Raw genomic sequence first — 114657 nt, 5'->3', positions numbered from 1 at the left:
CTGCTTCCCGGTCCAAGAGGTTCCTTCTCGTGACGATGTCCAGAATGGTTGACCCGTCCTTGAGGGCTTCCTTAGCCACCGCTGCTGCGGCGGCATACCCGATGGCCGGTATGAGGGCCGTTGCAAGACCCACCGAGACTGCCGTCTGGCGGGCGAGGCGTCCGGTGTTCGCTTCAATGCCCTCCATGCAGTAGCGACGAAGCGCGCGTGATCCTTGTTCGAGCCATGAAATGCTCTGCAGAAGGACATGGGCAATGACTGGTTCGAAGGCATTGAGCTGGAGTTGCCCGTTGTCTGCAGCCATCGTCACTGTGGTGTCAGCTCCGGCGACAGCGAAGGCAATCTGATTCATGGCCTCCGGAATGACAGGGTTAACCTTTCCCGGCATGATTGATGACCCGGCCTGGCGCGGGGGCAGGATGATCTCGCCAAAGCCGTTCTGTGGCCCGCTGGACAGCAGCCGGAGGTCGCTGCTGATTTTGGAGAGCTTGATGGCCGTGCGTTTCAGCATGCCCGACATGTGCATGAAAACGCCCACGTCGGATGTCGCTTCGATGAGATCAGCGGCCGGAAAGACCGGAACGCCGGAGATCTCGGACAGTGCCCGAAGCACGAGTTGCTGATACCCGGGTTCGGCGGTGATGCCGGTCCCGATGGCGGTGGCGCCCAGACTGCACTCGAGCATCAGCGCGGTGGATTCCATAAGCCTGGAGCGGTCTTCTTCCAGCGTCGCGGCGAAGGCATTGAACTCCTGCCCGAGGGTCATCGGGACGGCGTCCTGAAGCTGGGTTCTGCCCATCTTCACGACGTCGGCGAATTCAGCGCCCTTGCCCCGGGCTGATTCGGCAAGTTTGCCCAACTCGCGGTTAAGCTCCGCGGTAGCGAAAATCAGTGCCAGCTTGATCGCCGTTGGATAGGTGTCATTGGTGGATTGGCAGCGGTTGACGTGATCAATGGGGTGCAGGTGCTGGTATTCGCCGCGGCGGTGGCCCAGTTTTTCCAGCGCAAGGTTCGCGATTACCTCGTTGGCATTCATGTTCGTGCTCGTACCGGCGCCGCCCTGAATGACGTCCACACAGAACTGTTCGTGGTGATGTCCGTCCTGGATTTCCTGGCACGCGTCGCGGATCGCCGTGGCTTCCCGCGGGTTGAGGATGCCCAGTTCGCAGTTGGCCTGCGCCGCAGCGTTCTTGATCATGGCCAGGGAACGCACCAGATGCGGGTGGCGGGAGACGGGTATCCCGCTGATGGTGAAGTTTTCCAAGGCCCGGGCGGTGTGTGCTCCCCAGTAGGCTGTGGCCGGTACACGTACGTCCCCGAGCGAATCCGTCTCGGTGCGGGTGGTCATGGTTTTCCGTTCTCTGAGTGGAAGTTTGGGTGGTGCGTAGCAGCGTGCCGCTCCGAGGGAATTGGAGGGGCGCAGGGCACGGGCGCGCCCCTCCAATTCGATCAGTTCTTGATGCAGATGACTTTGGGCTGGGTCATCTCCTCATACGCGAAATGGACGCCCTCTCTGCCCATGCTCCCGTACTTTGCCCCGCCGAACGGCATGCCGTCGAAGCGGTAGTCAGAGGAATCATTGATCATGACGCCGCCTGCTTCGAGTTGGCGGGCTGCGTCCATGGCCCTGGCCAGGGAGTCGGTGAATATACCTGCATGAAGGCTGAACTCGATGGCATTGGCGACGTCCATGGCCTCTTCGAAGGTATTGAATTTACGAAGCATGACGACAGGGCCGAAGACCTCCTCCCTCCACAGGCGGCTGTCCGCCGGGACGGCTTCCAGGACGGTCGGCTGAAGCACATTGCCGTCCGTGACATTGCCTGAGAGCAGGACAGCGCCGTCGTCGAGGGCCCCGTCCAGCTTGGTCTGGAGCTCCTGCAATGCTGTGGGGCTGATCATGGGTCCGACATCCGTGCGTTCATCCGATGGATCTCCGGCAACCAACCGCGCCGTTGCCTCCAGGAAGCGTTGTCGGAACGCGCCGTACACCGGGGCGGCTATGAGGATCCGCTGCACCCCCACGCAGTTCTGGCCGGCGGCCCAAAACGCTCCGGAGACGCAGGATTCCACCGCGTTCGCGATGTCTGCATCGTCCAGGACGATCACGGGTGCGTTTCCGCCGAGATCCATGGAAAGCTTCTTCAGGCCTGCGGTGCGGGCGATACTCTCCCCAGTGGAGAACCCCCCGGTGAATGACACCATTCGTACGTCCCGGGACCTAATGATTTTTTCGGCCACTTCCCGGTCGCCATGAACAATCGTGAGGGCTTCCGGCGGGAGCCCGGAGCTCACGAGGGCGTCCGTGAGCAGCTGGGCTGACAGGGGAGTCAGTGCAGAGGGTTTGAGGATCACGGCGTTTCCTCCGGCGATTGCCGGGCCGATCTTGTGTGCCACCAGGTTGAGGGGGTCGTTGAAAGGAGTGATCGCGGCAATGATGCCCAGTGGTTCGCGCGAGTACCAGCCGGTACGGTCCTCCGAGCCTTCGTACGAGTCAAAGGGTATGACTTCGCCTGCGTTTCGGCGCGCCTCGGCTGCGGAGAGGCGGAGCGTGTTGACCGCGCGCAGCACTTCCTTCCGTGCCTGGCGGATCGTTTTCCCGGCTTCGGACACAATTGTTTGCGCGAACTCCTCGTTGCGCTGCTCGATCTGGCTTGCCGCGCCGTCCAGTATCTTCCCGCGTGCGTTGCGGGACAGCGCCCGGGCCTTCCGGGCGCCGACGCGGGCCGTTTCGATCACGGCCGAGCCGGCCGTTGCTTCGGTCAGCGAAACCGCGCCGACCACCCTGCCGTCGTAGGGGCTCGTTACGTCACGGAACTGCGGCAGCGCCGTTTCCGTCGCACACAGCGTGGATTCAGACATTGGCAGCTACTCCCGTCCGCGCCGCATGCATGGCGATAATGTCAGAGAGCAGAGCGTAGGCGGTCTCGACGCGGCCGGCTCCCGGTCCTGAGACGGTTACTGCGCCCAGAAGGTCGGTGTCGAAGGACACGGCATTGGTCGCGCCGGAAACGCCTGCCAGCCCGTGGTCGAGGGGGAGCGCTACGGGGGATACGCCTGCTGTCACTGACCCGTCCAGGTTCCGCCGTGCTGCGCCGACGAGCTTCCAGCGGCGTCCCTCGCGGGCTGCCTTCTGAATATTTACCGGCGTCACGGTCGAAATCCCCTGCCGCTGAACGTCTTTGAGTTCTAAGCCTGCGTCGAGCAGCTCGTTGGCGAGAATAAGGACCTTGAGCTGAACATCGTAACCCTCGATGTCCGCTGCGGGGTTTGCCTCGGCGTAGCCGAGTTCCTGTGCCTCGCTGATGGCCGCTTCGAAGTCCAGCCCGGCCTCCATCCGCCCGAGCACATAGTTGCTGGTGCCGTTGAGGATGCCTTCGAAGCCGTTCAGCTTCAGCCCCGCGAACATCTTCTTGGCCAGGCGGATGACGGGAGTGCCGCTCATGACGGCACCCTCGAACTCGAAGTGCACACCGTTCTGTTCGGCCAAGGAGGTCAGCTCGGCGCCGCGGAGGGCAACCGGGCCCTTGTTCGTCGTGCAGACGCTCTTGCCGGATTCGAGGGCCCAGCGTACGTGCGAAACTGCTGGCTCGCCGTCGTCGGGATTCGTGAACGTGGCCTCGCAGATGATGTCGGCGGTGCAGTTACGGATAACTGATTCGTTATTGGTGTCCGCGGACCCGCCGTGGGCGGCGAAGGTTTCGTTTCCACCGTCCAAGTTGAGTGCGATGCCGAGGTCGATCCCCTCGGGCTGGACCAGCGAGCCGAGGCGCAGGTCGGTGATGGCTACGACACGCAGGCCGAAGCCCAGTTCGGAACGAAGTGTGTCACCGCGTGTTGCGACCAGTTCGGCCAGCGTCCTGTTGACGCCGCCGAAGCCGATCAGCGCAATGTCATAGGTGGTCATGGTGCTCCTTCAGTCAGTTACATCGGTCCTCCAATGCTCACCGCATTTCATGTCCGTCAGTGCATGCCATTGTGACCGAAAAACAGGGCGAACTGACCATCTGCCTGCCGATTCGACAGCAGCGCCTCGAGGTAACTTAGGTGCAACATAAGCATGTTGAAATGTTTTTAATGACCAAGAGGCCGTTTTCATGTTACTTTCGTCACTATCGCTATTGCACAGCTCGAGGCGGCCCGCCCCACACGCGGGGGCGATGTGCGTACTCTTCGCATCAGACCTGTCCACTCACCTGGGAGAAACCATGGAACCCTCATCACCTGTCCAGCTAAAACCGCAGCCCACGATTCCCCCGTCGACCGATTCCGGGCTCCGGCGGTCCATGGGGGCACGGCATCTGGTCATGATCGCCATGGGCGGGGTGATCGGCTCCGGGCTTTTCCTGAGCTCGGGCTACACCATTTCCCAGGCCGGGCCACTCGGGGCGGTCATCGCCTATCTCATCGGCGCCTTTGTTGTGTACCTGGTGATGGCCTGCCTCGGCGAACTTGCCATTGCTTACCCTGTCTCGGGCGCCTTCCATATCTACGCGGCGAGGTCGATCGGGCCGGCCACCGGGTTCACCACGGCGTGGCTCTACTGGCTCTGCTGGGCAGTCGCCATCGGATCGGAGTTCACTGCCTCCGGTCTCCTGATGCAGCGCTGGTTCCCGGGTGTTGACGTCTGGATCTGGTGCGTCATCTTCGCCTCGGTCCTGTTCGGATTAAACGCAGTTTCCTCGAAGTTCTTCGGCGAATCCGAGTTCTGGTTTGCCATCGTCAAGGTCGGCGCCATCGTCGTCCTCATCGTTCTCGGTGGCGCGGCGCTGTTCGGCGTCCACCCGCTCAGCGAGGGGGCCAACCACCCCTTTATGTTTGAGAACTTCAACACCTCCGGCGGTCTCTTCCCCAACGGCTTCACCGGCGTCCTCGTCACAGCACTTGCAGTGTTCTACGCCTTCTCCGGCTCTGAACTCATCGGCGTGGCAGCGGGCGAAACAGCTGACCCCGCCACGAGCATCCCCAAGGCGATGCGCAGCACCGTCGTCCGTCTGCTGGTCTTCTTCGTCGGGGCAATCGCTGTCATCGCCGCGACCATCCCCTACGAGCACGTCGGACTGGATGAAAGCCCGTTCGTGACGGTCTTCTCATCCATCGGCATTCCTTTTGCCGCCGACATCATGAACTTCGTCATCATCACTGCACTGCTCTCCGCCGGAAACAGCGGACTCTTCTCCTGCGCACGGATGCTTTACTCCCTTGCCGACGAGGGTCACGCCCCCCGGGCGCTGAAGAAGCTGACCCGGCGCGGTATCCCGATGATCGCGCTCTCAGTCAGCATGCTTGGTGGCTTGGCATCACTCATCAGCAGCGTCGTTGCGCCCGAAACGGTATACCTGGCTCTCGTATCGGTGGCAGGGTTCGCCGTCGTCGGGGTCTGGATGTCCATCACCGCCTCGCACTTTTTCCACCGGAGGTCCTTCGTCAGGAACGGCGGCGATGTCGCTGCCCTTCCCTACAAGGCCCCGCTGTTCCCGCTGGTGCCAATCCTGGCTTTCTCGCTCTGTCTCATTTCGCTCATCGGCATCGCCTTTGACCCGAATCAGGTGGCAGCCCTCTATTTCGGAATCTCCTTTGTTGGTGCCTGCTACGCCTTCTTCTACTTCAAATACGGGCGCAAGGCGCGCGCAGACCAGCTGTCCTGACGCCATCATCAACCATCGTCTTTTCAGCTTCGTGGCCGGGGTCTTTCTTCCCCGGCCACGAGGCTGTCCAAGGGATAAACCATGAACTCACAAGGCCTGATGCAACACGTGCGCAGTTCGGTCCAGGACGCCGGCAGCTGGCTGGAGATTGACGCCGCCGCTTTCGAATCAAACGTCCGGAACCTCCTGTCCATGATCGATGACCGGGCGCTATTGTGCGCAGTGGTCAAGTCCCATGCCTACGGACACGGAGCTGACCTCTTACTCCCTTCCCTTGTTCGTCTGGGCGTTCCATTCATCGGAGTAGGAAGCAACGAGGAGGCAGCCATTGCACGCCGCTGCGGTTTTGAGGGCCGGATCCTGCGTGTCCGTGCCGCGGCGCCGCAGGAGATCAGGGCCGGCCTGCGTCACGACATCGAGGAACTTGTTGCCGACCCGCAGAGCGCGTGGGAGATACACAAGATTGCTGCCGTGACTGGGAAGGTGGTCCGCATCCACCTCGATATCAACTCTTCCGGGATCAGCAGACACAGCCTCGACGTCTCATCCTCGCTTGGCCGGGCATCCGCGGTAGGAATCGTGAGCCACCCGGGGCTTCAACTGTCCGGGATCATGACGCATTTTCCCAAGGACGACGACGGCCATATCGAAACGGCTCTTCTGCGTTTCCAAAGCCAGGCGTTGACACTGCTTCAACTGACCGGAACTCCCCGGGAGGCAGTGCTGCTCCACTGCGCCAATTCATACGCCGCCCTGCACGTACACGGCTCTTGGCTGGACATGGTCCGTGCCGGGGCAGTCCTCTACGGCGATTCGGGTCCGACAGCAGCGCATTTCCAACGGTGCATGGCCTTCAAAGCCCGCATCGCTTCCATTAATAGCTATGCAGCAGGTACCAAGGTCGGCTACGGGCTAACCCACACCTTGGACCGGGACTCAAGGCTGGCGTCAGTGACAGCAGGTTACGGAGACGGCTACCGGCGGGCGCTGGCCGGCCAAGGCTGTGTGCTGGTCCGCGGCCGTCGCGCTGCCATTGTCGACGTCGTTTCGATGAATTCCATGGTTGTCGACGTCACCGACGTGGCGGAAGTCTGCCCTGGAGATGAAGTCGTACTGTTCGGGCGGCAAGGAAGCGCAGAAATCGCTCCCGCAGAACTGGAAGCAGCGAATTCAGCAATACTCGCGGACCTCTACACTGTGTGGGCGCAAGGAAACCGCGTCCTGGTCCAATGAAGACATGTGAGAATAGGCGTAGTTATCGGGCGGAAGGAGCATGGAGCATGGATTCTTCCTCGGAAGCGTCGTCCATGGCCCAAGGACTGCGGATAGTTCGGCTGGTCGCAGACCGGGAGAAGTGGGGAAGGCGGCTTCTCGGTGTTTCCCAGTTAGCTTCCGAGCTGGACATGGAACAAAGCCGTGTCTCCCGGCTGACGCAGGAATTGTGCGAGCTGGGACTGCTGGAACGTGTCGAACGCGGCCCATTCCGAACCGGGCCGCGTTTTTTCAGCCTGGCCGCAGCATTGAATGCCGGCTGGGTCCGGGAATCCAGATCCGAACTTGAGGCTTTGGTGGCTTCCTTCGGCCTTCGATCCAGAATTTCCGTCCGCGAGGGCTTCCGCGTCATTCTCCTGCGGGCCTCCAGCAATGACGCGGTTCCCGGCAGCTTCGTCAAACCCGGCATGGTGACGCCCGTGTGGTGTACCGGGTCAGGCCGGGCCCTGCTGTGGGACGACCAGCAGCCTGCCGTTCAAGCCCTCCTCCAGGACGTCAACTTCATCGGCGTAGGCGGTCCGGGAGCCGCCCATTCGCCACAAGAAGTCGCCGAACTGATGGACCGGGACAGGGCGCGGGGCTTCATTGTCGCGGAGGAGGAATTCGAGCATGGAGTCTACGAACTGGCCGTTCCCGTCCGCAGCGCTGAGGGATCCATTCTTGCCGCGCTGAGCGTCTTGGGCAGCCGGGCCGAGATCAAATCCAGCACGAACGACATTGCGAAGGCCCTCACGGCAGCAGCCGAACGGTTGGGGTCCTGCGAGGGGCGCGCCCGGGGAGACGCGGGCCGGAAGGGCCTGGCCAGCTAGAGCCGGTTCTGCGGCAAAGTGCGGCCCAGCGATGACTCAAGCCACCTTCCCCAAGACACTAGAGCCGTGGCGCAGAACTCCCGCCGCGGCTCCAAGCGTGTTTTGGCGCCTACGACCTGCAACGCTGCCACCACGTCGCCCTTGAAGTCGCGAATCGGAACGGCCAGAGAGTACAGCCCTGGCTCGGCTTCCTCATCGACAATGGAATACCCCCGTGCCCGCGCTCCGCGCAGTCGTGACAGGAAGTCCTCGACGTCAAGCGGTGTATTGGGCCCATGGCGTACGAAGGCAGCGCCCGAGAAAATTGTCCGGACCTCGGCATCCGACGCTTCCCAGAGCAGGGCCTGACCGGCATCACTGCAGAAAGCGGGGTAGGGCCGGCCCAGCCAAGAACCGACCATATTGCTACTTGCCGGAACACGCTCACCGATGGTGACCGTGCTGTCGCCGCTCAGAACGCCAAGGAAGCATCCTTCGTCAGTTTCACCGGCCAGGCCTTCTATGGCGGTCGCGCCGTCGCTCTGCAGCCGTTGCTCTGTCAACAGTTGTGCGTCTGTCAGGAGCGACCAGTTCAGGGTGTAGGACCGATGGTCTCCGCGTGCCAGAAACCCTTCCTGTTCGGCGGTCCGGAGACTGCGCGAAACTTGGCTGCGGTCCTTGCTCAGATCGGCCGCTATGTCAGCGACCGTTCCGCCGGCCAGGCCTTCTGCGGTGCGGGAGCCGACCGCCAGGACAGCCATGATTCCCCGGCCCATGCTGGTTGTCTTAGACATGGATCCGATTCTAGTCACTGCACTAACGTGTCTTAGTGGATGGCGAAGACCCGGGCTGGAAAGCCGCTGCCTTGCAGGGGCTTAGGCCAGCTCGCAATGAGGGCCGCGCCCGCTTCTGGAAGTCCGTCCAGGTTGGCCATCAGCTCGATCTGCCACCGGTTCTGCGCCAGGACATAGGTCTCCAAAGTAAAATCCTGGCGGGACGTAGCGCGCCCTGGGTCTGTGTCAGTCTGTTCATGGCCGACGGCAGTAACGGACCGCTCCTCAATCAGGAAGGAGAGGACTTCCTGCGACCAGCCTGGCGTGTGGCTGACGCCCTCATCGTCCATGTTTGCCATGGCGTCAGTGTCGGGCCAACGGTGGCTCCACCCTGTCCGCAGCGCCACAAAGGACCCCGGTGCGATGGCGCCGTTGCGGCGCTCCCATGCCTGAACGTCCTCCACCGTGGGAGTGGCGTCCGCATTTGCGATGACCTGCGCGGTGATGTCGAGGATGGCCAGCGGAAGGACCATGTCCTCCACAGGAATCTGGTCCAAGGTCCGTCCCCCGCGGATGAAATGCGAGGGAGGATCGACGTGTGTTCCCCATTGGCCGATGATCGAATATCGGTGAGCGGTGAAACCGTCGCCTTTCCCCAGATCGAATACAGTCTCCCTATTTTCGTCGGGGAATGCCGGGAAATGCGGCTGGCCAGGGTGGAAGGTGTGCGTCAGGTCGGTAAAGGACCTGCCCGCCAGCAGCGGACTCAGGCCGTCCCAAAGCCGGGCCGTAGCGGTTTCAATCATGATGCGACCTCGCTCTCAAAGACTGCCGGAAGGGCAGTGCTGGAGACGCTGATTGGCCCTGTCAGTTCGATGACCGGTACCTCCCAGGGATGGATATTCACGATGTGCTGCAGGAAGCGTTCCACGGCAACGTCATCTAGCGCCGCATCGAAATACGTCGTGAGGACCAAGGTAGGCGAAATTGTGCGCTGGCCCACGTGCCCCAACGTAGGGTTAGCGCCATCAGTGCAGGTGAACCCCTCGAAACCCAAGCCGGATTCGAAGACATGCCTGTAGTTGCCAAAATCCCCTAAGTCCGGGGATTCCGACAAAGCCTGGAGCAGGGCTGCAATGCCCGCTTCATTCTTGAATGCTTCGGCGTCGCCCGTGGCCAGCCGCGAGAAGGTTTCCGAAGCTATGGGCCAATGCACGCGCAGCTTACGTACTGATTTCATTTCAATCTTCAAGGGAAGCCTCTTCCTGAGCGGTTCGCAAAAGGTGTCTGAATGCCATGGTGGCATACTGTGATGATCATTACAAGCATTGAAAAATGTCTATTACGCACATCTCGGATGGCGGCTTCACTTCACTGAAGCACAGCTTGGTGCGTGGCGGAACCGGGAGATATCGGCTGCGAGGGGCTGCTGACCGTCATGTAGAAGCCCCACGCTGTGCCGCGCCTTTGGCGCTCCACGTTGTGCTACCTTGCATTGCCGGACCACGAGGCTCCGCGTCCGCCCGTCAGACAAGAACGAACCGAACCGCTTGGAGCCCTAAACGATGCCCAGTAACACCAAGCTCTCCCGCATGCTCGATGCCGGAGCGAACCTGACCCTGGACGGCGCACTCGCCACCGAGCTTGAAGCGCACGGCTGCGATCTGGACGACCCTTTGTGGTCGGCTAAAGTCCTTCTGGAACAACCGCAACTGGTCAAACGCGTACACCACGATTACTTCCGTGCCGGAGCCGCGGTGGCCATCACGGCGAGCTATCAGGCCACACCCCTGGGATTTGCGCGGCGCGGCATCGGCGAGGAAGAGGCCTTGGAGCGGGTGGCACTGAGTGTGCGTCTGGCCGACGAGGCGCGGCGCGAATACATAGCCGAAAATCCCGATGCGGGCCCCCTGCTGGTTGCAGGATCGGTCGGGCCCTACGGCGCGTACCTCGCGGACGGATCGGAATACCGGGGCGACTACATCCTCAGCCGAAACGAGTTTCTGGAGTTCCACCGGCCTCGAATCGCGGCGCTGGTAGAGGCCGGAGCGGACTTTCTTGCCTGTGAGACGCTGCCCTCATTGCCGGAAGCCGAGGCCTTGTTGGCACTCATGAAAGAGTTCGACGTCGAAGCTTGGCTTTCCTTCACGCTACGGGACGGTGGGCACATCAGCGACGGCACGCCGCTGGCTCAGGTGGCAAGGCTGTGTAGGGAGCAGCCGCTCGCGGTGGCGATCGGCGTGAATTGTGTGCCGCTGGAACTGGTCGCGCCATCCCTGGACGCCCTGGGCAAAGCCACCCATACGCCCCTGATTGCATACCCAAATTCGGGCGAAAGCTACGACGCAGTCACCAAGACGTGGGGGCCGGCCGCGGCAGGGGACAGCCCGGCGGGCCCGGACAGTAAACAGCCCACAAGACTTGCGGAGGGAACGCCCATCTGGCGTGAACTTGGTGCCCGGCTCATTGGCGGGTGCTGTCGAACGACCCCGCAAGATATTGCCGCCGTGGCCAGACTGTCAGAAATTCCCTGATCAGAAGGTGCCAGGCGGCAGAACGGGGCGTGGCCATAACTCCGCGTTTGTCAGTCACAAACCAGCGGACTTGTGCCGCTGGAACATTAATGAGGACCCGGTCCAGGGGATGAACGTGCGGTCAACTTGGGCCGCATGCCAGGACGAACTCGACTTATTGGACGGGGAGGAAGTGATGTCTCCTGCCATGGAAGCGGCGCACGCTGGCCCATGGCGGCCGGCCAGGATGGGACAACTCCGCCGTGCACGCTCAAAGCTCGCTGTCGCCATTCCTTCCACGGGGTCGAGGCGTCGTACGTCTAGCAGGAAGTGCGTCGATGAACGTGCCGACGCCGAAGGTCAACCAGATGACCGGGAGGATTTCCTGAAGCGCTCTAGCAATTGAGGACTTGCCGGAGCTCGAACCGCCGTTCAGTACGATCACCAGGGAATTCTGACTGGTACCCGCGCGAGTCTAGTAAGTAATCGAGGAGTAGGATCTCATCGCGACATTCATGGAGGGTCGCCATGGATCAATCAGGCTCTTCACAATCCAGTGTGTAGCAGCGGCCTGAAGCCACCGGTCTCGAGTAGCGATCTGGCGATGTAGTTGGTGAGGTTGCGGAACCCGAGGGCGGAGCCGCGGAGGTGTTCGAGTCGTCCGTTGATCGCCTCGGTTGGGCCGTTGCTGGTGCCGGGTCGGTCGAAGTAGGCCAGCACGTCGACGGCGCGCTTCTTCAGCGTTCGGCCCAGCGTGATCACCTCGCTCAGCGCAGCGGGAACGCCTGCGCTGACCGACCCGATCAGGTTCTGCATCAGCTCGCGCCCCTTCGTTCGATCCGGGTGACGGTAGGCGGCGATCATCCGCTGGTAGATCCCTCAAGTCGCCTCGACTTCGACATGCTCTTCGGCGGCGAACAGGGCGGTGGGTCGGTCCTTCTGCTTGTTGGTGAGTAGGTCGGCGCCGGTGTGCAGGGTCCTCCTGGCGGCGTAGAGCGGGTCGTCCTTGTGACCGCGGTGGCCGTGGATCGCGAGTTGGACCCGACGCCGGCACTTGTCGAGCGCGTCACCGGCTAGGCGGACCACGTGGAAGGGATCCATCACCGCGACCGCTGCGAGGATCTCCTCGGCCGCGGCGGTCTTGAACCCGGTGAACCCGTCCATCGCGACCACCTTGACCCCGTCGCGCCACGCCTCGGGGCGACCGCTCAGCCACTGCTTGAACGCCTGCTTCGAGCGTCCCTCGACCATGTCCAGCAGCCGTGCTGGGCCGGTGCCGTCCCGGATGGGTGTGAGGTCGATGATCACGGTGACGTACTTGTCGCCGCGCCGGGTGTGCCTCCAGACGTGCTCATCGACGCCGAGCACCTGGACGCCGTCGAGCCGGTGCGGATCGTCGATCAGGACCCGCTTGCCCTCGGCCAGGACGGCGTCGTTGGCGGTGTTCCAGGCGAGGCTGGTGTCCTGGCGCCACACATGCCCGCAGCCGGAGCACCGATAGCGACGGATCGTGACCACCAGCGTGGTCGGCCGCCAACCCAGCGGTTCGTGCGCCAGACGCCGGATCACTGTGTCGCGCGGCGATCCCTCGCATCCGCAGCGACGACACCACCTCTCATCCGACCCGTCGGGCTCGACGACGCGACAGACCAAGACAGCACGGTCCGGCTCGAACCGCTGCCCGGTCACTTCGAGACCGAGCTCGTCGAGTCGGCAGAACACGGTCAGATCAGGGCAGGCAAAGCCCGCCCCAGGGGTAGCGTCAGGCACGTCGAGGTCTTCCGGATGGGCAGTGTGAGAACTTCCATCTTCGGGAGACCTCGACCCCTACCCGGCCACCGACGCGCCGACCACCGCCGCCGCCGGACCGATCGACTGGGGTGACCTCGCCGGTGGCGCAGGCTACTTCGACCAGGCCCACTTCGGCCACGAGTTCCGGGCGTTCACCGGGCTCACGCCGACCCCGTACGTCGAAGTCCGGCGGCGGTTCCGGCGCGAACATCCCGGCCACACGCTGGACGGCTGGCCGCTGCCGGCCGATTGATTTCTTACTAGAGCGACAGCTCACGACACGCTAATGTGGGGGCACCCCAAAGCAGAGGAGAGCCCCGTGGGCAAGGTGGTCATGTACAGCTCGGTGTCGGTGGACGGCTTCGTCGCGGACGAGAACGACCAGCCCGGACCGCTGTTCGACTGGTTGTCCAACGGTGACGTCCCGTTGGACGAGAGCGGCGAGGTGAAGGTGTCGCAGACGTCCTACGACTACACCCGGCCGTACTGGGACCAGATCGGGGCGACACTCGTCGGCCGCCACGTCTTCGACCTGACGGACGGCTGGGACGGGAAGCCTCCGAGCGGGATCGACCACGTGGTCGTCGTGACGCACCGGCCGCAGCCCGAGGGCTGGGACCCCGAGGCGCCGTTTCACTTCGTCGACGGCGTCGAGGCAGCCGTGGCCAAGACGCAGGAACTCGCGGGTGACCGCATCGTCGAGGTCGCCGCTGGCGACGTCGGTGGCCAGGTGCTTGCCGCGGGCCTGGTCGACGAGGTGCGCATGGACGTCGTACCCGTCGTGTTCGGGTCCGGCAAGCGCTACTTCGGGTCGGTCCACGCACAGCACCTGTTGGAGGATCCCGACGTGGTGATTCAGGGCAACCGGGTGCTTCACCTGCGCTATCGGGTGCGCCGTTGACCGATCTGAGCGGGTACGCGAAGAAGTCCACTGCGAACGGTGACACAAGATCGGGCCTCCGGCTGCGGTTGCGCATCGCTGCCCCGGGACCGACCCGCCAGCCAACATCCAGCCAGCGATTACACCCTCAACTGTGAAGAGCCATCAATCATCGCTCGGGCCGCTTTCAAGTGGCGGCAGGAGTGTGAATTTCAGCGATAAATGGCGGTATTTTCGCGGCGCGCTAAATGTCACCCTCGCTGACCCCCAGCTAATGGTGCGAACACGCCCCCGCACCGGCAGTCACATCAGCTGTCTGCTCGTGCCGGCTGTCTTGAAACGCTAGCGATTCGAGACGGGAAGGTTTCGAGACACCGAGTTAGCTGGGAAACCCTGAACCGGAGGCCTAACCTGTGAATTACAGCGCAAACTGGCCGCGTTTCTTCAGCGGTAAATTCAGGTCGCGCCTCCCGGCAGAGCACGCCCACCCCGTAGCCGGTGCCGTAGATCGTGGTCCCCGGAACCTGAAGCACTCCGGCGATGCGTTGGACAGTGTGGTTGCCGGCGCACGACGCCGACTGGCCGCCAGTTTCAATGCGCTGTTGGTTTTAGTGCTCCGCTTCCGCGGCAGCCTTCTTGGCGCTCTTCTCGGCGTCCTTCTCGGCGCGCAGAGCCTCCGTCTCATGCTGTTCCTCGGCTTTTTCCTGGTGGATGACCTCTGCGAAGAGCTTCTCCATCTCCTTGGCCACGCCAGCGGCTGAGGCCGGGTTCTGGCCGGTCACCAGCCGGTCGTCAACCACCACCTTCTCCTCAAAGACTCCAGCGGAGACGTGGGTGGCGCCCTGTTCCTCAAGCCGGTCTGCCAAGAAGAACGGGATGACCTTATCCTTCCCTGCGGCAACCTCCTCGTCGTTGGTGAAGGCGGCCACCTTCCGGCCCTCGACGAGGCGAAGCCCGTTCTTCAATTCGACGTTCAGCAGGCCGGCCGGTCCGTGGCAGACCGCGCCCACCAAGCCGCCGGCGTTGTAGACGCTGGCCACCAGATTCTGCAAGCCTTCGCTGTCCGGGAAGTCCCACATGGTGCCGTGGCCGCCCACGAGATAGACGGCGTCGTACTGGTCGGGATCAACGACGTCGACGCGGGCCGTGTTGTAGAGCCCGGCGCGCGTGGTCTCGTCCTCCGTGAAGGCGACCTGGATGGGATCTTCTGAGTCCACCTCGTCGCGCGGGGGCTGGCCGCCCTGGATGGACGCAAAATCGACGAAATGCCCGGAATCCTTGAAGACCTTCCAGGGATGTGCGGCCTCTGCCACGTTGTAACCGGTCTTCTCGCCGGTATCGCCGATCTCGGAAACGCTGGTCAGTACCATGAGGATTTTCTTCATGAAGTGCTCCTTTCGTCCAACTTCCACCCTACGCCTGGCCCAATTAACCCTGGAGGAGCCCGGCGCGGCGCAGCCAGGCCTCGACAGCAGGTCCGGCGTCCCGGGTTTCCTCGCCGCGCACCGCGAGCCCTTCGCCGATGGTCGCCCCCGGGCAGGAGCGGGCGTAATCCCGTTCGGTGGTGCCGAGCCCGCTCATGGCGTGCGTGGTGACGGGGTGGACTGTTTTGCCGGTGAAGTCGTAGCTTTCGGCGAATGCCGCCATGATCATCGGCGCCCTGACGTTCCAGATCCCGCTGGCCAGCAGCACCGTGTCGTACTGCTCGATCGCGCGCAGCTGCGAGGCAATGGCCGCCGGGCGGGCGTTGCCGTCCTGCTCGCGGACGTTGCGCGCGACGGTCGCGTCGTAGTCCTCGGGGTAGGGGTCGGCGGCCTCGATGCGGTGTATGTCGCACGCGATGAGGTTGCCGATCATGCCTGCCAGCACCTCGGTGTTGCCGACGACGAGGTTGGTGCGGCCGCCGTAATGGTAGTTCTCCCCGGCGCGTGAGAAGTAGGCGAGCAGGACCCGCCGGCCTTCCCCGGGCTCTGGCGTGTCCTCCATGGATGGAGACGTGGCTTTGTCTTGGGATGGCATGGGGGCGTTCCGTTCTTGCGGGGCGCAGCCCGATGTTCCGGCCGTGATCATGGCAGCGCCTAGACCGCAAACGGCCGAACGCAGGACTGAGCGCCGGCTAATGGTCTCTTGGCTCGGGATCATCACTGGGTTCTCTGGTGGTGGTTGCTGTCCCGGGGCGGGCAATGGCCCCGGGGACGCGGGACAAGGGATCCGTCCGGGTGGCCGGTCGGGTCACCCGGACGGAAGGCGGGCCGGGTTAGTCGATCCTGCGTCCGCCCAGCCAGCTCACCATGGCGGGGTCACGGTGGTCGAAGAAGAGGCTGGCGCCGGTATCCAGTGTGGCGATCTTGCCCATCTGCTCGTCGGTGAGCTCGAAGTTGAAGACGTCGAGGTTCTGGGCCATCCGCTCCGGACGCACGGACTTGGGGATGACGACGACCTCGCGCTGGATGAGCCAGCGGAGCACCACCTGGGCGACGGATTTGCCGTGGTCCTCGGCGATGGCGCTGAGGACCGGATTGGTGAAGAGGTTGTTCTTTCCCTCAGCGAATGGCCCCCAGGACTCGATCTGGACGCCGCGTTCGCGCATCAGCTCGTGATCGGCGGCGCGCTGGTGGAAGGGGTGGGTTTCGATCTGGTTGACGGCAGGGACGATCTCGTTGTGGTCGATGAGGTCGATCAGCCGGTCGGGGTGGAAGTTCGACACACCGATCGCACGGGCAAGGCCTTCCGTGTGGATGTCCTGCATGGCCCGCCACTCGCTGTAATAGTCTCCAAGCGGCTGATGGATGAGGTACAGGTCGAGGTAGTCCAGTCCCAGCCGGCGGAGTGAGTTTTCGAAGGCGCGCCTGGTGTCGTCCTGAACGCTGCCGGCCGGGGCGTGCTGGATCCAAAGCTTGGTGGTGACGAAGAGCTCCTCGCGGGCGATTCCGCTCGCCTTGATTGCAGCGCCGATGGCCGCCTCGTTGCCGTAGGAGGCCGCCGTGTCCAGGTGCCGGTAACCGGCGGCGAGGGCGGCTTCGACGGCGGCCTGGGTTTCCGCGTCGGGGATCTGGAAGACGCCGAAGCCGAGGATCGGCATCTGGACGCCGTTGTTGAGGGTGAAGGTATTCATGGTGTCCTTGCAGGATGGGGAAACTGGACTCATTCCAGAAAACCAGCCAATTCCTGCGCGCGGGAGTGCCTGCCGTGCGGTGTACTGGCAGTTCCTGTTAGGCCGGGCCGGGCCGCCGTAGCGTAGGGGCCATGGAGAACAGTCAAGACGTCCGCGAGTTCCTCATGAGCCGGCGGTCGCGCATCACACCCGTCCAGGCCGGGCTGCCCGCCTACGGCGGGACAAGGAGGGTGGCCGGCCTCAAACGCGAGGAAGTGGCCATGCTGACCGGCGTCAGCACGGAATACTATGCCCGGCTCGAACGGGGAAACCTGCGGGGAGTTTCCGAGAGTGTCCTCGAATCCCTCGCCGTGGCCCTCCAGCTCGATGAGGCTGAACGGGCCCACCTGCTCGACCTCGCTAAGGCCGCCGCGCCATCGCGGGCATCAGAAAAGCGCCGGGTACGGGCGGAACTGCGGCCCAGCGTTCAACGGATCCTGGCCGGGATGACAGGCACGCCCGCCTACGTCCGCAATTCACGTATGGACATCGTGGCCGCCAACAGCCTCTGCTTCGCCCTCTACGGGGGCATCCTCAGCCCCGACATCCTGCCCCTGAACCTCGCACGGTTCATGTTCCTCGACCCACGCTCCCGGGACTTCTTTCTCGAATGGAACACCCTCGCAGATGACCTCGCCGCCGCCCTCCGCACCGAAGCAGGCCGCAACCCGCGCGACAGGGCCTTGAACAGCCTCATTGGTGATCTCGCCACCGGAAGCACGGAATTCTCGACCCGCTGGGCACGGCACAACGTCCGCTTCCACCGCTCAGCTACCAAGACACTGCACAACCCACTCGTGGGGGACATTGAACTCACGGGCGATTCACTCGAACTCCCCGGAGAGGGGCTGACCCTCATCGCCTACACCGCGGAACCGGGAAGCCCTGCCCAGCAACAACTCGACTTCCTCACCAGCTGGAGTACAACCGGAAAAAGTCCGGCTGAACCGGCTCCAGCCAACGCGCACACCGCAACGACCCAGCCACCCGAAGGCGAACCGCGGGACCGACCATGAGCGCCAAATGACGCTGCGAAAAACGCCGATCGTTAGAGTCCACGCCGTAGCAACTTAGGATTCGACGTCGGCCGCGGCAATGGCCTTGTCCGTGAGGATGGGCACCATCCCGAGCAGTGCGAGGGTCAGTATCCCCATGATGCCGAACATGACCTGCAGGCCCAGCCATTGGGCCAGCAGGCCGCCCGCTGCTGCGCCGAGCGGCATGGTGCCCCAAGCCAGCAGCCGGTAGGCGCTGTTGATTCTGCCCAGCAAGCGGTTGGGAGTAATGCGCTGGCGCAGGGATACGGTGATGACGTTCCACAGCACGATCAGAATGCCGCCCACAAAGAGGATTGGGCCAAGAACATAGGGGTTGTCGGTCAGGGCGGGCGCACCTACGAAGAGCGCGACCCCGAAGACAGCGAGCGTCAGCGACTTCGAACGCCCCAGCCTGGCCTCCACCCATTCGGAGATGAACGAGCCAACGAAGGCGCCGAGAGCCGAGGTGGTCAAAAGTAGGCCGAACCCCACTTCGGACAGTTCCATTTCTGAGGCCGGACCCACGGCAAACAGCACCAGGACCGCGAAGGCCGCGCTGGATGCGAAGTTGAACACCCCGGTCATCACCGCGAGCGTGCGAAGGATCTTCTGGTTCCAGAGGAACCGCAAACCCTCACCAATGTCGAATCGCAGTGTCGTCTTCTGCTCCCGCTCTGTGCGAAAAGCCCCCGGGATGAGGAGCAGGCCACCGACGGCGGCAAGCCACAGTGCCGCTGGCACGGCAAGGCCCGCAACGACGCCGGTGGCCACCAGCAGCCCGCCCAGCGGCGGGCCAATGAACTGGTTGGCGGTGAGCTCGACGGCGTAGAGCCGGCCGTTGGCGCGCGACAGCTGATCCCTGTGCACCACCTGGGGCATGATCGACTGGGCGGAGGTGTCGTAGAGCGTTTCGGCCACACCCACCATCAATGCGACAGCGTACAGTGCCCAAATGGAGCCGAAATCCAGCAGGACGACGGCGACCAGCACGGCGGGCAGCAGGGCGCGGCTGAGGTTGGCCCACACCATGAGCTTGCGCCGATCCAGCCGGTCGGCCAGCGCTCCGGCAGTCAGGGCGAAGAGAAGCCAGGGAAGCGTCGCAGCGACGGTCAGCCCGGCAATAAGCGTGGGTGACTGAGTGAGCTGAATGGCCAACAGTGGCAGCGCGATCTTGAAGACGCCGTCCGCGAGGTTGGACAGCCCGGATGAGGTCCACAGCTTCCAGTAGGACACGCCCAGGGGAGCACGAACCCGTTCCTTCACCGGCGCAGCATGAACAGTCATACGTGAACCATTCCCTATTGATTGAGAAAATTCAAGGTGGTTGAATCTAGTACATCAGTTTGTAGGATGGATACATGACGGACGCTGAGCAGACAAGCGCGGCGGGGAAAAAACCCGCCGCGAGCGCCCGGGAAATTAAGGCGCTGGCCCATCCGCTGCGCTTGAGGATCCTGCGCCTGTGCGGGCTCCACGAACTGACCAACAAGCAACTCGCCGACCGACTGGACCAGGACCCGGGGACGATGCTCTATCACGTGCGGCAATTGCTCTCCACCGGCTTCCTTGAACCCGCGGAGGTCCGCACGGGGCGAAGTGGTGCGCTGGAGAAGCCGTATCGTTCCACGGGGCGGTCCTGGAATCTGGACACCGCACTGCGTGAAGCTGGTCCGGACGGTCCGCTGGCACCGATCGAGGCGTTTCGGGAAGAGCTGACGGACGCAGGGCCGGATGCGCTTGCCAGCCTCTCACGCTTCGTTCTGCACCTCTCCGAGGGAGACGCTGAGGACCTCATTTCGCGCATCGAGGCTGTGCTGAACGAATACACCGACAGTGATCGGCAGCGATCGGACCAGCCCGCATACGGCGGCATCTTTGTCCTGCACCGCTCGCCAGACTAGGTGGTTGAGCCCTCCACCAAGGGCCGCCTGCTCGCAGACCTATTCGTAGATGGTGGGGATGGCCGGCTCGCCGGGCTGCAGCCTGTCCACCACCCGGGGCAGCTCTGCCATGGAGGCCGTGTGCCGTTCCCGCGCCCGCCCGACCGCGTCCGGTCCGGTCCAGCCGGGCAGGATCTCGCCATCCTTCATGAACTGCTGCAGTAGGGGGCGCCCGTTCCTGCCGGTGCCCGGCGGGTGGCCGACGCCGAGGACCTCGTGGGTGGCGGTGCCGCGGTGGTCGAGGCGGCGCACGGCGAACTTGCGCCCGCCCATGTTGATCTTGTCCTTCGAGGTCTTTGCGACGGCGGCCAGCTCACCGGTGTCCCCGGCCCGGCTTACCAGCTTGTAGACCATCCCGGCGGTGGGCGCCCCGGATCCGGTCACCAGCGATGTGCCGATGCCATAGGAATCGGCCGGGGCAGACCGGAGCGCGGCGACCGAGAATTCGTCCAGGTCCGAGGTCACCACGATCCTGGTGTGCGTGTTGCCGAGGCTGTCCAGGAGTTCGCGGACCCAGCGCGCCTGGGCCACGAGGTCTCCGGAGTCCAGCCGGACAGCCCCGAGTTTGTCTCCGGCGAGGCCGACGGCGGTGCGGACCGCCGCTTCGACGTCGTACGTGTCCACGAGCAGCGTGGTCTCGAGTCCCAGGGAGGCCAGCTGCGCCGCGAAGGCCGCGCGCTCGGAGTCGTGGAGCAGGGTGAAGGAGTGGGCCGCGGTGCCGATGGTCCGGAGGCCATAACGCCGCCCTGCAGCCAGGTTGGATGTGCCGGAAAAGCCGGCAATCACGGCCGCGCGGGCCGCTGCGGCGGCGGCTTCCTCGTGGGTGCGGCGGGAGCCCATCTCAATGCAGGGCCTGCCGCCGGCGGCACTGATCATCCGGGACGCGGCCGAGGCGATGGCGCTGTCATGGTTCAGCACTGACAGGACGTAGGTTTCCAGGACGCAGGCCTCGGCGAACGTCGATTCGACGATCAGGACGGGGGAGTGCGGGAAATACGCCTCGCCCTCCGGATAGCCCCAGATGTCGCCGGAGAACCGGAAGGCGGCCAGCTGATCCAGCGTGTCCTCATGGACCACGCCGGTGCTGCCCAGAAAATCGAGGTCGTCCTGCTCGAAGCGGAAGTCCGCGATCCCCTCAAGGAGCCGGCCGGTGCCGGCTACGATGCCGTACCGGCGCCCGGCCGGCAGCCCCCGGGCAAAGGCCTGGAAGACGGACCGGCGGTGTGCGGTCCCGGAGTGCAGGGCCGCCTGGAACATGGTCAGCTCATAGTGGTCGGTAAACAGGGAGGTCCGGCGTCCGCCCGGGCCGGCCGAAGTGTCCATGCTCCACTCTAGGCCGGGGGATCCGCCTGGCCCCAGGGAGTCGCCGGTAACGGGCTGCGTGGCCGCCAAGGCGGCGAGTTCGCCGGAATCCTGCGGGGTCGCCGTAAACTTCCCGCGAACTCGGACGTCTGCGGCGAATTCGACGACGGCGGGCTCAGACGGCGGGCTCAGACGGCGCAGCCGTCGGGCCCGCAGGCACCGGAATCCGCGGCACTGGGATCCCCGGCACTGGCCGCGCCGGGGGCATCCGCGGCGGTTCCAGCCCCCGCGGCGCCCACCATGACCAGCGGGTGGCTGTCCTGCCATGCCTGCTCGAGGGCCGCGCTGAAGGTCTCCGCGGGCTGGGCGCCCGAGAGCCCGAACTTCCGGTCAATCACGAAGAACGGAACGCCGCTGAGACCCAGGGCGCGGGCCTCGGCGATGTCGTTGCGGACGGCGTCGGCGTAGGTGTCCGTGCTGAACAGTTCCGCAAGTTCGCCGGCGTCGAGCCCGAGATCCAGGCCCAGGGCGGTCAGGTACTCCTGGCTGCCGATGTCCTTTCCGTGCTCGAAGTGGTCGCTGAGCAGGCGTTCCTTCGCGGCGTCCTGCTGGCCTTGGGCGGCGGCGAGGTGGATCAGCCGGTGGGCAGTGAAGCTGTTGGCCACCACGACGGCGTCGAACCGGTAGTTCAGCCCCTCGCCCTTGGCCTGCGCCGCGACGTGCTCGAACATCTGCGATACCTGCGCCGGGGCCATGCCCTTGCGCGTGCTCAGGTAGTCCAGTTCGGTGCCGTCGTAATGCTCCGGGAGCGTGGGGTCCAGCTGGTAGCTGCGCCACTGCACCTCCACGGAATCGCGGTGCGGGAAGGCCGCGAGGGCGGTTTCGAATCGGCGTTTGCCGATGTAGCACCAGGGGCAAGCGACGTCGGACCAGATCTCAATCTTCATGCCGGCAACAACCGCGGCGGCGCCGGGTCCATTCCCTCTGCGGCCTGTCGGCTTCGTCACGGCGTCACGGCGTCACGGGCTGACGGACTCACGGCCACGCGGCCCCGCTCACAGCGCGACCGGGCGCTCCATCACGAAGTCGTGCTCCACCGTGTTGCCCAGCTGGAAGGACTTGGTGCCGACCTTGCGGAAGCCGGACTTCTCGTAAAACCGGATGGCCCGGGCATTCTGGCTGTTCACGCCGAGCCAGAGCCCGCGGGCGCCGGCCGCCGCGGCCGCCCCGATACTGGCGTGCATCAGTTCGGCCGAGGCGCCGAGCCCGTGGTGCTCCGGGTGGACGTAGCACTTGCTCAGCTCGGTGCACGGCAGTTCGCGCAGGACCCCGGCCACATCCGGGTCCCGGGTGGGGCGCGCCACCAGCAGGCTGTAGCCGCGGAGGTCGCCGTCGGCATCGATCACCAGCACCGTTACCGCGGGATCGGTCAGGTAGGCCCGGAAATTGGCCTCGCTCAGGGTATTGGCCACATGCGCCGCGATGTCCTCCGGCCGGGATTCCGGCGGGCACGCCAGCGGAAAGGTGATGGCCGCGAGTGCGGCCAGCCTCCCGGCGTCGTCCGCGGTGGCTGTCCGGATCTGGTGCGTCATGGTGGATCTCCTGGCAAGTGCCGAAATTCTTCGCCAGCTAAGGCCGTCAAATGGCGCCTCCTCCGGCGCTAGCTGTCCAGAAGAGACTCTAGTGGGCGCTGGTCCCGACGCCCTACAGCGCACTCACAGGCTGCGGAGAAAAGCCAGGCCACCTTGAGCCAACTCATCCTGGCTCGGAGCCAGCGGGCGCCAGATGGACGCCGCGACGGCAATGGCGGCATTGTCGACCGTAAAACTCTCAATGTTGAGGGGCCCCGTGTAGCCCACTTCATTCAGCACCTGCAGGAAACCTTTCCAGTCGGTCTGGTCCCCGCCGGGGGCGCCGCGGTCGTTCCCGCAAACTTGCACGTGCACCAGATGTTCTCCGGCGGCCCGGACCGCCGCGGCCACCGACCGCTCCTCGATGTGAAGGTGGTAACTGTCCAGCGCGAGGCCGACGCCTTTCCCGAGCAGCGGCCCGAGCGCCTCAAGCGCCTGGTCTACCGTGTTAATCAGCGACGTTTCATACCTGTTCAGGGGTTCGATGCCCAGCACCACACCCGCCTCCTGGGCCCGGGCCGCGACCGGCTGGAGGTTTCGGCGCAGCTCCGCGTAGGCGTCCCGCCGCTGCTCCGGAGACATGCGCCAGACCCGGCCGGTTTGGGCGTAGAAGGGTCCGCACACAGTGGGCGAGCCGATGCTGCTGGCCATGGCGATGCAGGCTGCCAGATAGGCTTGCGTCCTTTCCACGGAACCCGGATCCGCTGCTACCAGGTCCCTGCCCGGTGCCATGGCCCCCACCACAAACGGTTTAAGCCCGCTTGCCGCGAGGGAATCCAGCACCGTCCCGGGCGTGAAGTCGCCGTCGTTTTCCAGCGGGAGTTCGACGGCGTCAAACCCCATGGCGGCGATTTTCGCAAGTAGTCCGGGGAGGTTGGAGTCGGTCAAGGGGGATTCCCAGACCCAGGTGCTGATCCCGGTCAGACGCTCCAAGCTGTCTCCTTCCGTCAGTTTGTCCTGCTGAAAGTTCCAGACGCAGCGGTCCCGCGGGGAATTCCGCGGGACCGCCGGCCCGCGTCAGGGCATCTGCCGTTTCTGCCAGACCTCCGGGTAGCCGGCCAGGTCCTCGCCGCCGAACTTGGCGTAGTGACCGCCCGGCATGCCTGCGTTACGCTGCAGCCACGTGTCCAGTTCGTCTGCGAGGATGGGCTTCTGCGGCAGAACCCACTCGGTAGGGACCTGCTCGCCCTTGAAAATCTTCTCCAAGGCCAGCAGCGGCGTCCGCCATTGGAAGTTGGAATAGACCGGAGCCATGGCCACGATCCCGGTTTGCTTCCACTTGTTCAGAAAGCTCATCTCATCCTCGCCGGTCATCACCGGCAGGGCCTTGCCGGCATCCTCGAAGGCCTCGAGGGCAGCCACCGCACCGTCGCCGGCGTCCATCCAGACGCCCTTGACGTCGCCTGTGGCCAGTTCATCGGAGATGATCTTCTTGATCTCGGTCGGGTCGGCGCCGGTGAAGTAGTCCTTGGCCTGAATTCCCTTTTCCCCGAAGATCTTCTTGGCCGCCGCCCAGCGGTGCTCCAGGACATCCACACCCGGGAGGATGCGAAGGGCAACCACCTTGTCCCCGGACTGAAGCTTGTCACTCAGGAAAGTAGCGGTGTCGATGCCCCAGGCGAATCCGCCGATCGGATGGATGAACGTGGTGGCGCAGTCGGTCTCCACGCCGCGGTCAAACACCACCACGGGCTTGCCTGTTTGGCAGGCACGTTCGACGGCCTGGGTGAGGGCGGCCGTGGAATTGGGTGAAATGACGAACGCATCGCACTTGCCCTCGGCGATGAAATAGTCGATGTCCGCAATTTGGGTGTTGTCATTGTCCTTGGCATCGCGTGTTTCCATTTCGGAAATGACCCCGGAGCCCTGGAGTGCCTTGAGCTGCTGGTTCATGGTGATCCAGCCGGTTTGCCTCCACGGGTTGGAGATGGAGGCGTTGGCGAAGCAGACCTTGTGCGCTCCCGGTGCCTTGAACTTGGACGTGTCCGTCATCGGGCCCGCGATGTACTGCAGGTAGGGCTTCTCCGGGCTCCCTTCAAAGGTTGCCGAGCGCTGCTGGTTCTGTGTGTCGTAGAGCGTCTGGTCAAACCAGTCTTTGCTTGCCGGACTGGATGCCGCCGCAGAGCCTGTGCCGGTCCCTGACGTTTGGGTGACGGATGGGTCGGTGGTGGTACATGCGGTCAGGGCCACCAGCGGCAATATTGCGGCAAGGGCGATCGCGCGGACAGGGTTATTGCGCATCAGACTCTTTCTCCTCCTTGTTCGATGCCCTCGGCGGGCGTGGGCGCTGCGGCCAACTGGTGCTTTTCGTCATGGGCAGCGGAACTGGCTCCCTTGCGCTTGCGCTGCCACGACCTGGATGCTGCGGCCACAGCGATGATGATGATTGCTCCTTGGACCGTGTCCCGCCACGTCGCCTGGACACCCATGAAGTTCAGGAGGGTGAACAACGACTCCAGGGCGAACGCCCCGGCCGCGGCGGACAGGACCCAGCCGCGTCCGCCGCCCAGCACAACGCCCCCGAGAACGACGGCGGTGATCGCCGTGAACTCGTACCCGCGCCCCACCGACGGGTGCACGCCCGCATAACCCACGAGCAGGACGCCGGCCACAGTGGCCGACAGCGACGACATCATGAAGGCGCGCGTCCGCACCCACCAGACGCGGGAGCCGGTCAGTTCGGCCGCCGCAGGATTGTCGCCGATCGCGATAAGCATGCGGCCGTACGGGCGGCGCATCAGAACGAACGCCGCGACCGCCACCGCCGTCAGGATAATGACCGGGTAGGGAATGATGTCCAGGACCGGAACGTCCTGGATGCCGCCGCGTCCGATCTGCCGGAAGCTGTCCGCAGGGTTCCCCTGAGCCGCGCCGCCGGTCCAGTAGAGGACCAGCCCGAGCAGCGCCAGCATCATGCCCAGCGTGACAATGAAACTCGGGACTTGCAGCAGGGTGGTGATCAGTCCGTTCACCAACCCGATGAATGCACCCAGCACAAACATCAGGACCAGCACGGGGATCACCTTGGAATCGTCCTGCCGTATAAGGTTGCCGGCAATGATGACCTGCATCGTCACGACCGATCCCATCGACAGGTCGAATTCCCCGCCGACAATCACGAAGTACTGGCCGATGGCGGCGATGGCAATGGGGGCAGTCCTGCCAACGAACCGGATGAAGGAGCTCGGCTCCCCGAAGGACGGATTCAAGACGACGATGGCCGCCAGGAGCCCGATCAGCAGGATGAAGACGGCGCCGCCGGGGGTGCGCACGGCGCGCAGGAGCCGCTCGGAACGGCCGGCACGGTTCTGCTTGAGAACCGCTCTGCGCTCGGAGTTCAGTGCCGTGCTCATGGCCCCTCCACGGGCACAGGCTGGGCAGCGGGCGCTTCCGCGGAACCTTTCGCGTCGAACCGTTCCGGTCTGCTGACGATCCGGCGCCGGGCGTAGACGGCGACGGCGAGGACGATGACTACGCCCCTGACCACGTCCTTCAGGAACGGGTTGACCTGCATGACGGACATGATGTTGTCCAACATGGCAAAGATCAGCACGCCGCCGAGGGTGCCGGTGATAGTCCCCTTGCCACCGGAGAGCAACGTCCCGCCGAGAACAACTGCTGCGATGGAGAGCAGATCATAGCCGCCCTGGGAACCTACAGTGGGACTGCCTACGCCGAGCCTGCTGGCAAGGAGCAGCCCTGCCATCCCCGCCAGTACTGAACAGATGACATGCGCCGTGATGACCGGCACGTCAACGCGGATTCCGGACGTACGGGCGACGGCAATGTCGCCGCCGACAGCGTAGAGGTGGTGCCCGACACGTGTGCGGTGCAGGAGCAGCCCGGCCAGCCCCGCAGAGGCCAGCATGATGATCGTGGAGACCGGAACTGGGCCGATCCCGGTGGCTCCGACCAGACGGAACGCAAGCGGTGTCTGGCCGAAGCTGCCCTTGAAATTGGTGGCGAGGTAGCCGCTGACGATCAGGCCCACGCCAAGCGTGGCGATGAATCCGTGCACGTTCAGGCGGGCGACGATCAGCCCGTTCGCGAGTCCAATGACTGCTGCCGTCCCCAGCGTCAGCAGGACTGCGGACAGGATGTTGTTTGGATTGTTGGCCATCACACCGGCGGCGATGAGGCTGGCCAGGCTGGTGACGTAGGGAACTGACAGGTCCAGGCTGCCTGCCAGGATGACCAGTGTCTGGCCGATCGCGATGAAGCCCAGAACGCTCGTTCCTGTCAGGATGCTCGAGATATTTCCTGGGCTGAAGAAACTCCGCCCGATGGAGTTCACCAGCAACACACCCAGGATGAGGGTCACCAGCGCCACGAGGTAGACGATCTGAGTGGAGGACAGTCTCTGGAAGAAGCCCCCTCGCTGTTTCATGCCTCTCCTTCGGGTGCCGTCCTGGCGCCGGTTCCCAGCTGAAGGATGGCTTCTTCTGACGTTCCGGCAGGCAGTTCGCCGACGATCCGTCCATCACGCATGACAAGGATCCGGTCCGACATGCCGATAACTTCCGGGAGCTCGCTGGACACCATCAAGATGGCCTTGCCCTCCGCCGCGAGCTGGCGCATCAGCCGGTACACCGCCACCTTGGCCCCCACGTCAATGCCGCGGGTGGGTTCATCCAGCAGGACCAGCAGGGGGCGGATAGCCAGCCACTTGGCGAGGACCACCTTTTGCTGGTTGCCGCCCGACAGGTACTGCACCTCTTGGTCCAAGTCACGGGCGATAACCTCGAGGGAGGAGAATACGCCCGGGATTTCTGTCCTGACGGCTCCTGTGCGGCGCGGAAAAACCGACCTGATCACACTGAGTGCGTTGTCCAAGATGGACTGGTTCAGGCTCAGACCCTCAGCCTTGCGGTCTTCTGTGATCAGGGCCATCCGTGCCCGCACGCCTTGGCGCGGCGACTTGGGCAGCAGCTCCCCGCCGGCCATTTTCATTATTCCGCGGGTGAAGGGAGCTGCGCCAAAGATGCCATGAAGCAATTCCGTGCGGCCGGACCCTTGAAGCCCTGCCAGACCGACAATCTCGCCGGGCCGGATGCTGAGGCTGATCCCGTCCAGCTGGCCGTTTCCGGCGCCTTGCAGCTCGAGGATCGGCTTCTCCTCAGGACCATCGGGGTCCAGGTCCTCCTGGGGTTCCCGCGGTAGCTTGTCCGGGAAGAAGGCCGAGATGGGCCGGCCCACCATCAGCCGGACCAGCTGGGCGTCGTCGAGTTCGGAGGCGGGCAGGCTGCTGACCACCTTGCCGTCTTTCAGGACGGTGATGACGTCGCAGAGGTCGAACACTTCGCGGAGACGATGGGAGACGTAAAGGATGGCCGTTCCACGATCACGGAGGCGTGCCACGATCTCGTAGAGAAGTCTGACCTCGGCGCCGGCCAAGGCCGCAGTCGGCTCGTCCATGGAGATAATCCGAGCGTCGTAGCTGACCGCCTTCGCGATCTCCACCACCTGCTGCTCAGCCACCGTCAGGCTCCTCACCTGCATGGTGGGCCGGATGTCGGCAATCCCCAGAGAATCAAGCAACTCCGCCGTTTGCGAATTCATCAAGGCCTTGTTCACGAGCAGTCCGCGACGCGGCTCCCGGCCCAGATAGATGTTCTCGGCCACCGTCCGGTCGGGGAGGAGATTGAACTCCTGGAACACCGATGACAGCCCCGCTTCGTGGGCCTTCGTGGGGTGGCTGAAGTTCACTTCCTGGCCATCCAGGAGTACGGTTCCGGCGTCGGGCTGGTACACCCCGGCCAGCACCTTCATCAGCGTGGACTTTCCGGCGCCGTTTTCCCCCATGAGCCCGTGAACCTGCCCCCGGTGAAGGCTGAGATGGGCATCTTCCAGTACTGGTATGCCGAAAAAACTCTTTGTCAGCCCGCGGACTTCCAGGATTGGCGGCGGTGCGGGGGAGCCGGAGTGGAGCGCCTCGGAAGCATTCACGGCATCAGTCTCGTTGTGGTTCTCCATCGATGCGCCCTCCACGAGCTAACTGTTACAGCACCGGTTCTGATCCGTCAAGGAATAAGCGAGCGTTCACTATTGCCGCTTTTCGCCGGTCCCTTACTGCTTGAAGGCGGCGTCGAAGGAGGTGTTCGACGGCGGGAAGTCGAACTTCTTGAGCGCTGCGAGGGCCTCGGGGGCGCCATGGAGCCGGTCCATGCCGGCGTCCTCCCACTCGACCGAGATGGGCCCGTCGTAGCCGATCGCTGTCAGGGCGCGGAAGGACGATTCCCACGGCACGTCTCCGCGGCCGGCGGAGACGAAGTCCCAGCCGCGGCGCGGGTCGCCCCAGGGTAGGTGCGAGCCCATCACGGTGTTCCGGCCCGTGGGCCGGAGCTTGGTGTCCTTGCAGTCCACGTGGTAGATCCGGTCCTTGAAGTCCCAGATGAACGAGACCGGGTCGATGCCCTGCCACATGAAATGGGACGGGTCCCAGTTCAGCCCGAAAGCCTTGCGGTGGCCGATCGCCTCGAGAGTCCGGACGGTGGTCCAGTAGTCGTAGGCGATCTCGGAGGGGTGGACCTCGTGGGCGAACCGGACGCCACATTCGTCGAAGACGTCCAGGATGGGGTTCCAGCGGTCGGCGAAGTCCTGGTAGCCGGCCTCGATCACCTTTTGCGGCACGGGCGGGAACATCGCGACGTACTGCCAGATGGAGGACCCGGTGAACCCGACCACGGTGTCCACGCCCAGGGCCTTGGCCAGCCGGGCGGTATGTTGCATTTCCTCGGCGGCACGGGTCCGGACGCCTTCGGGATCGCCGTCGCCCCACACCCTGGACCCGACGATGGCCTCGTGCCGGAAGTCGATCGGGTCATCGCACACGGCTTGGCCCTTGAGGTGGTTGGAGATGGCCCAGACCTTGAGGTTGTACTTCTTCAACACGGCGATCTTGGACTCGACATAGCCGGGCTCGTCCCAGCGCCAGGCGTCGAGGTGGTCGCCGGACACGGCGATCTCCAGGCCGTCGTAGCCCCAGCCGGAGGCCAGGCGGGCGACTTCCTCGAAGGGCAGATCGGCCCATTGGCCGGTGAACAGGGTGTACGGGCGGGGCATGTCAGGCTCCTTCGGTAGTCGTCTGGGTAGTCGTCTGGGTGGTCGGTGCGGACGGGGTGAGCTGGATGAGCGAACTATTGGCCGCGGCGCTTTCCTCCACGGCGGCCAGGATCCGCTGGACGGTCAAGCCGTCCTCGAACGACGGCGACGGCTGGGTTCCGCTGCCCACCGCCAGGAGGAAGTCGCGGATCTCGTGCGTGAACGTGTGTTCCCAGCCGATGACGTGGCCCTGCGGCCACCATGCCTCAAGATACGGGTGCTCGGGTTCGTTGACGAGGATGCGGCGGAAGCCCTGTTCGCGGACTGGCAGTGTCGCGTCCAGGAAGCCGAGCTCGTTCAGGTCCTCCAGATCGAACAGCAGGGCACCCTTGTCGCCATAGATCTCCAGCTTGAGCGAGTTCTTCTGCCCGGTGGCCACCCGGGAGACCTCCACCGAGGCGACGGCCCCGGAGGCGAGGGTCAGCGTGGCCCAGGCGGCGTCGTCGACCGTCACCTGTTCCGGACCATTGGGGCCGGGCCGGCTGGGCGTGAAGGTGTGCAGCCGGCCGGCGACCTCGGTGACCTGCTCGCCCAGGAGGAACAGCACCTGGTCAATGGCATGGCTGGCGATGTCGCCCAGCGCACCGGACCCGGCGGTGTCCTTGTTCAGCCGCCAGGTCATGGGCGAATCCGGGTCCACGAGCCAGTCCTGCAGGTAGGCCGCGCGGACGTGCCGGATGGCGCCGAGGCGGCCCTCCGCGATCAGCTCCTGGGCCAGCGCCAGGGCCGGGACCCGGCGGTAGTTGAAGCCGATCATCGACTGCACCCCGTTGTCCTGGGCGCTCCGGGCCGCCGCCGCCATGGCCTCGGCCTCGGCCAGGGTGTTGGCCAGCGGCTTTTCGACGAGGACGTGCTTGCCGGCGGCCAGCGCGGCGATGGCGATTTCCGCGTGCATGAACCCCGGCGCGCAGATATCGACGATCTGGATGTCATCGCGGGCAATCACAGCGCGCCAGTCTGTGGCCGACTCGGCCCAGCCGTACTTGGCGGCCGCCTCGGCGACCCCCACAGGGTCGCGTCCGACCAGGACGCGCCGTTCGAAGGCCGGGACGTCGAAGTAGCTGGCAACGTTCCGCCACGCATTCGAGTGGGCCTTGCCCATGAACGCGTACCCGATCATGGCCACGCCCAAAGGGGGAGGGCCGGGGTTGGTTTCTTGGGAGTTCATTGCTGGTTCCTAGAGTGTGGAAGCGGTGGGGTCCCAGTCCTCGGGGAGGGCCGCGGAGGCGGGGGCGGAGCTTTCCACGTCGATGAAGGTGCCTGAGTCGATCGATTCAGAGATCGAGACCATGGTGTCCAGGACGTGGTAGGCGAGATTGCCGGTGGCGCGGTGGGGGACGCCGGCGCGGATGGAGCGTGCCATATCCAGCACGCCCATGCCGCGGCCCTGGCTGGGGCCGGTGGCCGGGATGACGGTCCATTCCTCGTCGCCGGCGCGCCAGAGCCTGACGTCCCCGTCGAAGTAGTTCGGATCCGGCAGCGAGATGGTGGCCTCGGTCCCGGTGATCTCCACGAAACCCATCCGCAGCCGCGGGGACTCGAACGAAAAGACGCTGTGGGAGGACGCGCCGGACTCGAACTGGGCCATGGCGGACACGTGGGTGGGGACCTCGACCGTGAATTCCTCACCGGCCTTGGGCCCGGAGCCGATGATCCGGACCTGTTTGGCCTTGGAACCGGTCGCTGCCACGCGGCGCACGGAGCCGAACGTCTGCACCAGGGCAGTCAGGTAGTAGGGGCCCATGTCGAACAGGGGGCCGGCGCCGTACTGGAACAGGAACGCTGGGTTCGGGTGCCAGGATTCCGGCCCTGGGGTCTGGAACGTGGTCATGGCCGTCAGCGGCGTGCCGATGTCGCCGCGTTCGATCAGCCGCCGCGCGGTCTGCAGCCCGGACCCCAGGAACGTGTCCGGGGCGCAGCCGAGCCGCAGCCCCGCGGCGTCGGCCGTTTTCAGCAGGCCGAGGCCGGATTCGCGGTCCAGCGAGAACGGCTTTTCCGTCCAGACGTGTTTGCCGGCATTGACGGCGGCCGTTGCGACTTCGACGTGGGCCGCCGGGATGGTCAGGTTCACGATGATCTCGACGTCGGGGTGGTTCAGGGCGGCGTCCACGCCGCCGGACTCGGCGATCCCGTATTCCTTGGCGCGCGCCGCGGCGGCGTCCTTGAAGAGGTCGGTGATGACGTGGACCTTGAGGTCGGGGAAGACCGTCAGGTTGTCCAGGTATTGCTTGCTGATGTTGCCGGCGCCAATGACCGCGACGCCCACCGGACCGCGCCCAGTGGCCCGGTTCACCGTTGCCTGATTCGGTGCGGCGCTCATGCGTTCACGCCCTGCGCGCCGGCGGAACCGCTCTGCAGGTAATCGAGGCTCTGGGCGATGCCGTCGAAGATGTCGCCGGAGTAGTCGTCGAATTCCACGACGCCTACTTCGAGGGACTGTGCCGCGTTGATGACGTCCCAGACGGCGATCTTGCCCTGGCCGGCCGGCTGCTGCGCCTTGGTGTCGGTGGTGAGGGGGCCGTCCTTGATGTGGATGAACTTCACCCGGTCGCCGAGGCGCTGCAGCAGTTGGGCCGGGTCCTGGCCGCCGACGGCGGCCCAGTAGGTGTCCACTTCCAGGACGAGTTCCGGGTCGAGGAGCCCAGCGAAGTACTCCAGGGCGGTCTGGCCCTCGATGCTGGACTCCAACTCCCAGGCGTGGTTGTGGTAGCCGACGCGGATGCCGTACCCGGCGCCCTTCTTGGCGGCGGCGTTGAGCTTCGCTGCGGTGGCCTGGATGTCCTCGGCGGATTGCCAGTGCTCGGCCGGGAGGTAGGGATCGATCACCGTGCTGATGCCCAGTTCCTTGGCCGCGGCGAAGATCTCATCCTGGTCCTGGCTCAGCAGCGGGGCGTGGCCGGACGGGGCGGTCAGGCCGTTTTCCTTCAGGGCTGCGTCGAGCTCAGTGGCCGTCGCCACAAAGTTGTAGGGCTCAACCTGGGTGAAGCCGAGCTCGGCGACCTTCTTGATGGTGCCGGGTAGATCTTCCTGCAGGGCGTTGCGGAGGGTGTACAGCTGGATTGAATAAGACACGGGATTCCTTTGCGCGAGTTCGAATTCGAAAGTGTGCGGGATAGCCCTGACGGCCGAAGAGATGTCCATTCCGTTTGATTCTGCGGGAAGAAGGCCCGCACGCCCATGGGCAACGAGAAGATTTCTGTGGAGCGGAGGAACACGATGGCTCTAAAGCTAGAGATACTTTTGTCGAGCGTCAAGCAAAAGTTGGAAACTACGTGTCAATCTTTTTTCGGCATGACATGCAGAAGATCTTCGTGCTATCACTTACTCATGAGTGCGCCCACCGGTACCGAGTCCGCAGCCTCCGAGGCCGGCGGCAGCCTGTCCCGCGCCGGCGACCTCTTCCAGCTCCTGCGCGACGGCAAGGCCCGGACCCGAGCGGAACTGGCCCTGACCACCGGGCTGGCCCGTTCCACTGTCGCTTCCCGCATCGACGCGCTGATGGTTTCGGGGCTTGTTGGCCCCGCCGGGGAGGCGAGCTCCAGCGGCGGCAGGCCGCCGTCGCGCTTTGCCTTCAACCCGGCCGCCCGCGTTGTGCTGGCGGTGGATGTCGGGGCCACGCACGTGATCGTCGCCGTCACGGACCTCATCGGGAATGTGCTCGCCGAGCGCCGGCTGGCGCAGGATGTCGCCGACGGCCCGGTGGCTGTCTTGGACCGCGTGATCGATGAAGGGCTGCGGCTGCTGGGCGAGGCCGGCCGGGGCACCGCGGATCTGGCGGGTGCCGGGATTGGGCTCCCGGGACCCGTGGAACATGCCACCGGCATGCCGGTGAAGCCGCCGATCATGCCCGGCTGGGACGGGTTCGACGTCGTCCGCCACGTCCATCGGTCCCTCCCGGTTCCGGTCCTGGTGGACAATGACGTGAACATCATGGCCCTCGGCGAGCGCACGGCGCACTGGCCCGAGGACGAAAACTTCCTGTTCATCAAGGTGGCCACCGGCATCGGGGCGGGCATCATCAGCAGCGGCCAGCTCCAGCGCGGGGCCAACGGAACGGCCGGCGACCTCGGACACGTCAGGGTTCCGCGCGGCGATGACGTGCGGTGCCGGTGCGGTAACTACGGGTGCCTCGAGGCCCTGGCCTCCGGGCCCGCCGTCGCCAAGGCGCTGACGCAGCAGGGGCTGCCGGCGCACGACGGCGGCGATGTGCTGCGCCTCGTCGCCGAGGGAAACCTGCAGGCCATCCAGGCCCTGCGCCAGGCCGGCAGGGACCTCGGCGACGTCCTCTCCACGGTCGTGAACCTGCTGAACCCCTCGGTGATTGTGATCGGCGGAAGCCTCGGCCAGGCCGGGGAACACCTCATGGCCGGGGTCCGCGAGGTGGTCTACCGGCGCTCGTTGCCTCTGGCCACGACGCACCTGCGGATCGGCCTGTCCCGGGCCGGGGACCAGGCAGCCATCCTCGGCGCCAGCCAGATGGTCACGCAACACGTACTCTCACCCGCCGTCATTGAGGCGACCCTGCAGGCCACGGGCTAGGGGTGTCCCGGGAAGCGGCACCTCCGGAAACGTCACAGACCGCAGGTGCGGCAGGGGCACGTGATAGCAATGAGACTGATGAAATCACATTTCTGCCCGCCCGCCGGGCAAGGGCCCACCCCATGACCGGCCCGGCCCGGGCGCCGCGCGGCTGGCTCCTCATGCTCGCGATCGGGCTCATCGCGCTGAACATGCGCGGCCCGTTGGTGGCCGTGGCCCCGGTGATCGCGCAGTTGGAGGACGATCTCGGCTTCACTCCGGTGGAATTGGGATTCCTAACCGGGATCCCGGTGCTGTGCTTTGCCCTGGCCGCGCCGCTGGCCTCGCTGGCCGGGCGCAAGCTGGGTCCCGAGTTCGCCATCACCATGACCTTGCTCGGCGTGCTCTTCGGCGTCGTGGTCCGCTCGGCCGGCGGGGGCGGCCTGGTCATGCTGGGCACCGTGATCCTCGGCGTCGCCATCACGATCGGCAACATCGTGGTCCCGCTGATCATCCGGCGTGACTTCACCCCCGCCCGGCAAGGCGCGGCGATGGGCACGTACACCGCGGCCCTGAATATCGGCTCGTTCCTGACCTCCATGGTGTCGGCCCCGCTGGCTGAGCTGCTGGGCTGGCGGCCCGCGATTGCCGCGAGCGGCCTCTTCGCGCTGGCGGCCGCCGCCGTCTGGGCGATCGCCGTCGGCCGGCGGGCCTTCATTCCCGCCGCCGTCCCTGCTTCGGACCCGGGGCGGCCAGCCGGCAAGCTCACGTCCCGGTGGATCACGGCAGCCCTGACCCTCGGGTTCGCCGGGCAGGCATTCTCCTACTACGGGGTGACCGCCTGGCTGCCGAGCCTGCTGGCGGACGAGCTCGGAATGGCGCCCGCGGCCGCCGGGGCAGGGTCCTCGCTCTTCCAGATCCTGGCCATTGTGGGCGGACTCGGCGTGCCGCTGGCGGCCCGTTTCGCCAGCACGACGGCGGTGGGCCTCACCCTGGGACTGCTGTGGCTCACGGTACCTTTGGGCCTGCTGCTCGCACCGGAACTGTGGTGGCTGTGGTCGTCCTTCGGTGGTATTGCCCAGGGCGGCGGCATCACGCTGATCTTCCTGGCCATTATCCGGCTGGCGCGGGACCAAGCCTCGGCGGCCCGGATGTCCGCCGTCGTCCAGGGCACGGGGTACTCCTTCGGGGCCGTGGCGCCGACCCTCCTAGGCTACGTCCACGGCGTTACCGGCGCCTGGACCGGACCGCTGCTGATGATTCTGTGCTCCGTGGCCGCGTTCATCTTGGGCACCGCGCTGTCCCTGCGAAAGGTGCCGAAGCCACACTAGGGCTTGTCGCCTGACCTTCGCCCAGTGTTCGGGGCGGGCTGATGGCGTGGCTCGGCTGAGGTGTTGTCGGATGCGCAGTGGGCTCGTGTCGAGCCGCTGATACCCGTTGCTTCGCAGGGGATCGTGTGCCAGCCTCGAAGTGATCCCGTCGCCGGGGCGACGACGGGCGACAGCGAAGGAGCACGGCATGGGACTCATCCATATCGACCTGTTCACCACGCTCGACGGCGTCGCGCAGGCGCCCGGCGGGCCGGACGAGGACGCCGAAAACGGTTTCGCGTTTGGCGGCTGGCAGGCACCTCTCTTCGACGAGGTCGTCGGCGAGCAGATTGACTCCGGGATGGCGGGGATGGACGCGCTGCTGCTGGGGCGCCGGACCTACGACATTTTCGCCGCGTACTGGCCGCACGCGGACGGAGACATCGCGCGGCTGTTCAACCGCCTCCCGAAATACGTGGCCTCGCGCCAGACGCCGACCCTCGAGTGGGCCGACTCCACACTGCTCGGCCCTGATGTCGTCGCCGCAGTGCGCGAACTGCGCGACCGGCACGCGAACATCCACGTCATCGGCAGTCTCGACTTCGTGCAGACCCTGTTCGCCGAGCGGCTCTTCGATCGGCTCACGCTCTGGGTCTATCCGATCCTCCTGGGCGGTGGAAAGAAAGTCTTCGCCGACGGGGTGGTCCCGACGAACCTCACACTCATCGAGCCAGTCGTCACCTCACCGAAGGGTGCGGTAATGCAGCGTTACGCGCTCGCCGACGGCACGCCTGGCGTCGGCGATATGTCTGCCGTCGACCAGGAGAGCTAGGGACGGGTCCCCAACACGGCTAAGGCCCATGTCCGCGAGGAGCATGGGCCTTAGCTGACACCTCGACGCCGTTGTCGAGCTGCAGGGGTGTTCCGTTGCCGGGCTGCCACCCGGATTTCGGGCTGCCTGTTGCGAGGGGCGGGCACCCCAGCAAACGGAATTCTTTGCGGACCCGGTCGCCCGGGCCGTGGAGTCCTACGCCGGGATCAGCGCGGCCTTCCCGCGGCTGGGGTTGGCGCCGTCGCGCGCTTCATGCAGGAAGCGGTCGTAGGCCGGCAGCGTCAGGAACGCCGGGAACTCGCTGGCCAGGGTGACTTCCTCGAAGATGTCCCGCGCGTCGGCGAAACGGTCCCCCTCGAAGCGCTCCAGCTTGGCGAATTCCTCGTCCAGCATGTCCTCCACCCACTCCCGGGTGACCACATCGCCGTGGTCCGTGATGGCCCGGGAGAAGATCCACTGCCACAGCTGCGAGCGGGAGATCTCCGCGGTGGCGGCGTCCTCCATCAGGTTGTGGATGGCCACAGCGCCGTTGCCGCGCAGCCACGACTCGATGTAGCGGATGCCCACTTCAATGTTGTTCCGGATGCCCTGTTCGGTGATGGTTCCGGTGGTTGTAGATATGTCCAGGAGGGCGCGGTCATCCGGCGTGACGTCCTCGCGGAGGCGCTCCAGCTGGTTCGGACGGTCGCCGAGGACGCCGTCGAACACCTCGCGGCAGACGGGCACCAGGTCCGGGTGCGCCACCCATGAGCCGTCGAAGCCGTCGCCGGCCTCACGGGTCTTGTCCGCGCGGACCTTCTCGAAGGCGATCGCGTTGGCATCCTGGTCCTTGCGGTTGGGGACAGCCGCGGCCATGCCGCCGATTGCCATGGCGCCGCGCTTATGGCAGGCCCGGACCAGCTGTTCGGTGTAGGCCCGCATGAAGGGCTGGGTCATGGTGACCTGGCCGCGGTCCGGCAGCACGAACCGGGGCCCGCGGGTGCGGAAGTTCTTGATCAGGGAAAAGATGTAGTCCCAGCGGCCGGCGTTCAGGCCCGCGGCGTGGTCCCGCAGTTCGTAGAGGATCTCCTCCATCTCAAACGCTGCGGTGATGGTCTCGATCAGCACGGTCGCGCGGATGGTGCCCTGCGGGATGCCCAGCAGGTCCTGGGCCAGGATGAAGATGTCGTTCCACAGCCGGGCCTCGAGGTGGCTCTCGATCTTGGGCAGGTAGAAGTACGGCCCCTTGCCCTGGGCGATCAGGCGGCGGGCGTTGTGGAAGAAGTACAGGCCGAAGTCGACGATCCCGCCGGCAACCGGTTCGCCGTCGATGAGCATGTGCTTTTCCGGCAGGTGCCAGCCGCGGGGGCGGACCACAACTGTGGGCAGCTCCCCGGCCGGGCGCAGCTTGTACTTCTTGCCCTCGGGCGTGGTGAAGTCGATCCGGCGCTCCAGCGCGTCCGTCAGGTTCAGCTGGCCCTGGATCACGTTGCGCCAGGACGGGGTGGAGGAGTCCTCCATGTCCGCGAGCCACACCTTGGCGCCGGAGTTCAGCGCATTGATGGTCATCTTCTTGTCCACCGGTCCGGTGATCTCCACGCGGCGGTCCTCCAGGCCCGGAGCCGGGGGAGCCACGCGCCAGTTCGGGTCGTTGCGGACGGCCTCGGTCTCGCGCAGGAACCGCGGGTCCTGGCCTTTGGCGATCTGGTGGCGGCGTTCCTGCCGGGCCTGCAGCAGCTCCTGCCGGCGCCCGGCCGTGGCCCGGTGCAGCTTGGCCACAAAGGCCAAGGCGTCCGGAGTAAGAACCTCGCTCTGCCGGCAAATCGGCTGCGCGGTCAGCGTGATCCCGTTGATGGTGAAGTTGTCAGTGAAGCTGTTCATGGGAGTTGCTCCTTGAAAGTCCGCCGTTGCCCTATCACTTTTGGTCCCCAAAGGCGGTCAATGGGGAACTAAAAGTGATAGGGCAACTGGCAGGGAAGGCTGGGGATTAGTGGAATTGGCCCTCTTCGGTCGATCCGACCAGGGCAAGGGTGGATGCGTTCGGGTTGAGCGCGGTGGCGATGTCGTCGAAGTAGCCGGTGCCGACTTCGCGCTGGTGCTTGGTTGCGGTGTAGCCGCGGGACTCGGAGGCGAATTCCTTCTCCTGCAGCTCGACGTAGGCGCTCATGCCTTCCCGGGCGTAGCCGTGGGCGAGGTCGAACATCGAGTAGTTCAGGGCGTGGAAGCCGGCCAGGGTGATGAACTGGAAGGTGAAGCCCATGGCGCCGAGTTCGCGCTGGAACTTCGCGATCGTGGCGTCGTCGAGGTGCTTGCGCCAGTTGAACGACGGCGAGCAGTTGTAGGAGAGCATCTGGTCCGGGAACTCGGCCTTGACGGACTCGGCGAACTTGCGGGCCAGCTCCAGGTCCGGGGTGCCCGTCTCCATCCAGATGAGGTCGGAGTACGGGGCGTAGGCCTTGGCACGGGCGATGCAGGGTTCTATCCCGTTACGGACCTTGTAGAAGCCTTCCGGGGTGCGGACCGGCTGTCCGCCTTCGCGGAGGATGAATTCCTGGTCACGCTCGTCGACGTCGGAGGTGATCAAGGTTGCCGCCTCCGCGTCGGTGCGGGCGATGATGACCGACGGCGTGCCGGCGACGTCGGCGGCCAGGCGGGCGGCGTTCAGCGTCCGGACGTGCTGCTGGGTGGGGATCAGGACCTTGCCGCCGAGGTGGCCGCACTTCTTTTCCGAGGCGAGCTGGTCTTCCCAGTGCACGCCCGCGGCGCCGGCCTGGATCATCGACTTCATGAGCTCGTAGGCGTTCAGCGGACCGCCGAAGCCGGCCTCGGCGTCGGCCACGATCGGGACCATCCAGTCCTCGACCGTCTGGATGCCCTCGGAGAACTCGATCTGGTCCGCGCGGAGCAGTGCGTTGTTGATGCGCCGGACCACTGTTGGGACCGAGTTGGCGGGGTAGAGCGACTGGTCCGGGTACGTGTGGCCAGAGTTGTTGGCGTCCGCGGCGACCTGCCAGCCGGAGAGGTAGATGGCCCGCAGCCCGGCCTTGACCTGCTGCACGGCCTGGTTGCCGGTCAGGGCGCCCAGGGCGTTGGTGTACTTGCCGGTGCTGTGCTCCTCGGTGAGCTGCTTCCACAGCTTCTCGGAGCCGCGGCGGGCCAGCGTGTGTACTTCGGAGACGCGGCCGCGGAGGCGGACGACGTCGGAAGCCTTGTAGTCCCGAGTGACACCTTCCCAGCGCGGGTTGGCAGCCCACTCGAGCTCCAGTGCGGCGGCCTGCTGTTCGGGCGTCTGCTGGGTGGGCTCAAATGCTGCAGTCATCTTTGTCTCCTTGGTGGGTCCGGGGCCTGCCAGTCTGCGTCTCTGCAGATCCTGGCTGGGTGTTCCCGGATTAGTGAATGTTTCCGCGAGTTCTACTTTTCTGCACTTTGCAAGGGGTTTCTAGACCAAAGCTATGGAAAGAAATGCACTTCTTCGCGTATTCTCAAGAAATGCACTCAACCAGCTGGAACCGCCAAGCTCTTTCGCCGTCCGCGCCTGCAGCGCCGGAAGTGGACGTCATCAGCATGGGCCGGCGCGTCCGCCATTTGCGCAAGGCCGCAGGCCTCACGCTCGACAACCTGAGCGCCGCCGTCGGCACAGCGCCAAGCCAGCTGAGCCTGATTGAAAACGGAAAACGCGAGCCCAAACTTGGCCTGCTCCAGCAGCTCGCAGCGGCGCTCGGGGTGAGCATCGACGAGCTGCTCGGCGCGGAGCCGCCCAACCGGCGTGCGGCCCTGGAGATCGAGCTGGAACGGTACCAGCGCAGCCCCATCTATGAGTCCCTGAACCTGCCCAAGATCCGCATCAGTTCACGGCTTCCGATGGATGTCCTGGAGTCCATGGTGGGGCTGCAGCATGAGCTTGAACGCCGCCTGAACGAACAGGTCGCGACGCCGGAGGAGGCCCGCCGCGCGAACGGTGAACTGCGTGCGATGATGCGCGAGCGGAACAACTATTTCCCTGAGTACGAGGCAGAGGCGCAGAAGGTCCTGGCCTCGGTTGGACACACGAGCGGTCCGCTGTCCCACCATGTCATCTCCGACATTGCAGCTCACCTCGGATTCAGCCTCCACCATGTGGGGGATCTCCCCCATTCCACGCGTTCGGTGACCGACCTTAAGAACCGCCGAATTTATCTCACGCAGAACGCCCGCAGCGATCACGACCCCCGTTCGGTGCTGCTGCAGGCGCTGGGCCACTACGTCCTGGGCCATCAGACCCCCAACAACTACGGCGATTTCCTGATGCAGCGCGTGGCCACAAACTACTTCGCCGCCGCGCTCCTGCTGCCCGAGCAGGCCACGGTCGCATTCCTGCAGGAGGCCAAGCAGGCCAAGGAAATCGCGGTGGAGGACATCAGGGACGCCTTCGCCGTGTCCTACGAGACCGCCGCGCACCGCTTCACCAACCTGGCCACGCAGCACCTGGGCATCCGCACCCACTTCCAGAAGACGCACAAGAGCGGCATCATCTACAAGGCCTACGAAAACGACGGCGTGACGTTCCCCCAGGACCACACGGGCGCCATCGAGGGCCAGTTCTCGTGCCGGAACTGGACCTCCCGGGTGGTGTTCGACGTCCCGGACAAGTTCAGCGCGTACAACCAGTACACCGACACCCCGGCCGGGACGTACTGGTGCACGGCCCGGACGGAACGCTCCGCGAACGGGGAGTTCTCGCTCTCCGTGGGTGTCCCGTATGCGCATGTGAAGTGGTTCCGCGGCCGCGATACCACAGAGCGGTCCAAGTCCACCTGCCCGGACGAAAGCTGCTGCCGCCGCCCGCCGGCGTCGCTGACCGCCGAGTGGGCCGGCAACGCCTGGCCCTCGGCCAGGGCCCACTCCCACCTGCTGGCGGCCATGCCGCCGGGCGCCTTCCCCGGCGTGGACGAGACCGAGGTCTACACCTTCCTGCAGGCGCATTCGGGGAGCTGAGCCGTCCGGCGCACAGCCGGTCGGCCGCCGGTCGCTGTGTCGAAATCGCTGAGCACGGACTCGGCTCGCAACCGAGGACAAGCTAGCTCTGGAGGCGGCTACACGCGGTACCGAATAGAGCGAGCGCCTTAGCTGTGAGAGCTGGCGACTCTTGAATGTCCTGAAAATGGAGCTGGCGAGCTGCAAAGCCCATCGTGAGTCCCCAGAAATCGTTGGGACCACGTGACCTATCGACAACCGCGGGCCAAAGGGCGCTTAGCCAGGGTTCAAAGTCTGGAGGGCAATCCGAAACAAGTTGGGATAGGTCGGGCAGAGCTGAGTCCATGGAACTACTGGAAAGGCTCTCATCCTGAGGCCATTGAATTCCCGTAAATGGAGAATCTGGATGGAAGAGCGAGCTCCATAGCAGGGTGATTGGATCAATTAGCGCCGACATTATTCCCTCGGAATCTAGATCGATAACGAAAGGGTTTGCGCCAACTACAAGGATGTTACCAGCGTGGAGGTCGCCATGCTGCACCGATCGATTTATCGAAACTCGGATAGTGCGTCTTGGAGGGCGAACATTGAATTTGACCGAAATTTCCAAGAGCTTTTCCCACGAGATAAATGGCTTTGTAAGATCCTCGAGCGATACGACATCATCGGTCTTCGCAGTTTCCAAGTTCCGGAGGACATTTTCCGCCAGTTCAGCCGCCCTTTTCACGTCAGTGGAGAACATTTCGAATAGTGGTCGAGGATTGCTTCCTGCCAACTGATAAATTGTAGCGCCCCTCCCATAGCTGAGCCCAGTCACGCGACGAATCGGCCCGACTATTCCTGCGCTGCTATTTGTGGCTTGCTGCAGCTCGGAGTAGCGGTTATTGCGTTTTGATGACTTCGCGATGACTTCAATGGTGGATCTATTGGTTCTTGTTATTCTGCACAGCCAAACAGACGCGCTAGTCAGACCCCCTGACATCGGTCTGACCTCGATTGTTGCCCCGTCAAAGTCGTGGCAGATCCGCCGAAGCAGTCTCCGATCCTGTTGGCTAATTTCAGCATCAGAGCGAAAGATCAGTTCGATATCATCGATGGCATGGATGCTTTCGGCTATCTTTTTTACGCGTTCCTCAAACTCCGGCACTTCAGACTTCTTGAAGTAGTAAACGGAATCCAGTTCGCTGGATGACCCAGTTGAAATCTTTGGACGATCGATGATGGACGATATGAGGTGGTTGTGTTCAGAATGTCCAGTGAGGTGCACGATCGGCGCGTCAGGAAACGAAGCTAGCATTCTGTCGAATATGACTGCACCGATCTCATGCTTCGGTTCGGAACTTGAGTTCAGGGGGAGTTGGCGGTCAAGAATAATCAAATCCACCGTATCCGTGGGTGAACTCCTTCTCTCCCATTCATCAAACGCTGCCAATGATCCCAAAGTTATCGAATCGAAGCCTTGTTCGTCCAGGGTTGCTTCTAAAGTCCTCGCAAAAGTTTCGCTGTCTTCAACGATGATTGCCTTAAGTAGTGACATCCTCTGTTTTCCCCCAAATAGTGAAATGAACAATACCGCCAATGCCGCTGATGGACCAGCCATAGCCCAGCCGTTTGGCTACAAGATCAATTGTGCGCATCCCTAGTCCACGTGACGATCCCTTGCTAGATGCGCCTACGATAAGGACGTCTTCCTGGGCAAGGGTCGTTCCATCGAATGGATTTGACACTTTGATCCAGAAATCGCTTGGCCCTAATTCGTATGATAATCGAATTTTTGATTGCGATTCGCTTAAACTCCGGGCCTCAAAGGCATTCCTAAGCGCATTTACGAGAGCTAGATCGAGGAGCCCAGGGTTCGTTGTTAGGAGGTTTTTTCCGTCATTATCTGCGATTCTATCGAAGTCGACGTCGCTGGCGAGGCCTTGCCTTTCGATCAACTTCTCCATGAATTCGTCTAGCGAAATCGTTTTCGTGGCTGATGGTCTATTAATATTTAGAAGCAGGACCACCGAATCAATAGTTTCACGGAGTATCTCTATTTGCGCGTTTGTCTCACTCTTCTTGAAGTTCTCGATGTCGCGGGTGGCGGCCCGGCGGAGTAGGCCTATTGCCGGTTCAGTTTCGTGGCGAATTATGGAGCCCGCATTGCCCAGCAACTCCTCCAGGGTCCGCATGCTTTCTGTGTCGGAGAGGGTGTCAGTGACAGCTGATTCTGTCGGCGCTGAGGAATTGGCGGGACGCTTTTTCATGAGAAGCCGTAGCCGGTCCCGGACCATGGGGACTGTTTCCTTTTCCAAGGCCGTCACTAGTACATCGATAGGAAGTTGCTCCTCGCTGGAAAGGAGTGCCTGCGCTGCAGTTCCCCGCTCGCTGGCGAGGGGACTCTCAAGGCTTGTCCTCAGTTGACTTAGGTTGCGGTCGTCATTCATCGGTATTTCCATAGAACTTGGCGCGCAGCTCGAAAGCGTCTGCTCCGCCCTCCAGTATCGACGTGATTGTCGTCTTGACGGGTCGTGCGTCGACCCTGCCGCTGAGGTTCACTCTGCCGGATCGTCCGTCGCTCTTGAGATGTATCACCTGAGCGGCATCTCCCAATACCGGAATGTTCGGGTTGTGTGTGGCAATAATCGACTGTGCGCCGCCGGCGGTCCGGCGTTTGAGACCTGTCACGATGTTGCTGACTAGGAATTCGTTGTCGAGGTGGTCTTCAGGTTGGTCGAGAATCAGGGTGCGACTTTCATCACTTATTAGTATTGGTAGAGTTACAGCGCATTTCTGCCCTGTGGAAAGTTCCTGCACCAATCTGTCCTCCCCACCTTGTCGCAGGATAAAGTCAACTGAGTCGGCCAGCTGAATCTGCGCAAGGTCAGCAAGTGAATCGGCGGAATCGAACGCCGCCAAGAACCGAGTGGCGCGGTCCTTTGGAATCCCGAGGACCGTTGCGAGATCATCGCTATTCTGGTGTTCGGCAATTCGAAGTAGCTCACGGGGGAGTAGTTTTTGGGTAGCGCGATCCACCAAGGGCCTGTATTGGATGCCGCTGCCCTTCAACGCCCGTTCCAATGATCTCCAGTAATCGCTCGTATCAGATTGATGGGAAACGGATATTGTGACGTCGTCCCCTGCGACAACTGAAATCGAAGCTGCTATGTCGGCCCTATGCAGGAATCTTTCGTGCTGCGATTTCTCGAGTTGATCGAGGCTAGCCTCTCTCCGCTTCCGTAGCGCTGTCGACTCGGCTTCCAGGGCTGCTATTTGTGCTGTTGTGGAGTCCAAATCCTCCAGTTGGGTTCGGATGCCGCGTAATTTAGACGTGACCTCTCCGAGACCAACGGCGGACGCATCGAGGTCCGCACGGATTGGGGCGACAATCGCGAGTAGGGCGGCCTGCTCTGACTTGAGTGATTCCAAGGCATTTGTGAGGGTAATGAGGGCATGCTCAAGCTCACCTATAAGCTGCTTGGCTGACGTTCTACTGCGGTGGGCAGTCTCAGTGATGATGGCCGCGAACTCATCTGGGAGATTTGCAGTCTTGAGGGAAGCTGACGCCTCTGACAACTTGCCAGCCAGAAGGAGCAGATCCTTGACCTGGTTCATTGACTCTGTACCTCTGGACACTGACGAACTGATTTGGGTCAGCCTGCCGTCGTGCTGGGCGACAGTTTTTCGATTGTCGGCTAGGGACTCAGTGGCCTTTGCCGTGAGCCGCGACTCCTCAGCCTCCGCAGACGCAAGGTCGAGCTTCAATTGCTCCCTGCCGAAGGTCTTATCCCGCAGATCACCAGCTTGTTGCCGCAACAGGAACAAGCGCTGCGTGGTCTCGGCCACGTCGCTGGGATAATCGGTCTCCTGCGAAATTAGCGAAGCCCTTAGATCAAGGAGCTGGCGTCGTTCATCTGAAGAGCTGGCGACCGCTTCTAGCTCGTTCTGGCCCAGCGCCAGTGCTGACGTTGCGAACTCTCGTACACGTCCTTCACCCAGGCCGTTGACTGTTATTAGACGAAGACCAGATGGGGTTTCAATATCAAGGGTGACTTCCCCAGAACCTAGAATCGCTGCCACATCGTGGTCTTCTTGTGTGCGGTCTTCGGCTGCTGATTCGACACCCAAGGCAAAACGGATAAGGCGCAGTAACGTGCTCTTCCCGGTACCCCTGGCTCCAACTACGACATTGAGACCTCGATCAAATTCAACGTCGAGGTCCTTGAGGTAGCCGCCAGAAACGCGGATACGACGTATCCAAGTCGTCACTGATTCTCCGATCACACTTTGGTATTTCCGAGACAGGGCATATCCGCATCCCGTGTGGCTGCTGAACCCAGTTTTGAGAGGAACGCAACGGCTTCGATCCTAGCTGTAGGGAAAGCCCACGCGCCTGATTCACGCCACGGCCAGTGACGGGCATGTCTATCCCGCCAGATTGATGTCGAGTGCTTGCCTGAGAGCGACTCGGGTCCTCTTAGCGGGGTCTCCAGGGATGTCACGCCGGTGTTAGCGTCCTTGCGGCACAGCGGTGCGGACTATATTGGCCTGTGTCAGCTCATCGATCCAACTCGCGGGAGCGTGCACCCATGGCCAAGGAACTTGCCACCCAGCTCATCGAACAACTCCAAGCTGCCGGCGTGCAGCGGATTTACGGGATCGTGGGGGACAGCCTCAACCCGATCGTCGACGCCGTTCGCCAGACCGGCGGCTCGCAGCAGGGCGGCATTGACTGGATCCATGTCCGGCATGAGGAGGCGGCCGCGTTCGCCGCGGCGGCGGAAGCCCAGCTGACCGGCCAGCTCGCGGTGTGCGCTGGCTCCTGCGGGCCCGGCAACCTGCACCTGATCAACGGACTGTACGATGCCAACCGCTCCGGGGCTCCGGTGTTGGCCATCGCCTCGCACATTCCGAGCAAGCAGATCGGCAGCAGCTTCTTCCAGGAGACCCATCCGGACCGGCTCTTCAACGAATGCTCGGTCTACTCCGAGCTGGTCAGCACCGCGGAGCAGGCGCCCCGGGTCATGCACAGCGCCATCCAGCACGCCGTCGGGCTCCGGGGCGTCGCCGTCGTGACGCTTCCCGGTGACATCGCCGGCCTGGAGGCGACAGCTCCGACGCCGGCCCCTGCGGCGTTCCGGCCTGCGACGCTGACGCCGGACCCCGCCAGCGTGCGGGAACTGGCGGACGCCGTTAACGCCGCCGAGAAGGTCGCGATCTTTGCGGGAGCCGGCGTGCAGGGCGCGCACGACGAGGTGATTGCCCTCGCCGAACTGCTCGCGGCGCCGATCGGCCACAGCCTCCGGGGCAAGGACTTCATGCAGTACGACAATCCCTACGACATCGGCATGACGGGACTGCTGGGCTACGGCGCCGCGGCCGAGGGCATCGAGGATGCGGACCTGCTGATCCTGCTGGGCACCGACTTCCCGTACGACCAGTTCCTCCCCGGAACCCGGACGGCGCAGGTGGACCGGGCCGCGCACAAACTGGGGAGGCGGACCGACGTCGACGTTGCCGTGCACGGGGACGTGCTGCCCACCCTGGCCGCGCTGATGCCACGGTTGCAGCCAAAAAAGAGCCGCCGCTTCCTCAACCAGATGCTCAAGAAGCATGACCGGCTCATGAACAAGGCCGTGGGGGCGTACACCCGGAACGTCGGGAAGAAGCAGCCGATCCACCCGGAATACGCGGCCTCGCTGCTGGACCAGGTGGCGGCCGAGGACGCGATCTTCACGGCTGACACCGGCATGTGCAACGTCTGGACCGCCCGGTACATCAACCCGCTGGGCACCCGCCGGCTGATCGGGTCCTACCTGCACGGGTCCATGGCCAACGCGCTGCCGCACGCGATCGGCGCCCAGCTGGCCTACCCCGGCCGGCAAGTGGTCTCGGTCTCCGGCGACGGCGGCCTGTCCATGCTGCTGGGCGAGCTCATCACGGTCGCCGCGCACCGGCTGCCGGTGAACGTGGTGGTCTTCAACAACTCCACCCTGGGCATGGTGAAACTCGAAATGCTGGTGGACGGGCTCCCCGACTTCGGCGTCGACGTCCCGGACGCCAACTACGCCGACGTTGCCCGGGCCCTGGGCTTCCACGCCGTCCGCGTCACGGACCCGACCCGCATCGAGGCCGCGTACCGGGAAGCTTTCGCCCACCCCGGGCCGTCGCTCGTGGAGCTCATCACGGACCCCAAGGCACTGTCCCTCCCGCCCAAGATCAAGGGCGCGCAGGTCCTGGGCTTCGCCACGGCCATGTCCAAGGTGGTCCTCAACCGGGGCGCCGGCGAGGCCGTCAGCATGGCTCGGAGCAACCTGCGGAACATCCCGCGGCGCTGAGGCGGCCTCCGAGTTCGCCGGAAAGTCCCCAGTTCGCCGGAAAGTCTCCAGCTCGCCGGAAAGTCCCCAGTTCGCTGGAAACTTCCGGCGAACCGGAGCGGTTCCGGCGAACTCGGCGGACGGCGCACCGGATGGGAACCACCGGAACGGCGCCCGCGACCAAAACGACGGCAAACCGTGACCGTACAGGCATCGTTCTGCCAGGTTCCGGCTGGTTGACTGTGGAGGGGCGGATTCCCGCCAATAATTCGGGCGCACCTGTCGGAGGGCAACAATGAAGACGTTGAAGGTGGCCAGAATTGCTGCGGCGGGAGCCGTTGCGGCCCTCACCGCATGTTCGGCCCCCGCCCCCATGCTCTTGAAGGCCGACGGCGTGGAACGGGCTTCGGTGGATCGCGCCGTGTACGCTGCCGAACTGCAGGCATTCCGGGCATCCGCCCTGACGTTGGGAGTCGCCCTCCTGGCTGACGGCGGTGAAGGGTCTGATGGGAACGTGGTGTCGTCCCCCGGCAGCCTGCTGATAGCGCTCGCTATGCTGCGGGCAGGGGCCTCCGGGGAGACCGCCGTCGAAATGGACAAGGTGCTGGGGCTCCCGGGCGCCAACCGGGACGAGTCCATGAACGCCGTGCTCGGGTCCCTGACGGCGTACGACGGCGATCCCGGCTCGGTGGACGAAAAGGATCCGCCCCGGAAGCCGGTCATGCATGCGGCCAATGGCTTGTTTGTGGACAAGGATGTATCCACCGGAAAGAACTACCTGGAAACACTTGCCAGGCACTATGGCACCGGCGTGTATCCCGTTGCCTTCCGGGATGAGGCCGCCACGAGGCCTGCCTGGATGCCTGGGTCGACAAGAACACGGGCGGCCGGATCAAGAAGGCTCCGGCGAAATACGATCCGGACAACACCTTCAGCCTGCTCAATGCTGTGTACTTCGCTGCCGCCTGGAGTGCGCCGTTTGATTCGGACAACACCTCAGACCTGCCCTTCACCAAGGCCGGTGGCGAGGAAATCAGCGTGCCGACGATGCACAAGGAGCTGGAGCTGGCCTACGCGGAGGGTGTCGGCTGGCGGGCGGTGGAGCTGCCGTACGCAGAAGGATTTGTCATGCGGCTGGTGCTGCCCGGTCCAGGCGTTGGGCCGGAGACCCTCTCGGCCGCCAAGCTGGCGGAGATTGCGGCGGCCCTGGACACGGCCCCGGAGGTCTCCGCACTGATCTCCCTGCCCAAGTGGGACCATAAGAGCAGCTTCGACCTTCGGAAAGTATTCGAGTCGCTGGGCCTGGCCAAGACCTTGGTCACCAACGAAGACTTCGACGCCATCCAGGACAGACTCACCATCACCCAGGCCGGGCAGGCTGCCAACATCACCGTTGCGGAGAAGGGAACGGTGGCCGCGGCCGTGACGCAGATTGACGGTGCCGTGACCGGTGCGCCGCCCCTCCCGGACGAGACCATCGAGTTCGACCGGCCGTTCCTCTACGAGATCGTGCACGTCGAGACCGGGTTGCCTCTATTCATGGGGAAGGTCGCGGACCCGCGCTAACGTGTGGCCAAGTGGGTTCCAAATCGCCGGAAGCTCGCCAGTTCGCCGCAAACCTCCGGCGAACTGGAGAGGCTCCGGCGAACTCGGCGGCTTAGCGCCTCTGCCCCGAGTTAGCGCGGGCCGCCCTGCCACAAGGCATCGAACGGGGCGCCCGAGGCCACCCGGTTCCGGATTCCTGCGGTCACAAACGCCTTTGCCGTCCGGGCGGCCGCCAGCGGCGTCGCACCCTTGGCGAGCTCGGCCGTCACCGCGGCGGCCAGCGAGCACCCGGCGCCCGAGACCGCCACTTCGCCCACCTTCGGGGCGGACAGGACTTCCAGGGTTTCGCCGTCGTAATAGACGTCGACGGCGTCGGGGCCTTCCAGCCGCACGCCGCCCTTGGCGAGCACCGCGGCGCCGCTGAGCTCATGGATGCGGACCGCGGCGGCCTTGAGGGACTCGACGTCGGTGATTTCCAGCCCGGACAGCGACTCGGCCTCGAAGTGGTTCGGCGTGACGAAGGTGGCCAGCGGCAGGATGTGGGACTTGAGCGCCTGGTCGGTGTCCAGGGCGTGGCCCGGCTCCTGGCCCTTGCAGATCAGCACCGGATCCAGCACCACGTTGGCGAACTGCCCGGCTGCCAGCGCCGCGGCCACGGTCGAAATCGTCGCGGGGCTGCCCAGCATGCCGATCTTGACGGTGTCCAGCACGCCCGGTGCGCCGGACGCGGCGCCGTACGCCGCCGTCGTCGCCTCCAACTGGTCCGCGATGACCTGCTGGTCCACCGGCACGAAGCGGTGGTTCCAGTTGTCCTTGGGATCGAAGGACACGATGCAGGTCAGGTTCGCGATCCCGAAGACGCCGAGTTCCTGGAAAGTCTTCAGGTCAGCCTGTGCGCCGGCGCCGCCGGTCGCTTCGGAGCCTGCGATGGTCAGCGCGACGGCGGGGGAGGAGGCGGCGTCGGAGGCGGTATCGGCAACTGCCAGGGCGGCGGAATCGAATGCGGTAGAAGTCATGGTCCCATCCTGCCATCCCGCCAAAACCACCCGCATTGTGCTCGTGAACAAGCAATCCATGAACAGTATGAACAAAACCTTAGTGTTCCGGATCACGCGGACTAAGGTGGCGGACGGGGTTGCCTCCTGGCGGCGCCGGATCCAGGAAGGTTCATTGATGAGCACCCAACTGTCCGAAGCGGCCCAGACCCGGAAAGCCGTCGGCAACATCCTCAAAGGCTCGGCCGGCAACCTTGTCGAGTGGTACGACCTCTACGTCTACACCGTCTTTGCGGCCTACTTCCAGGCGCACTTCTTCAACTCCACGGACGAGCTACAGGCCGGTCTCGAGGCGATGGCCGTCTTCTCGACGTCGTTCCTGATGCGCCCGATCGGTGCCTGGTTCTTCGGCCGGTACGCCGACCGTAAGGGCCGCAAGGCCGCGCTTACGCTGAGTGTGACCATGATGTCCGCGGGTTCCTTCGCCATCGCCGTGCTGCCCACCCAGGACGTGATCGGCCTGTGGGCATTGATCCTGCTGGTTCTCATCCGCGTGATCCAAGGCTTCTCCGTGGGCGGTGAGTACGGCACCAGCGCCACATACATGTCCGAGGCCGCAACCTCCAAGCGCCGCGGCTTCTTCTCCAGCTTCCAGTACGTCACGCTGATCGGCGGCCAGATGCTGGCCCTGCTGGTCCTCGTGGTCCTGCAGAACGCCATGCCCAAGGCCGAGCTGACCGAGTGGGGCTGGCGTATCCCGTTCGCGATCGGCGGGGTGGCCGCCCTGGTGGTCCTGTGGCTCCGGCGCTCCATGGAGGAAACCGTCTCGGCCGAACAGATCGAGGCCGCAAAGGCCCCTGCCGTGGCGGGCCAGGCGCAGCCGGGGACCATGAAGCTGCTGTTCACCAGCTACTGGAAGCCGCTCATGATCTGCATCGGAATCACCCTTGGTGGCACGGTGGCGTTCTACACGTACACCAACTTCATCCTGAAGTTCATGAACGATACCTCCGGCATCGCCAAGACCGACACCTCGGTCATCAACTTCTGGGCGCTGTTCATCTTCATGCTGCTCCAGCCGGTCTACGGCATCATCTCGGACAAGGTGGGCCGCAAGCCGCTGCTGCTGTGGTTCGGCATCACCGGCGCCCTGTTCACCTGGCCGCTCCTGTCCGCCCTTGCCGGAACCAAGGATCCGATGACCGCGTTCCTGCTCATGATGGGAGGCCTGCTTATCGTGGGCGGCTACACCTCCATCAACGCCCTGGTGAAGGCCGAACTGTTCCCCGCGTCCATCCGCGCCCTCGGAGTCGGCCTGGGCTACGCGATTGCCAACTCGCTCTTCGGCGGCACCGTCCCGCTCATCGGCGCGGCCCTGCAGAAGGCGGGCCAGGAAGAACTGTTCTTCACCTACGTCACCGTGGCCATCGGCATCTCCCTGCTGGTCTACATCTTCGCCCTGAAGAACAAGAAGTCCACGCACCTGGACCACGAGCAGGGTCACGCCTGGGCCCCGGCCGCTGTCGACCCGGGCACAGGTACTACCGGCCCCAAGGACGACGACAAGGACCTCATCGACGCCTCGCGCCGGTAGGCTGCCAATCCAGGCCTAGGGAGGGCAGGCAATGTTGGCCGAGGCAGGCCGCCCCGCAGCCCCGTCTTCGCCGCCCCACAGACCTCGAATTCGCCGGAAACGCTCCGGATCGCCGCATATTTCCGGCGACTACGAGCGTTTCCGGCGAACTCGCGGCTACTGGCCGGGTCCACACCGCCGTGACCAGCCAGGGCGGTAGGGAGGGCGAGGCAGGCCGAGGCAGGCCGCCCCGCAGCCCCGTCTTCGCCGCCCCACAGACCTCGAATTCGCCGGAAACGCCCCGGATCGCCGTATATTTCCGGCGACTACGAGCGTTTCCGGCGAACTCGCGGCTACTGGCCGGGTCCACAGCGCCGCGCCCACACCAATGTGCCGGAACTGCCGTGCCTGCGCCGCCGGGTGCGAGAATGGAGGCGGTTCCGGCGTCGTGAGTCACCGGGGCCGTCCAGTGCTAATACAGCCGGCCGTCCAGTGTCTTCCCTTGGGAGCATGGGCCGCCGAGCGAACCACTACGAATGGAATGCCCATGACTTCCGCCAAGACTTTCCCGGCGTCAGCTCCGCCGAGATTCGCCTCGATCGGCTCCCCGCATTTCGGCATCATGCTGGCCGTCATGGCCGTGGTGCTGATCCTGTCCAACATAGGGGCGTCCAAGGGCGTGGCGATCGGCCCTGTCATCACCGACGGCGGATTCTTCCTCTTCCCGCTGGCCTACATCCTGGGCGACGTCATCAGCGAGGTCTATGGCTTCAAAGTGGCGCGAAAAGCCATCGTTACGAGCTTTGCCCTGTCCATCTTCGCGTCCCTCTGCTACTGGGTCATCATCGCCCTTCCGGGGTTCGACGACGAGTACGGTGCCTCCAAGCAGACAGCCCTGGAAGGCGCCCTGGGGCCGGTCCCGCAGATTGTGCTGGCATCGCTGCTGGCCTTCCTCGCCGGCCAGACGATCAACTCTTGGATCCTCGTGAAGATGAAGGCGCGCACCGGAGAGAAGTCCCTGTGGGCGCGCATCATGGGCTCCTCCGTGGCCGGCGAATTCGTGGACACGCTGATCTTCTGCAGCATCGCCGCGTCCGTGATTGGCATTACTGACGCCGGGATGTTCGTGAACTACGTCCTCGTGGGCTTCCTCTACAAGACCCTCGTGGAGTTCGCCTTCGTGCCGCTGACCTCGCTCGCGATCGGCTGGGTCAAGAAGCGCGAACCGAGCTACGGGGCCTAGGCCTCCGCCTCCGGCCGGCACCCATTCCGCCGTTCCCCCCGGGGCGCCACATACTCCGCCTCCGTCCGCCGACCGCTCCGTCCGCCGACCGCCGCCCGGTCCGCCGGCCGCCGACGGCTCCGGCCGCCGGCCGCCGCTGGTCGCCGCCACCCAATTCGCCGGAAACCTGCGGGGTCGCCGTAAGTTTCCGGCGACGTCGAGGGCTTCCGGCGAATTCGACGCTCACGGATGCGGGCGGCCGGCCAGCGCACGAAGCAGGCGGCTCTTGAATTCCTGTTCCAGAAAGAGGTCCTTCCACTCAACGCGAACGAACCGCCAGCCCTCTTCAGTCAGGGCCTTCTCCCGGCGCCGTTCCTCGAAGAGCACCTCGGCTGTGGGACTGTAATCGAAGTACTTGATTTTGCCGTCGAACTCGAGGGCGACCTTCTCCTCCTTCCACGCAAAGTCCAGGCGGTGGCGCCCAGCGCGGCTTGACACTTCAAGCTGCGGCTCAGGAGGCCTGATCCGACACCGCAGGATCAGGTCGCGGGCCAGGGTTTCGCCGGGAGATTCGGACCGCGGATCGGCCGAGGCGAGGACACGACGGAATGTCCGGATTCCCCGCCGGCCATCCAGATCATCTGCCATTGCCTGCAGCGCGGCCGGATCCGCGCCGAGGCGAAGCGCGTGGTCAGTGAGGATCAACGCCTGCCTGTAGGGCAGCAGCATGGCGCAATCCGCCGTTGTGCGCTCCAGGGACGTCGTCCGGAGGCCGTTCACTACGGCGACATCGTGATCGGCGAAGGGACGCGTGTGGCAGCGGACGTCCCTGCCGTGGCGCTCATTAGAGGGGCGCACTTTCTGGAGGAGATGGATCGCGTCATCCACGTCCCATAAGTGGAGGCGGCGGAGGCGCGCTGCGGAAATGTGGCTGTAGAGGAAGGTGCCTGTCGACGTCGTGTGCGTTCCGTGGGCATGTGCGTAGATGAGCTGCCTGCTCCGGACGGTGGGGGACTGGGCGCGCCACAGGCTGGCGCGGATGTAGCAGCCGTACCGGAGCCGGACGAGGACGCCTGAATCCAGGAGCGAGCGGATGGCGCGCGAGCCGTAGCCGAGGTCCAGCAGTTGTTCGGTGCGCCAGAGGTTGCCCGTCTTCGGCAGCTCCAAGGGGTTCTGCGTCATGCCACCAGCCTGAGCTGCCCTGGGGGCGGGCGGCAGGCCCCGCCGTCGTTATGTGGAAAACACGAGGCGCGCCGCAGATTCTGCGGCAGCCCTTTTTGGGACGGTGTGCCGCCCAGATCGCCGGAACGCGGCGGAGGCGCCGGAAATCTACGGCGAGTTCGGTGGGTTCCCACGATTTCGATGGTGGGGCGGCCCGGTTGGTGGGCGGGCGAGTTCGGTGGCTTCCCGCGATTTCGACGGCGGGACGTGCCTAGCCGGGCCTTGTCAGCCGGAAACGCGGGCCGTGGTGCCGCGGACGATGAGGGCCGGCTCGATCAGCTTGCGACGGGGTTCGAGAGTGGGGTCCTGTATCCGTGCCAGCAGGGTGTTGGCGACATCGGACCCGACAACGTTGCTGCGGTTGTCCACGGAGGTCAGGTCCAAGTACCGCGACTTGGCCAGCTGGGAGTTGTCGTAGCCCATCACGGAGAGGTTTGCCGGTACGGACAGGCCTCGGGCCTTGGCTGCGGCAAGAGCGCCCAGGGCCATAGTGTCATTGGCCGCGAACAGGGCGGTGGTGTCGGGGTGGTGGTCGAGCAGCCAGCAGGCGGCGGCATAGCCATCTTCCTCCGAGGTCCCCTGGGATTCACCGGCGATGAGGACGTCGACGCCGGCCTCCACGATGCCGCTGCGGAACCCGTCCCGCCGGTGGGCGGCGGCGCCGCCGGAGCCCGAGAGGTGTCCGATCCGCATGTGGCCGAGCCCCAGCAGGTGCTCTGCCGCCATGCGGCCACCGCCGTCGTCGTCGTTCGTAATGAGGTCGGCGCCGGCGGGTACGCCGTTTCGCCAGCCGGCGACGACGGCGGGAACCCAGGTCCCGGCCATCATGGACTCGCTTGGCTCGGCGGCGATGACGAGACCCTCCACGTGCATGGACAGCAGTCCGTCCGTGGCTTCGGTGATGCGGTTCTCGCCCGGGCGGGAATCGGCGAGGGTGACCTGGTAACCGTGGGGCGAGAGGGCGGATTCCATGCCGCGCAGGAGGTCCACGAACCACAGATTCCGGAAGTCTTCAATGACCAGCCCGATGCTTTTCGTCTGGCTGCTGGCGAGCGTGGTCGCGGCCCGGCTGGGCCGGTAACCGAGCTCCACCATGGCCGTCCGGACTGCCTCCCGGCGCTTCTCACTGACCTTCGAGGGGTTTTGAAGCACGAGGGATACCAGCGACGGGGAGACGCCGGCGCTCTTGGCGACGTCGTAGATCGTCGGGCGTCGGGTTCGAGGGGTATTCAACGACATCTGCAGAGCCTTTCACGTCTCATCCGAGGATAACCGCTCAACCATTGACAGGACATATGGACATAGCTACGCTTTTGTTCAGCGCCAGTTTTTGTAGCGCTCCAATTTTCTAGCGTCGGGCCGTCGGCCTGGCCGAATTTCAAAGGAGAAATCGATGGCTGACAGTTTGCGAGTTGCCGTAATCGGCGCCGGAATGGCAGGAAAAGCGCATGCGGCCGCGTACCGCACGGCGTCCGCGCTCTACAGCCCGGTTCTTCCTCCTATCCGGCTGGTCTCGATCGGCGACGTCAACGCCGAGTTCGGTTCCCTGGCCGCGAAGCGTTTTGGCTACGAACGCAATGACACGTCGTGGCAGGCGATCGCCGAGGCCGATGACATCGACGTCGTGAGCGTCGTGATCGCGAACTCCCTCCACCGCGAAGTCGTGGAGGGCCTGCTGGCCGCCGGCAAGCACGTGCTGTGCGAGAAGCCGCTGAGCGACTCAATCGGGGACGCCCGCGCCATGGCCGAGGCGGCCCGCAACGCCAGTTCGATCGCCCGCATCGGGTTCACCTTCCGCCGCACGCCGGGCATCGCCTACATCCGCGACCTCATCCGCAGCGGCGTCCTGGGCAACGTCCTGCACTTCAGCGGCCGCTACTGGACCGACTACGGCTTCAGCCCGTCGGCGCCCATGAGCTGGCGCTACAAGGGCGGCCCGGGTTCCGGTGCGCTGGCCGACGTCGGCAGCCACCTGACGTACGTCGCCGAGTTCCTCTGCGGCGACATCAAGTCCATCAGCGGCGGGCGCCTCAGCACCGTGATCGACAAGCGCCCCCTGCCGCTCGGCGCCGTCATGGGCCACGACCACGCCGCGGTCAGCGACACGTTCGAGCCGGTAGAAAACGACGACTACGCGGTGTTCTCCGCCGAATTCGAGAACGGCGCCGGCGGCTTCGAGGTCTCCCGAGTCGCCGCCGGGCACGCCAACAGCCTCATCTTCGAGGTCTTCTGCGAGAACGGCGCCGCCCGGTTCGACCAGCGACGTCCCGCGGAGATCGAGCTGTTCCTCAACGACGGCCCGGCCAACGAGAACGGCTACCGCCAGGTCATCCTCGGACCCGGGCACCCGTACATCGCCGGCGGCCTGGCCATGGACGCGCCCAGCGTCGGGTTCGGCCAGAACGACGCCTTCGCCTACCAGTCCCGGGCCTTCCTCGAGGAAGTCGCCGGCCTCAGCGAAGCGGACTCCCTGCCCCGCTGCGCCACGTTCGACGAGGGCGTGCGCAACATGGAACTGCTCGGCGCGGTCACCGAATCCGCCCTCAACAACGGAAAGAAAATCACGCTATGAAACTCGGTGTCTACAACGCCATCCTGCACGACAGGCCCCTTCCGGAAGCGCTCAAGGTCATCGCCGATCTGGGACTGACCGGCATCGAAATCAACACGGGCGGATTCCTACCAGCCGTCCACGTCCCCACCATGGACCAGATCCTGGAAAGCGACGCGGCCCGCGACGACTACCTCGCGATCTTCGAGGGAACCGGCGTCGCGATCGCCGGCCTGAACTGCAACGGCAACCCGCTGCACCCGAAGCGTGAAATCGGCGAGAAGCACGCCGAGGACATCCGCCGCTCCATCCGGCTGGCGCAGCGGCTGGGACAGGACCGCGTGGTCACCATGTCCGGCCTGCCCGGCGGCGAACCCGGGGCCACCACGGTCAACTGGGTGGTCAACGCCTGGAACTCGGCCGCCCTGGACGTGCTGGACTACCAGTGGGGCATCGCGGCCGAATTCTGGAAGGAAACCGACCGCCTTGCGGCCGATCACGGCGTGAAGGTTGCCCTCGAGCTGCACCCGCAGAACATCGTGTTCAATACCGCCGATGTCCGCAAGCTGATCGAGCTCACCGGCGCGACCCATGTGGGCGTAGAGCTGGACGCCTCGCACCTGTTCTGGCAGCAGATGGATCCGGTGGCCGTAGTCCGCGAGCTCGGTTCGCTGGTCTTCCAGGCCGCGGCGAAGGACGTCCGCGTGAACACGGGCAACGCCGCGCTCTACGGCGTCCTCGACAACAGCTTCCGCCGGCTCTCCCCGGAGGAAAACCGCACCAATCTCGGCGGCGACGAGTGGGCCAACGAGTGGCCCAAAGACTCCGCCTGGGACTTCGTGGCGCTGGGCCGCGGACATGACACAGCCTTCTGGACCGAGTTCCTGCGCGCACTGTACGAGGTGGACCCCAACATGCTGGTCAACATCGAACACGAGGACGTCTCCCTGGACCGAATTGAGGGCCTCCAGGTGGCGGCCAAGGTGCTGCGGGACGCTGACGCGGCACTCTCGGCGTCGCTGCATCTGACGGCCTGATGGCCCAGCAATCGACGAGGTCGCCGGAACGCTGCGGGGTCGCCGGAACCTTCCGGCGATCTGGCACGGTTCCGGCGACCTCGACGTCGGGGCGCTTCTTGTCAGCCTGAACAGCCCAGAACAGCCCAGGACAGCCCGAACAGAAAGGACGACGGCGCGTGCGCATCGGACTTGTCGGCTACGGAGCCGGCGGCAGGTACTTCCATGCCCCCTTCATCGAGGCGGCCGACGGCGTCGAACTCACTGGAGTTGTGGCCCGGTCGCCGGGCAAACGCGCCGAGGTCACCGCGGATTATCCGAGGCTTCCCCTCTACGGGAGCCTTGCGGAGATGCTCGACGCCGGGGTGGACGCCGTGACCATCACGACGCCCCAGCACACCCGCCGGGAGCTGGTGCTGGAGGCCATCGCTGCCGGCGTCCACGTCGTGGCGGACAAACCGTTCGCCCCCGACGCGGCCTCGGCCCGGGAACTTGCACGGGCGGCAGAGCGGGCCGGCGTGGTGCTGAACGTCTATCACAACCGCCGCCGCGACGCCGATATCCTCACGCTCGCCGGAGTCATCGCCTCGGGAAAACTCGGGGACGTGTGGCGGGTCCACTCGATCATGGACCAGGACGGTGCCGCCACCCTCGAGACCGGCGCCACGGGCGGGCTCCTGCGCGATCTGGGCAGCCATCTGGTGGACCAGATGCTCTGGCTGCTGGGCCCGGCAACCCACGTCTACGGCGCCCTCGACTGGACAGGCCGCTTCGGCGAGAGCACCGACTGCGGCTTCTTCGTGACACTGACGCACGCGTCCGGAGCCGTCTCCACGGTCTCGGCCAGCAAACTCAACCACTCCACCACGCGTGAACTGCGCGCCTACGGCAGCGAAGGCAGCTACATCGCCTCGGGTGCCGACGTCCAGGCCGAGGCCCTGGCCGCGGGCCGCCGCCCGGCCAGGGAGCCTGGCACTTGGGGGATCGATGTTCCGGAAAACTGGGGGACCCTAGCAACAGCCGGCGGCCGCTCCCAGATCGCCTCGGAGCAGGGAAACTATGCCGGGTTCTACACCGAGTTCGCCCGCGCCATCCGGGACGGAGGACCCGGGCCGGTGCCTGCGGAGGAGGGCGTGCGGACCCTCGAGGTCCTCGACGCCGCCCGGCGCAGCGCCCTGGAGAACAGCGTGGTGGAACTGGGCGGACCGGCCCCGGAGTAGCGGACCGCCGTCGTACCTTGGAACTTGAGGTGGCTGGAATACACGGGGTCGCCGGAACGTTGCGGGGTCGCCGGAACCGTCCGGCGATCTGGCACGGTTCCGGCGACTTCGACGCCGGGACTCGACGCCGGGACGCCGGGAAGACGCCGGGACGGGTCGACGCCGGGCAACCCCGGTCGCCAGGGACCCAGGAACCCCGGGACGCCCCTAGGAGTAGTAGTTCCGCAGGGTCTCGGCCTTGAACTCGAAGAAGTTGCCGGCCTCGATGGCGAGCCGGGCGTCGTCGACCATCTTTACCACGAAGCGTTCGTTGTGGATCGAGATCAGGGTGGCCGAGACCATCTCCTTGGCCTTGAACAGGTGGTGGATGTAGGCCCGCGAATAATTCAGGCAGGCGTAGCAGTCGCAGCCTTCCTGCAGCGGGCCGAAGTCGCGCTTGTACTTGGCGCCGGAGAGGTTGTACCGCCCGGTGGGGTGGTAGAACGCCGAGTTGCGGGCCACCCGGGTGGGGGAGACGCAGTCGAAGGTGTCCGCGCCGTTCTCAATGGCGGTGAAGATGTCGTCCGGCTCGGAGATGCCCAGCAGGTGCCGCGGCTTGTTCTCAGGCAGTTCCTCGTTGCACCAGCGCACGATCGTGCCGAGGTTTTCCTTCTCCAGGGCCCCGCCGATGCCGAAGCCGTCGAAGTTCATGGCGCCGAGATCCCGGCAGGCCTTGCGGCGCAGGTCCTCGTACTGGGCCCCCTGGATCACCCCGAACAGGGCCTGGTAGGGCTTGCCGGCGCGCTCGTTCGTGAGTCGGAAGTGCTCGGTGATGCACCGTTCGGCCCAGCGCCGGGTCCGTTCCAGGGACTCCTGCTGGTAGCCGCGGGAGTTTTGCAGCGTGGTGAGCTCGTCGAAAGCGAACATGATGTCCGCGCCGATCTGGTGCTGGACATTCATCGAGATCTCGGGGCTGAAGCGGTGCCGGTCGCCGTTGAGGTGGCTCTTGAACCACACGCCTTCCTCGTCCACGTGGGCCAGGCGTTCCTTGCCGGGGGCGACGGCGTCGTCGGGTCCCGAATTGTCCACCGATTTCATGTCGATGACCTTTTTGAACCCCGAGCCCAGGCTCATCACCTGGAACCCGCCGGAATCGGTGAACGTGGGCCCGCGCCAGTTCATAAACGCACCGAGCCCCCCGGCCTCGTCCAGGATGTCCGCGCCCGGCTGCAGGTACAGGTGGTACGCGTTGGCCAGCACGGCCTGCGCGCCGAGCTCGGCAATGGATTCCGGCAGCACGGACTTGACCGTGGCCTTGGTGCCGACGGCGATGAATGCCGGGGTCTGGATCTCCCCGTGCGGGGTGGCGATGGTGCCGGTCCGGCCCAGGAACTCACCGCCGTTGGCGGCGATCTGCCCGGCCGACGGCGGGCACGCCTCGCTCAGGCGCTTGCCCACGCGGAAGGAGAACTCGGACTGCCGGGCAGGCGCGGGGGGCAAAGAAGCGAAGTCAGGATTGGCTGGCACGGTTCAAGTGTGCCAGCTAACGCGGCCCTTGCCTTAGTGGACGGGATCCGATGTGGGGTAGTTCTCAGCCCGCCACTTGTCCCAGTAATTGCGGACCGCCTCCAGCTGGTGGGCCCCGAGGTCGTAAGTGGAGACGATCGCGAGGGACCCGCCGTCGGGCCGGACGTCCTCGATGGCGGGCTGGTCCGCCACGATCAGCAGGCCGTCCCCGTGCTCGGCGTAGTGGTGGACCGTCAGGCCAACCTGATGGTTACTGCGGAACCACACCTTGCCGGAGAGCTCCTCGCCTGTGGGCAGGGTAAGCGAATACGGGTCCCCGGGCGCCGGGACGTCGCTGAGCCCGAGTTTTTCTATCGCGGACCCGCCGCTGCCGGGCACGGAGAAGAAAAAGGTCCGGCGCTTGCCGTGCGGGTGCCGTTCCAGGGCGAAGCGCAACTGATGGAGGAAAGTCAGCCAGCCCTGGGTGATGTCCTCGTCCCAGGCCGCCCACTCGGAATTGTGGTCGATCGCCGCCCGGGTGACGCTGACTTCCGTACCCGTCGGGACAGGTTTCAACGTGAAGACGTCCCCGCCGTCGACCACCAAAGAGGTGTGGTCTGCGCCTTCGACCACGTTGGAGCCGAAATAGATTTCGTTGATTTCGGCCTCTTGGTCATCGGCCACCCAGCCGTGCCATTGGGCGATCTTGGCGGGTTCGCGCAGCATGGTCCAAACTTGCTGCGCGTCAGAATTAATCACAACGCTCAGATTGTTCGTCATGGGCCGAATCTACAACGCCCGGCCGCGGCGGGGTAGGGGCAAATGCTTCAGGCGCGGACTGATTCGAGCTCGTTGCCGATCCGGCGTTCCAGCTCGGCGGTGCCAACTGTTTCGGAGCCGCCGTGGGCGCGCAGGAACAGGAGCGCCTCGAGCCGCAGCAGGCGCCATTCGCGTTCCGCGTCCGGGTTCGCGTTGTCGATCGAGCGGAAGATTTCCTTGTCGTACAGGTTGGGCTCGTTGAGCGAGCGCTGGCGCACCTTGGCGTTGATCCTGGCCTTGAACGGGTCCGTTTCCATGGCCTCCGGCGCGCGAAGGAATTTCTCGTAGATCCCGGCACGCTGGTCCTGCCCCAGCTGGCGGCATATGTAGCTGGAGAGCGCCAGGGTTGACTCCACCGAGGCCCAGCGGTCGGGGTTGCCGTCGAACGGCAGGACGTTGAGCAGGTCCGCGACCGCCAGGGCGTTTTCGGCGTCCTTGAGGGTGATGAAGAGCTCGTGCGCGAGGTCGCTGAGGTCCTTCAGGCAGCTCCCGGACTTGGTGTTGATGCCCTTGGCGAGCCGTTCACTGAGCAGGAGCACACCGACTGCGCCCGGATGGGCCTCGGCCGCGGCCTCCACGACAGACTCCGGCGTGCCGTCGGGGACCGGGATGAGGGCCAGGTCCGCGTCGCTGGGTCCGCCCACCGCGGGCGGCGCAACGGGCTGGGGAGGGACGACGACGGCGGCCGCGGTGTTGTCGGACTCAGTTGCGTCGGGCACCTCCTCTTCCGGGGCGGGGGACGGGCCGGACGCCGGCAGTTCGGGCGCGCCGGCGCCGGAAGGAGCCGGCAGTTCGGGCGCGGCGTCGTCGGAAGGGGTTGGGGCGCCGGGTGCGTCGTCGGCAGCAGCTGCGGTGCCGGGCTCGGCGTCGTCGGTGACCCGGATCGTTGATCCCGCCGCGATCCGCAGCACACCGCCGCCGCTGAGGGTCGCCAAAACCATGGCGGGAGTCCCAAAATCGTCGGCTTCGACGTCGACTCTATGGATCTCGGCGGAGCGGTTTCCGTCGGGCAGGATCAGGTGGTCGCCGGCCCGAAGGGATCCAGCCTGCTGTTCGCTGTAATTCCGGGAGGCTGGGGGGTGGGTCATCGGGAGTCCTTAAAGTTCTCTTGCGGTCCGCCCACCAGTCTACAAAATCAGGTGCGTGAATTCGGGGACGCCCGGGACGCCCCGAGCGTCCCCGGACGGCGCGGGACCCAAGGGTCTCGGCTAGTTGCCGACTCCCGCGAAGGCCAGCGCCTGCCGGATCAGGGCCCCCCGGCCGCCGCTGAATTCCAGCTGTACGTCCGTGCTCATGACCTCCTGCGGGGTCATCCAGGTCAGCTCAAGGGCGTCCTGGCGCGGGGAGCATTCGCCGGTGACGGGAATGATGTACGCCAGGGCAACGGCGTGCTGACGGTCATCCGTGAAGCCGGTATGGGACGGAGACGGGAAGTACTCAGCCACCGTGAACGGCACCGGGCTGACCGGCAGCTGCGGGAAGGCAAGCGGGCCCAGGTCCTTCTCCATGTGGCGGAGCAGCGCGGCGCGGATGGTCTCGCGGTAGAGAACGCGGCCGGACACCAGGGAACGGACCATGGCGCCGTCCTCGTCGGCCTGCAGCAGCGTGCCGACCTCGTTCACGAACCCGAGAGGGTCCAGCCGGACCGGAACGGCCTCGACATAGACCATCGGCAGCTTGCCCCGCGCTTCGAACAGGTCGTCGTCGGAGAGCCAGCCGGGATTCGGGTCAGGGGTGCGCACATTCATGGTTAAGTTCTACCCCATCCCGTGCCCGTTGCCCGCGCCGCCCTCAGAACGCCAGCACCGATTCCAGCGGTTCGCCGGATACGATCCGTGCCAGCAGCGCCGGTTCGGCGGCGTCGGAGGCCAGTGCCTGGCCCAAGACCTCGGCTGCCGCCTCCGGGGACAGGACAATCACGCCGTTGTCATCCCCGAGCACCCAGTCGCCCGGATTGACCTGGACACCGCCGCACTGCACCGGGACATTCACGGCGGAGCCGGCGCTGCGGACCCGCTTGGTGGTCAGGCACGAAGTTCCGCGGGCGAAGACCGGCAGGCCGGTGGTGCGGAGCTCCAGGATGTCGGTGGCCACGCCGTCGACGACGACGCCGGCGGCGCCTTGCGCGGTGGCCGCTGCCGCGGTGACCGCCCCCACCGGCGCGTGCCGGTGGTCACCGGACATGTCCACCACCAGCACCGCGCCGGGGTACAACTCCAGCAGGGCCCGGTTCATGGCGTAGGCGTCATGGTCCGCGATGCGCACCGTGACCGCCGGGCCCGCCACCTTGACGCCATCGAGCAGCGAACGGATGGCCGGATCCACGAATCCGTCCTCCAGGAAGTGCCCGATCGTGGGGTAACTGACGGCGGCGAGCCCCTCGGCGAGTCCGCCGGCGAGCTCACCGCTAAGCACTGCGCTTCCGGTGCTCGCGGTGCTCACTGAGCCTCCGGCGCCGTCGTGCCGGCAACCACGGCCACGCACTCGATCTCCAGCGCGACGCCCCAGAGGCTCACGCAGACGGTGGTCCGCGCCGGCTTGGCCGCGCCAAAGAACTCCGAGTAGACCCGGTTGTAGGCTTCGAGCTGGCTGGGATCCGTGAGGTAGCCGTTGATTTTGACCGCATGCTCCAGGCCGGACCCGGCCGCCTCAAGCACCGAGCGGAGGTTGACGATGGTCTGCCGCACCTGGTCCTCGAACGTGTCGGGCTGGTGGTCCAGCCCGCTGATCGCGGGGATCTGGCCGGCGGTGAATACAAACCCGTTGGCGACGACCGCCTGGGAGAAGGGGCCGACGGCGGCCGCGCCGCCCGGGATCTGCGCGATCCTGCGGACGGTCCCGGTTACGGGAGGAACAGCGGGAAGGGCAGTGGGGTGAACGTCCTGAACTGTCATTTGGCAGCCACCACTTCGGCGGACGGGTCAGTTTTTGCGCCGGTGGTTACGCCGGTGACCGCGTCGGTGGGGGCGGAGTCGACGGCGTCGATGTTGCCGTGCCGGGTTTCGGTCAGGACGAACAAGGCACAGAGCGAGACGAGGGCGGCGGCCATGATGTACCACGCGATGGAGGAGCTCTGGTGGGTCATGCCCAGCAGCCACGTGGTGATGAACGGCGTCGCGGCGCTGCCGAGGAGCCCGGAGAGCATGTACGCGACGGACAGCCCCGAGTAGCGGACCTTGGAACCGAAGAGCTCGGCGAGGAACGTGGCGATCGGGCCGTAGTTCGCGGCGAAGGCCGTCATCATGGCCAGGTAGGCGACGAACAGCAGCGGCACGGACTTGGTGTCCATGAGCCAGAACATCGGGAACGCCAGGACTGCCTCGGCGGCAACACCTGCGTAGATGATCGGCTTGCGGCCGAACTTGTCAGAGAGCCGGCCGAAGAAGGGGATCAGGACAAAGCACAGGGCGCAGGAAGCCAGCACTACCCACAGCATCAGGGTTTCCGAGTGGCCCAGTTCCTTCTTGCCGTAGGAAACACCCGAGGCCACGAGCAGGGTGAAGGTGCTGCCGGTGGACAGAGTGGCGACGCCGCCGAGGATGACCTGCTTCCAGTACTTGGCCATAAGGGCCGCGAAGGGCAGCTTGGCCTTGGCGCCGGCATCCTTGACTGCCTGGAAGGACGGGGTTTCCTCGATGTGCAGCCGGATGTAGATGCCCACGGCCACCAGCAGCGCGGAGGCCATGAACGGGATACGCCAGCCCCAGGCGAGGAGGGCTTCGGTGCTGACACTCGAGGCGACAATGAGGAACGCGACGTTGGCGATCAGGGTCCCGGCGGGCACGCCCACCTGGACCAGTGAACCGTAGAACCCGCGCTGGGACGCGGGGGCGTGTTCCACCGTCATCAGGACGGCGCCGCCCCATTCGCCGCCCAGGGCCAAGCCCTGGATGACGCGCAGGAAGAGCAGCAGCAGAGGCGCCATGATGCCGATGCTGTTGTAGTCAGGCAGCAGGCCGATGGCGAAGGTGGCGGCGCCCATGGTCAGCAGTGAAATCAGGAGCATGGACTTCCGGCCCAGGCGGTCCCCGAAGTGGCCGAAGATGATGGCGCCCACCATGCGTGCAATGTAGGCGGAGGCGAAGGTGCCGAAGGCGAGCATGGTGCCCACGATGGGGTCGAAGCTGGGGAAGAAGATCTTGTTGAAGACGAGCGCGGATGCTGTGCCGAAAACAAAGAGGTCGTACCACTCGACGGTGGTGCCGATGACGCTGGCGAGGGCGATTTTACGCATCTTGGCCAGGTCCAAGCGGGCAGCCGCGTGGGAGGTGGTTTCTACCGATTGAGCCATCAATTTCTCCAGATGGGGGTGCGGGGACGAATGTCCGGTGCAAGGTAGTAGCCAACTATTCTGTGTTGGTGATCACAGCTCAATGGCGAAAACCCCACCAATAAAGGCCCCGAAGTGTGTGTTCATACAACCATCAGGCCCAGGCGACCACCAGCCGCGCGGCCTGGGCCGGAATGGTCAAGACGATTCCGGTCAGTTCCTGGAAGCGGTTGAGCCGGTTCAGGATGGTGTTCCGGTGGCAGAACAGCTGTTCGGCCGTGGCTGTGATGTTCCCGGTGGAGAGATAGTGCTGCACGGTTTCCCTGAGGCGCTCCCGTTCCCCGCCGCGGCATTCCTCCATGGCCTCCTCCAGTTGGGCGGCGAGGTCGAGCCCGGCGTCCTGGAGGTTTTGTTGCGCAAACCGGGCCCACGCGGCATCCGCGGACAGGGGGCCGGCATCGCTCGGGCGAAGCAGGGCCGCGAGACTCTCTGCGGTCCGGGCGGCGGCAGGGAGGCCGCGCAGCCCATGCACCTCCGGGACATAGCCGCAGGGAATATCCGCCACAAGCTGCGGCAGCTGCGGCACGCTCCGTGTTTCTCTGGACCTCCCCGCAGATGGCGGCCACAGCAGGAGCGGCCAAAACAGGTAGGTGTTTCCGCCGGATTCGTGCAGGAAGATCTTTTGGCGGCGCTGGGCGGCGCCGAACTGGGTTGCGGCCGCACGAAGGCGAGCCCCGGCCTCGCCGCTGGCAGCGACGAGGCCGCACCGGGCATCCGGCCCGATGCCCAGTGCGGAGCCCACCTGCGAGGAAGTTTCGGCCGAGGGCGTGCTCCGGTTGAACAGCCGGGCGATGAATTCGCGCTGGATGCTGGACTCTTCCTGGGCCATGCGCACGCGCTCGGTCAGGTAGCTCATGTGCGTCCGGGTGGCGAATTCGTCGACGACCCGCCAGACCTGATCCACCCGGGAGGCGAGCAGGCCCGCGTCCTCCGGCGAGGCGATCTCCAGGAGGTCTGCCCACAGGATGCTGAAGTCCAGCCGTACCGCAGACGTCAGGGACTCCGGCGGTATCCCGGCCCTCGCCCGTTTGGACCCGAGGTCCGAGGCAAAGGCGAGCAACCCATCCCGTGCCGTTTCCGCCGGGCCGCCCCGAAGCCCGTGAATGAGCCGGCGGAACGTTTCCCGCGCCGTGTCCCGGATTTCCAGGACAGTCACCTGGCTTTCGCCGTACTCCGGGATTTGCCGGACCCGGGCGGTGAAGGCCTGGGCCAGGATGTCCAGCCTGCCTTCTAGCTGGTCCACCAGTTCGCTCCAGCGGAAACCATCCCCCGGCGATTCAAAATTGTGCATTCTCACATTCTAGGGTCTGGAATGCGTGGCGCACGGCCAGTCATTTTGGAAAAAGCTACTGGCAGAATGGATGGAAGCACCAGGGGTGAGCCCAATCACACCCGCCTGAAGCGTCCTCGCCCGAATCGACACGGACGGATTTGTGCCCGGGTGGGATGACCGCCCAGGGGCCACCGCCAAGACCAGTCACATCTATTTGGAGTAATCATGGCAAGCAGCGCAAGCAACGCCACCACCACCGCCGGCCCGCAGTTACCAGGGGTTGTCGATGAGAGCGTGGCCAAGAAAGTCGCCCTCGCGGCCCTCGTCGGAACGGCGCTGGAGTGGTACGACTTCTTCCTGTTCACCACGGCCGCAGCGCTGGTGTTCAACGCGCAGTACTTCGTGTCCCAGGACCCCTTCGTCTCGGCCATGAGCTCCTTTGCCACCCTGGCCGTGGGCTTCGTGGCCCGCCCGATCGGCGGCTTCATCTTCGGGGCCCTGGGGGACAAGGTGGGGCGCAAGAAGATCCTGATGGTCACCATCGTGGGCATCGGCCTCGTGACCGGGCTCATCGGCCTGCTCCCGAACTACATGACGATCGGCGTCGCAGCGCCCATCCTGCTGGTCGCGCTGCGCATCCTGCAGGGTCTCGCCGTCGGCGGCGAATGGAGCGGCGCGGTGATTATCGCCGTCGAAAACGCCCCGGTCGCCAAGCGCGCCCGCTACGCTGCCCTCCCGCAGATCGGTTCGCCGATCGGCACCATCCTGTCCTCCGGCGGGTTCTTCGGAATGCTGTACCTGGTGGGCCAGGCCAACTTCGACGCGTGGGGCTGGCGCATCCCGTTCATCGCGGCGATCCCGCTGCTGGCCGTCTCGATGTGGATCCGCAGCAAGCTCAGCGAGTCCCCGGAATTCGAAGCCCTCATGGAGTCCGGCGAGACCGAGCACGCCCCCATCCGCGGCGTCCTGACGAAGAGCTGGCGCCAGATCTTGGTGGGCATGTGCTCGGCGCTGCTGGGCATCGGCGGCTTCTACCTCATCACCAGCTTCGTAGTCTTCTACGGCACCAAGGTGCTCAAGATGCCCTACGAAACCTTGCTTCTCGGCTCGCTCCTCGCCGCCGTCTTCGAAATCTTCGCCCTGATCTGGGCCGGCCGCATGGGCGAGAAGTACGGCGCCAGCAAGGTCATCCTCTGGGGCGGCATCGCCTCCGCCGTCATCGCCGTGCCGGTCTTCCTGGCCATCGACACCGCCAACCCCGCCCTGGTCATCATCGCCATGATCATCGGCGTGTGCACCCTGTCCATCCCTTACGCGGTGTCCGGAACGGCCCTGACCGCACTCTTCGCCACAAAGGTCCGGTACACCGGCGTCGCCATCACCTCCAACAGCGCCGGCGTCATCTCCGGCTTCGTGCCGCTGATCGCCACCGCCCTCGTGGCAGCCAAGGGCAACTCGTTCTGGCCCGGCGCCATCATCTTGCTGGTGGTATCCGTATTGACCGCGCTGTCCGGCATTTTCCTCCCCGCACTGAGCATCGAAGAAAAGGGAATGAGGCATTGAGTACAACAACCACCGCCGGGCACCTGATTGTTGCCCAGCTGGAACGAGCCGGTATCCAGCGCGTCTACAGTGTTCCCGGGGAGAGCTTCCTGGATGTGCTGGACGGCCTGTACGGATCCTCCATTGAAACCGTGGTGACCCGCCACGAAGGCGGCGCCGGGTTCATGGCCCTCGCCGAAGGCCGGCTCACGGAGCTTCCGGGCGTGGCCATGGTGACCCGTGGCCCCGGTGCCGCCAACGCCTTCATCGCCATCCACACCGCGCACCAGGACGCCACCCCGATGATCCTGTTCGTGGGCCTCATCCCGGTCGCGGACCGCGGCCGGGAGTCGTTCCAGGAATTCGACATCAACGCCTGGTTCGGCAGCACCGCCAAGAAAGTCGTGACGCTCGACGACGCCGACTCCGCCGCCCGCGTGGTGGACGACGCCATCTTCACGGCCCTCAGCGGCCGGCCGGGTCCCGTCGTGATCGGCCTCCCCGAAGACGTGCTGGTCCACGCCATTGAATCGGGCCCAGCGAAATCGTGCACAGTGGAGCCCCGCACCGTAGCCCGGCCCGAGCCGTCAGTGGCGGACCTCGCCGGACTGGAGGCCAAGCTGGCCGCGGCCAAGAAGCCCCTGATCGTGGTGGGCGGCGAAGGCTGGAACCAGGAATCCTCCGACGCGCTGGCTGGCTGGTCCTCCCGCCACGGCATCCCCGTCCTCGCGGATTTCCGCGCCTATGACGCCGTCCCGCACAGCAGTGACTCCTACGCCGGCTACCTCGGCTACGCCCGCAGCGACGCCAACGCCCGCCGCCTCGATGAGGCCGATCTGCTGGTGTTCGTCGGCTGCGTCCGCGCCGACGTGCTCTCCGACGGCTACAAGCGCGGACTGGATGCCGTCACCGTCGTGGTCCACCCCGGGGCCGATCTGCTGGGCCACTTCGGCCGGCTGGACCAGCACATCCCGGCCCACGTCGCGTCCTTCGCCAACGCACTCGCCGCCACGGAATCCGCGGTGGAACCCGCGGCCGGCTGGCTGGCAGGGGCCCGCGCGGACTACGAAAAGTTCTCCACCGCGCAGCCTGACGGTGGAACCGGCGTGGACCTCGCCGTCGTGATGGAAATCCTCAAGCAGGAAATGGACGACGACGCCGTCATCACCTACGGCGCCGGGAACCACTCGCTGTGGCCGGCCCGCTACCTGAAGCACAACACGGCGAACTCCCTCGCAGCGCCCCGCAACGGCGCCATGGGCATGGGGATTCCGGCCGCGGTGACTGCCTCCCTGGCCTACCCCGGCCGCCAGGTGATCTCCGTGGCCGGCGACGGCTGCTTCATGATGAACGGCCAGGAAATGGCCACCGCCATGGGCCACGGCGGTAAGTTCATCGCCCTCGTGGTGGACAACGGCATCTTTGCCACGATCCGTGAGCATCAGGAAGGCCACTACCCGGGCCGCCCCTCGGGCACGCACATGGCCAACCCGGACTTCGCCGCGCTGGCCCGGTCCTACGGCGGCTACGGCGAACGCGTGGAGAAGGCCGAGGACTTCGGCGCCGCCTTCCGCCGCGCCGTCGAATCCGGGCTGCCGGCGGTCCTGCACCTCCCGCAGGATCCCACCACCCGCTCACCCAAGACCGCCAGCAACTGACCGGAGCCCGCCATGATCACTCTGCACAACATCATCAACGGTGAGATCGTCCAAGGCAGCGCCGCAGACGGTTCAGCCGCTGCCACCCTGCCGTTCTTCGACCCCGCCACCGGAGTCCAGCTCGGCACCGCGCCGGACAGCGACGCCGCCACCGTGGACCGCGCGTTCCAGGCCGCCCACACTGCCTTCCAGAGCTACAAGCGGACCACCCCGGCCGAACGCCAAGCCATGATGCTCAAACTCGCCGACCTCATCGAAGCCAACGTCGATAGGCTCCTGGACGCCGAGGTGGCCTGCACCGGCAAGCCCCGCCAGGTGACCCGCGAGATCGAGATCCTCCGCGGTGCCGACCAGCTGCGCTTCTTTGCCGGCGCCTGCCGCGTGGTGTCCGGGACCGCCCAGACCGAATACGTCCGCGGCTTTTCCTCCACGGTCCGGCGTGAACCCCTCGGCGTGGTCGCCCAGATCACCCCGTGGAACTACCCGTTCATGATGGCCATTTGGAAGATCGGACCGGCGCTCGCCGCCGGCAACACGCTGGTGCTGAAGCCGGCGGACACCACCCCGTGGTCCACTCTGGTCCTGGGCGAGCTGGCGCAGGAGGCCTACCCGGCCGGCGTCGTGAACGTCATCTGCGGTGGCCGGGGGACCGGTGCCGCCATGGTGGATCACGAGATCCCGGAAATGGTGTCCATCACCGGCTCCACCCGGGCCGGGGCGCAGGTGATGTCCGCGGCGTCGAAGACCCTCAAGGACGTCCACCTGGAACTCGGCGGCAAGGCACCCGCGATCGTCTTCGCCGACACCGACATTGACTTGGCGGCCAGGGAGATCGCGCTCGGCGCATTCTTCAACGCCGGCCAGGACTGCACCGCCGTCACCCGCGTGATTGTGGAGAAATCCATTCACCAAGAGTTCGGTGCCGCGCTCGCCACGGCCGCCGCAGCGCTGCAGGTCGGCGGCGACGCCGCGGACCTCGGGCCGCTGAACAGCGCCGCGCAGCTGGACCGGGTGGAGGGCTTCATGTCCCGGCTGCCCGCCAACGCCAGGGTCCTCTCCGGCGGCAAGCGCACCGGCACCGGCTATCACTTCGAGCCCACCGTGATCGACGGCGTCTTCCAGGCCGACGAGGTGGTGTGCGAGGAGATCTTCGGACCCGTGGTCACCGTCCAGCCGTTCGCCACGGAGGAGGAGGCCATCGAGCTCGCCAACGGGACGAAGTACGCACTGGCGTCCAGCGTCTGGTCCAACAACCACGGCGTCGTCACCCGGGTATCCAACGAACTGGACTTCGGCGCCGTCTGGATCAACTGCCACCAGGTGATCCCGGCCGAGGCCCCGCACGGCGGTTTCAAGCACTCCGGCACCGGCAAGGACCTCTCCGTCTTTGGCCTGGAGGATTACACCCGCATCAAGTCCGTCACCACCTCCCACCGCTGAGAACCACGCTAGGTAACCCATGAAACTCGATCTGCTGCTGCGCAACGCGGACATCATCACCATGGATGAGCACCGCCCGCATGCCACCTCGCTGGGGGTCTGGCAGGGCCGGGTTGTGGGCCTCGACGGTGACTTGGACTCAATGGAGGCCGCCGAGGTCCTGGACCTCGGCGGCGCCACCGTGACGCCCGGCTTCATCGACGCCCACTGCCACACCACCTGGTTCGGGCTTGGCTTGGGAGAACTGGACGTCTCCGCCGCCCGCGGGCTGAACCAGCTCTACGCCCTGCTGGAGGCCGACATGGCGGCAGATAGTGCCGCAGGTCCCGGGACAGGCCAGGCGCGGGGCTGGCTGCTGGCCACCGGTTTCAGCCAGCAGCAGCACGGCGGCGAGTTTCCGGACATCACCGTCCTTGACCGGATCACGGGCAGCCGGCCGCTGTTCATGCGGCACAACTCCGGCCACATGGCTGTGGTCAACACCGCCGCGCTCCGGCTGGCCGGCGCCGAACCGGCGTCGTTTCCGGACCCCGACGGCGGCGTGATTGTCCGCGACGCCGCCGGCCGCCCCACCGGGCTGGTCCAGGAAACCGCGCAGCAGCTGATCCAGCAGTTGATCCTGCCGTACTCGTCCGAGGCGATCGAAGCCGCACTGGACCGGGCCACCAGGCACTACGCCGCGGAGGGCATCACGAGCTTCACCGAGGCTGGGATCGGCGGCGGCTGGATCGGCCACAGCCCCGTGGAGCTGGCCGCCTACCAGCGGGCGGCATCCGCGGGCAGGCTCCACGCCCGGGCGCAGCTGATGCCGGTCCTTGATGTGCTCCACCCGCTCGGCGGACAGCACCCGCCGGGCGCGGCACCCGCCGGACTGGACCTGGGCATCACCAGCGGATTCGGCGACGACTTCCTGTCCCTGGGCCCGGCGAAGGTGTTCCTGGACGGGTCACTGCTCGGCGAAACGGCCGCGGTCAGCCAGGACTTCTGCAGCCACGGCGGGACGGACAACACCGGCAACACCGGTTACTTCCAGGCCGAACCGGAGGCGCTCCGGGCAAAGATCGAGGCCGCCTACGCGGCCGGCTGGTCGATCGCGGCGCACGCCATCGGCGACCGCGCCGTGGACCTCGCGATCGACATCATCACCGGCTGCGCCGCGAAATACGGCCCCCGTGCCGTGCCCAACAGGATCGAACACGCCTCGATGACCCGGCCCGAGCAGCTCCCGCGGCTGGCTGCCGCCGGCATCGCGGTCACGCCGCAGGCCAGCTTCTTCTCCGACGGCGGGGACGGCATGACGCTGTCCCTCGGCCCGGAACGGCTCGGCTGGGCCTACCGGGCGGCGTCGTTCCAGGCTGCGGGGGTGACGCTGGCCGGCAGCTCCGACCGCCCCGTGGCGGACGGAAACGTGCTCCGCGGGATGCAGGCCTTCGTGGACCGGCGCACCGCCTCCGGTGCCGTTTTCGGGAACCCGGACGAGCGGCTGAGCCCGCTCCATGCCCTGGCGGCGTACACCACCGGCGCCGCCGCAGCCACCGGCACGTCCGGCATCAAAGGCTCACTGACCACCGGGAAGCTGGCCGACTTCACCGTCCTGTCCGGGTCCCCGCTCACCGCGGGCAGCATCGCCGAACTCGAGGTGCTGGCCACCGCCGTCGGAGGGAACTTCACGTTCCGGACCCCCGGCCTCACGTTCCCGGTTGTGGCCGATTCCGCCGCAGCCGGTCCAATCTTCAGCACAGCTACCAACCGTTCATAGGGGAACATCGTGACTACTCACACCACTTTCAGCAACCGCGACGCCGCGTTCGTGCGGGACTTCCACATCATGAGCGAATTCGGCGCGACCGAGAACGGCGGCGTGGAACGGCAGGCGGCCAGCGTGCCGGACGGCCAGCAGCGGCAATGGCTCACGGGCCTGCTGGAGGCCAAGGGCTTCACCGTGCGGTTCGACCGGGCCGGCAACCAGTGGGGCCTCTATGAGGCCGTGCCGGGTGCCCCCTTCGTGGTGGTGGGATCCCATATGGATTCCCAACCGACGGCGGGACGCTACGACGGGGCGTACGGCGTGCTGGCCGCAGCCCACGCGGCGTTCCGGCTCGTGGAGCAGTGGGCCGGGGCCGGAGCCGCCGGGCAGCCCCGGTTCAACATCGCGGTGGTCAACTGGTTCAACGAGGAGGGCTCCAGGTTCAAGCCGTCCATGATGGGCTCCTCCGTCTACACGGGAAAGCTCGAACTCGAGACCGCGCTGGCCACCACGGACGCGGCCGGAGTCACGGTCCGCGAAGCCCTGGACGCGATCGGCTGCCGCGGCAGCTACGAGGGCCCCGAAGCCGCGTACTGCGCCGAGATCCACATTGAACAGGGCCGGAGCATGGAGCGCGAAGGCATCACCATCGGCCTGGTGAACTCCAACTGGGCGGCCAACAAATACGAGTTCGTGATCCACGGCGAGCAGGCCCACACCGGGTCCACCGTGATTGCCGACCGGAAGGACGCGCTGCTGGGCGCGTCCATGATGGTGGTCGCGGCCCGGGAACTCGCCGACACCTACCCCGGCGTGCTCCACACCTCCGTCGGGCAACTGAATGTCTACCCCAACTCGCCCGTGGTGGTGCCGTCCCGGGTGAGCCTGCTGCTGGACCTGCGCAGCGCCGACGAAGCTGTCCTTGCCGAGGCGGACGCCCTGTTGGACAAGCGGATCGCCGGAATCGAGAAGCTGGCGAACGTCACAGTTGAGCGCAACCACTCCCACACCTGGCCCGTGACCCCCTACCAGCCAGAGGGCGTTGAACTCGCGGCCAAGGTGGCGGCGGACCTGGGCCTGGCGAACAAGCCGGTCATGACCCTGGCCGGGCACGATTCGACCAACATGAAGGACCTGGTCCCGACGGTGATGCTGTTCGTGCCCAGCGTTGGCGGGATTTCCCACAACGAGTACGAATACACCACGGACGAGGACATCGTGGCCGGGCTGACCATGCTCACTGAGGTTGTGAACCGGCTCTGTAACGGGGCGCTGGAAGACTGACCGCGGCCCCCGCTGTTCCTCCCGAGGAACAGCCTCAGGCGCACGGGAGGAACAGCTTCACGCGCCTTCCGGCTTCTGCGAGATCCAGAGCATCGCCCCGTTGGGGTTCTCCGGCAGATCGGCGGCGTCTGGGTTGGCGACGTGCAGGGTCCGCCCGAAGGCCTCTTCCGTCAGGCTGACCCGGTGGCCCGCAGCCGCCAGGCGGTCCCGCAGGGCGGCGAGGTCGCCGGTGTATTCAAAGCCCAGACCGGACCGAACGGCGCCGCTGGCGGGCCGCACCATCAGAACGCCGCCGTTTTTCGCCGTGAAATCCGCGGTCTCGTCATCGTCCGGGGCCGGGCGCAGCCGGGCGCCGATGTTCCGCAGGGTCTGCGCCGCGGCGGCAGCGTCCGGCGTGAACCAGACTTCGACGACGGCGAGGGCCGGATCGGCGTCCGCGCACTGCGCGCCGTGGGCGGCTTTGTCCGCGAAAAAGCCGAACCCGTCCTCGCCTGTGATGCGGCAGGTGTCGCCGTGGCGGGCGCTGACCAGTTCGGCCGGGGTGGTGCCGTCCTCTACGCCTGCCAGGTTGGTGCGGCGCGCGAACTCTGCCAGGTCTCCGACCTCGACGCCGAAGTCCGTCCTGCCGTCCAGAACAGTGCCGTCCTGCATAGTGCCGTCCAGAGCAGTGCCGTCCGGCGCGTTCCCGGGTACTCCGTCGCCGCTAGTCCCGGCACCCCCCGCTACGCGGTGCAGCGCGAGGCGGCCGGAGCCGGCGTCGAACTCCTGCCAGTCGCCGTCGTCGACCGTCCGCACCATGCCGAGGGCGGACAGCAGCTGCCCCCACTGGTCCATGCGGGAGGTGTAGTGGATCGGGCGGACGCGCAGCATGGGATCTCCTTGCGAGGGACGGGTTGGCTCCTCATGACATGGTGCCACCAAAGCACCCATCAGGGCAGCCCCGCGGAGCACAATGGTGCCATGGCTGTTGAACTTGAGGAACTGCTGGTGAATGACGCCGCCGAGTGGCGCGCCTGGCTGGAGCGGCACCACGCGCAGAGTCCGGGTGTGTGGCTAGTGCTGCACAAGAAGGGCGGGTCAGTGACCGGGCTGGACTACGAGGCCGCGCTGCAGGAGGCGCTGTGTTTCGGCTGGATCGACGGGCAGGGCCGGCGGCGGGACGGGGAGAGCTCCCTCCAGCGGATGACCCGGCGCGGACCCAAGAGCGTGTGGTCCGCACGCAACGTGCAGCGGATTGAACGCCTGGAATCGGCGGGACGGATGGCCCCGGCCGGGCAGGCAGCTGTGGCCGCCGCCAAGGCGGACGGGCGCTGGGAGGCCGCCTACTCGGGCGCAGCGACGGCGGAAGTCCCGGATGACCTCGCCGCGGCCATCGCGGCGGAGCCCCGGGCGCAGGCGATGTTCGAGGTCCTGACGTCCGTGAACCGGTATGCCCTGATCTACCGCACCAACTCTGTCAAGCAAGCATCCACCCGGGAGAAGAAGATCGCCGGGTTCGTGGAGATGCTCGCCCGGTTCGAAACGCCGTACCCGCAGGCCAAACGGCCCCCAAGTCCGTAACGGCCGGGACCGTGACGGCCATTCCCCGCGGCTCGCCGCGGATCCGGCCGCCGCGTCCCAGAGAACTCCCAGCAGTCGTCCGGGCTGCAGGTAGTTGCCGCTGGCAGAATTGGGCGGATGCTCCTTGCCCAGCGTGCCCCGCAACCCCCTGCCCGCCTGCCGCTACCGTCCCAGCGGCGGCTCTTCTTCGCGGCAGCGGGCCTGCTGATCGCGGGGGAGACGGTCTTCTGGACTGTGCTCGCCGCCGTGCAGTCGAACAGCGGCGTGGCCGCCCTGGACGCGCCCGTGCACGACGGACTCGTCGCGTCCCGGAACCCGCTGGCCACCGCCATCCTGACGGCCGTGACCACGGTGACGTCGCCGGTGTGGATGACTGTGATCGGCTGCGCGGTGGCCCTGGCCTGGGCGGCCTGGAAACGGGAAGTCTGGCGTCCGGCCCTGCTAATCGGCGCCATGGCGGCCACCTTCGCGGTGTCCACGCTGATCAAACACGACGTCGGCCGCGGCCGGCCCGCCGCCAGCGACTTCATGCTGGGACCGGACGACGCCCTGTCGTTTCCCTCCGGCCACACCTTCGGTGCCGGCGTCTTCCTGTGCGTCCTGAGCTACCTGCTGGTGGCGGCCCGCGGGACGCGGACGACGTCGGTGCTCGCCTTCGCGGCCGCAGCCGCGGGAACGCTGGTGGTGGCCTTCAGCCGCCTGTACCTGGGCTATCACTGGCTGACCGACGTACTCGCCGCCTTGGGCCTGGCGCTCGCCGTTACCGGGATCGTCATCCTCGCCGACGGGCTGCGCGCCACCATGGCTCCGCGGCCCGCGCCGCTGGCGCCGGCCGCGCTCCGGTCGCCGCCCGCGCCGGCGGAGGTTCGCCCGGCGGAAGTTAACCCGGCGGAAGTTAACCCGGCAGGGCCTGGCCCGTCAGAGCCCGACGCCCATCGCCTGGGCGATCACAACCGCTGAGGCTGAGGACCACGCCTGCGGGTGGCAGGAGGCCGGATAGGGCACCGCGACGCCCGAGTCCTCGGCCCGCACCCCTGCGAAGACCTCCGGCAGCCGGTGCCCGAAGGAGGCTGCCGCCGCGAGCAGGCCATCGGCGAGGATCCGGCCCTCGGCGATGAAACCGTCGGCGAGGAGGCCGCGGATCGCGATGGCGGTGTCGTGGCTCCAGACCGAGCCGCAGTGGTAACTGAAGGGCCAAAACCCTGCGGCCCGCCGCGAAATCGTGTGCACGCCGTAGCCGGAGAACAGCTCGGGGCTCACAAGCCGGTCCGCCACGATCCGGGCTTCGGCCTCATCCAGGATGCCCGTGCCCAGCAGGTGTCCCATGTTCGAGCCCGGGATGTCCAGGGGAACGCCGTGTCCGTCCAGGGCCATGGCCGGGAACGGCCCGCCGTCGTCCTCCACCCAGAAACGCTCCCGGAACCTGAGCCGGAGGGCAGCGGCGAAGTCCCGCAGCGCCAGGCCGCCGGGTTCGCCGTAGGCGTCGAACAGCTCCGCCGTTTCCACCGCTGCCTGGTACGCGTAACCCTGCACCTCGGACAGGGCGATCGGCCCCTCGGCCTGGCGTCCGTCGCGAAACTGCATGGCGTCCCGGGAGTCTTTCCAGCCCTGGTTGCTCAGGCCGTGCCCAGATGCGTCCCGGTAGCTGAGGAACCCGGCGTTGCCCGACCCGGCGTTGCCCGCTGCGCCGGTACCCGCTGCGCCGTCCGGCCCGGTTGCGCCGGCGGCGAGCAGCCACTCCGCGGCGCGTGCCGCGTTCGGCAGCAGCGACCGGACTGCGTCGTCGTCCCGGCCAGCGCGCCAGAGTTCACCGAGCAGGCACAGCCACAGCGGGGTGGAGTCCACGGCCCCGAAGTACACCGGGGGCAGGCGCAGGCCCTGGCTCTCCAGCACAAGCTCCTTGGACCGCAGCTCGTGCAGGATCTTGCCGGGTTCCTCGGCGGCCGCGGCGTCGGTCCGCGTACCCTGGAAGGCTGCCAGCGCGCGCAGCGTGCCCGCCGCCAGCCCGGTGTCGAGCCCGTTGTCCAGCGGCAGCAGCAGCCGCGCGGCCCACAGCGAATCCCGCCCGAACAGCGTGAAGTACCAGGGCGCCCCGGCGGCGATGAACGGCGCGTCCGGCAGCTGGCGGGTGGCCAGCCGGAGCCCGGCCACTTCGTCGAGGGAGTTGTCCAGGAGCAGGCCCAGGGCCCCGGCCGGTCCGGTCCGCGGCCGCCGGGCCGCGGGAGGCCGGGCAGCCACCACGGCGTCGTCGCCATCGGTCAGGACGGCCTGCCATTCAGCTTCGAACGGCCGGCCCCGGCCTAGGGTTCCGCGCCAGGTGAGGTGTCCGTCAGGGGTGACGGCCCCGGCGGCCGCCACCGTCAGGGCCTTGCCGCCCTCCTTCCAGCGCAGTGCAGACTGGTCGGCAGAGATCGGGCCGGACGGGCCACGGAAGCGGCTGAGGCGGATCTGGGCCATGTCGGTGAAGTCGGCGGCCAGTTCAATGTCGATTTCGACGTCCAGGGAATCCAGTGAGGTGCGCAGCTGCAGGGTGTGCCGCACCACGCCCGGCGTCACGGTCCAGGTCTGGAGGAGCTCGACGGCGGGATCCTCAGTGGGTCCCGGGATGCCGCGGACCAGGCCCCGGACGCGCAGGACGCCGCCGGGTTCGGTCTCGACTGCGGCCGGTTCGGGTTCCAGGCCGTTGACGCGCACCAGCGCCCGGCAGAGCATCCGGGTGTCGCCGTGGAGCAGCCCGGTGAACCCGGCCGGATCAGCGGAGTCGCCGGCTCCGGGCGGTTTGACCTCGCCGGCCAGGCGGCCGTCGGGATCAAGCCACAGCTGTGTGGGGGCGGCAACGGAGCAGTATTGGCGGTGCAGGCCTGGCTGAACAGTCATCCGCCCACCCTATCTCCAGAGCAGTCTTAGGGAGATTGTTGCTCATCCACCGGGAACGCCACGGCCTCGCCCACCACGCGAAGACGCAGCTCCGTGCCGGGGCGGGCGATCGAGGCGTTCCAGTGCCGGATGGTGATGATTTCCCCGCCGCCGGGGTAGCGGTGGTCCGGGACGGCGCCGGCGGCAAGGACCGGCGGGACCGGGAGCTGGAGCCGGACCGTGGTCTCGGGGCCGAAGTAGTCGGTGTCCACCACCGTGCCGCGGATAGGGCCGTCCTCGGAAATGCGGATCTGCTCGGGCCGCAGCATCAGCTGGACCCGGCCCTGGGCGGGCGGGCGTCGAACGGGGATCCCGCCGAGCGAGCACGTGGCCAGGGAACCTTCCATCCAGGCATCCAGGATGACGGCGTCGCCCAGGAATTCGGCGGTGGCGCGGTCGGCCGGGCGCGTGTAGACGACGAACGGGTTGCCGATCTGGGCCAGCCTGCCGCCGCGCATCACAGCCACCTGGTCGGCGAAGGACAACGCCTCGGCCTGGTCATGCGTGACCAGGATGGTGGTGACGCCGGCGTCCTTCAGGACCTGGGCCACGGCACGGCGGGTGGCCACCCGCAGGCCGGCGTCCAGGGCCGAGAACGGCTCGTCCAGCAGCATGAGCGCGGGTTTGCGGGCCAGCGCCCGGGCCAGGGCGACCCGCTGCTGCTGGCCGCCGGAGAGCTGGTGCGGGCGGCGCTTGGCCATGGCCGGGTCCAGCGAGACCATTTCCAGCAGCTCGCCGACCCTCGCCTTGACGCCGCGGTGCCCGCCGGGGAGCTGCGCGGCGTCCAGGCCAAAGGAGATGTTCTGCCCGACCGTCAGGTGCGGAAACAAGGCGCCGTCCTGTGCCACGTAGCCGACGTGGCGTTTGTGGGCGGGCACCCAGGCGTTCTCGCCCGCCACCTTGCTGCCGTTGAGCGAGATGCTGCCGGTGTCCGGGTGTTCGAAGCCGGCAATCAGGCGCAGCAGCGTGGTCTTGCCGGAGCCGGACGGTCCCACAATCGCCGTCGTTCCGCCCCTGGCGACGGAGAGGTTGACGCCCTTGAGGACGGCCTGGGGGCCAAAGTTCTTGGTGACCGCGTCGATTTCCAGGTGGCTGTTGGTGCTGGTGGCCACGGAAGCCGCGACTCGCGGCTCGGGGAGACGGGAGGGGGCCTCACGCGACGGGTAAACATCGGTCACTGTCCGGCTACTTTCTTGGACTGCTGGAAGAGCAGGTAGGTCATGGGCGCCGAGATCAGGATCATCAGCAGCGCATACGGGGCGGCGCCAGCGTAGTCGATCTCGCTGCTCTTGCTCCAAAACTCGGTGGCGAGGGTGCGCGTCCCGTTGGGCGAGAGCAGGAGGGTGGCCGTGAGTTCGTTGACAATCCCCAGGAACACCAGGGCCGCGCCGCCGGCCGCGGCGGGGGCCGTCAGGCGCAGCGTCACGCGCAGGAAGGCCAGCAGCGGCGGCTTGCCGAGCACCTGGGCGGCCTCGTCGAGTTCCTTCGGCGCCTGGGCCAGCCCCGAGCGGATGTTCACGAGGGCCCGGGGGAGGAACAACAGCACATAGGCCGCGATGAGGAGCGCTGAGGTCTGGTACATGCTGGGCACCATCCGGATGCTCACGGTTACGAAGGCCAGGCCCACCACAATCCCGGGCATGGAGCTGGTGATGTAGTTGGACAGCTCCAGGGACTTGCTGAACCAGCCGGGGCGTCGCACGGCCAGGTAGGCCATGGGGAACGCGACCACGGTGGTGACGACGGCCCCCGCAAGGCCATAGACCAGGGTCTGCAGGAGGGCCGGCATGAATTCCTCGGCTGCCCAGATGTCCGGGCCGCCAGTGACGATCCAGCGCAGCACAAACGTCAGCGGCAGGCCGAACGCCAGCGCCGTGAGGGCGATCAGGGACAGCTGGGCCGGGACCTGGTAGGCGCGCAGGGGCAGGCGCAAGGCGCGCGCTTGGGCGCCCGAGCCGATCCTGGCGTACCGGGCGCTGCCGCGGCTGCGGACCTCGACGAGGAGCAGGATCAGGCACAGGAACACCAGGACGCTGGCCAGCATGTTCCCCGCGGTCCCGTTGAATGTGGACTGGTACTGCACCATGATCGCGGTGGTGAAGGTGTCGAAGCGGATCATCGCGAACGCCCCGTATTCGGCCAGCAGGTGCAGCGCGACCAGCAGCCCGCCGCCGGTCATGGCGATGCGCAGCTGCGGCAGCACCACCCGGAAGAACGCGCGCCAGGCGCCGAGGCCCAGGGAGGCGGCGGACTGTTCGATCGCGGGGTCCAGGCGGCTGAGTGTCGCGGCGGCCGGGATGTACACGAGCGGGAAATAGGACAGGGTGGCGATCAGGACCCCGGACCAGAGCCCGCCGAGGGAGGGCACCGCGGAAACCCAGGCGTAGCTGTTGACGAAGGCGGGGATGGCCAGCGGGGCGGCCAGCAGCACGGCCCACCACTTCCGGCCCACGAGGGACGTGCGTTCAACCAGCCACGCGCCGCCGACGCCCAGGACCAGGCACAGCGGCACCGTCACCACGGTCAGCAGCACGGTGTTCAGCAGGAGTTCGCCCACGCGCGGGCGGATGATCAGTGCGGCGGCGGTGTCCCAGCCGGTGGAGGCCGTCATGAAGACCACATAGGCCAGGGGAACTAGGGAAAACAGGGCGATCAGGACCGCAATGATGGAAACAACAGAAACGCCGAAAGGCGGGCGGGGGCGCTTGCCCCTGCCCGCCGTCGTCGTGTCCCCGGATATTTTGGGGACCGCCAGCTTGGAAGTCACTGCTGCTACAGCAGCCCTGCCTGGGTCATCAGCTCGGTGACCTTGGCGGAATTGAGCTTGGCGGGATCCACTGTGGGTGCCTGCAACTCCTTGAGCGGAACCAGCTTGTCGTTGGACGGGACGTCCGAGGCGACGGCGTACTCGAAGGAGGTGCCCTTCTGCAGTACTTCCTGGCCCTTCTTGCCGGTGATGAACTTCAGGAAGGACTGGGCCGCCGCGGCGTTCTTCGAGGACTTCAGCACGCCGCCGCCCGAGATGGAGACGAAGGCGCCCGGGTCCTGGTTCTTGAAGTAGAACGGCGTGACGTTCTTGGAGTTCTCGCCGGTCTTGGCCTGGTCGCCGTAGTAGTAGTAGTGGTAGATCAGGGCGGCGTCCACTTCGCCGGCGTTGACGGCCTTCATGGCCGTGCTGTTGCCCTTGTACGCCTTGGAGTTCTCCTTCATGCCCTTGAGCCATGCCTGCGTGGCGGCTTCGCCCTTGAGTTCCAGCAGGGCCGAGACGATCGCCTGGAAGTCGGCGCCGGACGGCGAGGCTGCCCACTTGCCCTTCCACTCGGGGTTGGCCAGGTCCAGCATGGACTTGGGCAGCTTGTCGGCGCTGATCTTGTTCTTGTCATAGACCAGCACGGTGGAGCGGGCTGCGATGCCGGTCCACTTGTTGGTGGAGGGACGGAACTCAGCGGGGACCTGGTCCACGGTGGCCTTGTCCACGTCCGCGAAGAGGCCGGCGTTCTCCACCTGGGCCATGGCGGGCGAGTTCTCGGTCAGGAAGACGTCTGCCGGTGAGGCCTGGCCTTCCTGGATGATCTGGTTGGACATTTCGGTGTCGTCGCCCTGGCGCAGGGTGACCTTGATGCCGGTTTCGGCCGTGAAGGCGTCTACCCACTCTTTGGTCAGGGACTCGTGCTGGGCGTTATAGACCGTGATCTCGCCGGCGGCCGAGCCGCCAGCCGCTGCACTGCTGCCAGCCGGGGCAGCGGAACCGGAGCCGCAGGCGGCCAGGCCCAGGACGGCAGTGGCTGCCAGGGCGATGCCCGCCAGTGCGTTGTTGCGGATCTTCATGGGGCTACTTTCTGCAAGGAATTCGTCGTCGGTGCCCGGACCCCCGTGAGCGGGGAAGTTAGGGCATGCTCACTACGAAAGACTGTAGGTTAGCCAAACCTAAGCGACCAACCTGAAGTCGCATTAAGTGATGAGGATCACATGAATTACGAAACTGTTGCGTGACGTAATTGTTCAGGATTGCGGTGCGGGCGCCGCAGCGATCGATGCGGCCGCCTCCAGCACCATCCAGGCCTGGAGCTGTGTGGACAGCTCGACGGCGGCGCCCTCCGGATAGCTGCGGCGTGCCGGCAGTTCGGTGCGGTCGGAGAAGACCAAGTGGCTGCCGGGGCGCGCGAGGCGGTCCTGCGCCGGAAGGATCCGGCGGCCTTCCCAGAGGGCCTCGGCTGTATCGTTCACGAGTGCCGCCGCCGTGGCCCGGGTTTCGGCGGGCAGCCGTTCGTCGACGGCGGCAAGGGCCAGATAGCGGACGAGGATCCCGGTGAACAGCCCGCCGTCGCCCGTTCCCTCACAGCGCAGCACCGCGGCGGTGCGCCCCAGCAGCGGGGCCGGGTGCGTGAGGTTGCGTGCCACGGCGTCCACCAGTGCGGCCGCACGCTCGAGGTTCGCTTCGCCCCCAAGTTCCAGCAGGGCCCCGAGCACGGGGCCCTGGTTGTAGGTGTAGATGGTCTCTTCCAGCACCACGTCGCCCGTCCCGGAAATCCGCAGGCCGTCCCGGTAGAGGCCCTGTCCGGGCTCGTAGAGCTTGGCGTCGAGCCAGTCCAGCAGTGCCTGCGCCTTGTCCCGGTTGCCCGTCCGCGCGTAGTAGAGGGCCACCGGTGCGGTGGCGGGCGTGTTCTTGAAATCGCGCTTCGTGCTCCAGAAAGTGCCGCCACCCAGGTCGTCGGTGGACGCGGAGTCGAACTGCAAGGTCAGGCTCTGCAGGACCTTGGCGTTGCGCCCCCGGCCGGTGCGTTTGCGGGTGTCCTCGGCGAGCTTGTCCAGCCGGAGCGTGGCCAGGGCCAGCCAGGCCATGTCGTCGTAGTAGTTGTTGACCACTGTGAGGAAATTGCGCAGCCGGATGCCCGTGACGAGCCGGGACGCGAGATGGCCGGCGCTGGGCCGGTTCTCGCCGTCGAACTTGGCCCCCGGGCGCCCGGGCGAGCCCAGTTCCCGGCGGCCGGCATCCACGAGGCAGTCCAGGTAGTGTGCCTGCCACCAGTAGTGCCAGGGCCGGGACAGGTTCTTCAGCCGGCCGGACGGCCGCAGGATCGCGGCGATGTGGGTTCCCGGCAGGAAGAAGAGCCGCTGCCCGAAGAGCCTGGTCACCGAGCGGGCGGCCTCATCCGCGCGGAAGGACCAGTTGGGGGCGGAGGTGTCGGGTCGGGTCATGAGCCAAGCCTAATCGCGGGAGCCCGTCCGGACCGCGATCGTGACCGCGCCGTCGGCGGGTGCGCCAAAGGTGCGCAATGGCCGTATTCCAGTTAACATTCACTAACTAATGTTCCCCGTGGGCCGGTGCTTCAGGCGCCGCCCGCGTTGAGGCTTCGCGGCCGGGGTTCGGTTCCACATCAAGGAGGATGCATGGACATCAAGGGTACTGTCGCGCTGATCACGGGCGGGGCCTCGGGTCTTGGAGCTGCCACGGCCAAGCGCCTGTTCGACGCCGGCGCTTCGGTGGTGCTCGTGGACCTGCCGGGTTCCGCCGGGGGCGCTTTTGCCGCCGAACTGACCGCCTCCGCCGCCGCTCCCGCTGCTGCCGCCGGTGCCGCCGCCGCGGGTTCCGCTGCCGCCGATGGCGGCCGCACGGCCGTTTTCGTCCCCGCCGACGTCACGGACGAGGTGCAGGTGCAGGCCGCCGTCGATGCCGCCGCCGCCCTGGGCCCGCTGCGCATTGTGGTCAACTGTGCCGGGATCGCGACCCCCGGCAAGGTCCTGGGCCGCGACGGCGTTCTGCCGATGGAGGCCTTCAACCGCGTCATCCAGATCAACCTCGTGGGCACCTTCAACGTGATCCGCCTCGCCGCGGCCGCCATGGCAACCACCGAGCCCGCCGCCACCGAACTTGGCGGTCCGGAACGCGGCGTCATCATCAACACCGCCTCCGTCGCCGCGTTCGACGGCCAGATCGGCCAGCCCGCCTACGCCGCCTCCAAGGGCGCCGTGGCCGCCATGACGTTGCCGATCGCCCGCGAACTCGCGCGCTCGCTGATCCGGGTGGTCACCATTGCACCGGGCATCTTCGAGACTCCCATGATGGCCGGGCTGCCGCAGGAGGCGCAGGACTCCCTGGGCCAGCAGGTGCCGCACCCCTCGCGGCTGGGCCGCCCCGCCGAATACGCCAACCTCGCCGCGCACATTGTGGAGAACGCCATGCTCAACGGCGAGACGATCCGCCTCGACGGCGCCATCCGGATGGGCCCGAAATGACTGAGTCTGGAATGACCGGGTCCGAGGCGACCGGGACAGGGCTGGCTGCCTCGGCCGCACCGGCAGTGTCCGCACCGCCTGTGGCGGGGCTCCCCACTGCGGACTTCTTCGACTACGAATCCCTGCTCAACGCGGCGGAGCGGGCCAAACTGGCGCAGCTGCGGGAGTTCCTGGCCGCCGAGGTCGCCCCGTTCGCCACGGACTGGTGGAACAAGGCCGAATTCCCGGCCCATATCCTGCCCAAGCTGGCCGCCCTGGAGCTAAGCGCTCCCGCCCAGCGCGGCTACAGCAACCTGTTCGCCGGGATCATCATCGCCGAGATGACCCGGGTGGACACCTCGCTCGCCACCTTCTTCCTGGTCCACCATGACCTCTTCGTGGAGTCGCTCTACGGCTTCGGCTCCGAGGAGCAGAAGGCGCGCCTACTCGAGGACGCGGCGAACCTGCGCACCACCGGCGCCTTTGCCCTCACCGAACCGGACCACGGCTCGGACGTTGCCGGCGGCATGGAAACCCGGGCCCGGCGGGTCTCCGGCGGCGCGGCCGACGGCGGCGACGCCTGGGTGCTCAACGGCGCCAAGCGCTGGATCGGCAACGGGACGTTTTGCGACTACATGCTGGTCTGGGCCCGGGACGAGGCCGACGGCGGCATCCGCGGCTTCATCGTCGACGCCACTTTGCCGGGCGTGAGCCGGAGCCGGATCGAAAACAAGATTGCCCTGCGCACGGTGCAGAATGCAGACATCGTCTTCACCGACGTCCGCGTGGCCGAAGCGGACCGTTTTGCCGGCATCAGCAGCTTCGAGGACACCAACGAGCTCCTGCGCGGTTCCCGGATCATGGTGGCCTGGCAGGGCGTGGGGCAGCAGCTCGCCGCCTTCGACGTCGCGCGGCAGTACGCCGTCGAACGCCAGCAGTTCGGCCGCCCGCTGGCGAAGTTCCAGCTGGTCCAGCAGCAGCTGGTGACCATGCTCGGCAACGCCGTGGCCAGCATGGGCATGATGGTGCGGATCGCGCAGCTGCAGGACCAGGGCGCCGCGGAAATGCCGCAGGTGGCCCTCGCCAAGTCCTATGTCAGCGCCCGGATGCGCGAAACCGTGGCGATGGGCCGGTCCCTGCTGGGCGGCAACGGGATCGTCACCGATTACCGGATGGCCAAGATCTTCTCCGACGCCGAGGCGATCTACACCTACGAGGGCTCGTTCGAGATCAACACGCTGATCACGGGGCGTGCCGTCACCGGCGTGTCCGCGATCGTGTAGAAGTGGCTGTCTAGAAGAGGCCGGCGAAGCGGCCGTCTAGAAAACCCCGGGCTCTTTCTCACCGGCCGCGATCCGGTAGTCCAGGCTGTTGTTCTTCACCGTCATGGGGCAGGTGCCATACGGGGTGAAGGCGCTGGGGTAGTTGATGGCCCGGTTGAAGTCCAGGACCACGGTCGCGTTTCCGGATGAATCGACGCGGGGTTTTGCGGTGGAGACCTTCCGCCACTCGTCGGTCGATTCGCCATTGGTCTCGTCGTGGAACGTCACCGTCAACGCGCCGAGTTTCTCCTCCTCGGCCTGCAGATGGAACTCGTGTTCCGTGCCGGGAAGCCGGAAGACGAGTTCGCCCACCGAGCGGTGAACCCCGTCCACCAGCGGATTGGCGGTGGCGATCGGCACGTCCACGGGCTCGGGATAGGGCGCGAACCGGGCCTCGACCACCAGGTCCGGGCGGAAGTCGAAGGTGGGCACGCCGTCGAACTCGGTGAACGCCGGTGACTGGGAGTCACGCGTGCGGATGGCGTACTTGTCCGCCCGCATCGCGAGCTCCACCACCACCTGGCAACCGTCGTCGCCGCCGTACTGGACCCACATGAGGGATTCCTCGTCCGACAGCACGGCGCTGATGGTGCCTTCCACGGGCTCGCCGGTTTCCACCAGGGTCAGGCCGTCGGACGCGGCGGCGGTCAGGAACGCCGTCGTGCCGTCAGTGGACCAGAGCCCGGGGGCGAGCTCGACGGCGGCCGGCCGATACTCGAGCCACTGGAACGATGTCAGTGTCAGCCATCCGTGGTCGCTGGCGAGGGCCGCGTTCCGGCTGCTCCGGAAGCGCTGCCAGCGGGCAAGCTGCGGGTCGGCCGCGAGCTCAGTGGTGTTCATGGGTTCCTCCAGTGTTTCCTTCGGGGCGTCGTCGGGGGGCTTGTCCGGGGCTGCGTTCGCTGGGGGAGCTGCCGAGGCTGGCAGCCACCAGCTGGGCAGCGGTGGCCCCGGCGGCGGTGGCCGCGTCCGGGTCGCCGTCGAGCACCCCGCTGGCAAGGCCGCCGTCGAGCAGCAGGGTCAGGCTGCGGGCCAGCTGGTCCGGGTCCCGGGCGCCGGCGCGGGCGGCCAGGTCCCGGATCCAGGTGCGGATCTGCCGCTTGTGGGCCACGGTCCGGTCGTGGACCCGGGTGCCGGCGGCCGACTCGGCGGCGGCGTTGATGAAGGCGCAGCCGCGGTAGCCGTCTCGCCGGCATGCGGTTGTCAGGGCGTCGAACAGGCCCACGAGCTGCGCGGCCGGGTCTTCGCCGGCGGCCTCGGCGGCGGCGTGAAGCTGGCCGGTCCAGATGCCGTCGACCTTTTCCAGATAGGCCAGGATGAGGTCGTCCTTGGCCGGAAAGTACTTGTAGAACGTGGCTTTCGCGACGCCGGACTCGGCGATGATGGTGTCGATGCCGGCGGCCCGGAAGCCGTGCGCGTAGAAGAGCCGGAAGGCCGTGGCCAGGATCTTTTCCCTGGCATGCCCGGCGGGAGTGCGGGCAGCCGGCGGGGCGGTGGCTGCTGGCAGCGTCATGACACCATCGTACACAGACAAGTCTGTCTATGCCCGGGCGCGGCTCCAGTGCGATCCCCGTCAGGCTTCGGCCCGCGCCAGCCGCGCCGACTGCCGCCTGCGCCGGTCGGATGCCTTGTTGCGGGCAGGCCTGTCTGCTAGCGTCGTGTCCAAGGGGTAGACGGACCTGTCTACCTGCGGATTTGGGCTGAGCTCCTGGTGAGCGGAATCGAGGGACGCCATGAAGATTGCAGTACTGGGAACCGGCACGGTGGGGCGCACGATTGCCGGCGCACTCGCGGGCCTGGGGCACGACGTCGTGATCGGTACCCGCGACCCGCAGGCGACGCTCGCCCGGACCGAGCCGGACAGGATGGGCGCCGCGCCGTTCGCCCAGTGGCATGCCGCGCACGCCGGAATCGGCCTCGCCGCCTTTGCCGACGCCGCGGCCGGCGCCGAGCTGATCGTCAACGCCACGCAGGGTGGCGGCTCCCTGGCGGCTCTGGCCGCCGCGGGCACCGGGAACCTCGCCGGCAAAGTCATCATGGACATCGCCAACCCGCTGGACTTCTCGCAGGGCATGCCGCCGTCGCTGAACCCGGTGAACACGGATAGTCTCGCGGAGCAGATCCAGCGGGCCTTCCCCCATGCCCGGGTGGTGAAAACCCTCAACACCATGACGGCGTCGGTGATGGTGGACCCGGCCCGCGTGGCCGGCGGCGACCACTCGGTGTTCGTCTCCGGGGACGACGCCGAGGCCAAGGCCGCCGTCACGGAACTCCTCAAGGGCTTCGGCCACCGCGACGTGATCGATCTCGGGGACATTACGAGTGCCCGCGGCGCGGAAATGCTCCTGCCGATCTGGCTGCGGCTCTGGGGCGCGCTGGGCACCGGCGAGTTCAATTTCAAGATCGCGCGCTGAACCCGCCACCCAACTAACTTGCAGCCAGGGCCCTCATGAGCTCCCAAAACGGGCCACAACTGCGAGCCAGTTGGGAGCCTGGGATCGGGGGCCGGGGCGGCGCCGCGGGGCCTGACACTATCTGAGACGGAATTCCAGCCGGGAGTGCCTGCGGGTAACATCCCTTGGGAAGAAGTAATCAGGCTCACAGTATCCAGCGCAGTGTACGAGCCAAGTCGAACCCTCGAAAGATAGTTTCCATGGCTGACACTGCAATGCATTCCGACACCGATCTTGCCGCCGAACTCCGGGCCGATGTCCGCCGGGTCTCCACCCTCCTCGGCGAATCCCTGGTCCGCCAGCACGGCCCCGAGCTCCTGGACCTTGTCGAGCAGGTGCGCCTGCTGACCAAGGAATCCAAGGAGGCGGCCCGGGGCGGGGCCGACGCCACCGGGCCGTGGAGCTCGTACGACGTCGTTGCCCAGGTCCGCGAACTGCTCGGCTCCCTGCCGCTGGACCAGGCCACCGACCTGGTCCGCGCCTTCGCGTTCTACTTCCATCTGGCGAACGCCGCCGAGCAGGTCCACCGGGTCCGCGGGCTGCGCACCCGGCAGGAGAAGGACGGCTGGCTCGCCAAAGCCGTTGAGGAGATCGCGGATCAGGCCGGCAACTCCGTACTGCAGGAAGTCGTCAACGAACTCGACGTCCGGCCTATCTTCACCGCACACCCCACCGAGGCCTCCCGCCGCTCAGTGCTGGACAAGATCCGCCGGCTCTCGGACATCCTGTCCGAATCCACGGTGGAGGGCACGTCCGCGCGCCGCCGCCAGGATCGCCACTTGTCCGAAGTGATCGACCAGATGTGGCAGACGGACGAGCTCCGCCAGGTCCGGCCCACCCCCGTGGACGAGGCCCGGAACGCCATCTACTACCTCACCGGCATCCTCAGCGACGCCATGCCGGAAATGCTCTCGGACCTCTCCGAGCTGCTCGCCGAGCACGGCGTCACGCTGCCGCCGCAGAAAGCCCCGATCCGCTTCGGCTCCTGGATCGGCGGGGACCGGGACGGCAACCCCAACGTCACCGCCGCCGTTACCCGCGAAATCCTCCAGATCCAGAACCAGCACGCCGTACGGATCAGCATCGGCCTGATCGACGGACTCATCTCCATCCTGTCCAACTCGACCGCGCTGGCCGGGGCGGACCAGGAACTCCTGGACTCGATCGACGTCGACCTGGGGAACCTGCCGGGCCTGGACCGCCGCGTCCTCGAGCTGAACGCGCAGGAGCCGTACCGGCTCAAACTCACCTGCATCAAGGCCAAGCTGATCAACACCGGCCGGCGGGTCGCGGCCGGATCCGCGCACGAGCCCGGCCGCGACTACACCGCCACCGCGGAGCTCCTCGCCGAGCTTGGCCTGCTGGAACGCTCGCTGCGGAACCACCACGCCGCCCTCGCAGCCGACGGCGCCCTGTCCCGGGTCCGCCGCGCCATCGCCTCCTTCGGCCTGCACCTGGCCACCTTGGACATCCGTGAGCACGCCGACCACCACCACGACGCCGTCGGGCAGCTCATGGACCGCCTCGGCGGCCCCGGTGTCCGGTATGCGGAACTCAGCCGCGCCGAGCGGCTCGAGGTGCTGGGCTCCGAGCTCGCGTCCCGGCGCCCGCTCTCGGGCCACCCGATCAAGCTCGACGGCGTCGCCGACGGCACGTACGACGTCTTCCGGGAGATCCGGCGTGCCCTGCGCACCTACGGCCCCGACGTGATCGAGACCTACATCATCTCCATGACCCGCGGCGCGGACGACGTCCTGGCCGCGGCCGTGCTGGCCCGCGAGGCCGGCCTGGTCAGCATCTTCGGCGAGGCGCCCTACGCCAAGATCGGCTTCGCGCCGCTGCTGGAGACCGTCGACGAGCTCCGCGCCTCGGCCGAGATCGTGGACCAGCTGCTCTCCGATTCGTCCTACCGCGAACTGGTCCGGCTCCGCGGCGACGTGCAGGAGATCATGCTCGGCTACTCGGACTCCAACAAGGAATCCGGCGTCATGACGAGCCAGTGGGAAATCTACAAGACCCAGCGCAAGCTCCGGGACGTGGCCGCGAAGCACGGCGTCCGCGTGCGCCTCTTCCATGGCCGCGGCGGCTCGGTGGGCCGCGGCGGCGGGCCGACTTACGATGCCATCATGGCCCAGCCCAACGGCGTGCTCGAGGGCGAGATCAAGTTCACCGAGCAGGGCGAGGTCATCTCGGACAAGTACTCCCTGCCGGAACTGGCGCGCGAAAACCTTGAGCTCTCCCTCGCCGCCGTGATGCAGGGCTCGGCCCTGCACCGCGCGCCGCGCACCTCCGAGGATCAGCGCGTGCGCTACGGCGACGTCATGGAGACCGTCTCCGACGCCGCGTTTGCGCGCTACCGCACGTTGATTGAGGACCCCGACCTGCCCGCCTACTTCATGGCCTCCACCCCGGTGGAGCAGCTGGGATCCCTGAACATCGGATCCCGTCCATCCAAGCGGCCCGATTCCGGCGCCGGGCTTGAGGGGCTGCGGGCCATCCCGTGGGTGTTCGGCTGGACGCAGTCACGGCAGATCGTGCCGGGCTGGTTCGGTGTGGGCTCCGGCCTCAAGGCCGCGCGCGAGGCCGGAAATTCGGCCCAGCTCAAGGAGATGATCGAGGGCTGGCACTTCTTCCGCTCGGTGCTGTCCAACGTGGAAATGACCCTGGCGAAGACAGACATGGACATTGCCGGCTACTACGTCTCGACGCTGGTGCCGGAAGAGCTGCACCACCTGTTTCGCGCCATTCGGGAAGAGTACGAGCTCACGGTCGCGGAGATCCAGAACCTCACAGGCGAGCACGTGATCCTCGATGCCCAGCCCACCCTGAAGCGCTCCCTCGAGATCCGGGACCAGTACCTCGACCCCATCAGCTACCTGCAGGTGGAACTGCTCCGCCGCGTTAGGGCCGAGGCCGCGGCGGGCATGTCCGGAGCCGAGATCGACGAGCGCCTCCAGCGGGCCATGCTGATCACGGTCAACGGGGTCGCCGCCGGGCTGCGCAACACCGGGTAGCCTGCACTTTCCCGGCGCTCCCTCAGGTCCGGTCTCTCAGTTCCTGTCGCTCACGACGTGAGGGAACGTCCGCGACAATCCGGCCGTTCCCTCAGGGGCTGAGGGGGCGGCTAGGGTTGTTCCATGCCGTCGTTCCAGACCAGACTGAAGATCACCGGGCTCAAGCCGGGCACCGCTCCGGAAGCGGTCATGGCCGCGGCCATCGAGGCGCTCGGGACGCGGCACCACGTCGAATCGCACCAGCTTGAGCTCGCCGGCGGCGTACCTCAGCTGAACCTGCGCTTCCTGGTAGATGCCACCGCGTACAGCGCCGAAAACAGTCAGGCGGTGGAGTCGGCAGCCATGATGCGCGACGCCGTCGAACGCGTTGCGCTCACCGGAACGCTGACCGTGCTGCGCCGCAGCCGCGGCCGCTGGGCACCTGTTTAGAAAGTCGGGCGTCTAAAAGTCCAGTTCCTCATCCGGGTCGGCCGCGGCGGACTCCACGGGGGAGGGGCTGCCGCGGCGCCGCGTCACGATCACGCCCACGCCGGCGCCGATCAGCAGCCCGACGCCGACCCCGATCAGGGAGCTCGCCCAGAACGGGAGCCCGGTGGCGGAGCCCGTGAAATAGCCCAGCGCCACGGACCAGCTTGCCCAGAGCAGGCCGCCGATGGCCGCGCAGAGGCTGAACCCGCGCGTCGAAACGTTCGCAATGCCCGCCGCGGCCGTCGTCGCCAGCCGCCCGCCGGGGATGAAGCGGATGCCGATGATCGCTCCGTACGTGGAGGAGCGGCCTGCCTTCGCAATCGCCGCGTGCACGGCCGCGTGGAACCGCAGGCCCCATTTCCAGCGGTCGAGCACGTGGCTCAGCCGCCGTTTGAAGAGCTGGAAGACGAGAAGGTCACCCAGCCATGAGGAGACCGCGGCCAGGAGGATCACGAGGAACGCGTTGATGTGGCCCTCTGCGGAGAGCGCGCCGCCGGTGATGACGACCATTTCCGAGGGCAGAGGCGGGAAAATCGCATCGCCGATCACGAGGGGGAAGATCCAGAAATAGATCGCGGCGCCCCAGCTGTCCGCATTTCCGAAGTCCATGGGCACAAGGTACCGCACTTCCAGCTGCTAGCGCGCTTCGCTCAGTTCCAGTCTGCTGCGGTACTCCACCGGGCTCCCCGAGATGGGGTCGACGAAGCGGATCCCGCGGGCCAGGAGCTGCAGCGGCTTGGTGTAGTCGTCCGGGGCCTTGTCCAGCAGTTCCGGGTAGAACGCATCGTTGACGATCCCCAGACCCAGTGAGGCCATGTGCACGCGGAGCTGGTGGGTCTTCCCCGAGTGCGGCTCCAGCCGGTACAGCGCGCGGCGTTGGGGGCCGCCGTCGGGCCCCCCGTCGGGTGCGGCGTGCGGTGCGCCGTCGGGTGCGCCGTGGGGTGCGGCGTGAGGTCCGCCGCCGGGAGCGCTGGCCGCGTCAAACGTGTGCAACCGCTCTATCCGGGTTTCCGCGTTGGGTTGGCCGTCCACCACCTCGGCCAGCAGGTAGCTGCGGGACTTGGTCATCCGGTTCCGCACCACCACCGGGAAGTCCACCGCGGGGTGGCCCGGCGCCGGCCCCGCGGCGGCTACACACTCGTATTCCTTCTGGACCTGGCGCTTTTCGAACAGAACCTGGTACCTGCCCCGGGTCTCGGGGTTCGTGGAGAGCAGCAGGATGCCGGCGGTCATGCGGTCGAGGCGGTGCATCGGGATCAGGTCCGGCAGGCCGAGCTGGTTCCGGAGCCGGACCAGGGCCGATTCCTGGATGTACGTGCCGCCGGGGGTGGTGGGCAGGAAGTGCGGCTTGTCCACGACCAGCAGGTGATCGTCCTGGTGCAGGATGTTCAGCTCCACCGGGATCCGGGTCTCCGGTGGCAGGCTGCGGTAGTACCAGATGAACGTGTGGTCCTGCATCGGCGTGCTGCGGTCCAGGGCTATCCCGGCCTCGCCGACGATCTCCCCGGCGTCGAACCGGTCCTCGATGCCCTGGGGATCGATGTGCCCCCAGCGGTGCATCATGTAGTCCAGCGCGGTCTCCCAGGGCCCCTCGTCCGGCAGGCGCAGGCGCGTTGCGTTGACGCCGTCGCGCACGGGGAGGGGGGATTGCATCACCGGACCATTCTACGTGCCCGGCCTCCGCCCCCGCCCCGGCGCCTGCGCCTGCCCGGCTTCCGCCCCCGCCCCGGCCACCCGCCGCGGCCCGAGCCGCCCCACCACCTCCGCCCTTCCAGTGCCTCTGGCCACTTACCGCCCGCCCTCCGCCCCGGGCCGCCTGTCCGGCCCCGCCCCCTGCCCGGCCGCCCTGGCCCCGGCGCTCCAGTTCGCCGGAAACGTGTCAGTTCGCTGGAAAGTTCCGGCGACCTCGGACGTTTCCGGCGAACTCGCGAGGCTGCGGCCACGTACTCCCACGGCATTCCGCCCCCGAGCCGCCGCCCCTCCCGCGCCTACGTCCTCCGCCCTCACGACCGCCCCCGCCCCCGCCCCTTCGCTCCAGTTCGCCGGATGCGTGCCAGTTCGCTGGAAAGTTCCGGCGACCTCGCAAGCTTCCGGCGAACTCGCGAGGTCGCGCCGCCCGATCCCGCCGACGAGAAAAAAGTTCTTGACAAATAAAATTGTCGGTGGGCACACTTGAAGCATGTTGGATATCGAAGTGATTGAGGACCCGGCCGCGGCGGAGGCTTCGCTGGACCCGATCCGGACGCGGATCCTGCGCGAGCTGGCCGAGCCCGGATCCGCGACGCAGCTCGCCGCCAAGGTGGGCCTGCCGCGGCAGAAGGTGAACTACCACCTCAAGGCCCTCGAGCGGCATGGGCTGGTTGAGCTCGTCGAGGAGCGGCGGCGCGGCAATGTCACCGAACGCATCCTGCAGGCGACGGCGGCGTCGTACCTGATTTCACCGGCGGCCCTGGCCTCCGTGGCGCCGGACCCGCATCGGTTCTCGGACCGCTTTTCAGCCTTCTGGCTACTGGCGCTCGCCGCCCGCATGGTCCAGGAGATGGGCCAGCTGATCGCCGGGGCAGCCGCCGCAAAGCAGAAACTCGCCACCTTTGCCATCGACGGCGAGATCACCTTCCGGTCGGCGGCGGACCGGGCGGCCTTCGCCGAGGAGCTCGGCGTCGCCGTGACCCGGCTCGTGGACAAGTACCACGATGGCGGACGCGGCGTCCCGCCAGGTGCGCCGGCAGCGACCCCGCCGGCGGGACGCAAACACCGGCTGGTCGTCGCGCTCCACCCCTCGCTGAAGGTGCCAGCGCCCAAGGCAGCGCGCGCAGAACCACACGCTGGCCCACGAACTACACACCCACAAGCTGCAAACCCACAAGCTAAGGAGCAGGACAATGACTGACAAGCGGAAATTCGAAATCGTCTGCGACACCGAACTGCCCGGCACGCCCGAGCAGGTGTGGGAGGCCGTTACCAAGGACACCCCGGCGTGGATGTTCCCCACGGACCAATGGCCGGCGGTCCGGACCGTGGACGAGTACCCCTCCCATCTCGTGTCCCGGATGGACGGCCCAGACGGCTGGTTCAACCAGCTGGAGCACGTCCTGGAACCGCTCGACGGCGGCCGCGCCCGGCTGCACTATGTGCACAGCGGCATCTTCGCGGACAACTGGGATGAGCAGTACGACGGCGCCAGCAAGCACACGGCGTTCTACCTGCATACTCTGGGCCAGTACCTGAAGTACTTCGACGGCAAGCCCGTGGTCTTCACCGACATTCAGGCACCCGCCGGGTCGCAGACCCCGGACGGCTTCGACCGGCTCAAGAGGGCCCTTGGCGTCGCCAGCTCGGCCCAGGGGGAGACGGTGGAGCTGGAGCTCGACGGCGTCGGCCCGCTTACGGGCGAAGTCGACTTCTCCAACGAGAACTTCCTCGGCCTGCGGACCGCGGACGCGATGTACCGCTTCTTCGGCCGCAACGCCTTCGGCGCACCGGTGGGCATGACGGTGCACGACTTCAGCGGCAGCGGGGACGCCACGGCGACGGCGAAGGCCTGGGCCGGGTTCCTGGCGACGGTCTACGCATAGGCCCGCGACGCGCATCCCGCCTGGCGACTCGCAAATGTCCTGCCGACACCCGGATTCGGGCGTCGACAGGGCATTTGCGCAGCGCGGAAGAGAACCTGCGTCGCCAGGCGCACGCGCAGCGCAGGGAAGAATGGGCGTCGCCAGGGCATATGCAGCGCAGGCCTGGGCAGGGTTCCTGGGCAGTACACCTAGGCCCGCGACGCGCATCCTGCCTGGCGACGCGAATATGCCCTGCCGACACCCGAATACGGGCGTCGGCAGGGCCTGTGCGCAGCGCAGGAATGAACCTGCGTCGCAAGGGCGGGCCCGCGGATGCCTGGGCTCAGGCGATGGCCGCGGCCGGCGGGGCTGACAGGTTGCGCCGCAGCTGCGGCGCGGCGTCCAGTCGGTCTTGGGCCGAGCGCAATGCCAGCACGGCCGTCTCCAGTTGCTCGGGCGGCAGGGTGAACGGCAGCCTCAGGTACTGCTCGAACGCGCCGCCGACGCCGAACCGGGGCCCCGCGGCGAGCCGGATTCCGAAGTCGGGAGCCACCACGGCAAGAGCCGTGCTGATTGGCGCAGGAAGACGGCACCAGACGGACAGGCCGCCGTCGGGCCATTCCGGATCCCAGCCTGGCAGGTGCGCGCGGATCAGTTCCAGCAGCGTGTTCCGGTTCTCGCGCAGCGCGGCGAGCCGGGCAGGGAGCGGCTCCGTCATGGCATTGACCAGATGTGCCGCGGCGAGCTGTTCCACCACGGGCCCGCCCAGGTCCAGGGTGGTGCGGGCCGCGGCGAAGCGCTGGATGAGCGGCTCGCTGGCGCGGATCCAGCCCGTGCGCAGCCCTGCCCAGTGCGACTTGCTGAGGGAGCCGAGGGAGACCACAGCCGGGCTAAATGCGGCCATGGGGGTCGAGACTGCGCCGTCGAGGTTCAGCTCCCGCAGCGTCTCGTCCGCCACGAGCACGGTGCCCGACGCAGCGGCCGCCTTCACGAGGCGGCGCCGCTGGGAATCGGGCATCAGCCGGCCGGTGGGGTTGTGGAAGTCCGGCACCACGTAGGCCATCGCGGGCCGCTGCAGCAGCAGCGCCGATTCCATGGCCTCGAGGTCCCAGCCGGCCGGTCCGTTGGGAATAGTGCCGTGGGAAACAGTGCGGACGGCCCCTGCCCCGGTTGGGCTGCTCCGGACTGCGCCGTTGGCTGCGCCGTTAGGACCTGTGCCGTGGGGGCACGCTGCGGGCATGGCCACCGGGACCGGGCGGCAGCCAGCCGCCCGGATCGCGTCGAGGGCATTCGGGTAGCTGGGATGTTCCACAAGCACTTTCGTGCCGGAACGGCCGGCCAACGTGCGGAGCACAATGTTCAGCGCATGCTGGGCGCCGGAGGTGACCAGGATCTGTGCGGCCGTTGTCGGCACCCCGGCGGCCGTGTACCGGGCCGCAATGGCTTCGCGGAGCGGGCCCACGCCGAGGGCGTCGTAGCCGAACCCCGGCAGCAGCGCCGGCAGCTCCGTCAGTGCCGCGGCAAAGGCCCGGTGCACCACTTCGCCGCTGGCGGGCAGGGAGGCGTAGGCCAGGTCCAGGATCCCGTCCGGCACGGCCAGGCCGGGCGCGCCGCTCAGCCGCAGGGCGCCGTCATGACCACCGGCGTGCGCGGGCCCCTGGCTCGGGATGCAGCTCCGGCTCCGGCTGCCCTGGCCGCTGCTGAGGAAGCCCTGCTCGCGCAGCAGGGCGTACGCCGCGGTCACCGTGGTGCGGCTGATGCCAAGGGTCGCTGCCAGTGAGCGCTCGCTCGGCAGGGCGACGTCGAGGGCGACGCGGCCGTCGAGGATGAGCAGGCGGACGACGTCGGCCAGCTCGCGGTAGGCGGGGGCGGCACCGACGTTCCACTCGCCCAGCAGGCGGGCCAGCGACCCCGGAGTCAAAGAGACAGGCATAAAGCCAGTATTTCAAACTGGCTATGGATTGCAAGGCCAGTCTTGGTGGAGGATGGACACCATGTTGACCCGCAGACTCCTCCAGCTCCTTATTGGCCTCGCCATGTACGGCGTTTCGCTCGCGATGTTCATCCGGGCCGGGCTGGGACTGGATCCCTGGGATGTCTTCCACCAGGGACTCGCGGTCAAGACCGGGCTGAGCATCGGCACGGTGGTGGTGATCGTCAGCTTCCTCGTCCTGCTCCTCTGGATTCCGCTCCGGCAGTGGCCCGGCGTCGGCACGCTGTGCAATGCCGTGCTGGTGGGTGTGTTCGCCGACGTCGGACTGGCCCTCATACCGGAGTTCTCGCACCTCGGCGGCCAGATCGGCATGCTCGCGGGGGCCATCCTGCTCAACGGCATCGCCTCGGCCTGCTACATCGGCGCCCGCCTCGGACCCGGAGCCCGGGACGGACTCATGACGGGACTCGCCCGGCGCACAGGCTGGTCCGTGCGGGCCTCCCGGACCGGCATTGAAGTGGTGGTTCTCGGGGCCGGCTGGCTGCTGGGCGGTTCAGTCGGTGTGGGCACGGTGCTGTACGCGCTGGCGATTGGCCCGCTGGTGCAGCTGTTGCTGCCGCGGTTTACGGTTCCGGAAGTGCGTCCCGTCTCCGTGGCCGGAACTGAAACGGAAGCTGCTGACGTTGCTGACGTTGCCGGGACGGCCGTCCCGGCAACCGCGTCCAGCGGCCGGACCGACTGATCCCTCTGGGTCCCGTCAGCTGACGCTCTCAGCCGCCGGGGCCGGCAGGGGCTGGCACGTGGGGCAGTAGTAGATGTCCCGTTCCTCCGTGAAGGTGCTGGTGCCGTTGTCCCGGCCAAGGATTCCGCGGCGGATCGGCGTGCCGCATTTCAGGCACGGCTGGTGCTCGCGCCGGTAGACCCAGTAGCCGGGCCGCCCGGCGGTGCGGCCCACGGGCACGCCGCGCGCGTTCAGCACAGTGGTCCGGCGGCCCGGCCCGAGGTTGGCGGAGAGCAGGACCTGGGCGTCGGTGATGATGGCGGCAAGATCCTGCACCGCGGAGACGGGCGACGCCGGATGGACTCCCGCGAGGAAGCACGCCTCGCACCGGTAGATGTTCCCGATCCCCGCCAGCTTGCTCTGGTCCAGCAGGGCGACGCCGATGGGCATGTCCGGTGCCGCGAGCAGCCGGCGTTCGGCCTCGGCAGCGTCCCAGTCCGGGCCCAGCAGATCCGGACCGAGATGCCCGACGATGGAGTCCTCCTGGTCGGTGCGGACCACCTCAAGAATGCCCAGGGAGAATCCGACGGCGTCGGCCGTGGCGGTGCGCAGCACGCAGCGGGCGGTGAAGCCGGGCTTCCGCCAGCGGCCCCCGGACGGGTAGACCTGCCAGCTGCCCTCCATTTTCAGGTGTGAGTGGATGGTGAGCCGGTCCTTCGGCGTCGGGCCCTGCACGCGCATCAGCAGGTGCTTGCCGCGGGGGACTACCTCGGCCACGGTCCAGCCGCCGAGCTTGAGCGTAGCGAAGCGCGGGACCCGGAAATCGGACGAGACCAGTTCCTTCCCGGCCAGTACGGCGTGCAGCTGTGCCGCGGCGCGAAACACGGAATCACCCTCAGGCACGGATCCTCAGTCCCTTCGGGGTGGAGTAGGCCCCGGCCTGGGCGAGCGCGGCCGCCACCGGGGTGTCCAGGATGCCGTGGCCGTTGACCTTTTCCATGATCAGCTTGTCCACCGCTCCGCGGGTCACCACGCCCACCAGGGCCGAACCGGCCGCGGCCAGGACGTCAGTGTCGTCGCTGAAAGCGAGCAGGGTCTTGCCGCCCCGCTCCACGTACAGCACCAGGGCGCCGTCGACCAGGACAACGAGGGCGCCGGCCTTCCGGCCGGGGCGGTGGCCGGTGCCGGCGTCGACGTTGAGCGCAGGCCACGGGAGCGCGGCGCCGTAGGGGTTGGCGGGATCCGTCGCGGCGAGGGCCAGGGCCACCGGCTCGGCCTTATGCAGCTGGGCGTCCTCGACGTAGGACCGCAGCCGGTCCACCGTGGCCGGAACGGCGAACTGCGCCGCACCGAGGTGTTCGATGAAGTAGCCGCGGCGGCAGCGTCCGGCTTCCTCCAGCCGGGCCAGGATCTTGTACATGAGGCCGAAGCCGCCGAGGATGTTTTCTGCCATGACCGAGCCGCGGGTGAGAACGCCGTAGCGGTCCAGGAGCAGTTCCGCGGTGGCCCGGGCGTGGATGGTGGGATCGAGTTCGGGGGAGGGCAGCGCGGACCAGCGTCCCGCGGCGAGCGCGGGTGCGGGCGCGGTGCCGGTCACGGAGCCGTACCGGCCGCCGGTGAGGCCCGGCGATCCCAGCAGCCCGGTGCCGTGCGCCCGTCCCAGCCGGCTGAGCCGCGGCGCGCGGGCCCGCGGGGCACGCCCCACCTGCCGGTGGGCGGTGTGGCCGCCGGCGATCAGCGCCCTGACAGGGGCGAAGGTGTCGCCGGTAATCCGGCCCGCCCAGGCGAGATCCCACAGGGCGGTTACCACGTCCTGGTCGCTCAGTACGGAATCCATGCCGCCGGCAACCTCGGTCAGCTGCCGGAAGAAGTAGCCGCCGCCGTTGTTCTGCAGGTGTTCGAGGAGCCGCCGCTGCGCATCGCCGGGTTCGAAGTCGATGGCAGGGTTCAGCGTCAGCTCGGCAGAATCGGCGAGGTGCAGGCTGACCCAGCCGTCGTTGCCTGGCAACGAACCGGCACCGGACCAGAGGACTTCGCCCGCGGCCATGAGCTCGTCCAGCATGGCCGGCTGGTAATTGGCGACGCGGCTGGCCAGGACAAGCGGTTCCCACGCGGAGGCCGGAATGGGCACGCCGGAGAGCTGGTCGATGGCCGTAACGATGCCGTCCAGGCCGCGGAGCGCGGACTGCCCGCGCCCGCCGGGGGTCCGCACGTTCTGCCAGGCGGGAAGGAACCGGCCGTACGCGGCGGCGTCCACGGGCTCGACTTCGGCCCGGAGCGCGGCGAGCGAACGGCGGCGCAGCTTGCGGAGGACCTCGGCGTCGCACCATTCGCTCACACTCGCCGCAGGCAAAACGGTAGGCAGAACGACTGACGGAACGGCCGGTGGGACGGCGGCCGGGGCCGCCGCGCCGCCGGGCACCTCACCACCGGATTCCTCAACGCCGGATTCCTCAACACTTGCTGCCGTGTTGTCCGAGGTAATTGCCGGCGGCGTAGCATGCGGGCGGAACTCGCCTTCCACCACACGGCCGTCCGCGGCCAGCCGCTTCAAGGCCGTGCCGACGACGGCGACGCCGAGTCCCAGCCGCGCCGCGGCCTCGGCGGCAGTGAAGGGCCCGTGCGTGCGGGCGTAGCGCGAGACGAGGTCGCCGAGGGGGTCAGCGACCGGTTCGATGAAGGCCAGGGGCACGCCCATGGGCAGCGGTACGCCGAGGGCATCCCGGAGCCGGGCGGCATCCTCGACCGCCGCAAAGCGTTCGATTCCGCCGATGTTGACCTTGATGGCCCGGTTGGCGCGCTGCAGGGCCGCCAGGTGGGCGGCGGCGTCGGCCTCCGTCGCCGGCCTTTCGGCCGGCTCAGCCGCCGGGGTTTCGACGGGCAGAGCCGCCGGGCTTTCGCCAGGCTGGGCCGCCGGGGCGACCCCGGCGGTCTCGCCCGTCAGGGCTGGGCCCGCCACCGGCTCCAGGCGGGCGGCGACTTCGTCCGGCGCGAGCGGACCCAAGAGGCGCAGGAGGTCCGCGACGCCCTCCAGCCCGCGCACCTGGCGGTCCCGGGCCAGGCGCTGAAGTTCGCGCTCGGTGGCCTCGATGACCTTAACATCCAGCAGTTCGCGCAGCTCCACGCGGCCCATGAGCTCATTGAGCAGGGTGGAATCGAGCGCCAGGGCGGCGGCACGGCGCTCCGCGAGCGGGGAGTCGCCCTCGTAGAGGAACTGGGCCACGTAGCCGAAGAGCAATGACTTCGCGAACGGGGAGGGCTGCTGGGTGGTGGTCTGAACGATCCTGAGCTCGCGGCGCTCCACCGAGGCGGCGATGTCCTTCAGCGCCGGAAGGTCGTAGACATCCTGCAGGCACTCGCGGACCGTCTCGAGGACAATGGGGAACGTCGGGTATTTCCGGGCAACATCCAGCAGCTGCGCCGAGCGCTGCCGCTGCTGCCACAAGGGCTGCCGCTTGCCGGGATTCTGCCGGGGCAGGAGCAAAGCACGGGCGGCGCACTCGCGGAACCGGGAGGCGAAGAGGGCGCTGCCGCCGACCTCCGCCGTCACAATCTGCTCGATTTCTTCCGGGTCGAACAGGAACAGCTCGGCGCCCGGCGGCTCGTCCTCCATCATGGGCACGCGCAGCACGATGCCGTCGTCGGCGGCCATGGCCGAGCCGTCCATCCCGTAGCGCTGCTGCAGGCGCTGGCCCACGGCCAGGGCCCACGGTGCGTGCACAGGCATGCCGAAGGGGCTGTGCAGCACCACGCGCCAGTCGCCGAGCTCGTCATGGAAGCGTTCCACCACGAGGGTCGTGTCGCTGGGGACCACTTCGGTGGCAAGCCGTTGTTCGGCGAGGTACTGGATCAGGTTGTTCGCGGCATAGTCGTCCAGTCCGCTGGCCTTGCAGCGCTCGGTTGCCGGCCCGACGTCGGACGCCGCCAGTTCGCGCATGAACGCGCCGAGGGCGCGGCCCAGGTCCACAGGCCGGCCGAGGGAGTCGCCCTTCCAGAAGGGAAGCTTGCCGGGCTGGCCGAACGCCGGCGAGACCAGGACACGGTCGTGCGTGATGTCCTCGATCTTCCAGCTGGTGGCGCCGAGGGCGAAGATGTCGCCCACCCGGGATTCGTAGACCATTTCCTCGTCGAGTTCGCCCACCCGGCGGCCACCCTTGGCCGCGGCGGCGGCCGGGCTGGCCGCCCTGCCGTCCGCACTGGCACCGCCGGAAGCCTTGCCGCCAGATCCCGAGCCGCCGGTGCCCTCGACCTCGGTGCCGATGATGTAGACGCCGAACAGCCCGCGGTCCGGGATGGTCCCTCCGGAGGTGACGGCGAGCCGCTGCGCGCCGGGACGGCCCTCGATGGTCCCGGCGTTCCGGTCCCAGATGACCCGGGGCCGCAGTTCCGCGAATTCGTCCGACGGGTACCGCCCGGCCAGAAGGTCCAGGGTGGCCTCGAACGCGGAGCGGGGGAGCGAGGCGAAGGGTGCGGACCGCCGGACCGTGGTGAACCACTCCTCCACGTCGATGGCACCCAGGGCGGTGGCGGCGACCGTCTGCTGGGCCAGGATGTCCAGCGGGTTGGCCGGCACGCTGAGCCGCTCGATCTTGCCCTCGAGCATCCGCTCCACGGTGATGGCCGTGTGGACGAGGTCTGCCCGGTGCTTCGGGAACAGGACGCCCTGGGAGATTTCGCCGACCTGGTGGCCGGCGCGGCCCACCCGCTGCAGGCCGCTGGCCACCGAGGGCGGCGATTCGACCTGCACCACCAGGTCCACGGCGCCCATGTCGATGCCAAGCTCGAGTGAGGACGTGGCCACCACGCAGCGCAGCCGCCCGGATTTCAGGTCATCTTCGATCAAGGCGCGCTGGTCCTTGGACACGGACCCGTGGTGCGCGCGGGCCAGCACGGGATCGGCACCGGCGGTGCTGCCGGCCTGCGCCATCATGTGGGCCGGTGTGGCGGTGGACGTGGGCTGTGCAGCGGCACCGCCGGGCGGCGCTGCGTTCGATACGGTTTTGGGCGCTGTCCTTGGCACCGAATTCGGCACTGCGGCCGGTACGGCGTCGAAGTCCGGCGCACCGGCACCAAAGTCGGTCCAGTCGCCGCCGGCCGCCATGAGCTGGCGCTCGGCGTAGATCTCGTTGAGCCGGGCCGTCAGCCGTTCGGCGAGGCGGCGGGAGTTAGCGAACACGATGGTGGACTGGTTGGCCAGCACCAGGTCCACGATCTTCTCCTCCACATGGGGCCAGATGGACGCCTGCGGCTGGAGCCCGGAGGCCGGACCGGAGTCGAAGGCGCCGGCGGCGCCCTGGAGATCGGACATGTCCTCCACGGGGACAGAGACGGTCAGGTCCCAGTTCTTCCGTGACGGAGGGGCCACAATTTCCACCGGCGCCGAGCCGGCGAGGAACTGCGCCACCAGCTCCTTGGGTTCCACGGTGGCCGACAGCCCGATGCGCTGGGCGGGCTTGGGCAGCAGCGCGTCAAGCCGTTCCAGCGATACCGCCAGATGCGCGCCGCGCTTGGTGCCGGCGACGGCGTGGACCTCGTCGACAATGATCGTGTCGACCTCGGTGAGGGTCTCGCGCGCCTTGGACGTCAGCATCAGGAAAAGGGATTCCGGGGTGGTGATGAGGATGTCGGGTGGGTGGCTGAGCAGCGAGCGGCGGTCGGACGCCGTCGTGTCCCCGGACCGGACGCCCACGGTGATGAGCGGGGCTGGCAGGTCCAGGCGCTTGGCGGTCTGCGTGATGCCGATCAGCGGCGCGCGGAGGTTGCGTTCGACGTCGACCCCGAGAGCCTTGAGCGGGGAAATGTACAGCACGCGGGTCTTCCGCTGGGCTGCCTTCCGCTGGGCTGAATTTGCCCCCGCAGCCGTCCGGCGGCCGCCCTTGGCCGCCGCATCCAGACCGGGCAGGGCCTCGGGCTCGGCGGGGGCGGAAACGAGCAGCCGGTCCAACGCCCAGAGGAACGCGGCGAGCGTCTTGCCGGAACCGGTGGGGGCGACGACGAGGGCGTGCGCACCGGAGGAGATCGCATTCCAGGCGCCGTTCTGGGCCGGGGTGGGCGCGGAAAAAGCGCCCAGGAACCAGTCCCGGGTCGGCCGGCTGAACCGGTCCATGGCGTCGGCCTCGAGTGTGCCTCCGGAGAGCTCCTGCCCCTTCATTCCTCCATCATGCCCTACCCCGCCGACACTATTAGCCGGCCGCGATCACGCCGGCCCCGGCGGGCCCTGGCGGCTCCAGACGGGCGAAAGCACCGTGGCGGGCGGTGGCAGAGACGCGGTGCCCGGCGTTACTTGGCCTGGAAAGCTGCGATGGTCAACAGATTGATGTCCGTGTTGGCGCAGGCGTCCAGCGGCTGCGCGAGGAACAGCGAGGCGGTGTCGTTCGGCGGGTAGACCCGGAATCCTGCCGCCGCCGTCTTGGTGCAGTTCGGGTAGTTGGCGGCCTGGGTGTATCGCAGCGTGGCGGTGCCGGCCGCGCCCGGGGCGAGCAGGACATCGGTGACCGGGGCCGACTCGTCGCGGGTGGCAGGGGCGCCGATCGGCTCACCGTCGGCCCCGGCTGTGAGGGAGACGCCCGCATAGCCCTTCAGCAGGCAGGGTTCTTTGCCGGAGTTGGTCAGGATCAGCTGCATGTAAACGCTGCCCGCCGCGCCGCCGCCGGATGAGTCGGTGGTGCCAGTCAGGCTTGCGGCCTTGCACAGTGCCGGGCCTGCCTGGGCCGCCTGCGAGGATGCACGAGCCGCAGAGGATTCCGTTGCGGCGTCGGAAGTCGCCGGCTGGCTGGTTTCGCTGGCCGGCGTTGTGGGCGGGGAAGTGGCCGACTGAGTCTGCGTCGAGCTGCCCCCGCAGCCGCTGAGCAGGAGGGCCGCCGCGGCAGCCGTTGTCACAACCAGTGCGTGCGTCAATCGTTGAGACGTCATGGCTCAACCATTATGCCCGCCGTTGCCTTAGTCAACGATGCCACGGCGGCGGAGCCAGATTGATGCCCGGATTGTGATTTCCGGGCATCGGCCGAGGTCAAGCTCCTACGTGCCCCTGGGGCCACGGCGCAGGGGAACCGTCCGCTAGTCGGTCTCTGGGCCGGAGCAGTAGTGGCAGTCATCCGGGCAGGAGGAGACGGGGCCGGCGGCCCAGGTGTTTGCCCCGGCTGCGATGCGAGACGCGGCGTTCGGCTGCTGCATCACGGCGGATTGGCGGTCAGTTGTCAGCATGGTGGGCTCCTTCGGTGTCTGCCACGCTCAGTTCGAAGCCGTCGGCGACATGGAACAGTTTCCGGTGCCCAGCGTTGGACACCACCCACACGACGGCGCCGTCGGCGGTGCGGTTGTCCACACGGCCCGCGTGCTCGAGGCAGCCGCCCCGGCGGAGGTGGACGGTGTCGCCGATCTCGACGTCGTCCCAGTCTGTGGCGCGGCTCGAGGGCCGGATGTTCTGCAATGTCATGAGGATTCCTGAACGGTTACGGACAAACGAGGATGTGATCCAGCTAACCGTGAGATTGCATGTCACCTCAATGGTCAAGTGAATGAGGCACCGCAGTCCTGTTGTGCAGGCGTCCAGAAGCTAGGGGCCCGCGTGTGAGTCACTTGCGGGCTGCCCGAGTGTGGGCTGCGCGAGAGCGGGCTGCGAGCCGGGTCAGCCACGCAAATGTGGGCGGTGGTGGCGGTGGAACGCTGGATGCTCCGTGGGGGGTGGTCCCCGCCGTGGCCCTGCGTCGGCGCAGCTCCAGGGCGAGGCTCTCCTGGCCGCGGGCCATCGCCCAGCGGTGATTGGCCGCGAAGCCGGGCTTGAGCAGCCAGCTCAGCCGGCGCAGCAGGGGCTTGGTGGCGTTGACGCGCCAGTCGTAGGTGATGACCGTTTCCGGCCCGTCCGGCTCGAAGGTCCAGCGGCCGGCGCCGTTGAGGTCGCCGGCCGCGGTGAGGGCAAAGCCGCGGGGCGTGACCGGCTCCGTGACCGTGAGGGTCCAGCGGAGCGTATAGGGCAGCCAGCCTTTGGTGTGGAGGCGTGCGGGACGGGGAATCCCGGGCCCCGGCTCCGGGACGCCGGCCACGGTCTCGGCGCTGAGATAGACGGAAGGCCACCAGCGGGGCATGGAAGTCGCCTCGCCCAGGACGGCTGCGACCTCTTCCGGCGTCCCCGCCACGCGCCAGACGGTCCGGAACTCATAGTCTGTGCTGGCCATCGGGCCTCCTTTTAGCCCTGCGTTGATGCCCTCACTATCAGTTCGGGCGGGAATATCACCTGGGTGGGTTCAAAGCCGTCCTCGGACGCCGCTTCCCGGAGCAGCAGTTCCAGTGCAGTGGAGCCGATGAGGGCGCTGGGCTGCCGGATGGAGGACAGCGGCACGACGGCGGCGGCGGCGAACTCGATGTCGTCATAGCCGATCAGGGCGATCTCCTTCGGCACGTTCACGCCGCCCATGAGCATCAGGCCCTGGAGGACGCCGATGGCCAAAAGGTCGTTGGCTGCAAAGATCGCATCCGGGCGTTCGGCTTCCGGCCGGGACCGGATGGACTCGCCCGCCGACCTACCGGAAAGCACGGTCAGGGATTCCGTCGCAATGACCTCAAGGGTTGCACCCGCAACGGCGTCGATGGCCTTCTGGGCCCCTGCCAAACGGTCCGCTACCTGCCGGATGCTGGCCGGGCCGCCAACAAACGCGATCCGCCGCCGCCCCAGCGACAACAGGTGGGCCGCAGCCATCTCCCCGCCCGCCAGGTCATCCACGGCCACCGAGGAGAAACTCATGTTCTCTGTCTGCCGGTCCACAAGGACCGTCGGGATGCCTCGGCGCCGCAGCTGCTCCAGCCGGGGGACCACATTTCCTACCGGGGACAGCAGTACGCCCCGCACGCGCTGCTGCTCGAAGAGATCCAGGTAGGCGGATTCCCGGCCCTCATCCTCGTTGCTATTGCCGACGAGGACCGTCAGGTTCTCCGCGGTGGCGCGGTCCTCCGCGCCCCTGGCCAGATCCGAGAAGAAGGGGTTCGCGGCGTCCAGGACCACCAAGCCGATGCTGTGGCTCATGCCCGCGCGCAACTGCCGCGCGGCGTCGTTCCGGACGAAGCCGAGCTTGTCGATGGCGGACTGGACCCTGCCGGTGACTTCGGCAGAGACCTTCTCCGGGCGGTTCAGCACATTGGAGACCGTCCCCACCGAGACGCCGGCCAGGGCCGCGACGTCCTTGACGCTCGCTGAAACCATTTCCTGTGCTCCTGAAAGGTGGGCGGCGCAGCCTTTGGCAGGCGCCCCGTCGGCCAACTACTCACTTCAGGATACCCGCCGGGGCCCATTTTGAACCCTTTCATTGAAACGAATCAAAAAGCCGCGTCACGAATGGTTGACGGCGGTTGACGTGTCCATTTGAAGACCCTATGATTCAAATCACAGCTAGCTATGAAACGATTCATTGCAGCATTCACAAAGAAAGTGTTCACTGAGGAAGTGTTCACTGAGTCAGCGTTCACTAAGCCCCAAAGGTGCGGTTAATTTTATGCAGCAGACATACAGTTCCCGGTCTGGCCCCTCTGAGGGGGAGCCGGTTCCGGTTCTCTCGCTCTCTCACGCAGCCAAGACCTTTGGCCCGGTGGTCGCCCTGGCCGATGGAACCATCAACATCGAGGCTGGTGAAATCCACGCGCTGGTCGGGGAGAACGGTGCCGGCAAGTCCACGCTGGTGAAAATCCTCGCAGGCCTGCACCACCCTGATTCCGGCGACTTCCGGGTGGCGGGCCAGAGCGTCCAGTTCCGCAACGTTGCCGAGAGCAAGGATGCTGGAATTTCCGTCATCTACCAGGAACCCACACTCTTTCCGGACCTGAGCGTCGCAGAGAACATCTTCATTGGCCGCCAGCCCAAGGGCCGCTTCGGGCTCATCAGCAAGGCGACGATGGTCAGGGAAGCGCACAAGCTGTTCGAACGCCTTGGCGTTCCAATCGACCCGACCCGCATCGCCGAGGGCCTGTCCATCGCGGACCAGCAGATCATTGAAATCGCCAAAGCCATTTCGCTGGACGCCAAAGTCCTGGTGATGGACGAGCCCACCGCTGCCCTCAGCGGCGTCGAGGTGGAACGGCTGTTCGCCGTCGCCCGGAGCCTCCGGGACCGCGGGACCGGCATCCTCTTCATTTCGCACCGTTTCGATGAGGTCTTTGACCTGTGCGACCGCATCACAGTCATGCGGGACGGCCGGTACATCTCCACCCACCGGACCGCCGACGTCACCGTCGAGCAGATCGTTCGCGAGATGGTGGGCCGCGACATTGGCGCCCTGTTCCCCAAGACGCCTGCCGAGATCGGCGACGTGGTCCTGAAAGTGGACGGTCTCAGCCGCGCCGGAGTGTTCCGCGACATCAACTTCGAGGTCCGCGCCGGGGAAATCGTTGCCTTGGCCGGCCTCGTCGGCGCCGGCCGCACCGAGGTGGCCCGTGCCGTGTTCGGAATCGATCCCTACGACGCTGGCGCCATCACCTTCGACGGTCGCAAGCTCAAGCCCCGGGATCCCCAGGTGGCCATCACCGCCGGCATGGGCTTTGTCCCGGAGGACCGCCGCAAGCAGGGCCTGGTGATGGATCTGTCCGTGGCCCGGAACGTCACGCTCACGCTGCGCAACAAGTTCACGACGGCGGGTCTGATCAACGGTGCCGCCGAGCGGCGCGCCGCCCAGGACTGGAGCAATCGGCTCCAGGTCAAGACCGGCTCGCAGGAGCACGCCGTCTCCACGCTCTCCGGCGGCAACCAGCAAAAGGTGGTGCTCGCCAAGTGGCTGGCCACGGACCCGCGGCTGCTGATCATCGACGAGCCAACCCGCGGCATCGACGTCGGCACCAAGAGCGAGGTCCACCGGCTCATTTCGGACCTCGCCGGGCGCGGGATCGCGATCCTGATGATCTCCTCCGAACTGCCCGAGGTCCTCGGCATGGCAGACCGCGTCCTGGTCATGCGCGAAGGCCGGATCACCGCCGAACTCGACCGTGCCGATGCGAATCCCGAATCCGTCATGCACGCCGCCACGTCTTCCGCAGGAGGAACCCTGTGAGCTCAGCTCTGGACCACAAGAACGCAACGACGACGGCGCCCGCCGCCGGCGCCCGCGGCGCCGTCGCTGCGGTGCTGCGGATGCGCGAACTCCCCGTGCTGATCGCCCTGGCGCTGCTGGTACTCGTCACCTACCTGATCAACCCGCTATTCCTCACCGCCCAAGGCGTGAAGGACCTGCTGCTCAACGCCACCATCATCATGATTCTGGCCGTAGGGCAGACCCTGCTGATCATCACCAGGAACATCGACCTCTCCGTCGGCTCCATGCTGGGGCTGGTCGCCTTCGGCACCGGCTCCATCTTCGCGGCCGTGCCGGACGTGCCGATCCTCGCCGTCTTTGCGATCGGCATGGTCTTCGGGGCGTTGCTGGGCGCCATCAACGGCGCCCTGGTCACCTTGGCCAAAGTGCCCGCCCTGGTCATCACCCTCGGGACGCTCTACGTGTACCGCGGCCTGAACAACGCCTGGGCCGGCGGCAAACAGTTCTTCGCCGGCGACCGTCCAGAGGAGTTCGGCGCCCTCTCGGTAAACACCTTCCTGGGGTTCCCCGTCATCACACTGCTGGCCATCGTCGTCGTGATCGCCGTGGCCATCTACATGTCCGGCACCCGCCCGGGCCGTGACCTGTACGCCATCGGCTCGGACCCGGACGCGGCCACTGCCTTCGGCATCAAGGTCTCCAAGCGCGTGTTCCTGGCCTTCCTGGCCAACGGGGCACTCGCCGGCCTGGCCGGCGTGCTCTACGCCAGCCGCTTCAACTCGGTCGGCGCCACCACCGGCACCGGCATGGAACTGACCGTGGTGGCGGCCGCCGTCGTCGGTGGCGTGGCTATCTTCGGCGGCAGCGGATCGGTGACCGGGGCCGCCCTCGGCGCCGTGCTCCTGACCACCATCACCAGTTCCCTGACCGCCCTGAGGGTGGACAAATTCTGGCAGCAGGCGATCGTCGGCGTGCTGATCCTCACCGCCATCATCATCGACCGCGTGGCCAGCCTGCGCACAGCCAAGAAACTGCGGATTAGCGAGGCTCGCAATGTCTGAAACCACGTCCACCACCAGCCCGGCGCCGGCGCCCGTGGCTGACAACACCAAGCCGCTGGCCAGCGAACCGAAGGGCCGGACCGGCGCCGCACGGATCCTGACCGGCCGTGACGCCATCACCATCTACGCCCTGGTTGCTTTCCTGATCTACGCCGCCATCGCGATCCCGCGCTTCGCCTCCCCGGTCACCACCGGCTTCCTGCTCCTGGATGTGATCCCGGTCCTGCTGATCGCCATGCCGATGACCCTGATCATCATCACGGGCGAGATCGACCTGTCCGTGGCCAGCACCGCCGGCCTGACCAGCGCCTTGATGGGCGTCCTCTGGGCCGGCGGGATGGACATCTGGCTGGTCCTGGCAATCAGCCTGCTGGCAGGAGTTGCCGCCGGCATGTTCAACGGCTTCCTGATCGCGGTCCTCGGACTGCCCTCCCTGGCCGTCACCATCGGCACCCTAGCGTTGTTCCGCGGCCTGGCCTTGGTCATCATCGGCGACAACGCGGTGGCCAACTTCCCGAAGGCGCTGACCGCCTTCTTCACCTCCAAGATCGGCGGCACCGGCATCCCCACGGTGATGATCGGCGTCGTCGCGGTGATGGTCTTCTTCGGCGTGCTGCTGCACTTCACGCCGTTCGGACGGGGGCTCTATGCGATGGGCTACAGCAAGGAAGCCGCCAGCTTCGTCGGCATCAACGTGGCCCGCAGCAAGTTCTGGCTGTACGTCGGATCCGGCGCCGTCTCTGCGCTCGCCGGCATCTACTGGACCCTGCGCTACACCAGCGCCCGCAGCGACAACGCCTCTGGCCTGGAACTGGCCGTCATCGCCGCTGTCCTGCTGGGTGGCGTGTCGATCTTCGGCGGCAAAGGCTCCATTCCCGGCGTCATCGCCGGCGTCCTGCTGATCGGGACGCTCAACTACGCCCTCCGCCTGGCCCGGGTGTCCGACGTCGTCCTCATCACGGTGACCGGCCTGCTGCTGATCGTCTCGGTGGTGGCACCGAGCATCGGCTCCGCGATCAGGCAATGGCGCCACACCCGGCGCGTACGCCGAAGTTTCACCCGGAAGTCCACCTGAAATCTGCACACAAGCACCACGGAAACCGTGCCCGCCTGGGGCCGGCCGCACCTACCGCACGAAGGAAAAGGGAAGAACGATGATGTTGAACCGCAAGAACAAGGGCCGGACCGGCCGACTGGGAAGCATGGTGGCCATCACCGCCGTGGCCGCACTGGCACTGACAGCCTGCAACAGCGGCTCTGCATCCTCCAGTGATACCAACAGCCCGTCAGGGGCGGGAGGGGACCAAAAGATCACCTTCATCCCCAAGCAGCTGAATAACCCGTACACGGACGTCGTCCTGGGCGGCGGCAAGAAGGGCGCCACCGAGGCAGGTTTCGCCTCCTCCCAGGTCGTCGGACCGCTGGAAGCCTCCGCCTCCAGCCAGGTTTCCTTCATCAACGCCGAGACGCAGGCCGGCACGAACGTCATCACGATTGCCGCCAACGACCCCGACGCCGTCTGCACGGCCCTCGGCGAAGCCCGCTCCGCCGGCGCCAAGATTGTCGCGTTCGACTCCGACACCAACCCCGACTGCCGCGACGTCTTCATCAGCCAGGTGGTAGCCAAGGACGTTGCCCTGATCCAGACCAAGCTGATCTCCGAGCAGATCAGCGGCAGCGGCGAGATCGCCATCCTGTCCGCCACGGCCAACGCCACGAACCAGAACGAGTGGATCAAGTACATGGAGGAGGAGCTGGCCTCCAACCCCGCGTACAAGGACATCAAGCTTGTGGCCAAGGTCTACGGCGATGACAACGACACCAAGTCCTTCCAGGAGGCCCAGGGCCTCATGCAGGCTCACCCGAGCCTTAAGGGCATCATCTCTCCCACCACGGTGGGCATCGCCGCCACCGCCCGGTACCTCTCCACGTCCGCCTACAAGGGCAAGGTTGCCCTCACCGGGCTGGGGCTGCCGAATGAAATGCGGCCCTTTGTAAAGGACGGAACTGTCAAGGAGTTCGCCCTCTGGGACCCGGCACAGCTTGGCTATGTTGCCGCGTTCGCCGGCAAGGCCCTCACGGACGGCAAGATCACCGGCGCCGAAGGCGACACCTTCACCGCCGGCGAGCTTGGCGAACGCAAAGTCGAAAAGGGCGGCCTCGTGATTGTCGGGCCGCCGACCGTCTTCAACGCCGAGAACATCGACAAGTACAACTTCTGATCCCTACCTGTTCCATCCTGAGCGGCCGGGCGGGCCGCCGACAGCCCGCCCGGCGCCTCTACCCCTCCTCTCACCATTTCCACTTCACCGGTGCCACAGCACCGGGTACACGGCGCTTTCCCCACAGCCGTGCCCGGAAACCAGGTACCAGAGCCCCAGGTTCTCTTTTCCACGCCGGAAGGCCCCCTTAAATGAACCAGAAACAACCGGCCGATCGGCTGCTGCACCCACACAGGCGCCGCCCCACCCGCATCGGGCTGGTCTCCGGCGGGCTGGGCGCCTACTGGCCCCAGTTCCCGGAGCTGCTGCCGCAGCTGCGGGACTCCGTCCGCTACGTCACCGGCCGCTTCCAGGGGCTCGACGCCGAAGTCGTCGACACCGGATTCATCTCTGACGCGCAGGAAGCCGCGACGGCCGGCGAAAAGCTGCGCGTCGCCGACTGCGACCTCATCGTCATCTTCCTCACTACGTACCTGACGTCGTCCATGGTCCTGCCCATCGCCCAACGGGCGAAGACCCCCGTTCTGGTGATCGACCTGCAGCCGACCGAGGCGATGGACCACGCCAACTTTGACACCGGCAAGTGGCTGGCCTACTGCGGCCAGTGCCCCGTGCCGGAGGTCGCCAACGTCTTCCGCCGGGCCGGGATCGACTTCCGCTCAGTCTCCGGGCACCTCAAGCAGGAGTCCGCTTGGGAGCGGATCACGCAGTGGGTTCACGCCGCCGGAGTCCGCGCCCGGCTCCGCAACGCCCGGCACGGGCTGATGGGCCACCTCTATCCGGGCATGCTCGATGTCGCCACGGACCTCACCACCGTCTCGACCACCTTCGGCTCCCACGTCGAGGTGCTGGAATTCGATGACCTCCGCGAACGGGTCAACGCCGTGACGGACGCGGAGGTCTCCGAACGGCTTGGGCTCGCCCGCGAACTTTTCGTTGTGGATGACTCCGTGAACGACGACGACTTTGCGTGGGGCGCGAAGGTGTCAGTGGGCCTGGACCGCCTCGTGGCGGACTTCGACCTCGACTCCGTGGCCTACTACCACCGCGGACTGGCCGGGGAACAGCACGAACGGCTGGGCGCCGGGATGATCCTGGGCTCCTCCATCCTGACCGCACGGGGCATCCCGATGGCCGGCGAATTCGAGCTGCGGACCTCCATTGCGATGCTGGCCGCCCAGGCGATCGGCGCCGGGGGATCCTTCACCGAGATCCAGGCCCTGAACTTCCTCGACAACGTGGTCGAAATGGGACACGACGGTCCGGCGCATCTGGCCGTGTCCGCCCAGGACCCGCTCCTGCGCGGACTCGGCATCTACCACGGCAAACGCGGCTGGGGCGTCTCGGTCGAATTCGATGTGCGCCACGGCCCCGTCACCACCTTCGGCCTCGGCCAGGACCCGGACGGTAGCTACGTCTTCGTCACCTCAGAAGGCGAAGTGGTCCCCGGCCCGCTCCTGCAGATCGGCAACACGACCTCCCGGGTGGACTTCGGCGGGGACCCCGGGCTCTGGGTGGACCAGTGGAGCCAGACCGGCATCGGACACCACTGGGCTCTCTGCGTCG

95 protein-coding genes and 2 pseudogenes (2 of these 97 running past the window's edge) are annotated in these 114657 nt (G+C 66.6%); 39 read left to right on the top strand and 58 right to left on the bottom strand.

From position 1 onward, the window contains the following. From M2428_RS14570 to M2428_RS14560, 3 genes are all read right to left on the bottom strand, one after another. Positions 1 to 1348: the 5' portion of an aspartate ammonia-lyase gene (locus tag M2428_RS14570; protein WP_277526664.1), read on the bottom strand. 62 nt of this gene lie to the left of the window's left edge; only the first 1348 of its 1410 coding nucleotides appear in the window; the start codon lies at positions 1346 to 1348; its stop codon lies beyond the left edge, outside the window. 101 nt (positions 1349 to 1449) lie between these two features. Next, positions 1450 to 2862, bottom strand: coding sequence for an aldehyde dehydrogenase family protein (locus M2428_RS14565; protein WP_277526663.1), 1413 nt, complete (start codon positions 2860 to 2862; stop codon positions 1450 to 1452). Next, complete coding sequence (locus tag M2428_RS14560; RefSeq protein WP_277526662.1) at positions 2855 to 3907, bottom strand: homoserine dehydrogenase; 1053 nt, start codon at positions 3905 to 3907, stop codon at positions 2855 to 2857. The genes M2428_RS14565 and M2428_RS14560 overlap by 8 nt, the downstream gene beginning before the upstream one ends. Positions 3908 to 4208: 301 nt before the next feature. Between M2428_RS14560 and M2428_RS14555 the strand changes: the two genes are divergently transcribed. The 3 genes from M2428_RS14555 (at position 4209) to M2428_RS14545 (ending at position 7729) form a co-directional block, all read left to right on the top strand. Further along, positions 4209 to 5648, top strand: coding sequence for an amino acid permease (locus tag M2428_RS14555; protein ID WP_277526661.1), 1440 nt, complete (start codon positions 4209 to 4211; stop codon positions 5646 to 5648). 81 nt (positions 5649 to 5729) lie between these two features. After that, positions 5730 to 6881 (top strand): alanine racemase, encoded by a 1152-nt coding sequence (gene alr / locus M2428_RS14550; protein ID WP_277526660.1) that lies wholly within the window; start codon positions 5730 to 5732, stop codon positions 6879 to 6881. A 47-nt stretch (positions 6882 to 6928) separates the two neighbouring features. After that, the gene (locus M2428_RS14545; protein WP_277526659.1) at positions 6929 to 7729 is read left to right on the top strand and encodes an IclR family transcriptional regulator C-terminal domain-containing protein; all 801 of its coding nucleotides are present in this window, start codon (positions 6929 to 6931) and stop codon (positions 7727 to 7729) included. Here the strand turns inward: M2428_RS14545 and M2428_RS14540 are convergent. The 3 genes from M2428_RS14540 to M2428_RS14530 are packed head-to-tail and all read right to left on the bottom strand — an operon-like array spanning position 7726 to position 9733. Next, positions 7726 to 8502, bottom strand: a complete 777-nt coding sequence (locus M2428_RS14540; RefSeq protein WP_277526658.1) for an IclR family transcriptional regulator — start codon at positions 8500 to 8502, stop codon at positions 7726 to 7728. The genes M2428_RS14545 and M2428_RS14540 overlap by 4 nt on opposite strands. A 32-nt stretch (positions 8503 to 8534) precedes the next feature. Next, positions 8535 to 9287, bottom strand: a complete 753-nt coding sequence (locus tag M2428_RS14535; protein WP_277526657.1) for a cyclase family protein — start codon at positions 9285 to 9287, stop codon at positions 8535 to 8537. Continuing rightward, a complete protein-coding gene (locus M2428_RS14530) occupies positions 9284 to 9733 on the bottom strand; it encodes a hypothetical protein (protein ID WP_277526656.1) in 450 nt (149 codons plus the stop codon). The genes M2428_RS14535 and M2428_RS14530 overlap by 4 nt, the downstream gene beginning before the upstream one ends. A gap of 313 nt (positions 9734 to 10046) precedes the next feature. On the opposite strand from M2428_RS14530, the gene mmuM reads away from it, so the two are divergent. Continuing rightward, positions 10047 to 11015 (top strand): homocysteine S-methyltransferase, encoded by a 969-nt coding sequence (mmuM, locus tag M2428_RS14525; protein WP_277526654.1) that lies wholly within the window; start codon positions 10047 to 10049, stop codon positions 11013 to 11015. A 250-nt stretch (positions 11016 to 11265) separates the two neighbouring features. Here the strand turns inward: mmuM and M2428_RS14520 are convergent, their stop codons facing one another. After that, complete coding sequence (locus tag M2428_RS14520) at positions 11266 to 11439, bottom strand: hypothetical protein (RefSeq protein WP_277526652.1); 174 nt, start codon at positions 11437 to 11439, stop codon at positions 11266 to 11268. Positions 11440 to 11540: 101 nt separating this feature from the next. Continuing rightward, a pseudogene (locus M2428_RS14515) lies at positions 11541 to 12764 on the bottom strand (ISL3 family transposase). Positions 12765 to 13104: 340 nt separating this feature from the next. On the opposite strand from M2428_RS14515, the gene M2428_RS14510 reads away from it, so the two are divergent. After that, on the top strand, positions 13105 to 13686 hold the full coding sequence (locus M2428_RS14510; RefSeq protein WP_277526681.1) for a dihydrofolate reductase family protein: 582 nt from the start codon (positions 13105 to 13107) through the stop codon (positions 13684 to 13686). 587 nt (positions 13687 to 14273) lie between these two features. Here M2428_RS14510 and M2428_RS14505 read toward each other — a convergent pair. From M2428_RS14505 to M2428_RS14495, 3 genes are all read right to left on the bottom strand, one after another. After that, positions 14274 to 15050: a type 1 glutamine amidotransferase domain-containing protein gene (locus M2428_RS14505; RefSeq protein WP_277526651.1), complete on the bottom strand. Its 777-nt coding sequence runs from the start codon at positions 15048 to 15050 to the stop codon at positions 14274 to 14276. A gap of 43 nt (positions 15051 to 15093) precedes the next feature. Beyond that, complete coding sequence (locus M2428_RS14500; RefSeq protein ID WP_277526650.1) at positions 15094 to 15651, bottom strand: flavodoxin; 558 nt, start codon at positions 15649 to 15651, stop codon at positions 15094 to 15096. 271 nt (positions 15652 to 15922) lie between these two features. Next, the gene (locus M2428_RS14495; RefSeq protein ID WP_277526649.1) at positions 15923 to 16780 is read right to left on the bottom strand and encodes an aldo/keto reductase; all 858 of its coding nucleotides are present in this window, start codon (positions 16778 to 16780) and stop codon (positions 15923 to 15925) included. Positions 16781 to 16911: 131 nt separating this feature from the next. Between M2428_RS14495 and M2428_RS14490 the strand changes: the two genes are divergently transcribed. Beyond that, positions 16912 to 17835, top strand: a complete 924-nt coding sequence (locus M2428_RS14490) for a helix-turn-helix transcriptional regulator (RefSeq protein WP_277526648.1) — start codon at positions 16912 to 16914, stop codon at positions 17833 to 17835. Positions 17836 to 17889: 54 nt separating this feature from the next. On the opposite strand, the gene M2428_RS14485 is transcribed toward M2428_RS14490, so the two are convergent. Further along, positions 17890 to 19140, bottom strand: coding sequence for an MFS transporter (locus tag M2428_RS14485; protein ID WP_277526647.1), 1251 nt, complete (start codon positions 19138 to 19140; stop codon positions 17890 to 17892). A gap of 74 nt (positions 19141 to 19214) precedes the next feature. On the opposite strand from M2428_RS14485, the gene M2428_RS14480 reads away from it, so the two are divergent. Further along, a complete protein-coding gene (locus M2428_RS14480; protein WP_277526646.1) occupies positions 19215 to 19757 on the top strand; it encodes a helix-turn-helix domain-containing protein in 543 nt (180 codons plus the stop codon). 39 nt (positions 19758 to 19796) lie between these two features. On the opposite strand, the gene M2428_RS14475 is transcribed toward M2428_RS14480, so the two are convergent. The 12 genes from M2428_RS14475 to M2428_RS14420 form a co-directional block, all read right to left on the bottom strand. Further along, on the bottom strand, positions 19797 to 21119 hold the full coding sequence (locus M2428_RS14475; RefSeq protein WP_277526645.1) for a nicotinate phosphoribosyltransferase: 1323 nt from the start codon (positions 21117 to 21119) through the stop codon (positions 19797 to 19799). Positions 21120 to 21286: 167 nt separating this feature from the next. Further along, positions 21287 to 22045 carry a DsbA family oxidoreductase gene (locus M2428_RS14470; RefSeq protein WP_277526644.1) on the bottom strand — a complete coding sequence of 253 codons (759 nt, stop codon included), beginning with the start codon at positions 22043 to 22045 and terminating at the stop codon, positions 21287 to 21289. A 108-nt stretch (positions 22046 to 22153) separates the two neighbouring features. Further along, the gene (locus M2428_RS14465) at positions 22154 to 22690 is read right to left on the bottom strand and encodes a GNAT family N-acetyltransferase (RefSeq protein WP_277526643.1); all 537 of its coding nucleotides are present in this window, start codon (positions 22688 to 22690) and stop codon (positions 22154 to 22156) included. A 123-nt stretch (positions 22691 to 22813) separates the two neighbouring features. Beyond that, on the bottom strand, positions 22814 to 23662 hold the full coding sequence (locus M2428_RS14460; RefSeq protein ID WP_277526642.1) for a sugar phosphate isomerase/epimerase family protein: 849 nt from the start codon (positions 23660 to 23662) through the stop codon (positions 22814 to 22816). Between the two features lie 84 nt (positions 23663 to 23746). Beyond that, complete coding sequence (locus M2428_RS14455; RefSeq protein ID WP_277526641.1) at positions 23747 to 24970, bottom strand: substrate-binding domain-containing protein; 1224 nt, start codon at positions 24968 to 24970, stop codon at positions 23747 to 23749. Further along, positions 24970 to 26082: an ABC transporter permease gene (locus M2428_RS14450; RefSeq protein ID WP_277526640.1), complete on the bottom strand. Its 1113-nt coding sequence runs from the start codon at positions 26080 to 26082 to the stop codon at positions 24970 to 24972. Before M2428_RS14450 ends, M2428_RS14455 begins: the two co-directional genes overlap by 1 nt. Continuing rightward, positions 26079 to 27116 (bottom strand): ABC transporter permease, encoded by a 1038-nt coding sequence (locus tag M2428_RS14445; protein WP_277526639.1) that lies wholly within the window; start codon positions 27114 to 27116, stop codon positions 26079 to 26081. Before M2428_RS14445 ends, M2428_RS14450 begins: the two co-directional genes overlap by 4 nt. After that, on the bottom strand, positions 27113 to 28702 hold the full coding sequence (locus M2428_RS14440) for a sugar ABC transporter ATP-binding protein (RefSeq protein WP_277526680.1): 1590 nt from the start codon (positions 28700 to 28702) through the stop codon (positions 27113 to 27115). The genes M2428_RS14445 and M2428_RS14440 overlap by 4 nt, the downstream gene beginning before the upstream one ends. A gap of 93 nt (positions 28703 to 28795) precedes the next feature. Further along, positions 28796 to 29791: a sugar phosphate isomerase/epimerase family protein gene (locus M2428_RS14435; RefSeq protein WP_277526638.1), complete on the bottom strand. Its 996-nt coding sequence runs from the start codon at positions 29789 to 29791 to the stop codon at positions 28796 to 28798. Between the two features lies 1 nt (position 29792). Continuing rightward, a complete protein-coding gene (locus M2428_RS14430; RefSeq protein WP_277526637.1) occupies positions 29793 to 30998 on the bottom strand; it encodes a Gfo/Idh/MocA family oxidoreductase in 1206 nt (401 codons plus the stop codon). Between the two features lie 9 nt (positions 30999 to 31007). Continuing rightward, the gene (locus M2428_RS14425; protein ID WP_277526636.1) at positions 31008 to 32150 is read right to left on the bottom strand and encodes a Gfo/Idh/MocA family oxidoreductase; all 1143 of its coding nucleotides are present in this window, start codon (positions 32148 to 32150) and stop codon (positions 31008 to 31010) included. After that, positions 32147 to 32902: a sugar phosphate isomerase/epimerase gene (locus M2428_RS14420; protein WP_277526635.1), complete on the bottom strand. Its 756-nt coding sequence runs from the start codon at positions 32900 to 32902 to the stop codon at positions 32147 to 32149. The genes M2428_RS14425 and M2428_RS14420 overlap by 4 nt, the downstream gene beginning before the upstream one ends. A gap of 255 nt (positions 32903 to 33157) precedes the next feature. Between M2428_RS14420 and M2428_RS14415 the strand changes: the two genes are divergently transcribed. From M2428_RS14415 to M2428_RS14405, 3 genes are all read left to right on the top strand, one after another. Further along, positions 33158 to 34369, top strand: a complete 1212-nt coding sequence (locus tag M2428_RS14415; protein WP_277526634.1) for an ROK family transcriptional regulator — start codon at positions 33158 to 33160, stop codon at positions 34367 to 34369. A 122-nt stretch (positions 34370 to 34491) separates the two neighbouring features. Continuing rightward, the gene (locus tag M2428_RS14410) at positions 34492 to 35679 is read left to right on the top strand and encodes an MFS transporter (protein ID WP_277526633.1); all 1188 of its coding nucleotides are present in this window, start codon (positions 34492 to 34494) and stop codon (positions 35677 to 35679) included. A 187-nt stretch (positions 35680 to 35866) separates the two neighbouring features. Continuing rightward, entirely contained in the window at positions 35867 to 36490 is a 624-nt protein-coding gene (locus M2428_RS14405) for a dihydrofolate reductase family protein (protein WP_277526631.1), read from the top strand. A gap of 195 nt (positions 36491 to 36685) precedes the next feature. On the opposite strand, the gene aceB is transcribed toward M2428_RS14405, so the two are convergent. Both aceB and aceA read right to left on the bottom strand, forming a co-directional pair. Then, positions 36686 to 38350 carry a malate synthase A gene (aceB, locus tag M2428_RS14400; RefSeq protein WP_277526630.1) on the bottom strand — a complete coding sequence of 555 codons (1665 nt, stop codon included), beginning with the start codon at positions 38348 to 38350 and terminating at the stop codon, positions 36686 to 36688. Positions 38351 to 38456: 106 nt separating this feature from the next. Continuing rightward, on the bottom strand, positions 38457 to 39788 hold the full coding sequence (gene aceA, locus M2428_RS14395; RefSeq protein ID WP_277526629.1) for an isocitrate lyase: 1332 nt from the start codon (positions 39786 to 39788) through the stop codon (positions 38457 to 38459). A 143-nt stretch (positions 39789 to 39931) separates the two neighbouring features. On the opposite strand from aceA, the gene M2428_RS14390 reads away from it, so the two are divergent. Continuing rightward, complete coding sequence (locus tag M2428_RS14390) at positions 39932 to 41443, top strand: helix-turn-helix transcriptional regulator (protein ID WP_277526628.1); 1512 nt, start codon at positions 39932 to 39934, stop codon at positions 41441 to 41443. Positions 41444 to 41525: 82 nt separating this feature from the next. On the opposite strand, the gene M2428_RS14385 is transcribed toward M2428_RS14390, so the two are convergent. The 3 genes from M2428_RS14385 to M2428_RS14375 are packed head-to-tail and all read right to left on the bottom strand — an operon-like array spanning position 41526 to position 45688. Continuing rightward, complete coding sequence (locus tag M2428_RS14385; RefSeq protein WP_277526627.1) at positions 41526 to 42959, bottom strand: phosphotransferase; 1434 nt, start codon at positions 42957 to 42959, stop codon at positions 41526 to 41528. Beyond that, on the bottom strand, positions 42946 to 43851 hold the full coding sequence (locus M2428_RS14380) for a GHKL domain-containing protein (RefSeq protein WP_277526626.1): 906 nt from the start codon (positions 43849 to 43851) through the stop codon (positions 42946 to 42948). Before M2428_RS14380 ends, M2428_RS14385 begins: the two co-directional genes overlap by 14 nt. Then, entirely contained in the window at positions 43844 to 45688 is a 1845-nt protein-coding gene (locus tag M2428_RS14375) for an AAA family ATPase (RefSeq protein ID WP_277526625.1), read from the bottom strand. Before M2428_RS14375 ends, M2428_RS14380 begins: the two co-directional genes overlap by 8 nt. Before the next feature lie 305 nt (positions 45689 to 45993). Between M2428_RS14375 and M2428_RS14370 the strand changes: the two genes are divergently transcribed. The 3 genes and pseudogenes from M2428_RS14370 to M2428_RS22265 all read left to right on the top strand — a co-directional run bounded on the left by M2428_RS14370 (position 45994) and on the right by M2428_RS22265 (position 49287). After that, positions 45994 to 47742 carry a pyruvate dehydrogenase gene (locus M2428_RS14370; RefSeq protein WP_277526624.1) on the top strand — a complete coding sequence of 583 codons (1749 nt, stop codon included), beginning with the start codon at positions 45994 to 45996 and terminating at the stop codon, positions 47740 to 47742. A gap of 274 nt (positions 47743 to 48016) precedes the next feature. After that, a pseudogene (locus tag M2428_RS22270) lies at positions 48017 to 48508 on the top strand (serpin family protein); the annotation flags it as partial. Between the two features lie 68 nt (positions 48509 to 48576). After that, positions 48577 to 49287, top strand: coding sequence for a serpin family protein (locus tag M2428_RS22265; RefSeq protein WP_346780752.1), 711 nt, complete (start codon positions 48577 to 48579; stop codon positions 49285 to 49287). Positions 49288 to 49397: 110 nt separating this feature from the next. Here M2428_RS22265 and M2428_RS14360 read toward each other — a convergent pair whose 3' ends face one another. Further along, positions 49398 to 50282 carry a hydroxymethylpyrimidine/phosphomethylpyrimidine kinase gene (locus M2428_RS14360; RefSeq protein ID WP_277526623.1) on the bottom strand — a complete coding sequence of 295 codons (885 nt, stop codon included), beginning with the start codon at positions 50280 to 50282 and terminating at the stop codon, positions 49398 to 49400. A gap of 157 nt (positions 50283 to 50439) precedes the next feature. On the opposite strand from M2428_RS14360, the gene M2428_RS14355 reads away from it, so the two are divergent. Together M2428_RS14355 and M2428_RS14350 are read left to right on the top strand one after the other, a co-directional pair. Beyond that, positions 50440 to 51855, top strand: coding sequence for an MFS transporter (locus M2428_RS14355; protein ID WP_277526622.1), 1416 nt, complete (start codon positions 50440 to 50442; stop codon positions 51853 to 51855). A gap of 526 nt (positions 51856 to 52381) precedes the next feature. Continuing rightward, positions 52382 to 53077 carry a queuosine precursor transporter gene (locus tag M2428_RS14350; protein ID WP_277526621.1) on the top strand — a complete coding sequence of 232 codons (696 nt, stop codon included), beginning with the start codon at positions 52382 to 52384 and terminating at the stop codon, positions 53075 to 53077. 222 nt (positions 53078 to 53299) lie between these two features. On the opposite strand, the gene M2428_RS14345 is transcribed toward M2428_RS14350, so the two are convergent. Further along, positions 53300 to 54238, bottom strand: coding sequence for a hypothetical protein (locus tag M2428_RS14345; protein ID WP_277526620.1), 939 nt, complete (start codon positions 54236 to 54238; stop codon positions 53300 to 53302). A gap of 264 nt (positions 54239 to 54502) precedes the next feature. After that, positions 54503 to 55516 carry a LacI family DNA-binding transcriptional regulator gene (locus M2428_RS14340; protein WP_277526619.1) on the bottom strand — a complete coding sequence of 338 codons (1014 nt, stop codon included), beginning with the start codon at positions 55514 to 55516 and terminating at the stop codon, positions 54503 to 54505. Between the two features lie 154 nt (positions 55517 to 55670). Between M2428_RS14340 and M2428_RS14335 the strand changes: the two genes are divergently transcribed. The 3 genes from M2428_RS14335 (at position 55671) to M2428_RS14325 (ending at position 59064) form a co-directional block, all read left to right on the top strand. After that, positions 55671 to 56849 (top strand): Gfo/Idh/MocA family oxidoreductase, encoded by a 1179-nt coding sequence (locus tag M2428_RS14335; protein ID WP_277526618.1) that lies wholly within the window; start codon positions 55671 to 55673, stop codon positions 56847 to 56849. Beyond that, positions 56846 to 57865, top strand: a complete 1020-nt coding sequence (locus M2428_RS14330) for a sugar phosphate isomerase/epimerase (RefSeq protein ID WP_277526617.1) — start codon at positions 56846 to 56848, stop codon at positions 57863 to 57865. The genes M2428_RS14335 and M2428_RS14330 overlap by 4 nt, the downstream gene beginning before the upstream one ends. A 158-nt stretch (positions 57866 to 58023) precedes the next feature. Then, on the top strand, positions 58024 to 59064 hold the full coding sequence (locus M2428_RS14325; RefSeq protein WP_277526616.1) for a Gfo/Idh/MocA family oxidoreductase: 1041 nt from the start codon (positions 58024 to 58026) through the stop codon (positions 59062 to 59064). A 207-nt stretch (positions 59065 to 59271) separates the two neighbouring features. Here M2428_RS14325 and tgt read toward each other — a convergent pair whose 3' ends face one another. The 8 genes from tgt to M2428_RS14285 all read right to left on the bottom strand — a co-directional run bounded on the left by tgt (position 59272) and on the right by M2428_RS14285 (position 66989). Then, the gene (gene tgt / locus M2428_RS14320) at positions 59272 to 60570 is read right to left on the bottom strand and encodes a tRNA guanosine(34) transglycosylase Tgt (protein WP_277526615.1); all 1299 of its coding nucleotides are present in this window, start codon (positions 60568 to 60570) and stop codon (positions 59272 to 59274) included. A 33-nt stretch (positions 60571 to 60603) separates the two neighbouring features. After that, the gene (locus tag M2428_RS14315) at positions 60604 to 61329 is read right to left on the bottom strand and encodes an SRPBCC domain-containing protein (RefSeq protein WP_277526614.1); all 726 of its coding nucleotides are present in this window, start codon (positions 61327 to 61329) and stop codon (positions 60604 to 60606) included. Positions 61330 to 61376: 47 nt separating this feature from the next. Further along, positions 61377 to 62456: a DUF6707 family protein gene (locus M2428_RS14310; RefSeq protein WP_277526613.1), complete on the bottom strand. Its 1080-nt coding sequence runs from the start codon at positions 62454 to 62456 to the stop codon at positions 61377 to 61379. A 120-nt stretch (positions 62457 to 62576) separates the two neighbouring features. Continuing rightward, positions 62577 to 63116, bottom strand: coding sequence for an NUDIX hydrolase family protein (locus M2428_RS14305; RefSeq protein ID WP_277526612.1), 540 nt, complete (start codon positions 63114 to 63116; stop codon positions 62577 to 62579). Positions 63117 to 63159: 43 nt separating this feature from the next. Beyond that, positions 63160 to 63810, bottom strand: coding sequence for an RraA family protein (locus M2428_RS14300; protein ID WP_277526611.1), 651 nt, complete (start codon positions 63808 to 63810; stop codon positions 63160 to 63162). Next, entirely contained in the window at positions 63807 to 64262 is a 456-nt protein-coding gene (locus tag M2428_RS14295) for a RidA family protein (RefSeq protein WP_277526610.1), read from the bottom strand. The genes M2428_RS14300 and M2428_RS14295 overlap by 4 nt, the downstream gene beginning before the upstream one ends. Beyond that, positions 64259 to 65659 (bottom strand): MFS transporter, encoded by a 1401-nt coding sequence (locus M2428_RS14290; protein WP_277526609.1) that lies wholly within the window; start codon positions 65657 to 65659, stop codon positions 64259 to 64261. The genes M2428_RS14295 and M2428_RS14290 overlap by 4 nt, the downstream gene beginning before the upstream one ends. Before the next feature lie 133 nt (positions 65660 to 65792). Beyond that, positions 65793 to 66989 (bottom strand): helix-turn-helix domain-containing protein, encoded by a 1197-nt coding sequence (locus M2428_RS14285; protein WP_277526608.1) that lies wholly within the window; start codon positions 66987 to 66989, stop codon positions 65793 to 65795. Between the two features lie 207 nt (positions 66990 to 67196). On the opposite strand from M2428_RS14285, the gene M2428_RS14280 reads away from it, so the two are divergent. The 5 genes from M2428_RS14280 to M2428_RS14260 are packed head-to-tail and all read left to right on the top strand — an operon-like array spanning position 67197 to position 74642. Continuing rightward, positions 67197 to 68534: an MFS transporter gene (locus M2428_RS14280; protein WP_277526607.1), complete on the top strand. Its 1338-nt coding sequence runs from the start codon at positions 67197 to 67199 to the stop codon at positions 68532 to 68534. After that, a complete protein-coding gene (locus M2428_RS14275) occupies positions 68531 to 70171 on the top strand; it encodes a thiamine pyrophosphate-dependent enzyme (protein ID WP_277526606.1) in 1641 nt (546 codons plus the stop codon). Before M2428_RS14280 ends, M2428_RS14275 begins: the two co-directional genes overlap by 4 nt. A 12-nt stretch (positions 70172 to 70183) precedes the next feature. Continuing rightward, a complete protein-coding gene (locus M2428_RS14270) occupies positions 70184 to 71611 on the top strand; it encodes a gamma-aminobutyraldehyde dehydrogenase (protein WP_277526605.1) in 1428 nt (475 codons plus the stop codon). 19 nt (positions 71612 to 71630) lie between these two features. Continuing rightward, the gene (locus tag M2428_RS14265) at positions 71631 to 73370 is read left to right on the top strand and encodes an amidohydrolase (protein ID WP_277526604.1); all 1740 of its coding nucleotides are present in this window, start codon (positions 71631 to 71633) and stop codon (positions 73368 to 73370) included. A gap of 9 nt (positions 73371 to 73379) precedes the next feature. Next, positions 73380 to 74642 carry a M20 family metallo-hydrolase gene (locus tag M2428_RS14260; protein ID WP_277526603.1) on the top strand — a complete coding sequence of 421 codons (1263 nt, stop codon included), beginning with the start codon at positions 73380 to 73382 and terminating at the stop codon, positions 74640 to 74642. Between the two features lie 57 nt (positions 74643 to 74699). On the opposite strand, the gene M2428_RS14255 is transcribed toward M2428_RS14260, so the two are convergent. Then, positions 74700 to 75512, bottom strand: a complete 813-nt coding sequence (locus M2428_RS14255) for a VOC family protein (protein ID WP_277526602.1) — start codon at positions 75510 to 75512, stop codon at positions 74700 to 74702. A gap of 90 nt (positions 75513 to 75602) precedes the next feature. On the opposite strand from M2428_RS14255, the gene M2428_RS14250 reads away from it, so the two are divergent. Further along, a complete protein-coding gene (locus M2428_RS14250; protein ID WP_277526601.1) occupies positions 75603 to 76202 on the top strand; it encodes a YdeI/OmpD-associated family protein in 600 nt (199 codons plus the stop codon). Positions 76203 to 76319: 117 nt separating this feature from the next. Next, positions 76320 to 77162, top strand: a complete 843-nt coding sequence (locus tag M2428_RS14245) for a phosphatase PAP2 family protein (RefSeq protein WP_277526600.1) — start codon at positions 76320 to 76322, stop codon at positions 77160 to 77162. On the opposite strand, the gene M2428_RS14240 is transcribed toward M2428_RS14245, so the two are convergent. From M2428_RS14240 to M2428_RS14220, 5 genes are all read right to left on the bottom strand, one after another. Further along, positions 77121 to 79079, bottom strand: a complete 1959-nt coding sequence (locus M2428_RS14240; protein ID WP_277526599.1) for a glycogen debranching N-terminal domain-containing protein — start codon at positions 79077 to 79079, stop codon at positions 77121 to 77123. The two genes, M2428_RS14245 and M2428_RS14240, sit on opposite strands and share 42 nt — an antisense overlap. 26 nt (positions 79080 to 79105) lie before the next feature. Continuing rightward, entirely contained in the window at positions 79106 to 80296 is a 1191-nt protein-coding gene (locus tag M2428_RS14235; protein WP_277526598.1) for an ABC transporter ATP-binding protein, read from the bottom strand. After that, positions 80293 to 81885 carry an iron ABC transporter permease gene (locus M2428_RS14230; RefSeq protein ID WP_277526597.1) on the bottom strand — a complete coding sequence of 531 codons (1593 nt, stop codon included), beginning with the start codon at positions 81883 to 81885 and terminating at the stop codon, positions 80293 to 80295. The genes M2428_RS14235 and M2428_RS14230 overlap by 4 nt, the downstream gene beginning before the upstream one ends. A 5-nt stretch (positions 81886 to 81890) precedes the next feature. Then, on the bottom strand, positions 81891 to 82946 hold the full coding sequence (locus M2428_RS14225; protein ID WP_277526596.1) for an iron ABC transporter substrate-binding protein: 1056 nt from the start codon (positions 82944 to 82946) through the stop codon (positions 81891 to 81893). A 174-nt stretch (positions 82947 to 83120) separates the two neighbouring features. Then, on the bottom strand, positions 83121 to 84317 hold the full coding sequence (locus tag M2428_RS14220) for a glycoside hydrolase family 76 protein (RefSeq protein WP_277526595.1): 1197 nt from the start codon (positions 84315 to 84317) through the stop codon (positions 83121 to 83123). A 192-nt stretch (positions 84318 to 84509) separates the two neighbouring features. On the opposite strand from M2428_RS14220, the gene M2428_RS14215 reads away from it, so the two are divergent. Both M2428_RS14215 and M2428_RS14210 read left to right on the top strand, forming a co-directional pair. Continuing rightward, positions 84510 to 85355 (top strand): SDR family NAD(P)-dependent oxidoreductase, encoded by an 846-nt coding sequence (locus M2428_RS14215; RefSeq protein WP_277526594.1) that lies wholly within the window; start codon positions 84510 to 84512, stop codon positions 85353 to 85355. A gap of 11 nt (positions 85356 to 85366) precedes the next feature. Further along, entirely contained in the window at positions 85367 to 86617 is a 1251-nt protein-coding gene (locus M2428_RS14210) for an acyl-CoA dehydrogenase family protein (RefSeq protein ID WP_277526678.1), read from the top strand. Positions 86618 to 86653: 36 nt separating this feature from the next. Here the strand turns inward: M2428_RS14210 and M2428_RS14205 are convergent, their stop codons facing one another. Both M2428_RS14205 and M2428_RS14200 read right to left on the bottom strand, forming a co-directional pair. Continuing rightward, positions 86654 to 87496, bottom strand: coding sequence for a DUF1684 domain-containing protein (locus M2428_RS14205; protein ID WP_277526593.1), 843 nt, complete (start codon positions 87494 to 87496; stop codon positions 86654 to 86656). Further along, entirely contained in the window at positions 87483 to 88166 is a 684-nt protein-coding gene (locus M2428_RS14200; RefSeq protein WP_277526592.1) for a TetR/AcrR family transcriptional regulator, read from the bottom strand. The genes M2428_RS14205 and M2428_RS14200 overlap by 14 nt, the downstream gene beginning before the upstream one ends. A 220-nt stretch (positions 88167 to 88386) precedes the next feature. Here M2428_RS14200 and M2428_RS14195 point away from each other — a divergent pair, with 220 nt between their 5' ends. The 3 genes from M2428_RS14195 (at position 88387) to M2428_RS14185 (ending at position 92549) form a co-directional block, all read left to right on the top strand. Further along, a complete protein-coding gene (locus M2428_RS14195) occupies positions 88387 to 89067 on the top strand; it encodes an NAD(P)-binding domain-containing protein (protein WP_277526591.1) in 681 nt (226 codons plus the stop codon). Between the two features lie 239 nt (positions 89068 to 89306). Next, positions 89307 to 92120, top strand: a complete 2814-nt coding sequence (gene ppc, locus M2428_RS14190; protein ID WP_277526590.1) for a phosphoenolpyruvate carboxylase — start codon at positions 89307 to 89309, stop codon at positions 92118 to 92120. Between the two features lie 123 nt (positions 92121 to 92243). Further along, positions 92244 to 92549, top strand: coding sequence for a hypothetical protein (locus M2428_RS14185; protein ID WP_277526589.1), 306 nt, complete (start codon positions 92244 to 92246; stop codon positions 92547 to 92549). A 12-nt stretch (positions 92550 to 92561) separates the two neighbouring features. Here M2428_RS14185 and M2428_RS14180 read toward each other — a convergent pair whose 3' ends face one another. Together M2428_RS14180 and M2428_RS14175 are read right to left on the bottom strand one after the other, a co-directional pair. Further along, positions 92562 to 93197, bottom strand: a complete 636-nt coding sequence (locus M2428_RS14180) for a VTT domain-containing protein (RefSeq protein WP_277526588.1) — start codon at positions 93195 to 93197, stop codon at positions 92562 to 92564. A gap of 27 nt (positions 93198 to 93224) precedes the next feature. After that, entirely contained in the window at positions 93225 to 94241 is a 1017-nt protein-coding gene (locus tag M2428_RS14175) for an RluA family pseudouridine synthase (RefSeq protein WP_277526677.1), read from the bottom strand. A 526-nt stretch (positions 94242 to 94767) separates the two neighbouring features. Here M2428_RS14175 and M2428_RS14170 point away from each other — a divergent pair. After that, positions 94768 to 95478 carry a helix-turn-helix domain-containing protein gene (locus M2428_RS14170; RefSeq protein WP_277526587.1) on the top strand — a complete coding sequence of 237 codons (711 nt, stop codon included), beginning with the start codon at positions 94768 to 94770 and terminating at the stop codon, positions 95476 to 95478. Further along, positions 95471 to 96163, top strand: coding sequence for an SRPBCC domain-containing protein (locus M2428_RS14165; protein ID WP_277526586.1), 693 nt, complete (start codon positions 95471 to 95473; stop codon positions 96161 to 96163). Before M2428_RS14170 ends, M2428_RS14165 begins: the two co-directional genes overlap by 8 nt. A gap of 322 nt (positions 96164 to 96485) precedes the next feature. On the opposite strand, the gene M2428_RS14160 is transcribed toward M2428_RS14165, so the two are convergent. Further along, complete coding sequence (locus M2428_RS14160; protein WP_277526585.1) at positions 96486 to 98075, bottom strand: PLP-dependent aminotransferase family protein; 1590 nt, start codon at positions 98073 to 98075, stop codon at positions 96486 to 96488. A 61-nt stretch (positions 98076 to 98136) separates the two neighbouring features. Here M2428_RS14160 and M2428_RS14155 point away from each other — a divergent pair, with 61 nt between their 5' ends. Beyond that, positions 98137 to 98817, top strand: coding sequence for a hypothetical protein (locus M2428_RS14155; protein WP_277526584.1), 681 nt, complete (start codon positions 98137 to 98139; stop codon positions 98815 to 98817). Between the two features lie 15 nt (positions 98818 to 98832). On the opposite strand, the gene M2428_RS14150 is transcribed toward M2428_RS14155, so the two are convergent. The 7 genes from M2428_RS14150 to M2428_RS14120 form a co-directional block, all read right to left on the bottom strand. Next, on the bottom strand, positions 98833 to 99699 hold the full coding sequence (locus M2428_RS14150) for a DNA-formamidopyrimidine glycosylase family protein (RefSeq protein ID WP_277526583.1): 867 nt from the start codon (positions 99697 to 99699) through the stop codon (positions 98833 to 98835). Next, entirely contained in the window at positions 99692 to 104947 is a 5256-nt protein-coding gene (locus M2428_RS14145) for a DEAD/DEAH box helicase (RefSeq protein ID WP_277526582.1), read from the bottom strand. Before M2428_RS14145 ends, M2428_RS14150 begins: the two co-directional genes overlap by 8 nt. A 128-nt stretch (positions 104948 to 105075) precedes the next feature. Then, entirely contained in the window at positions 105076 to 105708 is a 633-nt protein-coding gene (locus M2428_RS14140) for a DUF4232 domain-containing protein (protein WP_277526581.1), read from the bottom strand. Between the two features lie 144 nt (positions 105709 to 105852). Next, the gene (locus tag M2428_RS14135) at positions 105853 to 105999 is read right to left on the bottom strand and encodes a hypothetical protein (protein ID WP_277526580.1); all 147 of its coding nucleotides are present in this window, start codon (positions 105997 to 105999) and stop codon (positions 105853 to 105855) included. Continuing rightward, positions 105986 to 106231, bottom strand: coding sequence for a hypothetical protein (locus tag M2428_RS14130; RefSeq protein ID WP_277526579.1), 246 nt, complete (start codon positions 106229 to 106231; stop codon positions 105986 to 105988). Before M2428_RS14130 ends, M2428_RS14135 begins: the two co-directional genes overlap by 14 nt. Positions 106232 to 106370: 139 nt before the next feature. Next, entirely contained in the window at positions 106371 to 106970 is a 600-nt protein-coding gene (locus M2428_RS14125; protein WP_277526578.1) for an SRPBCC family protein, read from the bottom strand. A gap of 11 nt (positions 106971 to 106981) precedes the next feature. After that, positions 106982 to 107992, bottom strand: a complete 1011-nt coding sequence (locus tag M2428_RS14120; RefSeq protein WP_277526577.1) for a LacI family DNA-binding transcriptional regulator — start codon at positions 107990 to 107992, stop codon at positions 106982 to 106984. Between the two features lie 289 nt (positions 107993 to 108281). Here M2428_RS14120 and M2428_RS14115 point away from each other — a divergent pair, with 289 nt between their 5' ends. The 5 genes from M2428_RS14115 to M2428_RS14095 all read left to right on the top strand — a co-directional run. Next, the gene (locus M2428_RS14115) at positions 108282 to 109826 is read left to right on the top strand and encodes a sugar ABC transporter ATP-binding protein (RefSeq protein ID WP_277526576.1); all 1545 of its coding nucleotides are present in this window, start codon (positions 108282 to 108284) and stop codon (positions 109824 to 109826) included. Further along, positions 109823 to 110869 carry an ABC transporter permease gene (locus M2428_RS14110; protein WP_277526575.1) on the top strand — a complete coding sequence of 349 codons (1047 nt, stop codon included), beginning with the start codon at positions 109823 to 109825 and terminating at the stop codon, positions 110867 to 110869. The genes M2428_RS14115 and M2428_RS14110 overlap by 4 nt, the downstream gene beginning before the upstream one ends. Then, positions 110862 to 111944 carry an ABC transporter permease gene (locus M2428_RS14105; RefSeq protein WP_277526574.1) on the top strand — a complete coding sequence of 361 codons (1083 nt, stop codon included), beginning with the start codon at positions 110862 to 110864 and terminating at the stop codon, positions 111942 to 111944. Before M2428_RS14110 ends, M2428_RS14105 begins: the two co-directional genes overlap by 8 nt. 79 nt (positions 111945 to 112023) lie before the next feature. Next, positions 112024 to 113091, top strand: a complete 1068-nt coding sequence (rhaS, locus tag M2428_RS14100; RefSeq protein ID WP_277526573.1) for a rhamnose ABC transporter substrate-binding protein — start codon at positions 112024 to 112026, stop codon at positions 113089 to 113091. A 191-nt stretch (positions 113092 to 113282) separates the two neighbouring features. Continuing rightward, on the top strand, positions 113283 to 114657 hold the 5' portion of the coding sequence (locus M2428_RS14095) for an L-fucose/L-arabinose isomerase family protein (RefSeq protein WP_277526572.1). Its footprint extends 74 nt past the window's final position; only the first 1375 of its 1449 coding nucleotides appear in the window; its start codon is at positions 113283 to 113285; its stop codon lies off the right edge, out of view.

The sequence above is a fragment of the Arthrobacter sp. ES3-54 genome, from assembly GCF_029504395.1.
In the GTDB taxonomy this organism is placed as follows: domain Bacteria; phylum Actinomycetota; class Actinomycetes; order Actinomycetales; family Micrococcaceae; genus Arthrobacter.
Note: the sequence above shows the minus strand (reverse complement) of the source record. Positions and strands in the feature narration are given on the sequence as shown.

Excerpts from the sequence above, each read along its gene's own strand:
- M2428_RS14125 (WP_277526578.1), bottom strand. The coding sequence starts at position 106,970 with ATGGCCAGCACAGACTATGAGTTCCGGACCGTCTGGCGCGTGGCGGGG.
- M2428_RS14175 (WP_277526677.1), bottom strand. The coding sequence starts at position 94,241 with ATGCAATCCCCCCTCCCCGTGCGCGACGGCGTCAACGCAACGCGCCTG.
- M2428_RS14160 (WP_277526585.1), bottom strand. The coding sequence starts at position 98,075 with ATGCCTGTCTCTTTGACTCCGGGGTCGCTGGCCCGCCTGCTGGGCGAG.
- M2428_RS14210 (WP_277526678.1), top strand. The coding sequence starts at position 85,367 with ATGACCGGGTCCGAGGCGACCGGGACAGGGCTGGCTGCCTCGGCCGCA.
- M2428_RS14165 (WP_277526586.1), top strand. The coding sequence starts at position 95,471 with ATGACTGACAAGCGGAAATTCGAAATCGTCTGCGACACCGAACTGCCC.
- M2428_RS14485 (WP_277526647.1), bottom strand. The coding sequence starts at position 19,140 with ATGACTGTTCATGCTGCGCCGGTGAAGGAACGGGTTCGTGCTCCCCTG.
- M2428_RS14465 (WP_277526643.1), bottom strand. The coding sequence starts at position 22,690 with ATGACGCACCAGATCCGGACAGCCACCGCGGACGACGCCGGGAGGCTG.
- M2428_RS14180 (WP_277526588.1), bottom strand. The coding sequence starts at position 93,197 with ATGGACTTCGGAAATGCGGACAGCTGGGGCGCCGCGATCTATTTCTGG.
- alr (WP_277526660.1), top strand. The coding sequence starts at position 5,730 with ATGAACTCACAAGGCCTGATGCAACACGTGCGCAGTTCGGTCCAGGAC.
- M2428_RS14350 (WP_277526621.1), top strand. The coding sequence starts at position 52,382 with ATGACTTCCGCCAAGACTTTCCCGGCGTCAGCTCCGCCGAGATTCGCC.
- M2428_RS14450 (WP_277526640.1), bottom strand. The coding sequence starts at position 26,082 with ATGAGCACGGCACTGAACTCCGAGCGCAGAGCGGTTCTCAAGCAGAAC.
- M2428_RS14170 (WP_277526587.1), top strand. The coding sequence starts at position 94,768 with ATGTTGGATATCGAAGTGATTGAGGACCCGGCCGCGGCGGAGGCTTCG.
- M2428_RS14315 (WP_277526614.1), bottom strand. The coding sequence starts at position 61,329 with ATGACGAACAATCTGAGCGTTGTGATTAATTCTGACGCGCAGCAAGTT.
- M2428_RS14540 (WP_277526658.1), bottom strand. The coding sequence starts at position 8,502 with ATGTCTAAGACAACCAGCATGGGCCGGGGAATCATGGCTGTCCTGGCG.
- M2428_RS14480 (WP_277526646.1), top strand. The coding sequence starts at position 19,215 with ATGACGGACGCTGAGCAGACAAGCGCGGCGGGGAAAAAACCCGCCGCG.
- M2428_RS14270 (WP_277526605.1), top strand. The coding sequence starts at position 70,184 with ATGATCACTCTGCACAACATCATCAACGGTGAGATCGTCCAAGGCAGC.
- M2428_RS14200 (WP_277526592.1), bottom strand. The coding sequence starts at position 88,166 with ATGACGCTGCCAGCAGCCACCGCCCCGCCGGCTGCCCGCACTCCCGCC.
- M2428_RS14340 (WP_277526619.1), bottom strand. The coding sequence starts at position 55,516 with ATGTCGTTGAATACCCCTCGAACCCGACGCCCGACGATCTACGACGTC.
- M2428_RS14430 (WP_277526637.1), bottom strand. The coding sequence starts at position 30,998 with ATGAACTCCCAAGAAACCAACCCCGGCCCTCCCCCTTTGGGCGTGGCC.
- M2428_RS14140 (WP_277526581.1), bottom strand. The coding sequence starts at position 105,708 with ATGACGTCTCAACGATTGACGCACGCACTGGTTGTGACAACGGCTGCC.
- M2428_RS14245 (WP_277526600.1), top strand. The coding sequence starts at position 76,320 with ATGCTCCTTGCCCAGCGTGCCCCGCAACCCCCTGCCCGCCTGCCGCTA.
- M2428_RS14345 (WP_277526620.1), bottom strand. The coding sequence starts at position 54,238 with ATGACGCAGAACCCCTTGGAGCTGCCGAAGACGGGCAACCTCTGGCGC.
- M2428_RS14440 (WP_277526680.1), bottom strand. The coding sequence starts at position 28,702 with ATGGAGAACCACAACGAGACTGATGCCGTGAATGCTTCCGAGGCGCTC.
- M2428_RS14155 (WP_277526584.1), top strand. The coding sequence starts at position 98,137 with ATGTTGACCCGCAGACTCCTCCAGCTCCTTATTGGCCTCGCCATGTAC.
- M2428_RS14295 (WP_277526610.1), bottom strand. The coding sequence starts at position 64,262 with ATGACAGTTCAGGACGTTCACCCCACTGCCCTTCCCGCTGTTCCTCCC.
- M2428_RS14265 (WP_277526604.1), top strand. The coding sequence starts at position 71,631 with ATGAAACTCGATCTGCTGCTGCGCAACGCGGACATCATCACCATGGAT.
- M2428_RS14255 (WP_277526602.1), bottom strand. The coding sequence starts at position 75,512 with ATGCTGCGCGTCCGCCCGATCCACTACACCTCCCGCATGGACCAGTGG.
- M2428_RS14145 (WP_277526582.1), bottom strand. The coding sequence starts at position 104,947 with ATGAAGGGGCAGGAGCTCTCCGGAGGCACACTCGAGGCCGACGCCATG.
- M2428_RS14545 (WP_277526659.1), top strand. The coding sequence starts at position 6,929 with ATGGATTCTTCCTCGGAAGCGTCGTCCATGGCCCAAGGACTGCGGATA.
- M2428_RS14490 (WP_277526648.1), top strand. The coding sequence starts at position 16,912 with ATGGAGAACAGTCAAGACGTCCGCGAGTTCCTCATGAGCCGGCGGTCG.
- M2428_RS14355 (WP_277526622.1), top strand. The coding sequence starts at position 50,440 with ATGAGCACCCAACTGTCCGAAGCGGCCCAGACCCGGAAAGCCGTCGGC.
- aceB (WP_277526630.1), bottom strand. The coding sequence starts at position 38,350 with ATGAACAGCTTCACTGACAACTTCACCATCAACGGGATCACGCTGACC.
- M2428_RS14435 (WP_277526638.1), bottom strand. The coding sequence starts at position 29,791 with ATGCCCCGCCCGTACACCCTGTTCACCGGCCAATGGGCCGATCTGCCC.
- aceA (WP_277526629.1), bottom strand. The coding sequence starts at position 39,788 with ATGACTGCAGCATTTGAGCCCACCCAGCAGACGCCCGAACAGCAGGCC.
- M2428_RS14185 (WP_277526589.1), top strand. The coding sequence starts at position 92,244 with ATGCCGTCGTTCCAGACCAGACTGAAGATCACCGGGCTCAAGCCGGGC.
- M2428_RS14555 (WP_277526661.1), top strand. The coding sequence starts at position 4,209 with ATGGAACCCTCATCACCTGTCCAGCTAAAACCGCAGCCCACGATTCCC.
- M2428_RS14310 (WP_277526613.1), bottom strand. The coding sequence starts at position 62,456 with ATGACCCACCCCCCAGCCTCCCGGAATTACAGCGAACAGCAGGCTGGA.
- M2428_RS14130 (WP_277526579.1), bottom strand. The coding sequence starts at position 106,231 with ATGACATTGCAGAACATCCGGCCCTCGAGCCGCGCCACAGACTGGGAC.
- M2428_RS14410 (WP_277526633.1), top strand. The coding sequence starts at position 34,492 with ATGACCGGCCCGGCCCGGGCGCCGCGCGGCTGGCTCCTCATGCTCGCG.
- M2428_RS14390 (WP_277526628.1), top strand. The coding sequence starts at position 39,932 with ATGCACTTCTTCGCGTATTCTCAAGAAATGCACTCAACCAGCTGGAAC.
- M2428_RS14290 (WP_277526609.1), bottom strand. The coding sequence starts at position 65,659 with ATGGCTCAATCGGTAGAAACCACCTCCCACGCGGCTGCCCGCTTGGAC.
- M2428_RS14500 (WP_277526650.1), bottom strand. The coding sequence starts at position 15,651 with ATGGAGGACACGCCAGAGCCCGGGGAAGGCCGGCGGGTCCTGCTCGCC.
- M2428_RS14470 (WP_277526644.1), bottom strand. The coding sequence starts at position 22,045 with ATGAAGATTGAGATCTGGTCCGACGTCGCTTGCCCCTGGTGCTACATC.
- M2428_RS14535 (WP_277526657.1), bottom strand. The coding sequence starts at position 9,287 with ATGATTGAAACCGCTACGGCCCGGCTTTGGGACGGCCTGAGTCCGCTG.
- M2428_RS14560 (WP_277526662.1), bottom strand. The coding sequence starts at position 3,907 with ATGACCACCTATGACATTGCGCTGATCGGCTTCGGCGGCGTCAACAGG.
- M2428_RS14120 (WP_277526577.1), bottom strand. The coding sequence starts at position 107,992 with ATGGTTTCAGCGAGCGTCAAGGACGTCGCGGCCCTGGCCGGCGTCTCG.
- M2428_RS14370 (WP_277526624.1), top strand. The coding sequence starts at position 45,994 with ATGGCCAAGGAACTTGCCACCCAGCTCATCGAACAACTCCAAGCTGCC.
- M2428_RS14415 (WP_277526634.1), top strand. The coding sequence starts at position 33,158 with ATGAGTGCGCCCACCGGTACCGAGTCCGCAGCCTCCGAGGCCGGCGGC.
- M2428_RS14220 (WP_277526595.1), bottom strand. The coding sequence starts at position 84,317 with ATGACCCGACCCGACACCTCCGCCCCCAACTGGTCCTTCCGCGCGGAT.
- rhaS (WP_277526573.1), top strand. The coding sequence starts at position 112,024 with ATGATGTTGAACCGCAAGAACAAGGGCCGGACCGGCCGACTGGGAAGC.
- M2428_RS14565 (WP_277526663.1), bottom strand. The coding sequence starts at position 2,862 with ATGTCTGAATCCACGCTGTGTGCGACGGAAACGGCGCTGCCGCAGTTC.
- M2428_RS14505 (WP_277526651.1), bottom strand. The coding sequence starts at position 15,050 with ATGAAGAAAATCCTCATGGTACTGACCAGCGTTTCCGAGATCGGCGAT.
- ppc (WP_277526590.1), top strand. The coding sequence starts at position 89,307 with ATGGCTGACACTGCAATGCATTCCGACACCGATCTTGCCGCCGAACTC.
- M2428_RS14115 (WP_277526576.1), top strand. The coding sequence starts at position 108,282 with ATGCAGCAGACATACAGTTCCCGGTCTGGCCCCTCTGAGGGGGAGCCG.
- M2428_RS14250 (WP_277526601.1), top strand. The coding sequence starts at position 75,603 with ATGGCTGTTGAACTTGAGGAACTGCTGGTGAATGACGCCGCCGAGTGG.
- M2428_RS14425 (WP_277526636.1), bottom strand. The coding sequence starts at position 32,150 with ATGAGCGCCGCACCGAATCAGGCAACGGTGAACCGGGCCACTGGGCGC.
- M2428_RS14280 (WP_277526607.1), top strand. The coding sequence starts at position 67,197 with ATGGCAAGCAGCGCAAGCAACGCCACCACCACCGCCGGCCCGCAGTTA.
- M2428_RS14240 (WP_277526599.1), bottom strand. The coding sequence starts at position 79,079 with ATGACTGTTCAGCCAGGCCTGCACCGCCAATACTGCTCCGTTGCCGCC.
- M2428_RS14495 (WP_277526649.1), bottom strand. The coding sequence starts at position 16,780 with ATGAATACCTTCACCCTCAACAACGGCGTCCAGATGCCGATCCTCGGC.
- M2428_RS14405 (WP_277526631.1), top strand. The coding sequence starts at position 35,867 with ATGGGACTCATCCATATCGACCTGTTCACCACGCTCGACGGCGTCGCG.
- M2428_RS14105 (WP_277526574.1), top strand. The coding sequence starts at position 110,862 with ATGTCTGAAACCACGTCCACCACCAGCCCGGCGCCGGCGCCCGTGGCT.
- M2428_RS14285 (WP_277526608.1), bottom strand. The coding sequence starts at position 66,989 with ATGCACAATTTTGAATCGCCGGGGGATGGTTTCCGCTGGAGCGAACTG.
- M2428_RS14445 (WP_277526639.1), bottom strand. The coding sequence starts at position 27,116 with ATGAAACAGCGAGGGGGCTTCTTCCAGAGACTGTCCTCCACTCAGATC.
- M2428_RS14455 (WP_277526641.1), bottom strand. The coding sequence starts at position 24,970 with ATGCGCAATAACCCTGTCCGCGCGATCGCCCTTGCCGCAATATTGCCG.
- M2428_RS14335 (WP_277526618.1), top strand. The coding sequence starts at position 55,671 with ATGGCTGACAGTTTGCGAGTTGCCGTAATCGGCGCCGGAATGGCAGGA.
- mmuM (WP_277526654.1), top strand. The coding sequence starts at position 10,047 with ATGCCCAGTAACACCAAGCTCTCCCGCATGCTCGATGCCGGAGCGAAC.
- M2428_RS14135 (WP_277526580.1), bottom strand. The coding sequence starts at position 105,999 with ATGCTGACAACTGACCGCCAATCCGCCGTGATGCAGCAGCCGAACGCC.
- M2428_RS14215 (WP_277526594.1), top strand. The coding sequence starts at position 84,510 with ATGGACATCAAGGGTACTGTCGCGCTGATCACGGGCGGGGCCTCGGGT.
- M2428_RS14225 (WP_277526596.1), bottom strand. The coding sequence starts at position 82,946 with ATGAAGATCCGCAACAACGCACTGGCGGGCATCGCCCTGGCAGCCACT.
- M2428_RS14305 (WP_277526612.1), bottom strand. The coding sequence starts at position 63,116 with ATGAATGTGCGCACCCCTGACCCGAATCCCGGCTGGCTCTCCGACGAC.
- M2428_RS14475 (WP_277526645.1), bottom strand. The coding sequence starts at position 21,119 with ATGGACACTTCGGCCGGCCCGGGCGGACGCCGGACCTCCCTGTTTACC.
- M2428_RS14380 (WP_277526626.1), bottom strand. The coding sequence starts at position 43,851 with ATGAATGACGACCGCAACCTAAGTCAACTGAGGACAAGCCTTGAGAGT.
- M2428_RS14195 (WP_277526591.1), top strand. The coding sequence starts at position 88,387 with ATGAAGATTGCAGTACTGGGAACCGGCACGGTGGGGCGCACGATTGCC.
- M2428_RS14205 (WP_277526593.1), bottom strand. The coding sequence starts at position 87,496 with ATGAACACCACTGAGCTCGCGGCCGACCCGCAGCTTGCCCGCTGGCAG.
- M2428_RS14385 (WP_277526627.1), bottom strand. The coding sequence starts at position 42,959 with ATGTCACTACTTAAGGCAATCATCGTTGAAGACAGCGAAACTTTTGCG.
- M2428_RS14360 (WP_277526623.1), bottom strand. The coding sequence starts at position 50,282 with ATGACTTCTACCGCATTCGATTCCGCCGCCCTGGCAGTTGCCGATACC.
- M2428_RS14330 (WP_277526617.1), top strand. The coding sequence starts at position 56,846 with ATGAAACTCGGTGTCTACAACGCCATCCTGCACGACAGGCCCCTTCCG.